This window comes from Rhizobium grahamii (assembly GCF_009498215.1).
GTDB classification, from domain to species: Bacteria; Pseudomonadota; Alphaproteobacteria; order Rhizobiales; family Rhizobiaceae; genus Rhizobium; species Rhizobium grahamii_A.
In genome coordinates this window covers 2,628,827-2,740,359 of the sequence record NZ_CP043498.1, presented here as the reverse complement: position 1 = coordinate 2,740,359, position 111,533 = coordinate 2,628,827, and the positions used below count along the sequence as shown (strand labels likewise).

The 111,533-nt window shown below is 61.1% G+C and carries 107 protein-coding genes, 1 other RNA gene and 7 pseudogenes (2 of these 115 running past the window's edge); 55 read left to right on the top strand and 60 right to left on the bottom strand.

Annotated elements, in window-relative coordinates; translation table 11 throughout:
* Positions 1-166: the 3' portion of a KpsF/GutQ family sugar-phosphate isomerase gene (locus FZ934_RS13280; RefSeq protein ID WP_153272455.1), read on the top strand. It extends 830 nt beyond the left edge of the window; the window shows 166 of its 996 coding nt (coding positions 831-996); its start codon lies beyond the left edge, outside the window; its stop codon occupies positions 164-166.
* Here FZ934_RS13280 and FZ934_RS13275 read toward each other — a convergent pair whose 3' ends face one another.
* A complete protein-coding gene (locus FZ934_RS13275) occupies positions 167-622 on the bottom strand; it encodes an NfeD family protein (protein ID WP_153271447.1) in 456 nt (151 codons plus the stop codon).
* 3 nt (positions 623-625) lie between these two features.
* Complete coding sequence (locus FZ934_RS13270) at positions 626-1,633, bottom strand: SPFH domain-containing protein (RefSeq protein ID WP_153271446.1); 1,008 nt, start codon at positions 1,631-1,633, stop codon at positions 626-628.
* Positions 1,634-1,835: 202 nt separating this feature from the next.
* Between FZ934_RS13270 and queC the strand changes: the two genes are divergently transcribed.
* Genes queC through queE form a run of 3 tightly spaced genes read left to right on the top strand, consistent with a single transcriptional unit; the run spans position 1,836 to position 3,636 of the window.
* Complete coding sequence (gene queC / locus FZ934_RS13265; RefSeq protein ID WP_153271445.1) at positions 1,836-2,546, top strand: 7-cyano-7-deazaguanine synthase QueC; 711 nt, start codon at positions 1,836-1,838, stop codon at positions 2,544-2,546.
* Positions 2,546-2,902: a 6-carboxytetrahydropterin synthase QueD gene (gene queD, locus FZ934_RS13260; RefSeq protein WP_153271444.1), complete on the top strand. Its 357-nt coding sequence runs from the start codon at positions 2,546-2,548 to the stop codon at positions 2,900-2,902. The genes queC and queD overlap by 1 nt, the downstream gene beginning before the upstream one ends.
* Positions 2,899-3,636, top strand: coding sequence for a 7-carboxy-7-deazaguanine synthase QueE (gene queE, locus FZ934_RS13255; RefSeq protein ID WP_153271443.1), 738 nt, complete (start codon positions 2,899-2,901; stop codon positions 3,634-3,636). Before queD ends, queE begins: the two co-directional genes overlap by 4 nt.
* Here the strand turns inward: queE and hemH are convergent, their stop codons facing one another.
* The 7 genes from hemH to FZ934_RS13220 form a co-directional block, all read right to left on the bottom strand.
* Entirely contained in the window at positions 3,637-4,674 is a 1,038-nt protein-coding gene (gene hemH / locus FZ934_RS13250) for a ferrochelatase (protein WP_153271442.1), read from the bottom strand.
* Positions 4,675-4,799: 125 nt separating this feature from the next.
* Complete coding sequence (locus FZ934_RS13245; RefSeq protein WP_153271441.1) at positions 4,800-6,668, bottom strand: bifunctional metallophosphatase/5'-nucleotidase; 1,869 nt, start codon at positions 6,666-6,668, stop codon at positions 4,800-4,802.
* A 399-nt stretch (positions 6,669-7,067) separates the two neighbouring features.
* Positions 7,068-7,436, bottom strand: a complete 369-nt coding sequence (omp10, locus tag FZ934_RS13240) for an outer membrane lipoprotein Omp10 (protein WP_153271440.1) — start codon at positions 7,434-7,436, stop codon at positions 7,068-7,070.
* Positions 7,437-7,606: 170 nt separating this feature from the next.
* Positions 7,607-9,058, bottom strand: a complete 1,452-nt coding sequence (locus FZ934_RS13235; RefSeq protein ID WP_153271439.1) for a homospermidine synthase — start codon at positions 9,056-9,058, stop codon at positions 7,607-7,609.
* Between the two features lie 136 nt (positions 9,059-9,194).
* Positions 9,195-10,073 carry a heme-dependent oxidative N-demethylase family protein gene (locus FZ934_RS13230; RefSeq protein ID WP_153271438.1) on the bottom strand — a complete coding sequence of 293 codons (879 nt, stop codon included), beginning with the start codon at positions 10,071-10,073 and terminating at the stop codon, positions 9,195-9,197.
* A gap of 9 nt (positions 10,074-10,082) precedes the next feature.
* A complete protein-coding gene (locus FZ934_RS13225; RefSeq protein ID WP_153271437.1) occupies positions 10,083-10,451 on the bottom strand; it encodes a DUF4440 domain-containing protein in 369 nt (122 codons plus the stop codon).
* 19 nt (positions 10,452-10,470) lie between these two features.
* Positions 10,471-10,755: a YciI family protein gene (locus tag FZ934_RS13220; protein WP_153271436.1), complete on the bottom strand. Its 285-nt coding sequence runs from the start codon at positions 10,753-10,755 to the stop codon at positions 10,471-10,473.
* 131 nt (positions 10,756-10,886) lie between these two features.
* Here FZ934_RS13220 and FZ934_RS13215 point away from each other — a divergent pair, with 131 nt between their 5' ends.
* A complete protein-coding gene (locus FZ934_RS13215) occupies positions 10,887-11,792 on the top strand; it encodes a sensor domain-containing diguanylate cyclase (RefSeq protein WP_153271435.1) in 906 nt (301 codons plus the stop codon).
* Here the strand turns inward: FZ934_RS13215 and FZ934_RS13210 are convergent.
* The 3 genes from FZ934_RS13210 to FZ934_RS13200 are packed head-to-tail and all read right to left on the bottom strand — an operon-like array spanning position 11,789 to position 15,450.
* Positions 11,789-12,415 (bottom strand): aminotransferase class IV family protein, encoded by a 627-nt coding sequence (locus FZ934_RS13210; protein WP_153271434.1) that lies wholly within the window; start codon positions 12,413-12,415, stop codon positions 11,789-11,791. The genes FZ934_RS13215 and FZ934_RS13210 overlap by 4 nt on opposite strands.
* Positions 12,412-13,572, bottom strand: a complete 1,161-nt coding sequence (locus FZ934_RS13205) for an aminodeoxychorismate synthase component I (RefSeq protein ID WP_153271433.1) — start codon at positions 13,570-13,572, stop codon at positions 12,412-12,414. The genes FZ934_RS13210 and FZ934_RS13205 overlap by 4 nt, the downstream gene beginning before the upstream one ends.
* Positions 13,573-13,593: 21 nt before the next feature.
* A complete protein-coding gene (locus tag FZ934_RS13200; protein WP_153272454.1) occupies positions 13,594-15,450 on the bottom strand; it encodes a M3 family oligoendopeptidase in 1,857 nt (618 codons plus the stop codon).
* 208 nt (positions 15,451-15,658) lie between these two features.
* On the opposite strand from FZ934_RS13200, the pseudogene FZ934_RS13195 reads away from it, so the two are divergent.
* From FZ934_RS13195 to FZ934_RS13190, 3 genes and pseudogenes are all read left to right on the top strand, one after another.
* Positions 15,659-16,915 (top strand): annotated as a pseudogene (locus FZ934_RS13195) (sigma-54-dependent transcriptional regulator); the annotation flags it as partial.
* 87 nt (positions 16,916-17,002) lie between these two features.
* Positions 17,003-17,212 (top strand): annotated as a pseudogene (locus tag FZ934_RS28685) (helix-turn-helix domain-containing protein); the annotation flags it as partial.
* Between the two features lie 180 nt (positions 17,213-17,392).
* On the top strand, positions 17,393-19,297 hold the full coding sequence (locus tag FZ934_RS13190) for a DUF882 domain-containing protein (RefSeq protein WP_153271431.1): 1,905 nt from the start codon (positions 17,393-17,395) through the stop codon (positions 19,295-19,297).
* A 148-nt stretch (positions 19,298-19,445) separates the two neighbouring features.
* Here FZ934_RS13190 and FZ934_RS13185 read toward each other — a convergent pair whose 3' ends face one another.
* The 3 genes and pseudogenes from FZ934_RS13185 to FZ934_RS13175 all read right to left on the bottom strand — a co-directional run bounded on the left by FZ934_RS13185 (position 19,446) and on the right by FZ934_RS13175 (position 20,905).
* The gene (locus FZ934_RS13185) at positions 19,446-19,709 is read right to left on the bottom strand and encodes a DUF2312 domain-containing protein (RefSeq protein WP_056820927.1); all 264 of its coding nucleotides are present in this window, start codon (positions 19,707-19,709) and stop codon (positions 19,446-19,448) included.
* Positions 19,710-19,797: 88 nt separating this feature from the next.
* Positions 19,798-20,103 carry a DUF1244 domain-containing protein gene (locus FZ934_RS13180; RefSeq protein WP_153271430.1) on the bottom strand — a complete coding sequence of 102 codons (306 nt, stop codon included), beginning with the start codon at positions 20,101-20,103 and terminating at the stop codon, positions 19,798-19,800.
* A gap of 11 nt (positions 20,104-20,114) precedes the next feature.
* Positions 20,115-20,905: pseudogene (locus tag FZ934_RS13175) on the bottom strand (N-formylglutamate amidohydrolase).
* Positions 20,906-21,104: 199 nt separating this feature from the next.
* Between FZ934_RS13175 and FZ934_RS13170 the strand changes: the two are divergent.
* From FZ934_RS13170 to FZ934_RS13160, 3 genes are all read left to right on the top strand, one after another.
* A complete protein-coding gene (locus FZ934_RS13170) occupies positions 21,105-21,590 on the top strand; it encodes a DUF1036 domain-containing protein (protein ID WP_113360680.1) in 486 nt (161 codons plus the stop codon).
* Entirely contained in the window at positions 21,590-23,029 is a 1,440-nt protein-coding gene (gene pyk / locus FZ934_RS13165; RefSeq protein ID WP_153271429.1) for a pyruvate kinase, read from the top strand. The genes FZ934_RS13170 and pyk overlap by 1 nt, the downstream gene beginning before the upstream one ends.
* A 132-nt stretch (positions 23,030-23,161) precedes the next feature.
* Complete coding sequence (locus FZ934_RS13160; RefSeq protein ID WP_153271428.1) at positions 23,162-23,797, top strand: LysE family translocator; 636 nt, start codon at positions 23,162-23,164, stop codon at positions 23,795-23,797.
* A 4-nt stretch (positions 23,798-23,801) separates the two neighbouring features.
* On the opposite strand, the pseudogene FZ934_RS13155 reads toward FZ934_RS13160, so the two are convergent.
* The 3 genes and pseudogenes from FZ934_RS13155 to FZ934_RS13145 all read right to left on the bottom strand — a co-directional run bounded on the left by FZ934_RS13155 (position 23,802) and on the right by FZ934_RS13145 (position 25,168).
* Positions 23,802-24,354: pseudogene (locus tag FZ934_RS13155) on the bottom strand (DUF4865 family protein).
* A complete protein-coding gene (locus FZ934_RS13150; protein ID WP_153271427.1) occupies positions 24,351-24,752 on the bottom strand; it encodes a cupin domain-containing protein in 402 nt (133 codons plus the stop codon). The pseudogene FZ934_RS13155 and the gene FZ934_RS13150 overlap by 4 nt, the downstream one beginning before the upstream one ends.
* Positions 24,749-25,168: a tautomerase family protein gene (locus tag FZ934_RS13145; protein ID WP_153271426.1), complete on the bottom strand. Its 420-nt coding sequence runs from the start codon at positions 25,166-25,168 to the stop codon at positions 24,749-24,751. Before FZ934_RS13145 ends, FZ934_RS13150 begins: the two co-directional genes overlap by 4 nt.
* Before the next feature lie 108 nt (positions 25,169-25,276).
* On the opposite strand from FZ934_RS13145, the gene FZ934_RS13140 reads away from it, so the two are divergent.
* The gene (locus tag FZ934_RS13140; RefSeq protein ID WP_153271425.1) at positions 25,277-26,206 is read left to right on the top strand and encodes a LysR substrate-binding domain-containing protein; all 930 of its coding nucleotides are present in this window, start codon (positions 25,277-25,279) and stop codon (positions 26,204-26,206) included.
* Here the strand turns inward: FZ934_RS13140 and FZ934_RS13135 are convergent.
* Complete coding sequence (locus tag FZ934_RS13135) at positions 26,197-27,141, bottom strand: GlxA family transcriptional regulator (RefSeq protein ID WP_153271424.1); 945 nt, start codon at positions 27,139-27,141, stop codon at positions 26,197-26,199. The two genes, FZ934_RS13140 and FZ934_RS13135, sit on opposite strands and share 10 nt — an antisense overlap.
* 120 nt (positions 27,142-27,261) lie before the next feature.
* Here FZ934_RS13135 and FZ934_RS13130 point away from each other — a divergent pair, with 120 nt between their 5' ends.
* The gene (locus FZ934_RS13130) at positions 27,262-28,059 is read left to right on the top strand and encodes an SDR family NAD(P)-dependent oxidoreductase (protein ID WP_153271423.1); all 798 of its coding nucleotides are present in this window, start codon (positions 27,262-27,264) and stop codon (positions 28,057-28,059) included.
* A gap of 232 nt (positions 28,060-28,291) precedes the next feature.
* Here FZ934_RS13130 and FZ934_RS13125 read toward each other — a convergent pair whose 3' ends face one another.
* Positions 28,292-29,266: a threonine ammonia-lyase gene (locus FZ934_RS13125; RefSeq protein ID WP_153271422.1), complete on the bottom strand. Its 975-nt coding sequence runs from the start codon at positions 29,264-29,266 to the stop codon at positions 28,292-28,294.
* A gap of 69 nt (positions 29,267-29,335) precedes the next feature.
* Positions 29,336-30,397 carry a helix-turn-helix domain-containing protein gene (locus FZ934_RS13120; protein WP_153271421.1) on the bottom strand — a complete coding sequence of 354 codons (1,062 nt, stop codon included), beginning with the start codon at positions 30,395-30,397 and terminating at the stop codon, positions 29,336-29,338.
* Between the two features lie 160 nt (positions 30,398-30,557).
* Between FZ934_RS13120 and FZ934_RS13115 the strand changes: the two genes are divergently transcribed.
* On the top strand, positions 30,558-31,265 hold the full coding sequence (locus tag FZ934_RS13115) for a hypothetical protein (RefSeq protein WP_153271420.1): 708 nt from the start codon (positions 30,558-30,560) through the stop codon (positions 31,263-31,265).
* Here the strand turns inward: FZ934_RS13115 and ggt are convergent, their stop codons facing one another.
* From ggt to FZ934_RS13080, 7 genes are all read right to left on the bottom strand, one after another.
* A complete protein-coding gene (gene ggt, locus FZ934_RS13110) occupies positions 31,266-33,011 on the bottom strand; it encodes a gamma-glutamyltransferase (protein WP_246737803.1) in 1,746 nt (581 codons plus the stop codon).
* Between the two features lie 69 nt (positions 33,012-33,080).
* Positions 33,081-34,136, bottom strand: a complete 1,056-nt coding sequence (locus tag FZ934_RS13105; RefSeq protein WP_153271419.1) for an alpha/beta fold hydrolase — start codon at positions 34,134-34,136, stop codon at positions 33,081-33,083.
* Positions 34,137-34,204: 68 nt separating this feature from the next.
* The gene (locus FZ934_RS13100; RefSeq protein ID WP_153271418.1) at positions 34,205-34,822 is read right to left on the bottom strand and encodes a tetratricopeptide repeat protein; all 618 of its coding nucleotides are present in this window, start codon (positions 34,820-34,822) and stop codon (positions 34,205-34,207) included.
* A gap of 90 nt (positions 34,823-34,912) precedes the next feature.
* Positions 34,913-35,038: a type B 50S ribosomal protein L36 gene (gene ykgO / locus FZ934_RS13095; RefSeq protein WP_109457334.1), complete on the bottom strand. Its 126-nt coding sequence runs from the start codon at positions 35,036-35,038 to the stop codon at positions 34,913-34,915.
* Positions 35,039-35,215: 177 nt separating this feature from the next.
* A complete protein-coding gene (locus FZ934_RS13090) occupies positions 35,216-36,277 on the bottom strand; it encodes a 5-(carboxyamino)imidazole ribonucleotide synthase (RefSeq protein ID WP_153271417.1) in 1,062 nt (353 codons plus the stop codon).
* On the bottom strand, positions 36,274-36,768 hold the full coding sequence (gene purE / locus FZ934_RS13085; protein ID WP_037069377.1) for a 5-(carboxyamino)imidazole ribonucleotide mutase: 495 nt from the start codon (positions 36,766-36,768) through the stop codon (positions 36,274-36,276). The genes FZ934_RS13090 and purE overlap by 4 nt, the downstream gene beginning before the upstream one ends.
* Before the next feature lie 16 nt (positions 36,769-36,784).
* On the bottom strand, positions 36,785-36,988 hold the full coding sequence (locus tag FZ934_RS13080) for a YdcH family protein (RefSeq protein ID WP_153271416.1): 204 nt from the start codon (positions 36,986-36,988) through the stop codon (positions 36,785-36,787).
* A gap of 229 nt (positions 36,989-37,217) precedes the next feature.
* On the opposite strand from FZ934_RS13080, the gene FZ934_RS13075 reads away from it, so the two are divergent.
* Positions 37,218-37,391 carry a YdcH family protein gene (locus FZ934_RS13075; protein WP_153271415.1) on the top strand — a complete coding sequence of 58 codons (174 nt, stop codon included), beginning with the start codon at positions 37,218-37,220 and terminating at the stop codon, positions 37,389-37,391.
* A 151-nt stretch (positions 37,392-37,542) separates the two neighbouring features.
* Here the strand turns inward: FZ934_RS13075 and FZ934_RS13070 are convergent, their stop codons facing one another.
* Together FZ934_RS13070 and FZ934_RS13065 are read right to left on the bottom strand one after the other, a co-directional pair.
* On the bottom strand, positions 37,543-37,803 hold the full coding sequence (locus FZ934_RS13070; RefSeq protein ID WP_056820892.1) for an ArsR/SmtB family transcription factor: 261 nt from the start codon (positions 37,801-37,803) through the stop codon (positions 37,543-37,545).
* 69 nt (positions 37,804-37,872) lie between these two features.
* Positions 37,873-38,637, bottom strand: a complete 765-nt coding sequence (locus tag FZ934_RS13065; protein ID WP_153271414.1) for a sulfite exporter TauE/SafE family protein — start codon at positions 38,635-38,637, stop codon at positions 37,873-37,875.
* A gap of 108 nt (positions 38,638-38,745) precedes the next feature.
* Here FZ934_RS13065 and FZ934_RS13060 point away from each other — a divergent pair, with 108 nt between their 5' ends.
* Complete coding sequence (locus FZ934_RS13060) at positions 38,746-39,399, top strand: thiamine phosphate synthase (RefSeq protein WP_153271413.1); 654 nt, start codon at positions 38,746-38,748, stop codon at positions 39,397-39,399.
* A gap of 10 nt (positions 39,400-39,409) precedes the next feature.
* Positions 39,410-40,492, top strand: a complete 1,083-nt coding sequence (locus FZ934_RS13055; RefSeq protein WP_153271412.1) for a tetratricopeptide repeat protein — start codon at positions 39,410-39,412, stop codon at positions 40,490-40,492.
* Between the two features lie 12 nt (positions 40,493-40,504).
* On the opposite strand, the gene FZ934_RS13050 is transcribed toward FZ934_RS13055, so the two are convergent.
* Positions 40,505-42,247: a chemotaxis protein gene (locus FZ934_RS13050; protein ID WP_153271411.1), complete on the bottom strand. Its 1,743-nt coding sequence runs from the start codon at positions 42,245-42,247 to the stop codon at positions 40,505-40,507.
* 344 nt (positions 42,248-42,591) lie between these two features.
* Here FZ934_RS13050 and FZ934_RS28175 point away from each other — a divergent pair.
* The 9 genes and pseudogenes from FZ934_RS28175 to FZ934_RS13010 all read left to right on the top strand — a co-directional run bounded on the left by FZ934_RS28175 (position 42,592) and on the right by FZ934_RS13010 (position 52,043).
* Positions 42,592-42,920 (top strand): annotated as a pseudogene (locus tag FZ934_RS28175) (STAS domain-containing protein).
* Positions 42,917-43,285, top strand: coding sequence for a response regulator (locus FZ934_RS13045; protein ID WP_153271410.1), 369 nt, complete (start codon positions 42,917-42,919; stop codon positions 43,283-43,285). The pseudogene FZ934_RS28175 and the gene FZ934_RS13045 overlap by 4 nt, the downstream one beginning before the upstream one ends.
* Entirely contained in the window at positions 43,282-45,324 is a 2,043-nt protein-coding gene (locus FZ934_RS13040) for a chemotaxis protein CheA (protein WP_153271409.1), read from the top strand. The genes FZ934_RS13045 and FZ934_RS13040 overlap by 4 nt, the downstream gene beginning before the upstream one ends.
* Positions 45,321-45,824, top strand: coding sequence for a chemotaxis protein CheW (locus tag FZ934_RS13035; protein ID WP_113360713.1), 504 nt, complete (start codon positions 45,321-45,323; stop codon positions 45,822-45,824). Before FZ934_RS13040 ends, FZ934_RS13035 begins: the two co-directional genes overlap by 4 nt.
* A 29-nt stretch (positions 45,825-45,853) precedes the next feature.
* A complete protein-coding gene (locus FZ934_RS13030) occupies positions 45,854-47,551 on the top strand; it encodes a methyl-accepting chemotaxis protein (RefSeq protein ID WP_153271408.1) in 1,698 nt (565 codons plus the stop codon).
* A gap of 216 nt (positions 47,552-47,767) precedes the next feature.
* The gene (locus tag FZ934_RS13025) at positions 47,768-49,582 is read left to right on the top strand and encodes a methyl-accepting chemotaxis protein (RefSeq protein ID WP_153271407.1); all 1,815 of its coding nucleotides are present in this window, start codon (positions 47,768-47,770) and stop codon (positions 49,580-49,582) included.
* 1 nt (position 49,583) lies between these two features.
* Positions 49,584-50,060, top strand: coding sequence for a chemotaxis protein CheW (locus FZ934_RS13020; RefSeq protein WP_153271406.1), 477 nt, complete (start codon positions 49,584-49,586; stop codon positions 50,058-50,060).
* Positions 50,061-50,083: 23 nt separating this feature from the next.
* Entirely contained in the window at positions 50,084-50,935 is an 852-nt protein-coding gene (locus tag FZ934_RS13015) for a CheR family methyltransferase (protein WP_113360816.1), read from the top strand.
* A gap of 13 nt (positions 50,936-50,948) precedes the next feature.
* Positions 50,949-52,043, top strand: a complete 1,095-nt coding sequence (locus tag FZ934_RS13010) for a protein-glutamate methylesterase/protein-glutamine glutaminase (protein ID WP_153271405.1) — start codon at positions 50,949-50,951, stop codon at positions 52,041-52,043.
* Between the two features lie 36 nt (positions 52,044-52,079).
* On the opposite strand, the gene FZ934_RS13005 is transcribed toward FZ934_RS13010, so the two are convergent.
* Positions 52,080-52,826, bottom strand: a complete 747-nt coding sequence (locus tag FZ934_RS13005; protein WP_432443582.1) for a 3-oxoacyl-ACP reductase family protein — start codon at positions 52,824-52,826, stop codon at positions 52,080-52,082.
* Between the two features lie 63 nt (positions 52,827-52,889).
* Positions 52,890-53,468, bottom strand: coding sequence for a TetR/AcrR family transcriptional regulator (locus FZ934_RS13000; RefSeq protein ID WP_153271403.1), 579 nt, complete (start codon positions 53,466-53,468; stop codon positions 52,890-52,892).
* A 209-nt stretch (positions 53,469-53,677) separates the two neighbouring features.
* Between FZ934_RS13000 and FZ934_RS12995 the strand changes: the two genes are divergently transcribed.
* From FZ934_RS12995 to FZ934_RS12985, 3 genes are all read left to right on the top strand, one after another.
* A complete protein-coding gene (locus FZ934_RS12995; protein ID WP_153271402.1) occupies positions 53,678-54,478 on the top strand; it encodes an inositol monophosphatase family protein in 801 nt (266 codons plus the stop codon).
* A 101-nt stretch (positions 54,479-54,579) separates the two neighbouring features.
* Complete coding sequence (locus tag FZ934_RS12990; protein WP_153271401.1) at positions 54,580-55,686, top strand: flagellar motor protein MotA; 1,107 nt, start codon at positions 54,580-54,582, stop codon at positions 55,684-55,686.
* Positions 55,687-55,689: 3 nt separating this feature from the next.
* Positions 55,690-56,721 (top strand): peptidoglycan -binding protein, encoded by a 1,032-nt coding sequence (locus tag FZ934_RS12985; protein WP_153271400.1) that lies wholly within the window; start codon positions 55,690-55,692, stop codon positions 56,719-56,721.
* Positions 56,722-56,804: 83 nt separating this feature from the next.
* On the opposite strand, the gene FZ934_RS12980 is transcribed toward FZ934_RS12985, so the two are convergent.
* The 3 genes from FZ934_RS12980 to FZ934_RS12970 all read right to left on the bottom strand — a co-directional run bounded on the left by FZ934_RS12980 (position 56,805) and on the right by FZ934_RS12970 (position 59,512).
* Positions 56,805-56,993, bottom strand: a complete 189-nt coding sequence (locus tag FZ934_RS12980; RefSeq protein WP_056820804.1) for a YegP family protein — start codon at positions 56,991-56,993, stop codon at positions 56,805-56,807.
* 127 nt (positions 56,994-57,120) lie between these two features.
* Positions 57,121-57,564: a hypothetical protein gene (locus FZ934_RS12975; RefSeq protein WP_153271399.1), complete on the bottom strand. Its 444-nt coding sequence runs from the start codon at positions 57,562-57,564 to the stop codon at positions 57,121-57,123.
* A gap of 145 nt (positions 57,565-57,709) precedes the next feature.
* The gene (locus tag FZ934_RS12970) at positions 57,710-59,512 is read right to left on the bottom strand and encodes an ABC transporter transmembrane domain-containing protein (RefSeq protein WP_246737802.1); all 1,803 of its coding nucleotides are present in this window, start codon (positions 59,510-59,512) and stop codon (positions 57,710-57,712) included.
* Positions 59,513-59,702: 190 nt separating this feature from the next.
* Here FZ934_RS12970 and rpmE point away from each other — a divergent pair, with 190 nt between their 5' ends.
* The gene (gene rpmE, locus FZ934_RS12965) at positions 59,703-59,924 is read left to right on the top strand and encodes a 50S ribosomal protein L31 (protein ID WP_007527409.1); all 222 of its coding nucleotides are present in this window, start codon (positions 59,703-59,705) and stop codon (positions 59,922-59,924) included.
* 127 nt (positions 59,925-60,051) lie between these two features.
* Positions 60,052-60,522: a nucleoside deaminase gene (locus tag FZ934_RS12960; protein ID WP_153271398.1), complete on the top strand. Its 471-nt coding sequence runs from the start codon at positions 60,052-60,054 to the stop codon at positions 60,520-60,522.
* Positions 60,523-60,605: 83 nt separating this feature from the next.
* Here the strand turns inward: FZ934_RS12960 and FZ934_RS12955 are convergent, their stop codons facing one another.
* The 3 genes from FZ934_RS12955 to FZ934_RS12945 all read right to left on the bottom strand — a co-directional run bounded on the left by FZ934_RS12955 (position 60,606) and on the right by FZ934_RS12945 (position 62,993).
* Positions 60,606-61,121, bottom strand: coding sequence for a DUF1465 family protein (locus FZ934_RS12955; protein WP_153271397.1), 516 nt, complete (start codon positions 61,119-61,121; stop codon positions 60,606-60,608).
* 378 nt (positions 61,122-61,499) lie between these two features.
* Positions 61,500-61,691, bottom strand: coding sequence for a DUF1192 domain-containing protein (locus tag FZ934_RS12950; RefSeq protein ID WP_153271396.1), 192 nt, complete (start codon positions 61,689-61,691; stop codon positions 61,500-61,502).
* A gap of 21 nt (positions 61,692-61,712) precedes the next feature.
* Positions 61,713-62,993 (bottom strand): MFS transporter, encoded by a 1,281-nt coding sequence (locus FZ934_RS12945; protein WP_153271395.1) that lies wholly within the window; start codon positions 62,991-62,993, stop codon positions 61,713-61,715.
* A 172-nt stretch (positions 62,994-63,165) separates the two neighbouring features.
* Between FZ934_RS12945 and FZ934_RS27820 the strand changes: the two genes are divergently transcribed.
* Positions 63,166-63,330, top strand: a complete 165-nt coding sequence (locus FZ934_RS27820) for a hypothetical protein (protein WP_194273710.1) — start codon at positions 63,166-63,168, stop codon at positions 63,328-63,330.
* On the opposite strand, the gene FZ934_RS12940 is transcribed toward FZ934_RS27820, so the two are convergent.
* From FZ934_RS12940 to tkt, 7 genes and pseudogenes are all read right to left on the bottom strand, one after another.
* A complete protein-coding gene (locus FZ934_RS12940) occupies positions 63,327-64,244 on the bottom strand; it encodes a PhzF family phenazine biosynthesis protein (protein WP_153271394.1) in 918 nt (305 codons plus the stop codon). The genes FZ934_RS27820 and FZ934_RS12940 overlap by 4 nt on opposite strands.
* A 294-nt stretch (positions 64,245-64,538) precedes the next feature.
* Positions 64,539-65,435, bottom strand: a complete 897-nt coding sequence (locus FZ934_RS12935; protein ID WP_153271393.1) for a fructose bisphosphate aldolase — start codon at positions 65,433-65,435, stop codon at positions 64,539-64,541.
* A gap of 341 nt (positions 65,436-65,776) precedes the next feature.
* Positions 65,777-66,979, bottom strand: coding sequence for a phosphoglycerate kinase (locus FZ934_RS12930; RefSeq protein ID WP_153271392.1), 1,203 nt, complete (start codon positions 66,977-66,979; stop codon positions 65,777-65,779).
* 70 nt (positions 66,980-67,049) lie between these two features.
* Positions 67,050-68,899: pseudogene (locus FZ934_RS12925) on the bottom strand (potassium/proton antiporter).
* 329 nt (positions 68,900-69,228) lie between these two features.
* The gene (locus FZ934_RS12920) at positions 69,229-69,546 is read right to left on the bottom strand and encodes a hypothetical protein (RefSeq protein WP_153271391.1); all 318 of its coding nucleotides are present in this window, start codon (positions 69,544-69,546) and stop codon (positions 69,229-69,231) included.
* A 154-nt stretch (positions 69,547-69,700) separates the two neighbouring features.
* Positions 69,701-70,711, bottom strand: coding sequence for a type I glyceraldehyde-3-phosphate dehydrogenase (gene gap / locus FZ934_RS12915; protein ID WP_153271390.1), 1,011 nt, complete (start codon positions 70,709-70,711; stop codon positions 69,701-69,703).
* Positions 70,712-70,780: 69 nt separating this feature from the next.
* Positions 70,781-72,754 (bottom strand): transketolase, encoded by a 1,974-nt coding sequence (gene tkt, locus FZ934_RS12910; protein ID WP_153271389.1) that lies wholly within the window; start codon positions 72,752-72,754, stop codon positions 70,781-70,783.
* A gap of 334 nt (positions 72,755-73,088) precedes the next feature.
* Between tkt and FZ934_RS12905 the strand changes: the two genes are divergently transcribed.
* The 9 genes from FZ934_RS12905 to FZ934_RS12865 all read left to right on the top strand — a co-directional run bounded on the left by FZ934_RS12905 (position 73,089) and on the right by FZ934_RS12865 (position 82,799).
* A complete protein-coding gene (locus tag FZ934_RS12905; protein WP_153271388.1) occupies positions 73,089-73,364 on the top strand; it encodes a DUF4164 domain-containing protein in 276 nt (91 codons plus the stop codon).
* A 13-nt stretch (positions 73,365-73,377) separates the two neighbouring features.
* Positions 73,378-73,755 (top strand): cell division protein ZapA, encoded by a 378-nt coding sequence (locus tag FZ934_RS12900; protein ID WP_153271387.1) that lies wholly within the window; start codon positions 73,378-73,380, stop codon positions 73,753-73,755.
* A gap of 66 nt (positions 73,756-73,821) precedes the next feature.
* Positions 73,822-73,980, top strand: a non-coding RNA gene (ssrS, locus tag FZ934_RS12895) — 6S RNA.
* A gap of 412 nt (positions 73,981-74,392) precedes the next feature.
* Entirely contained in the window at positions 74,393-74,539 is a 147-nt protein-coding gene (locus FZ934_RS12890) for a DUF1127 domain-containing protein (RefSeq protein ID WP_153271386.1), read from the top strand.
* A 119-nt stretch (positions 74,540-74,658) separates the two neighbouring features.
* The gene (locus FZ934_RS12885; RefSeq protein WP_153271385.1) at positions 74,659-75,246 is read left to right on the top strand and encodes an IMPACT family protein; all 588 of its coding nucleotides are present in this window, start codon (positions 74,659-74,661) and stop codon (positions 75,244-75,246) included.
* A 115-nt stretch (positions 75,247-75,361) separates the two neighbouring features.
* Entirely contained in the window at positions 75,362-76,381 is a 1,020-nt protein-coding gene (gene gnd, locus FZ934_RS12880; protein ID WP_153271384.1) for a phosphogluconate dehydrogenase (NAD(+)-dependent, decarboxylating), read from the top strand.
* A gap of 104 nt (positions 76,382-76,485) precedes the next feature.
* A complete protein-coding gene (locus FZ934_RS12875; RefSeq protein ID WP_153271383.1) occupies positions 76,486-78,594 on the top strand; it encodes a mechanosensitive ion channel family protein in 2,109 nt (702 codons plus the stop codon).
* 222 nt (positions 78,595-78,816) lie between these two features.
* Complete coding sequence (gene mprF, locus FZ934_RS12870; RefSeq protein ID WP_153272451.1) at positions 78,817-81,420, top strand: bifunctional lysylphosphatidylglycerol flippase/synthetase MprF; 2,604 nt, start codon at positions 78,817-78,819, stop codon at positions 81,418-81,420.
* Positions 81,417-82,799, top strand: a complete 1,383-nt coding sequence (locus FZ934_RS12865; RefSeq protein WP_153271382.1) for a virulence factor family protein — start codon at positions 81,417-81,419, stop codon at positions 82,797-82,799. The genes mprF and FZ934_RS12865 overlap by 4 nt, the downstream gene beginning before the upstream one ends.
* On the opposite strand, the gene FZ934_RS12860 is transcribed toward FZ934_RS12865, so the two are convergent.
* The 4 genes from FZ934_RS12860 to ruvC all read right to left on the bottom strand — a co-directional run bounded on the left by FZ934_RS12860 (position 82,796) and on the right by ruvC (position 85,704).
* A complete protein-coding gene (locus FZ934_RS12860) occupies positions 82,796-83,359 on the bottom strand; it encodes a DinB family protein (protein ID WP_153271381.1) in 564 nt (187 codons plus the stop codon). The two genes, FZ934_RS12865 and FZ934_RS12860, sit on opposite strands and share 4 nt — an antisense overlap.
* Before the next feature lie 38 nt (positions 83,360-83,397).
* A complete protein-coding gene (gene ruvB, locus FZ934_RS12855) occupies positions 83,398-84,438 on the bottom strand; it encodes a Holliday junction branch migration DNA helicase RuvB (RefSeq protein ID WP_153271380.1) in 1,041 nt (346 codons plus the stop codon).
* A 79-nt stretch (positions 84,439-84,517) separates the two neighbouring features.
* Positions 84,518-85,135 carry a Holliday junction branch migration protein RuvA gene (gene ruvA / locus FZ934_RS12850; RefSeq protein WP_153271379.1) on the bottom strand — a complete coding sequence of 206 codons (618 nt, stop codon included), beginning with the start codon at positions 85,133-85,135 and terminating at the stop codon, positions 84,518-84,520.
* A 56-nt stretch (positions 85,136-85,191) separates the two neighbouring features.
* On the bottom strand, positions 85,192-85,704 hold the full coding sequence (gene ruvC / locus FZ934_RS12845) for a crossover junction endodeoxyribonuclease RuvC (RefSeq protein ID WP_153271378.1): 513 nt from the start codon (positions 85,702-85,704) through the stop codon (positions 85,192-85,194).
* Positions 85,705-85,944: 240 nt separating this feature from the next.
* On the opposite strand from ruvC, the gene FZ934_RS12840 reads away from it, so the two are divergent.
* Together FZ934_RS12840 and FZ934_RS12835 are read left to right on the top strand one after the other, a co-directional pair.
* Positions 85,945-88,260 (top strand): methyl-accepting chemotaxis protein, encoded by a 2,316-nt coding sequence (locus tag FZ934_RS12840; RefSeq protein WP_153271377.1) that lies wholly within the window; start codon positions 85,945-85,947, stop codon positions 88,258-88,260.
* A gap of 120 nt (positions 88,261-88,380) precedes the next feature.
* Positions 88,381-89,382 carry an LLM class flavin-dependent oxidoreductase gene (locus FZ934_RS12835; protein WP_153271376.1) on the top strand — a complete coding sequence of 334 codons (1,002 nt, stop codon included), beginning with the start codon at positions 88,381-88,383 and terminating at the stop codon, positions 89,380-89,382.
* A 63-nt stretch (positions 89,383-89,445) separates the two neighbouring features.
* Here the strand turns inward: FZ934_RS12835 and FZ934_RS12830 are convergent, their stop codons facing one another.
* The 3 genes from FZ934_RS12830 to FZ934_RS12820 form a co-directional block, all read right to left on the bottom strand.
* Positions 89,446-90,039: an SH3 domain-containing protein gene (locus FZ934_RS12830; RefSeq protein ID WP_153271375.1), complete on the bottom strand. Its 594-nt coding sequence runs from the start codon at positions 90,037-90,039 to the stop codon at positions 89,446-89,448.
* The gene (locus tag FZ934_RS12825; protein ID WP_153271374.1) at positions 90,030-90,527 is read right to left on the bottom strand and encodes an invasion associated locus B family protein; all 498 of its coding nucleotides are present in this window, start codon (positions 90,525-90,527) and stop codon (positions 90,030-90,032) included. The genes FZ934_RS12830 and FZ934_RS12825 overlap by 10 nt, the downstream gene beginning before the upstream one ends.
* Before the next feature lie 232 nt (positions 90,528-90,759).
* Positions 90,760-91,506 carry a YebC/PmpR family DNA-binding transcriptional regulator gene (locus tag FZ934_RS12820; protein WP_153271373.1) on the bottom strand — a complete coding sequence of 249 codons (747 nt, stop codon included), beginning with the start codon at positions 91,504-91,506 and terminating at the stop codon, positions 90,760-90,762.
* Positions 91,507-91,680: 174 nt separating this feature from the next.
* Here FZ934_RS12820 and FZ934_RS12815 point away from each other — a divergent pair, with 174 nt between their 5' ends.
* Positions 91,681-92,184 carry a pyridoxamine 5'-phosphate oxidase family protein gene (locus FZ934_RS12815; protein ID WP_153271372.1) on the top strand — a complete coding sequence of 168 codons (504 nt, stop codon included), beginning with the start codon at positions 91,681-91,683 and terminating at the stop codon, positions 92,182-92,184.
* A gap of 30 nt (positions 92,185-92,214) precedes the next feature.
* Here FZ934_RS12815 and FZ934_RS12810 read toward each other — a convergent pair whose 3' ends face one another.
* The 7 genes and pseudogenes from FZ934_RS12810 to FZ934_RS12780 all read right to left on the bottom strand — a co-directional run bounded on the left by FZ934_RS12810 (position 92,215) and on the right by FZ934_RS12780 (position 98,413).
* On the bottom strand, positions 92,215-93,051 hold the full coding sequence (locus FZ934_RS12810; protein WP_153271371.1) for an MBL fold metallo-hydrolase: 837 nt from the start codon (positions 93,049-93,051) through the stop codon (positions 92,215-92,217).
* A gap of 101 nt (positions 93,052-93,152) precedes the next feature.
* Positions 93,153-93,977, bottom strand: coding sequence for a TIGR00282 family metallophosphoesterase (locus FZ934_RS12805; protein WP_113360786.1), 825 nt, complete (start codon positions 93,975-93,977; stop codon positions 93,153-93,155).
* A gap of 2 nt (positions 93,978-93,979) precedes the next feature.
* Positions 93,980-94,567, bottom strand: coding sequence for a 5-formyltetrahydrofolate cyclo-ligase (locus FZ934_RS12800; RefSeq protein WP_153271370.1), 588 nt, complete (start codon positions 94,565-94,567; stop codon positions 93,980-93,982).
* A 96-nt stretch (positions 94,568-94,663) separates the two neighbouring features.
* Entirely contained in the window at positions 94,664-95,413 is a 750-nt protein-coding gene (locus FZ934_RS12795; protein WP_153271369.1) for a hypothetical protein, read from the bottom strand.
* A gap of 66 nt (positions 95,414-95,479) precedes the next feature.
* Positions 95,480-96,372: pseudogene (locus FZ934_RS12790) on the bottom strand (NAD-dependent epimerase/dehydratase family protein).
* Entirely contained in the window at positions 96,369-97,196 is an 828-nt protein-coding gene (locus FZ934_RS12785) for a glycosyltransferase (protein WP_153271368.1), read from the bottom strand. The pseudogene FZ934_RS12790 and the gene FZ934_RS12785 overlap by 4 nt, the downstream one beginning before the upstream one ends.
* A complete protein-coding gene (locus FZ934_RS12780) occupies positions 97,193-98,413 on the bottom strand; it encodes an NAD-dependent epimerase/dehydratase family protein (protein ID WP_153271367.1) in 1,221 nt (406 codons plus the stop codon). Before FZ934_RS12780 ends, FZ934_RS12785 begins: the two co-directional genes overlap by 4 nt.
* A gap of 119 nt (positions 98,414-98,532) precedes the next feature.
* Here FZ934_RS12780 and ybgC point away from each other — a divergent pair, with 119 nt between their 5' ends.
* The 11 genes from ybgC to glmM all read left to right on the top strand — a co-directional run.
* A complete protein-coding gene (gene ybgC / locus FZ934_RS12775; protein WP_153271366.1) occupies positions 98,533-98,979 on the top strand; it encodes a tol-pal system-associated acyl-CoA thioesterase in 447 nt (148 codons plus the stop codon).
* Between the two features lie 184 nt (positions 98,980-99,163).
* A complete protein-coding gene (locus tag FZ934_RS12770; protein WP_153271365.1) occupies positions 99,164-101,368 on the top strand; it encodes a methyl-accepting chemotaxis protein in 2,205 nt (734 codons plus the stop codon).
* A gap of 387 nt (positions 101,369-101,755) precedes the next feature.
* Positions 101,756-102,475 carry a protein TolQ gene (gene tolQ / locus FZ934_RS12765; RefSeq protein WP_153271364.1) on the top strand — a complete coding sequence of 240 codons (720 nt, stop codon included), beginning with the start codon at positions 101,756-101,758 and terminating at the stop codon, positions 102,473-102,475.
* A 29-nt stretch (positions 102,476-102,504) separates the two neighbouring features.
* On the top strand, positions 102,505-102,960 hold the full coding sequence (gene tolR / locus FZ934_RS12760) for a protein TolR (RefSeq protein WP_162746807.1): 456 nt from the start codon (positions 102,505-102,507) through the stop codon (positions 102,958-102,960).
* 8 nt (positions 102,961-102,968) lie between these two features.
* Positions 102,969-104,108: a hypothetical protein gene (locus FZ934_RS12755; protein ID WP_113360804.1), complete on the top strand. Its 1,140-nt coding sequence runs from the start codon at positions 102,969-102,971 to the stop codon at positions 104,106-104,108.
* Positions 104,109-104,130: 22 nt separating this feature from the next.
* Entirely contained in the window at positions 104,131-105,441 is a 1,311-nt protein-coding gene (gene tolB, locus FZ934_RS12750; RefSeq protein ID WP_113360806.1) for a Tol-Pal system beta propeller repeat protein TolB, read from the top strand.
* Between the two features lie 156 nt (positions 105,442-105,597).
* Positions 105,598-106,128 (top strand): peptidoglycan-associated lipoprotein Pal, encoded by a 531-nt coding sequence (pal, locus tag FZ934_RS12745; protein WP_065692537.1) that lies wholly within the window; start codon positions 105,598-105,600, stop codon positions 106,126-106,128.
* A 180-nt stretch (positions 106,129-106,308) separates the two neighbouring features.
* Positions 106,309-107,313, top strand: a complete 1,005-nt coding sequence (gene ybgF, locus FZ934_RS12740) for a tol-pal system protein YbgF (RefSeq protein ID WP_153271363.1) — start codon at positions 106,309-106,311, stop codon at positions 107,311-107,313.
* A gap of 12 nt (positions 107,314-107,325) precedes the next feature.
* Positions 107,326-108,660 carry a tRNA lysidine(34) synthetase TilS gene (tilS, locus tag FZ934_RS12735; RefSeq protein WP_153271362.1) on the top strand — a complete coding sequence of 445 codons (1,335 nt, stop codon included), beginning with the start codon at positions 107,326-107,328 and terminating at the stop codon, positions 108,658-108,660.
* 98 nt (positions 108,661-108,758) lie between these two features.
* Positions 108,759-110,690: an ATP-dependent zinc metalloprotease FtsH gene (ftsH, locus tag FZ934_RS12730; RefSeq protein ID WP_153271361.1), complete on the top strand. Its 1,932-nt coding sequence runs from the start codon at positions 108,759-108,761 to the stop codon at positions 110,688-110,690.
* A 242-nt stretch (positions 110,691-110,932) separates the two neighbouring features.
* On the top strand, positions 110,933-111,533 hold the beginning of the coding sequence (glmM, locus tag FZ934_RS12725; RefSeq protein WP_113364966.1) for a phosphoglucosamine mutase. It continues 752 nt past the right edge of the window; the window shows 601 of its 1,353 coding nt (coding positions 1-601); the start codon lies at positions 110,933-110,935; the stop codon falls past the right edge of the window.

Sequence of the window (111,533 nt, the reverse complement as noted above, 5' to 3'; positions counted from 1 at the left end):
TATCATGACCCGCACGCCGAAAACCGTGAAGCCGACGGTTCTGGCGACCGCGGCGCTTGCCATGCTCAATCAGAACAACATCGGCGCATTGATCGTCGTCGACGAAGACAACAAGCCGGTTGGCCTGGTGCACTTCCACGATCTTCTCAGGATCGGCGTCGCCTGATCAGGCTTCTTCGACGGTCAGATCGCGACCGTTGCTGGAAACGACCTTGACGCGCGCGCCGACCGGAAGGTCGGGGCCCATGACCTGCCATTGGGTATCGTCGAGCCGGATGCGGCCGCGTCCCTCGAGGATGGGTTCCGCAAGCGTCGCGGTGCGTCCGACAAGGCTCGCGCCGCGCTGATTGAGGAAAGGCTCGTCGCTCGTTCCATGCTCTCTCGTCAGCTTGCGTCCGACGAAGGTGGCGGCGACGGCAAGGACGGCAAAGAGAATTGCCTGCAGCTGCCAGACCCAGAACGCACTGTCCCAGAAGAGCAGCGAAACGGCACCGACGACGATTGCCGCAATCCCGATCCACACTAAAAAGAAACCGGGCGCTGCAAGCTCCGCCGCCAGCAGCACCATGCCGATGACCCACCAGCTCCAGGGTCCAAGCTCGGCTGCGATCCGGGCGATCATGGCTTAACGGTCTCCGTCGGGGTTGAAAGGATTGATCGTCGGCGTCGAACGGGGCGGCGTCTGGCGGACCGGCCGCGGCGGCGTGTTGGTGCCGTCGCCGAAGACTTCCTTGGCAATGGCGCCGATACCGCTCAGCGATCCCAGGATCGAGGAGGCCTCGATCGGCATGAGTACGACCTTGGAGTTGCTGGCAGAGCCGATCGAGGTCAGCGCCTCGGTGTACTTCTGCGCGACGAAGTAGTTGATCGCCTGAACATCGCCCGCGGCGATCGCTTCGGAGACCATCTTGGTGGCTTTCGCCTCGGCTTCGGCCAGGCGCTCTCGGGCTTCGGCGTTTCTGAAGGCTGCTTCGCGCTGGCCTTCGGCCTGCAGGATGGCTGACTGCTTGGCGCCTTCGGCCCTGAGGATCTGCGCGTTTCTCGAACCTTCGGCTTCCAGAACCTGGGCGCGCTTTTCGCGCTCGGCCTTCATCTGACGCGCCATCGCATCGACGAGGTCGCGCGGCGGCTGGATGTCCTTGATCTCGACGCGCGTGACCTTGATGCCCCAGGGACGAACCGCATCGTCGACGACACGCAGCAGGCGATCGTTGATCGCGTCGCGGTTCGACAGCAGTTCGTCGAGATCCATGGAGCCCATGACCGAGCGGATGTTGGTCATGGTCAGGTTGAGGATGGCGTTCTCGAGGTTTGACACCTGATAGGCGGCCTCGGCGGCATTGAGGATCTGGTAGAAGGCGACGGCGTCGGCGGAAACCGAGGCATTGTCCTTGGTAATGACTTCCTGGGTCGGCACGTTCAGAACCTGTTCCATGACGTTCATTTTGCCGCCGACGCGCTCGATGAAGGGGGTGATCAGGTTGAGGCCGGGCTCCAGCGTGCGGGTGTAGCGGCCGAAGCGCTCGATCGTGTAGCGATAGCCCTGCGGCACCGTCTTGATCCCGGCAAACAGCACCAGGATGACGAAGATGACCAGAGCGATAACGACGATATCAAAGCCGCCCAGAACCATGAAACTCCCCCGCGATAGAATCGATGGACGCAACCATAAACGAGCCGAATTCAAACGCCAGTGGCTTCGGCCGGCCGGGCCGTCAGGTCATGGATTCGATATGGGGAGTCCGACGGCTATTCACAACGGGGCCAGTTTGGCCTAGAAGACCCGCAGGAAATACCGGTCGCAGCCCACCCGGTCAAAACAAGGGATCCTCATCATGAAGACGATCGTCATCTGCTCCGGCGGATTGGACTCCATTTCGCTCGCCCACAGGGTTGCAGCGGAACATCAACTTATCGGCCTGCTTTCCTTCGATTACGGACAGAGACACCGCAAGGAACTGGACTTCGCCACTGTTTGCGCCAAGCGGCTCGGCGTGCCGCATCAGATCATCGACATCCGCACCATTGGACGGCATCTGACAGGATCGGCGTTGACCGACGATGTCGATGTGCCTGATGGCCACTATGCCGAGGAGACGATGAAGGCGACCGTGGTGCCGAACCGCAACGCCATCATGCTGGCCATCGCCTTCGGGCTGGCAGCCGCGCAAAAGGCGGATGCGGTTGCCGTGGCCGTGCATGGCGGCGACCATTTCATCTATCCCGATTGCCGTCCGGGCTTCATCGATGCCTTCCAGGAGATGCAGAACCAGGCGCTCGATGGCTATGCCAGCGTTTCGCTGCTGGCTCCCTACGTCAACGTCTCCAAGGCTGATATCGTCACCGACGGCGCGAAGTACGGGACGCCATTTGCCGAGACATGGTCCTGCTACAAGGGCGGCACGCGCCATTGCGGACGCTGTGGCACCTGTGTCGAGCGGCGCGAGGCTTTCCACCTCGCCGGCGTTGCCGATCTGACGGCATATGAAGATCCGGATTTCTGGGAAGCCGCGACATCAGGCTATTCGGCCAGGGAGGTGAAGTGATGTTTCGCATCACCAAGGAATTCCACTTCTCCGCATCTCACCAGCTGACGCATCTGCCGGCCGATCACCAGTGCGCGCGGCTGCATGGGCACAACTACATCGTCGTGGTCGAGCTTGCGGCAGCCGAGCTCGATGAGAACGGCTTCGTGCGCGACTATCATGAGCTTTCACCGCTGAAGCGCTACATCGACGAGCGGTTCGACCATCGGCACCTTAACGAGGTGTTCAATCATGATCGCGTAACCTCTGAATATCTCGCGAAGCACTTCTACGACTGGTGCAAGGAGCGACTGCCGGAGACCTCGGCGGTGCGCGTCAGCGAGACGCCGAAGACCTGGGCGGAATACCGGCCATGAGCGCGGCTCGCGAGGCGCAGATCCGCGTCAGCGAGATCTTCGGACCGACGATCCAGGGGGAGGGCGTGCTGATCGGCCTGCCGACGGTTTTCGTTCGTACGGGCGGTTGCGATTATCGCTGTTCGTGGTGCGACAGCCTGCATGCTGTCGATAGCGAGTATCGCGATCAGTGGCTGCCGATGACTGTCGACGGCATATGGGCCGAGGTGACGCGGCTTTCCGGCGGCAAGCCGCTGATGGTATCGCTTTCAGGAGGCAATCCGGCGATTCAGCCGCTCGGCGGTCTGATCGCCCACGGTCATGCGCAAGGTTACAAGTTCGCGCTGGAAACGCAGGGGAGCGTCGCCAAGGAATGGTTTGCCGATCTCGATGTGCTGGTGCTGAGCCCGAAGCCGCCGTCGAGCGGTATGGCAACGGATTGGGATGCCTTCGAGGACTGTCTTCGCTTGGCAGGCAACGAGCCTGCCGTCGCCTTGAAGATCGTCATCTTCGACGATCGTGACTATGCCTACGCGCGAGAGGCGGCGGCGCGCTATCCTGATCTCTCCGTCTATCTGCAGCCGGGCAACCACACACCACCGCCGCCTGATGACGACGATGCGCGCGTCGATATCGACGGCGTCATGGACAGGATGCTGTGGCTGGTCGACAAGGTGACCGAGGACCGGTGGTTCGAGGCCCGCGTGCTGCCCCAGCTGCATGTGCTGCTGTGGGGCAACAAGCGCGGCGTCTGATCAGACCCAGCCGAGCAGTTCGCGGCGGACGACCTTTTCCAGCACCCGCATGCCGTCCTCGCTGTCGTTGAGGCAGGGGATGTGCGCAAACTTCTCGCCGCCATTCTCGTGGAAGGAATGGGCGGCCTGCTCGGCAATTTCTTCCAGAGTTTCCAGACAGTCGGAGACGAAACCTGGATTCAGGACGACGATCTTCTTGACGCCGTCCTGCGCCAGCTTCTCGACGGTCTTGTCGGTGTAGGGCTGCAGCCACTCTTCAGGCCCGAAGCGGGACTGGAAGGTCACCATGAACTTGTCTTCGGACAGTCCCAGCCGTTCGCGCAGCAGGCGGCCGGTCTTCTGGCACTGGCAATAGTAGGGATCGCCCTTCTGGAAGTAGGACATCGGGATGCCGTGGAAGGAGGCGAGGATCTTTTCCGGTTCCCAGTCCAGCGTCTGAAGATGCCTGGTGACGGAGTTCGCCAGCGCCTCGATGTAGGTCTCTTCGTCGTGATAGTCGGGCACGGTGCGCAGCGCCGGCTGCCAGCGCATCTTGAGCAGATGCTGGAAGGCCTTGTCGTTGACGGTCGCCGTCGTTGCGGCGGCGTATTGCGGATAGAGCGGGAAGAGCACGATCCTGTCGCAGCCGTCGTCCTTCAGCGCCTGGATGCGCGAAGCGATCGACGGGGTGCCGTAGCGCATCGCCCAGTCCACCTGGACGCTGGGCAGGTCCTTGAGACGATCGGCCATCAGCTCGGCCTGGCTGCGGGTGTAGGTCCGCAGGTAGCTTTCGTTCTTGTCCTTGTTCCAGATCAGCTCGTAGGCCTTGCCGACCTTGCCGGGGCGGGTGTTTAGCACGATACCGAAGAGGATCGGGTACCACTTCCAGGGCGACCATTCGATGACGCGCTTGTCGGTCAGGAATTCCTTCAGATAGCGGCGCATGGAGGTGTAGTCGGTACCGTCGGGCGTGCCGAGATTGACGAGCAGGACGCCCACCTTGCCGGATTTCACGGGCGGGTGACCCGCCGGGCGGTGCGCAGTATCAACAGTCGTCATTCAAACCCCCGGTATCTTGTCTGTCCCGGCTCATACGCAGCCGAGTCTCGATGGTTCACCCTATAGGAACAAAAGCCGGCCCGGGAAACCCCGGACCGGCTTTCAGGGTCGAGACAAATCGTCTCTTACTTCGACGGAATCTGCAGCTCCTTGCCGACAGTCAGATGACGCGGCGCGGGCTTGCCGTTGGCGTCGGAAATCTTCTTCCAGAGCGCGCCTTCGCCGTAGAACTGCTTGGCGAGATCCCAGAGTGTGTCGCCTGATGCGATGACGTGGTTCGTCGGCGTATTGGGGGCCAGTGCAGCCGGGGCTGCCGCCGCGGGTTCTGTCGCCGGGGCCGCAGGCGCAGTTGCTGCCGGTTCCGCCGGAGCGGGAGCCGCGGTGTTTGCGGCGACCTCGGTCACGCGGCCGTCGGTATAGGGCTTGTAGGGGGAGTGCGCGGCCAGATAGTCCGCCGTCACGTCGGCAAGATCAGGGCCGAAGTCATAGGCATTCTTGCCGGCGGAAGCGAAGATCGAATAGCCGTCGCCACCGGCGCGCATGTAATTGTTGGTCACCACGCCGTAGGTCTTGGCGTCGTCAAGCGGAACGAAGGCGTCGCCGTCCTTGGTTTCGACCGAGACGAGACGGCTGCCGGCCGGCTTGCTCTTGTCGTAGCTGTATTTGAGACCGGAAACCTGCGGGAAGCGACCGGCACCCTGTTCGATCTGGCTGAGGCCATTTTCAAGGGCCTTGCGGATATCGGCACCTGCCAGCTGGAAGGTCGCGAGCGTGTTCTGGAAGGGCAGGACGGTAATCACTTCGCCCTGCGTGACGTCACCGCCATCGATGGAGGCACGCAGGCCGCCGCCGTTCTGGATGGCAATCGTCATCCCCTGGCTTTTGCCGCGGTCAAGCATGGCGTCGGTCACCAGATTGCCCATCGAGCATTCCGCGACGCGGCATACGGTTCGGTCGCCCTGGATCGGCCCTTCGGACGAGCCGATCACCTTCTTGCGCAGCTCTTCGATCGGCTTGGCGAGTTCGGTGATGCGTGCGGTCAGTGTTGGATCGGGCGTGAAGGAGGAGTCGATCAGGATCGGGTCGCCCTTGGCTTCCTTGACGACGCCATTGTCGTCGAAGGTGACGACGAGGTCGCCGAGATACTTGCTGTAGGACGCGGCCTGGACCACCGGAACCTTGTAGCCGCCAGGGTTGTCGACCATCGTCGGATAGGGGCCTTCGGCTTTTGGGTCGGTATTCGACAGCAGGCTATGCGAATGGCCGCCGACAACGACGTCGACATCAGGAATCTTGGCGATCGCCGAGAGGTCGCGCGGATAGCCGACATGGGTGAGGGCGATGATCTTGTTGATGCCCTGCTTCTTCAGATCTTCGACGGCAGCCGTGATCGTCTGGACGTCGTCGGCGATCATCACCTTGGGGCCGGGCGAGGAGATTTCCTCGGTGTCGTTGGTGACAGCGCCGACGATGCCGATCTTCTGTCCGCCGACATCGAGAACCAGCGATGGCTTGATGCGGTCGCCGAGCTTGGAACCGTCTCCAGCGAGAACGTTGGCCGAGATGACGGGGAACTGCACCTTGTCGAGGAAGGTCGCCAGGCCGTCCGCGCTGTCGTCAAACTCGTGGTTACCGACGGTCATGACGTCGAACTTCATGGCGTTCAGCACTTCGGCTTCAGCTGCGCCCTTGTAGGTCGTGTAGAACAGCGAGCCCTGGAAATTGTCGCCGGCGTTGAGCAGCAGCACGTTCTGGCCTGACAGGGCTTCGCGGCGCTGGTCGATCGCGGTCTTCAGCCGGGCTGCACCGCCGAAGCATTCCTTCTTGCCCTCTTCCTCGGCCGAGCAGGTGGAGTCGAACTTGTTGATCGACTCGATGCGGGAGTGAAAGTCGTTAATATGAAGAATATTGAGCTGATAATCGGCAAAGGCGGCACTGCTCGACAGCGCCAGCACGGACGCGGTCAACAGACCGAATTGAAATGACTTCGTCATCCTGTTCTCCTGATTTGCATGGGCAAAGTCTGGATCCCCCGCACTTTGCCCTCCCTACGCGGTCGATGTTTCCACTAAGCACTAGTGGCTGCAAGAGAAAAACCTGTGACAGTGCGGGCCCATTCCAAGGGCGGTAAACGAAAAACCTCTCGCCGGAGGCGTCTCCGACGAACTGTGGGCTGCTTCTTTCCTGGAACGGCGAAATCCGCTCAAGCTGCGAATGCAGCCATCCTCCGAAACCGGCTTGTCGAGAATTTGAGGACGGCCAGCGTGATCTCGCGGCAGCAACGTGACGTCAATCGGTCGCCCGACCCCGTTCTATAGATAACGGCAGTCGCGTCCTCGGGCCTTGTGACAGACCAGAACTATTAAGTCCAATCCAAATCGCGCTTTACAGCGCTACATGCGGCGCGAGAGCGTGAATTGCGAGCCGGCGTCGGAGGTGCAATTGAGCTGGCTCTGGGTCACCAGCGCGCAATTGACCTTGGACTGGGTCTTGCGAACCAGCGATGTCATGTTGATTTCGACCAGCGACGGCGAGGTGTTGATGTAGGTGCCGGAAGCGAGCAACTGGTTGCTATCGGTCGTGCGGGTCGTAAAGGTGCCACCCTGGAACGTCGAGATGATACCGTTCGGATCCGCCCATGAACCCTCAACGCCAGCCGGGGCCGGATTTGCTGCGACCGGCATGGGACGCGGTGATGGCGAAACGCAGGCAGACAGGGCCGCCGAGGCACTCGCGATCACGAGGAGGGTTCTGAGTTTCATAAGCTTCTCCCGGGAGATTCAGACCGAAAAGATACGTTTGGTTAAGAAACACATGGCGCGGGCTTCCCGCGAAGGCAAGGCTTCAGCGGCGCCCGAGGGAATTTATACAGCAGGCGTTACAAAAATGCCCGCCTTGCGGCGGGCATCTTCGAATGCGGCTCGTCCGGCGATTAGCGAACGAGGATGTTCTTGAACTGCCACGGATCCTTCGTGTCCAGATCTTCCGGGAAGAGACCCGGGCGACCGTCCAGCGGGGTCCAGTCGGTGTAGTGACCTTCGACCGGGCCGAGGTAGGGCAGCTGCACTTCGAGGCAGCGCTTGTAGTCGATCTCGTCGGCTTCGACGATGCCAGCCTTCGGGTTTTCCAGCGCGTAGACCATGCCGGCGAGAACGGCCGAAGTGACCTGCAGACCCGTCGCGTTCTGGTAAGGCGCGATGCGGCGGGTCTCTTCGAGCGACAGGCGCGAGCCGAACCAGTAGGCGTTCTTCTCGTGGCCATAGAGCAGCACGCCGAGTTCGTCGACGCCGTCGACCAGTTCGTGCTCGTCGAGAACGTGATGGACCGGCTGCGAGTTGCCGCCATTTCCGAACATCTCATGCAGCGACAGAACGGCGTCGTTGGCCGGATGGTAGGCGTAGTGGCAGGTCGGGCGGAAGGTGACTTCGCCGTCCTTGTCACGCACCGTGAAGTAATCGGCGATCGAGATCGACTCGTTGTGGGTGACGAGGAAGCCGTACTGCGGGCCAGGCGTCGGGCACCAGGTGCGGACGCGGGTGTTGGCGCCCGGCTGCTCGAGGTAGATGGCGGCCTTGCAGCCCTTCTTGTGCTTCTTGGCGTTCTTCGGCATCCAGTTTTCGTGGGTGCCCCAGCCGAGTTCGGCCGGCTGCAGACCTTCGGAAATGAAGCCTTCGACCGACCAGGTGTTCCAGAAGACGTTGAGCGGCTTCGGGTTCTTCGTGAGCTGCGTGTCACGCTCAGCAATGTGGACGCCCTTGACGCCGAGCTTCTTCATCAGCTTGGCCCAGCCTTCGCGGTCATGCTGATCCGGCTCGTCGAACTTCAGGCCGGTGTCGTTGGCGAGGTTGACCAGCGCCTGCTTGACGAACCAGGAGACCATGCCCGGGTTTGCGCCGCAGGTGGAAACGGCCGTCGTGCCGCCCGGGTTCTTCTTCTTCTCATGACGAACGGTTTCGCGCAGCGCATAGTTGGTGCGCTCGGAGTTCTTCATGTTCTTGTCGAAATAGAAGCCGAGCCAGGGCTCGACGACGGTGTCGATGTAGAGAACGTCGAGCTTGCGGCAGAGCTTCATCAGGTCGAGCGAGCCGGTATCAACCGAGAGGTTGACGCAGAAGCCCTGGCCTTCGCCTTCGGTGAGGAGCGGCTTCAGCAGGTCCTTGTAGTTGTCCTTGGTCACATATTCCTTGATGTGACGGACGCCGTGCTTCTTGAGGATCTCCATGTCGGAGGGCTCTTCGCGCGGATCGATGACAACCAGCCGGCTCTTGTCGAATTTGAAGTGGCGCTCGATCAGCGGCAGCGTGCCGCGGCCGATGGAGCCAAAGCCGATCATCACGATCGGGCCGGTAATTTCGGCATATACCGGGTGGGTCTGTTCCGTCATTCTTTTCTCCTGTGGAAGGTGACGAAGGCGGTGGGCCTTAAGAATTCATCTGAAATTGCGCAGATAATGCGAGGTGACCGGCTCTAACCATAAAACCGCGTCACAATAAAGAGCGTTCGGGCTGAGAACGCAAATATCAGGCGGGAGAGAGGCTGCCTGCAAGCGCTCGGAGCTTGGCGGCGAGCTCGGCTTTTTGGAGCGTCAGCCCCTTATAGGCCACCTGTTGCTCATCCAATCCGTCCAGCTGCGAGGCGAAACTTGCCGCCAGCGCGGCAGCGTTCGGATGGCTTACTATCGCCGCGATCGGATCGACATAGACACGGATCGTGAAAAGGATGTCGCCTGACATCGGCAGCCTGCGCAGCGTCTGGCGCTCGACACGCGCGAAGCGCTCGTTGAGCGTGAAAGGTTCGGCAGATGGCGGGCGCCGATGCTTGGAGAGCGGCAGGAAGAGATCGCCGGTGCCATTCACGGACCAGTTCAGCCGTTCGACCGGCTGCGAGACCTGCAGGTTGTCGAATATCCGTGTGATCAGCGTTGCGTTGCGTGTCCCCCCGCCGAAACCGGGAACGTCGGCATGAATTGCCTGCATTGGCAGCCCGAACTTTTCGCGCAGCGACCAGGAGGAGGGGAAGGCCACGAAACCGGCGACAAGGTGCCAGCCGTCAGCCTTGCGTCGCATGATCACGAGATCGTCCTGGATCATCAGACCGGCGCGGAACAATGGAGGTTCGCTCTGGGCGGTCGCCGTATCGCGCATGCGGGTCGCCTGGCCGGGGTGGCATTCCGCCAGATGTTCCGACAGAAGATCGAGGGCCTCCTGCTGTGCCTGCGTGGTGTCCTCCTCGGCAACGAAGATCTCGTCCCGATGGGTTTCGGCCAGTCGCCGCTTCTCGCCGACGTAGCGGCCCCAATCGCCGTCCGGCTCGATCCAGCGGGCAGGATCAAGTGGCATCAAGCCGATCGTGAAGGGACGGGCGGAGCCGTCGTAGGGCGTATAGGCGGGAAGCGTCATCGGCGCAGTCTAAGCTGCCAATGTCCCCTGATGGAAGACCATTCGCCACTGACCGTCCGGCTCCTGGCGCCAGAGCGAGCTCCGCAGGGAGTGAACGGAAGGCTCGGCGGGGATGTCCCGCACGGCTCTGTAGGTGACCAGCGCCAGACTTGGTGCAAGCAATCGGGTCTCGAAGTCGGTCAGGCGGCGTTTGATGCCGTCCGCCGGTTCCTGGAGGAGAGCCGCGATAATCGTGTCGTAGGTGTAGAGCGTTCCGGACGCGCCGATCTCGCGAAACTCGGGCGACAGAAGCGCTTCGAGCGCCGGGCGCGAGTTGCGCACCTGCTGCTCGAACAGCCGCTCTTCCAGCACACGCAGATGTTCGCCAAGGTCGTTCATGCGCTCCTCATTCCAGTGTTCAGCCTTTCAGGATTTCCAGACCTGCGACAGCAGTGGTGACTGCGACTTCGGTAATGTCATATTCGGCGACACCATGAACGGTGAAAGGGTCTTCGGCAACGTAGGCTTCGATCTCCGCACGTTCTCCGACGGCGAGAATGACGCCGCCGGTGCGCGGCACCTTGCGGCCGGATGCAAGAAACGATCCGCGTGCATAGCCTTCCTTCACCCATGCCATGTGCGGCTCCATGTGCCGATCGGCTTCTTCGTTCGGCTTCACATAGGTCAGGGCGAGGATGAACATCGCGGCGTTTCCTTTCGGTTGTTGCTTTATGGCGCATGTGAATATTCATTCGCCTCAAAACCATCCATCTTCTTTTTATAATTCTGCGTCAAACTGCGAACCGTTGATGTCAGCACGCCCGGAACAATCGGATGAACCAGATATCGGAGCGGCTTGCCGAATTGCAGGAAGACAGTGCGGTACTGATCGCTCTCTATGATCAGGAAGACCGTCTTCGCTATGCCAATGCGGCCTTTCGTTCGACTTTCGTCATCGAGCCTGACGAAGCGCCACTGTGGTCGGAGCTCATGCGGCGCAATACGCAGGCCAGCAGGGGCACGATCATTCGCACCGCCGATTTCGAAGTGTGGCTCGTTTCCGCACAGTCGCGTCGCGGCAAGCTGCCGTTCAGGGCGTTCGAAACCGATGTCGTCGACGGGCGCTGGTTCTGGATGACGGAAACGGTCCAGAAGGACGGCTGGATGCTCTGCATCGCCAGCGATATCACGCATTTCAAACAGAGCGGGCGGGATGTCAGGCAGGATCGCGACTTTGCGTTGCGCGCGTCGCAGACCGACGAGCTGACGAGCATCTCCAACCGTCGCTTCATGATGGCAGCACTTGAGAGCCTGATCGCCGGTCAAGATTCGGCTTATGGCGGGGCCGGCTGCATCTGCATCATCGACCTCGATTTCTTCAAGCGCATCAACGATGTCTACGGCCATCAGTTTGGCGATGACGTGCTGATCGATTTTTCGCGTCGGGTGCAGCCTGTCATCCGCCGGCGTGACAGCTTCGGGCGGATCGGCGGCGAGGAGTTCATGCTGATCCTGCCGGATACGACGCTGGCGCAGGCGGAACTGATCGCCGAACGCATCATCGCAATGGTGCGCGGCGCGCGCCCGGTTCCGAGCGTTCCGTCCTTTTCCTATACATGCTCGGCGGGATTGGCGGAGCTGCGACCGGGCGAAACCGCTCGCGAGGTTTACGCCCGCGCCGATGAGGCTCTTTATACAGCCAAGCAGAGCGGTCGCGATCGGCTGAAGATCGTGGCCTAGCCGACCAGCCGGGCCGGGATCAGCCCGCGTAGCGAATTACCCATGTAGAGTTTTCCGGCTTTCAGATCAGCCACCGAGATGCGCCCGACACGCGCCTTTCGCTGGCAGATCAACTCGGTCCGCAAGACCCCGGCAAGGAGGCCGCAGGAGATCGGCGGCGTGCGCAGCATGCCCGAACCGTCGTCGAGGAAGACCGATGTGATCGTGCCTTCGCAGACCTCTCCATATTCATTCAGAAGCAGAACTTCGTCGGCTTCGGAGGTAGGGTATTCGGCGCGCGCGGTCTCGTAAGCGTCGCGCAGCGTCGTCTTTATCCTCAGCAGTTTATCGACGGAATCGAGCCGGGTTTCGGCAAGGCGGACCTTCCAGACGGTGCCCTGTTGCATGGGCACGAAGGGCGCTGCGGTGACTTCGATTTGCCCCAGCCGATCAAGCGTCAACCGCATCCGCAGGGCCTTCGTGGCGCCGATGGTGGCCTCTTCCAGTTTCGCGGCAGCGTCTGTTGAATCGGGAAAGCCTATCCGGCGGGCGGAGCGGGAGAGGCGGGCAAGATGCAGGCGCAGCCTGACGAAACCGACTTCGGGCTCCCAGCGCAGAGTTTCGATCAGCGAGAAGTCGTTCATCGCCCGATCTCCTGATCGCCTATCGCAAACCGCGCCTTCAGCAGGCATTCCTCGTATTCGGCTTCGGCGGTGGAATCGAAGACGATGCCGCCACCGACGTTGAAGATCGCCTTGCCATCGGAAAAGAGGCTGATGGTGCGGATCGCGACGGAAAAGCGCATGGCGCCTGATGGAGCAATCATGCCGATCGCGCCGCAATAGGCGTCGCGCGGCGTGTCTTCCAGCGCGTGCAGGATCTGCATGGCGCTGAGTTTTGGCGCACCGGTGATCGATCCGCAGGGGAACAGCGCGGCGAAGATATCGCGGATGGTCAGATCGGGGAGGAGTTTCGCCTGCACGTGGCTGACCATCTGGTGCACGGTCGGATAGGTCTCGATGTCGAAGAGTTTCGGGACATCGAGGGTGCCGACCTCGGTGATGCGCGAAATGTCGTTGCGCAGCAGATCGACGATCATGCGGTTTTCGGCCTGGGTTTTGATGTCCTCGCGCATCGCGGCGATGATCGCCGTGTCCTCGTCGGCGTCAGCCCCGCGTCTCGCCGTTCCCTTCATCGGGTGGGTTTCGATCCAGCCTTCCTCATCGGTGCGGAAGAAGAGTTCGGGTGAGCGTGACAGCAGGATTGGGCCGCCGAGATCGACCAGCGCGCCGTATTTTACCGGCTGCCTGGAAATCAGCGACCAGAAGGCCGCGCGTGGATCTCCGTCCCACCGAGCGGTGATCGGCATGGTGAGGTTTGCCTGGTAGGAATCGCCCTGGCGCAGGTGCCAATGCAGGCGATCGAAGCGCTCTTTATATGTAGCAAAATCCCAACCGCCCCTGGGGTCGCTGAGGAACTCATCGTTCTCGCCGCGCTGTTTCGGCTGGGCAAGCGGATGGGTATCGGCTTCAGGTGCATCGAAGATGCCGAAGGCCAGCAGCGGTGTCTCCCGACCTTCCGGCAGGAACGCTTCCAGCTTTTCCTCGAAGAGATAGCCAGCCTCATAAGCCATGTAGCCCGCCAGCCATTTGCCGGCGGCCTTTGCTTCTTCCATTCGGGCAAGACCGGCAAGGAACTCGGCGCGCGTCCGGGCAATGATGATCTCCGAGGGATCGGAAAAGAGCATCACTTGCCCGGTCGTGTCATCCCGGAACAGAACGTAGCGTTCAGCCTTGGTCATGCCTGCCTTTGGATCGAGAGCTTATGCGCTCTTATCAAGCGCTTCCAATTCGTCGATCAGCCCTTCGATCATCGACAACCCCTTGCTCCAGAACGACGGATCGGTGGCATCGAGGCCGAACGGCTTCAGAAGTTCGGAATGATGCTTGGTGCCACCGGCCTTGAGAAGTTCGAAATACTTCTCCTGGAAGCCCTTGTCGGCCTTCTGATAGACGGCATAGAGCGAGTTCACCAGGCAATCACCGAAGGCGTAGGCGTAGACGTAAAAGGGCGAGTGGATGAAGTGCGGGATATAGGCCCAGTAGGTCTCGTAGCCTTCCGAGATCTTGATCGCCGGTCCGAGGCTTTCGGACTGCACGGAGAGCCAGAGTTCGCCGATGTCGTCCGAGGTCAGTTCGCCGGCCTTGCGGGCGGTGTGAACCTTGCGCTCGAATTCGTAGAAGGCGATCTGGCGGACGACCGTATTGATCATGTCCTCGACCTTCTGCGCGAGCATCGCCTTGCGCTCACGCTTGTCCTTGGTCTTGTCGAGCAGGGCGCGGAAGGTCAGCATCTCGCCGAAGACGGATGCGGTTTCGGCCAGCGTCAGCGGCGTCTGGCACATCAGCGCCCCTTGTGCGCCGGCCAGAACCTGATGGACGCCGTGGCCAAGCTCGTGGGCGAGCGTCATCACGTCGCGCGGTTTGCCGAGATAGTTGACGAGCACATAGGGATGCGCCGAGGGAACCGTCGGATGGGCGAAGGCGCCCGGGGCCTTGCCTGGGCGAACGGGAGCGTCGATCCACTGCTCGTCGAAGAAGCGCCTGGCGATCGCCGCCATCTCCGGCGCGAAGTTGCCGTAGGCTGAGAGAACCGTGTCCTTCGCCTCGTTCCATGAAATGACGGCATTCGAAGTTTCCGGCAGCGGGGCGTTGCGGTCCCAGAAATTCATCTGGTCCATGCCGAGCCATTTCGCCTTCATCTTGTAATAGCGGTGCGAGAGGCGGGGATAGGCTTCCTTGACGGCGGCCGCGAGCGCATCGACCACCTCGCGTTCGACGCGGTTGGCAAGGTGCCTGCTGTCGGCAATGTCCTCGAAGCCGCGCCAGCGGTCGGAGATGTCCTTATCCTTGGCGAGCGTGTTGGTGATGAGCGTGAAGGTACGCAGGTTTTCCTTGAAGGTCTGCGCCAGCGCCATCGCGCCCTTGCGGCGAAGTTCCGGATCCTTCTCCTGCAGCATGTTTAGCGTGACTTCGATCGACAGCTTCTCGCCGTCGACGTCAAAGCGCAACTCCGCCATCGTCTCGTCGAACAGGCGGTTGAAGGCGGCGGCCGAGGTCATCGACTTTTCCAGGAACAGCTGTTCCAGCTTGTCTTCCAGCTGATAGGGCTTGTCCTTGCGCAGATCGACGAGCCAGGGGCGATAGTGGCCGGCATCCCGGTCGTTTGCCATGCAGGCATCAATGACGGCGTCGTCGATGCGATTGAGCTCGAGCGCGAAGAACAGGAGGTGGCTGGAAAATTCGGTGATCTTCGCCTGGGCGTCACCATAGAGCTTGCCGTTTACCGGGTTCGACGTGTCGGAGAAATAGGTGAGGCCGGCAAAGGAGCCGAGGCGTCCGATGATATCGTCCAGCGCCTCATATTCCTTCAGCGCCTGGCCGATGCCCTCGCCGCCTTTCTTGGTCGCGGCGTCGGCGAGCTTGCCCTTCCACTTCTCCTCGAAGGCAATTGCCTGCTTGCCGGCTTTTTCCATGTCGCCGGTGAAGGCCGTGGAGGTTGCGGAGGGATAGAGGTCCTGCAGTTTCCAGGTCGGCAGCTCGCCGAGAGCGGCATCGGTCGCAGAGGCGGCAGAACTTGCCGAAAAATTAATGGTGGTGCCGGGGAGCGTGTTTTTCATCATCGGGGTCCTCTTCCTCTTTTGCGACAGGCTTGACTGTCTATGCCGCTAAAGGCTTGGCATCAAGGGGCTTTCGGCTACCCAGAAGCTCCGTTTCGGGTCGGATTCGGCCCTGCCACAAACGTTAAAATGCAATTGTTTCTCAAAACTGGATGTTCAAGCCTTTCTGCCAGAGTGCATCTCAGGTTTCGCATGAAGTGAGGCAGCAATGACCGGTTTTAATGAGCTCAAGGGCGCAGCGCAGATACTCGTGGTCGAGGATGATCCCGTCCAGCGTCGGCTGCTCAAGAACGCGATCGAGCGACACGGCCACGTCGTCCATCAGGCGGAAAATGGCCGTATCGGGCTGGAGATGGTGAAGCGAGGCAGCGGCCTCTACAACGTCATCGTCCTTGACCTGATGATGCCCGAGATGACGGGCCTCGAATTCCTCGAGGCGCTGCACGAATTCGGCACGCATGTTCCTGTCATTGTCCAGACAGGGCAGGGCGGTATCGAAACGGTTGTGCAGGCAATGCGCGCAGGCGCCTTCGATTTCGTCGTCAAGCCGGTCTCGCCTGAGCGGATTGCCAATTCGATCTCGAATGCCCTGAAGCTCGATCAGCGCGAGGTCAAGGCGCGGGCGGGCCGCCGTTCGCGGTCCGGCAGCATCGGCTTCGACGATATCGTCTCCGCGAGCCCGGCGATGATCCGCGTGCTCGACCTGGCGCAGCGCGCCGCTCAGTCGAACATTCCCGTCGTGCTCGAAGGCGAGTCCGGCGTCGGCAAGGAACTGGTCGCCCGCGCCATCCAGTCCGGTAGCGATCGTTCCGGCAAGCCGCTCGTCACGGTCAATTGCGGCGCCATTCCCCACAATCTCGTGGAAAGCATTCTCTTCGGCCACGAAAAGGGTGCCTTCACCGGCGCGACGGAAAAGCACATCGGCAAGTTCATGGAAGCCGATGGCGGCACCATCTTCCTCGACGAGATCGGCGACCTGCCGCTCGAGGTCCAGGTGAAGCTGCTGCGCGCCGTGCAGCAGGGCGAAATCGAGACCGTCGGGGCGCGAACCGCCTACAAGGTCAATGTCCGCCTGATCTCCGCGACGAACAAGGATCTGATCGAAGAGGTCAAGAACGGCCACTTCCGCGAGGATCTCTACTACCGGCTCAACGTTTTCCCGATCACGATTCCGGCGCTGCGCAAGCGCAAGGAGGATATTCCGCACCTCGTTCGCGTGTTCACGGAACGCTTCTCAAGCGAACAGAAGCATGGCCAGCGCATGACGGTTAGCTCAGGCGCACTTGCCTTGCTGACGGCCTACGACTGGCCCGGCAACATCCGCCAGCTGGAAAATGCGATCTTCCGCGCCGTCGTGCTTGCAGAGGGCTCCGAGCTGACCGAAGGCGATTTCCCGCAGATCGCCGCGCAGCTGCCAGAGTATGATGTCGTCGATCATCTGGCGCTGGTTGCCGACAACACGGCGAGCACCCGTCTCAGCGAGCTCTCTCCGGTCGATTACTCGGTGCCGCAGTCGGTCGCGGATCACCTTGTCGCTCGAATCACGGAGACGCCCGACAATGCGATCGCGAGCACAAATCCGTCCGGGGACGTGCGCAAGCTTGCCGATGTGGAAGAGGAATTGATCCGTTTCGCCCTTAAATTCTATCGGGGCCAGATGAGTCAAGTGGCTCGAAAACTAGGTATCGGACGATCCACATTGTACCGCAAACTCAAGGATTACGGCATCGATCCCGACAATCCCCAGAAGGACGCCGCATAAGGCGTCCTGATTAACTTTCCGGCAATCATCTTTTGTTACCAATCATAAACCACTTGTTAGTGGCCTGTTCACTATGTAAAGAAAAGGTTGAACATGTGTGGTATTTTTGCCATCGTGTGACCGCATTTCACAGTCATGGGTCAGATTGAGGGACCATCGGCTGTCTGACGGGGATTGAGTTTGCCGGATCTGAATTGGAATACGAAGCCTTCGCGCCCGAACTGGCGCAACAGGTGCGCAGACCTTTGCGGAAAGGTGGTTAGGACGGCTATGGCCGCCCTTCTCGCAGTTGCTATCTCGTCGCCGGTGCTCGTCGGCTCCAGTACGCCGTCTCAGGCAGCGGGTGAAACGCGCAGTCTCAAGCTTTACTTCATTCACACCGGCGAAAAGGCCGTCATCACCTATAAGCGCAACGGCAGGTTCGACCCGAAGGGTCTGGAGCAGTTGAACCGCTTCCTGCGTGACTGGCGCAAGAACCAGCCGACGAAGATGGATCCGCGCCTCTTCGATCTGATCTGGGAAGTCTACCGCCAGAGCGGTTCCAGGGATTATATCAACGTCGTCTGCGGTTTCCGTTCGCCGGGCACCAACGCCATGCTGAAGTCGCGTTCGCGCAATTCGGGCGTCGCCGAGAAGAGCCAGCATATGCTTGGCAAGGCGATGGATTTCTTCATTCCTGACGTCAAACTGGCCACTTTGCGCGCAATCGGCATGAAAATGCAGGTCGGCGGCGTTGGATTCTATCCGAAGTCGGGCTCTCCCTTCGTTCACATGGATGTCGGTGGCGTTCGCGCCTGGCCGCGCATGAGTCGCGACGAACTGGTCCGGCTCTTCCCGAACGGCAACACCATGCACATCCCGGCCGATGGCAAGCCTCTGCCAGGCTACGAGCAGGCTGTTGCGGATTACAAGCGTCGCGTCAGCGGTAGCTCGGTACAGATGGCAAGCTCGGGCGCCTATTCCGGTTCGTCTTCCGACGAAGAGCCACGCAAGCACAAGACGCTGTTTGCCGCCCTGTTCGGCGGTGGCGCGGATGAGGCCGAAGATAGCTCCGATGATGATAGCGCAGCTCCGGTCGCTGTAGCGAAGGCGACGCCGCCTAAGGCTGCCGATCTGCCGAACGCTGCCAACCCCGGTGAGCAAGCGCCCGCCGAGGCTCCGCAAGTCGCAAGTGTAAACGCGCCTATACCGCAGGTGCGGCCGGCGTTTGCCAATCAGCCTGGCGGCAGCGAAGTAGCGAGTGCGCTTGTCGCTCCGCAATCCGGAAATGCAGCGCAGGATGCCCTTTCCGCTGTGACCACGCAGGGTCAGCAGCAGTTCGCAGATCTCAGCGCCTATAGCGTACCTGTACCTTCCCTGCTCGGACCACGTCGTTCTCCTGGCGATGCAGAAGTTGCTTCGGCTGACCCGGCTGCGATGACGGGGAATCTCGCAGCCGTTCCAACGCCGGCTGAACGCCCGGCGCTTGCCGAGAAACTGCTCGCTGCGGCGAATGCCGACTCTGAAGCAGAAGACGATATGGCAGACCAGGACGATACGCTGTCTCCGGCTGTCGCCGACGCTCTTGACCAGCAGAATGCCGGAGGAGACCGTCAGGTCGCTTCCAGCCAGTCGCCCGTCACGAACGTCGAACAGGCTATAAACGCCGCCATGCCGCAAAAGGTTCCAGCTGAAAAGCCGCCGGTGCAGCTGGCAGCGCTTGCACCGACAAGCTCGTCTTCTGCAAGCTTCGGAGATGGCTTCGATACGCCGAAGGCACAGGACAACGCGGCTTCGGCAGCGCTGCCGACCAAGGGCGGACGTCCGACCAAGGTTGAGGCCGCCGAAGCGGATGCGACGCGCGCGACTGTGCGGACCGAGCCGAAGCTGACGGAGAAGATCATCTCCAAATGGGCGTTGACCAACGCGCGTATGGAAATGGTGACAAAGCCGGTGAAGGCGCCGCGTTTCGTCAGCCAGACGCTGAGAGCGCAGCCGACCGCCGTCTATGCAGCGGGCTTTACGAAGACTGCCTCCATCGATCCCGGCCGGTTTAGCGGCAACGCGGTCAACTTCATGGAAGTGCGCAAGTTCAACACGAACTAAGTCCTGCGCCACGAGGAAACAACAAAGCCGTCGGAGCGATCCGGCGGCTTTCTTATTTCCGGAGCGGGTGCTCCGACGCTTTATGCAAAACAAAACCCGCCGGGGCGAACCGGCGGGTTTTCGTCAAACCTTACACTTCAGGCCGTGATCAGCCTTCCGGCGGGTTCTCGATCATGCCGAGCGCGTGCAGGTAGGTGTCGAGGATCGCGTCCTCTTCCATGCGTTCCTGCTCGTCCTTCTTGCGAAGCGCGATGACCTTCTTGAGGATCTTCGTATCGAAGCCGGTGCCCTTGGCCTCGCCATAGACGTCCTTGATGTCGTCGGCGATCGTCTTCTTTTCTTCTTCCAGTCGTTCAATGCGCTCCACAAAAGCGCGAAGCTGATCGCGGGCAACGCCGTGAGCATCGGACATCGAGTTCTCCTTACAGAGTGTGAAAATTCGGATGGCGTTGACTGCCGTGAAGTCGTCGTGCGGTCAAGCCGATTTAAAAGGGCGGGGCCTATTTGTGCGGGATGTTCTGCGCAAATGCGGCTTTTTGCTGGGGCGAGGCTTCATTCTGATGAAGATTTTTCCAATCCTCATAGGGCATGCCGTAAACGATCTCGCGCGATTCGTCCTTGGAGAGGGGAAAGCCGTCCGCCTCGGCCGCCTCGCGATACCAGTTGGAGAGGCAATTGCGGCAAAAGCCTGCGAGGTTCATGAGATCGATGTTCTGGACGTCGTCTCGGTCGCGCAGATGCTGAACCAGGCGGCGAAAAGCTGCGGCTTCAAACTCGGTCTGCTGTTCCTTGGTCAGTTCGGACATGACTGGCTCCTCTATGCATATGGTCCGGTGCGCGAGGCATGGACATTATAGGCGTGTAGCGCGGCATCGGCATTCATCGCCTGAAAAATCGGTGCCAGCCGGTCCGCCCAGGCGGCAACGCCGGCTTCGTCGCCTATCAGGTCCTGCCGGACCTCGAGCAGCGCATGCGGGATGCCTGATACCATGCAATGGCGATACATCGTATCGCCCTTCAGTGCGCCATCATACGGCTCGTTGTCGCCGACGATGAGTTCGGGATCGCGGCGCAGTTGCTCCAGGAGGGGGCGGACGGCGCGATTGTCGCTATCCCAGAGGACGGCGGCATGCCACGGACGGGGAATGCCCTTCCAGGCCGGTGTATAGGAATGGAGCGACAGGACCAGCGGTGCACATCCTGATGCCTCCGCCGTCCTTGCGATCGTCTCGCTAACGGCATTGTGATAGGGACGATGGAAGGCCTCGATCCGATGGTTCCACTCTTCGGCGGTGATCGGATGATTACCGGGGATGATGGCGCCATCCGATATGCGCATGATGAGGGTCGGGTCGTCTTCCCCCGGTTCGGATCGATCAACAGCCGGGAAAAGCCGCCAAGGACAGCAGGAACGCCAAGCCTCTGCGACAGCGTTCGCGTCAAGGCCTCGATACCGATGTCATAGGCGATGTGCCGCGCGAAGGCGCTCGTCGGCAAGCCGAGATCGCCATAGCGCGGCGGCAGCCGGTTCATGGCATGATCGCCGAGAAGCACCATGCCGCTGTCATGATTTCCGACTAGGATTTTGAAGGGTTGGAAGTCTTGCATCACAAGGAGGGCCGATCGTCGTTTGCGGACGTGTCCCTGATCGCACGTGCAAATCGCGGGTTCAAGCACACTCGTCGATCAATCGTGCGTCCATGGCGAAGCACAGGCTGCGGCATCCGGAATATAATCGATTAGCATTGCGTTGACTTTCGCGGGGAGGCGGCGCAAGAAGGCACAACAACGAATAACCGGGAGCCCATTGGAAGTCGTGCTGATCCAGACCGCGCCAAGTTTCCTTATGCGTTGCGGGCCGCTTGCCCGTTTTGCACTGTTTGTTCTAGCGGCCTTCGCGCCGTTTTTTATTGCCGATGCAGCCCGCGCCGATTTCCGCGTCTGCAATGGGACCCAGAATCTGGTGGGCGTTGCGATCGGCTATCGCGCTAAGGATGGTTGGATCACGGAAGGCTGGTGGCAGGTACCGGCGACGACCTGCGCGACGCTAATCGAGGGAGAGCTGCAGTCCCGATATTACTACCTCTACGCCGAAGACGCTGCCCGGGGAGGCCGATGGACGGGTGACGTGCAAATGTGCGTGGCGGAAAACGAGTTCAAGATCACGGGTGTCAATGATTGCTACGCCCGTGGCTATCAGAAGATGGGGTTCAAGGAATATGACACGGGCCGCCAGGGCAGCTGGATGGTCCAACTTTCCGATACTCCAGGCACGCAAGAAAGCCCGAATTGATGAAGCGCAACCGCAAAGTTAAAATCCTCGCCACCCTTGGACCCGCCTCGTCCGAGGAATCGATGATCGAGAAGCTGCACCAGGCCGGTGCCGATGTTTTCCGTATCAACATGAGCCACGCCAGCCACGACGTGATGCGTTCGCTGATCAAGCGTATCCGCGCCGTCGAAGCCCGCTCCGGCCGCCCGATCGGCATCCTCGCCGACCTGCAGGGTCCGAAGCTGCGCGTCGGCAAGTTTGCCGAAGGCAAGGTCGATCTGAAGCCGGGCGACACGTTCACGCTCGACAACAACGAAGCTCCCGGCGATGCGACCCGCGTGTTCCTGCCGCATCCCGAAATCCTGGAATCGGTACAGCCCGGCCACCGCCTGCTGATCGACGACGGCAAGCTCGCGCTGCGCGCTGAAAAGTGCGACGGCAAGAGCATCGTCACGACCGTCATTTCGGGCACGAAGATCTCCGACCGCAAGGGTGTCAGCCTTCCCGACACGCTGCTGACCGTCGGCGTTCTGACCGACAAGGACCGCACCGACCTCGACGCCGTTCTGGCGACCGACGATGTCGACTGGGTCGCGCTCTCCTTCGTGCAGCGCCCGGAAGATCTGGCTGAGGTTCGCAAGATCGCGCGCGGTCGCGTCGGCATCATGTCGAAGATCGAAAAGCCGCAGGCGATCGAGCGTATCGAGGAAATCATCGAGCTCTCCGACGCGCTGATGGTTGCCCGTGGCGACCTCGGCGTCGAAATGCCGCTCGAATCCGTTCCGGGTATCCAGAAGCAGCTGATCCGCGCCTGCCGCCGTTCGGGCAAGCCAGTGATCGTCGCCACGCAGATGCTAGAATCGATGATCACCGCACCGGTCCCGACCCGTGCTGAAGTCTCCGACGTCGCGACCGCCGTCTTCGAAGGCGCCGACGCCGTCATGCTGTCGGCTGAATCCGCATCCGGTGACTATCCGGTTGAAGCCGTCTCGACGATGGCCTCGATCGCAAGCACGATCGAGCGCGAGCCGCACTATCCTGGCATCATCTACGCGCAGCGCGCTCAGCCGGAAGCAACTGGCGCCGATGCGATTTCGCTCGCTGCTCGTCAGATAGCCGAAACGCTGCGCCTCTCGGCTATCGTCTGTTACACCTCGTCGGGCACGACGGGTCTGCGCGCCTCGCGCGAGCGTCCGCAGGTTCCGATCCTGGCGCTGTCGCCGGTCATTCAGACGGCTCGCCGTCTCGCCATCGTCTGGGGTCTGCACTGCGTCGTCACGCATGACGCGACCGACCTCGACGACATGGTCAACCGTGCGTGCCGCATCGTTGCCGACGAAGGCTTCGGCAAGCCGGGCGATCGCATCATCATCTCGGCCGGCGTGCCGCTCGGAACACCAGGTGCCACCAACATGCTGCGCATCGCCTATATCGGCTCCGACGGCCAGAGCGGCATCTAAGGCGCATTAGCCACCAATCATCAGAGCCCGCTGCCTTAACAGGCGGCGGGCTTTTTGCTGTCCTGAACCATGGGTGTCTTGCGGCTGGCGGGCGCACATGCAAGGGTCGGCCTCCATGTTCGGGAGGGCATCATGCACATTGTTACACTTCTCGCATTCGTAGCCGTCTCCTTCGTCGCGATTGCAACGCCCGGGCCGACGGTGCTTCTGGCGATGACCAACGGTTCGCGCTACGGCGTTCGCCGGGCGATCCCGGGCATGATCGGCGCGGTGCTGTCCGACTTTGTGCTCCTCGGGGCCGTGGCGATCGGTCTCGGCGCGCTACTCGCTGCGTCGGAGTTCTGGTTCTCGATGCTGAAATATGTGGGGGCTGCCTATCTCGCCTTTCTCGGGATCTTGATGCTGCGCACCAAGGGCGGCTTCAACGCGGCGCTGAAGCCGGAAGGCGACGTGACGGGCGGATCCACCTTTTCGATCGGGCTCAAGAGCTTCATGGTGGCCGTCACCAACCCCAAGGGCTATCTGTTCTTCTCGGCGTTTCTGCCGCAGTTCATCAATCCGGCACTGCCGCAGGCGACGCAGTATGCAGTGCTGGCGGTGGTCTTCGCGTCGCTCGATTTTCTGATCATGCTCGGTTACGCGATCTTCGGTTCGCAGGCCGTCCGGCTGCTGAAGACGGCAGGCGCGGTCTGGCTGGAGCGCGCCTGCGGCGGGGCGATGCTGGCACTGGCCGGGTCACTTGCGCTCTACCGGCGGGCAACGACCTGAGGCCTTATGGCAGGGACACGTGCCCAACCCGATAGATCTGGGCCGGCTGCCGCAATTAGCGGCGCAGAGCGATGCAGGCTGAAGCGCGTGATCGTCCAGCTTGTCGGCTCGAAAGCTGAGACCGACGCGAGGACGTCAGCCTGTCTCGCTTGCCGTTGCGCCCGCGTTATCTCCTCGTCTCTGATCTCGGCAAGGGTGGAGTAGGGCTCGATACCCACGATCTCCTCAGTTGCGAATTTGGCCTCCGCGATCGCAGGCGCGGTTTCCCCGTACCAGACGATCCAGGTTTTCACCTGCGGCCAGCCGAAAGACTGCGTCAGTGCTTCGAAGCCCGCGCCGGTGAGAAAGTCGCTGGCACGCTCCGGCTGCTGCCAGAGGTAGAAGGGCGCATAGAGGTTTTCGCGCGACCCGAACTCACCCTTGCGCGCGCTGAGATAGGCCTTGAAGCCGAGGCCGGGAAAGCCGTCGAGCATCGGCCCCTTGTCACGGATGCGCCGTTCGATGATCGACATGTCGTAGTCGGCAGGCAGGGTGAGGCTGTATTGCATCGCCATCATGAGAGAACCTCCACCGGTTCCAGCCAGTCGACGATGCGACCGGCCTCGCTTGCCTGGATGCTGATGTAGCTGAAGGGGCTGTCAGCCGTCGCGCCATGCCAGTGCTTCTCACCGGCGGCGAACCAGATGGCATCTCCGGCACGCAATTCTTCCACCGCGCCGCCTTCGCGTTGCACCAGCCCCTTGCCCGACAGAACATAGAGCAGCTGTCCGCGCGGATGCGTATGCCAGCGCGTGATCGTACCGGGATCGAGGCTTGCTCGCATCGCGGTGCTTTCGCCATCTGCCGTGCCTTCCAGCAGCATTTCGACCCAGAAGGGCGCGGTGGCAATATCGGCGGGCGAGCGGACGGCATTGCCCGGACGCCGGATCGTCATGCTTTCAGGGTTGCCCATCATGCGGCGCTCCCGAAGGCGCGGGCTTCCCATCCGGGTTCGCTCATCTGCGCCTTGCCATCGCCGAACGACCACTCGTCCGGTGATGTTGTGGTGACGACGATCATGATGTCTTCCGGCCGAATGCCAGGTGATGCGCCGAGAAGTTCGGCGGCGCGCTTGAAGAAGGCCTTGCGGGTCTCGGTCGAGCGCGGCTTGCCGGCAGTAATCGCGAAAAGCACGAAATCGTCGGAACGTGGCCCGGCGAGGTAGTTCCGGTCGAAGACCAGTTCGCCCGGTTCATGCTGATGGATGACCTGGAAGCGGTCAGCGGGCGGGACATTGAATGCTTCGACCATGGCCTGATGAATGCTGTCGGAAACGGCGCGAAGATAGTCCGGCGACTTGCCGCGCAGGAGAGAGATACGAACAAAAGGCATCACTGCCTCCTCTGAGTGAATTCTTGACAGGAGGAGCATCGCACGTCACGATAATGCGAAAAATCAGAATTAAATGAACTTATGATCCATAAAAACGGGATTATAACGATGCGACGGACGATCTTCGATCTCGATGTGCTCAGGACCTTCGCGACGGGAATGGAGCTCGGCAATTTCGCGCGGGCGGCCGACCGGCTCGGCCGTTCGACCTCGGCGGTCAGCGCCCAACTGAAGAAGCTGGAGGAGCAGGCTGGAACGCCGATCTTCCGCAAGGTCGGACGCGGGCTCGCGCTCACCGATGCCGGTGAAACGATGCTGGCCTATGCGCGCCGTCTGCTGGAGCTCAACGACGAAGCGGCTGCAGCCGTGCAGAGCATCGAACTCGAGGGGTGGGTCAGGCTCGGATTGCAGGAGGACTTCGGCGAGACCGTGCTACCCGACGTGCTTGGCCGTTTTGCGCGTGCGCATCCGAAGGTCCGCATCGAGGCGCGGGTGGTGCGCAATGTCGAGCTGATCGAGCGCGTCACCACTGGCAAGCTCGATCTGGCGCTGGCCTGGAGCGATGGCACGCTGACACCGCATTGCGAGAAGATCGCCGAGGTGCCGATGTGCTGGATCGGTCCGGCGGAAGGGGCGGTAGACTGGACCCTCGACAGCGGCGAGCCGGTGCCGCTCGCTTCGCTGGAGGCCCCCTGCCTGCTGCGCACCGCGGCGACAAAGGCGCTTGATACGGCAGGCATTCCCTGGCGGCTCGCCTTCGTCAGTCCAAGCCTCGGCGGATTGTGGGCGGCGACGGCTGCGGGGCTCGGGATCAGCATCCGCACACCGATCGGGCTGCCGCGAAAGGTGAAGCCGGTTGTCGCCGAGGCAGCCGGCCTGCCCGAGCTTCCCTCGCTCGGTCTCGTGCTGCATCGTGCCGAAGCCGACCCTGGGCCGGCAACCGCGCGGCTCGCGTCCATCATGCTGCAAGCGGTGCAGGAGGCTGTCGCGGACGCCGTCCCATCAGCCGCAAGACCGGCGGCGCGGGCCTATGCCTGATGTTCGCGCTGCGCGTTTCGGCGTATTGCCTGGGGCGGCTGCCCGAAGGCGCGCAGGAAGGCACGGCGCATCCTCTCGCGATCCGCGAAACCTGTTTCCGTTGCAACGACGTCGATCGGATGCCGGCCCTGCTCCATCATCAGGCGGGCTGCCTCCAGGCGCAGGTTCTCAACTGCCTTGGCTGGCGATTGCCCCGTCTCTGCGCGAAACGTCCGGCTGAATTGTCGGGGGCTGAGCGCGGCCGCTTCCGCCAGCTCCTCAACTGATAGCGTGTTCTTCAGATTGCCGCGCGCATGGGCAAGCGCCTTCTGGATACGGTCCGATTTGGGTTCCAGTTCCAAGAGTGCCGAAAACTGCGACTGGCCGCCGGCGCGGCGGTGGTAGACGACGAGCTTGCGGGCGACCGCGCGGGCGATCTCGGCGCCATGGTCCTTCTCGATCATCGCAAGCGCCAGGTCGACCCCGGCCGTCATGCCCGCCGAGCTCCAGACGGAGCCATCGATGATGAAGATGCGGTCTTCCTCGAGCCTGACCTTCGGATAGCGCGATTGCAGCTCGCGGGCGAGGAGCCAGTGGGTCGTGGCGCGACGGCCATCCAGGACGCCTGCCTCCGCAAGCAGAAAAGCGCCGGTACAGATCGAGGCGACGCGGCGGGAGGCGGCAAGCGCGCTGCGGATGAATTCCGCTTCCTTCTCGGTCGGCAGTTTGATGCCGACGGCGCCGGACACCAGCAGCGTATCGAAAGCGGGATCGCCGAAGCGCGTGGTCTCGACATTCACTCCGAAGGAGCTGGGAACAGGCCCCCCGGTCTCGGAGAGATAGGAAACCTTATAGGCCGGCTCGCCGAGCTCGATGTTGGTGAACTCGAAGGCCGAGATGGCGGCGAGGCTCATCATCTGAAAGCCGGGAAAGAGCAGGACTGCAATGCGTTGCATGGCTCGAAACTCCGTTTGTCCTAAAAGGTGGTTTATATGACATTCAAGCCATTGGCAATCAGGCGTAAGACTCTCCGCAAGCCAACAGCAGGCGCTGTTGCCCAAACACGGAGAACGACAATGACCGAACAACACAAAGGGACCGCACTCGTTACCGGCGCATCGTCGGGGATCGGTGCCGTCTATGCTCACCGGCTCGCAAAGCGGGGCTATGATCTCATTCTGGTCGCCCGCAATGCAGAACGGCTTTCCGAACTTGCGACGAGACTGACCCGGGAAACGGGCAGAACGGTTGAGACCATTCCGGCCGATCTCGGCAACAAGGCTGATCTGGCCCGCGTCGAGGCGGTGCTGAAGAGCGACCGCAGCATTACGCTTCTGGTCAACAATGCCGGCGTCGGCGGCACCGCGCCGCTGCTTGCCTCCGATGTCGACAAGATGCAGGCGATGATCGATCTCAATGTCACGGCGTTGATGCGGCTGAGCTATGCCGCCGTGCCCGGCTTCGTTGCCCGCGGCGGCGGCGCAATCATCAACATCGCGTCGATCGTGGCGATCGCACCTGAAGTACTGAACGGCGTCTATGGGGCCAGCAAGGCTTTCGTTTTTGCCTTCAGCCAATCGTTGAAGCACGAGCTGGCGGACAAGAACATCCGCATCCAGGCGGTGCTGCCGGGAGCGACGGCGACCGAATTCTGGGGCATCGCCGGCACGCCGGTCGAGCACCTGCCGACCGAGATCGTCATGCAGGCCGAAGCCATGGTGGACGCCGCCCTTGCCGGTTTCGACCAGGGCGAGTTCGCGACCATTCCGGCTCTCGAGGATGCGGGGTTGCTGAAGGCTTACGAGGATGCCCGCCAGGCGCTGATGCCGAACCTGTCGCGCGCGGCACCGGCCCCCCGCTATAAGGCCGCTTGAAAGGAAGAGTGAGGCAGGCTTGGCCTGCCTCACTCGGCGAACCTCTATCGTTTGATATCCCTTACGTCTCCTTCATTCCCGCCTTGAGCCGGAATCCAGCCCGCCGCGCGTCTGCGCGGCCAAGGAGTCTTTCACGATCAAGGACTTGATCGCGCTGGATACCGGCGCGAGCCGGTATGCCGGTTAGGGGTATCTTGCTCTCGTCTAGACGAGCTGACAGCTTCGTCTGCCTCTATCCGTGTCGGGTCAGCGCCTCGGCAAAGACATCGGCGTCGACGTTGCCTCCCGAGGTAACGACGACGACGTTGTTCTCCTCGAGTTCATCGCCATGAAACAGCGCTGCGGCAAGGGCGACCGCGCCGCCGGGCTCGACAACGAGTTTCAGCCGAACAAAGGCAAGCGCCATGGCGCGAAGCGCCTCTTCGTCGGTCACGACGATGCCGGCGCCCGAGAGGCGCTGCAGGATCGGGAAGGTGATCTTGCCGGGTTCGGGCGTGATGATCGCATCACAGATGGAGCCGGTCATCGTGGCGTTGCGCTCGATCTTGCCTGATGCCAGCGACCGCGTGAAATCGTCGAACCCATCCGGCTCGCAGGGACGAACGCGAAAGGCCGGTGCGCTGGCTTCGAGCGCAAGCGCAATCCCCGACGACAGGCCGCCGCCACCGCAGGGGACCAGCACCTCGGCCGACTTGACGCCTTCCTCTTCCGCCTGTTCGGCGATCTCGAGACCCGTCGTGCCCTGACCGGCGATCACCTGCGGCTCGTCGAAAGGCTTGATCAGGGTCAGTCCGCGCGCCGCCGAAAGCTCGGCGCCGATGGCGTCACGGTCTTGGGTAGCACGGTCGTAGAGTACCACTTCGGCACAGAGCGCCCGCGTGTTGGCGATCTTCAGCTTCGGTGCATCCGACGGCATGATGATGACGGAGGGTACGCCATGCAGCTTGGCCGCGAGTGCAACACCCTGCGCGTGGTTACCCGAGGAAAAGGCGATGACGCCGCGGCTGCGAACCGCCGGAGCCAGCGCGGAGACGGCCGACCAGCCGCCACGGAACTTGAAGGAGCCGGTGTGCTGCAGGCACTCGGCCTTCACGAAGACCCGCCGGCCGGCAATTTCGTCGATGAACGGGGAGGAGAGAAGCGGCGTGCGGCGCGCATGTCCGCGCAGACGAGCGCGGGCGGCAACGATCATTTCAATGCTGGCCATGGAGACTCTTTCGAATGACGGTACGCCCTTGCATAGGGTGGCACGCGCTTGATGTGAACGACGACTTTGTCACCGTGACACGAAAAGCGTCGGCCGTGTATCGCTTGCTTCGGGCTTGCGGTTGCCGCGTCTGCGGAACTCTGTCGGGTTGGTGCCGGCAACGCGCAAAAACTCGCGATTGAAATTAGATTTGCTGATGAAGCCGCAATCGAACATCAGCCGTGTGACTGGCTCGTCCGTCGTCACCAGCGCTTCGCAGGCAGCTCGGATACGGAAGTCGTTTACATATTGCGAGACGCTGACGCCGTGAACGCGGTTGACGGCCACCGACACGCGCCGGGCCGGAAGGTTCATCTTTCGTGCAATGCGGCCGAGATTTAGTTCCGGATCGCGATAGATCTGCCGGGACTGCATCAGGCTTTCCAGCGCGCGGGCAATGGCATCGTCCTCTTCGCTTGCGGCGGGTGGCATGGCAGCTTCCGAGGTCGGCGCGCCGAGCGACTGGCTGCCGCTCGCAATCGACGCGGCCGTGCCGAGAATCAGAAGCGTAATGACATTGCCGACCGCGACGATTGCTCCTGAATGGATGCCGCCGCTCTGTTCGAGGTCGAGGCTGATCGCGATGTCAGCGATTGACGAGGCGATCAGTGCGAGGCCGGTGATCACCAACGAGCGATAAGACAGAAGCGCGCCATCAAGCCGCGAGGAGACGAGGGCATCCGGCCCGTTGCGGGCGAGCCAGAGCAGCGCGGAGCCGTAGCCGAGGAAGGTTGCCGTCACCGCCGGGCCGACCGGGTCGCGCCAGAAGATCAGAAGCGCGACGATCAAGAGGCTCGGCAGGATGTGTGGCCAGAAGCGGAGCAGCGATGTCTGCCGTTCCGCGGCAAGGTTGCGAAAGCTGATCCAGGCGAGCGCCGCTATCAGCGCCGCGACGACGGGCTGAACCGGCAGGATATCGAGCACGTCGTAGCCCCAGCGGATCCCGATGATGATCGATTGCAGCGTGTAGGCACCGATCAGGAGCAGGAATGGGCGCTTTTCCTGTTCGGCCCAATCGTTCTGCCTGACCATCCGGACGAGCAGGATGACGAGAAGGAGAGCAACGACGAAAGGAAGCGGGACGAAGATCATGATGGCTGGGCTCGGTGAGGCGCGTTCAATAACTGCATCACTATGGCCTTGATCGCAATCGCGGGCGACCCGGATCATGATCGAGGTCTCAAGATCGGATCCCGGTCTTCACCTTGCACGCAATCGCCAGCCGCCGGCCGGCGCGTCCAAGGAGAAGCCGATGACACTGATCCTTTTTATCCCCGCATTCATTCTGACGCTTGCCTCCGCCTTCGCCGGACCGCGCATGGCGGGCGAGACACTCGATATTTCAGCCGTCCGATCCGTCGTCATCAGCGGCGAGGCAAGCGAGGTCAGGCTAACCGCTGATGGCGCAGCGCCTTACAAGGCCAGCACCAGCGCGCGGCGCAACGGCTGGTTCTCGAGCTTTTACTCCAGCTGGTTCTTCAATGGCTGCCGCGATCGAAGCGCGATGCGGATCGAGGGAACGGTCCTGAAGATCGAGGTGATGCAGACGCCGTGGGCGGACCTGTCCGATTGTACGCCGGAGATTTCCGCCAACGTCGCGCCTGGCACCACCGTCCGCATCGACCAGGAGGCGCTGAAGGCGGAATTGGATGGTGATTTCGCCAATGTCGCGATCACCAGCAAGGCCGCCGACATCGCCTTTGACGGCCACGCCGCAGGGATGGACATTCTCGGCACGGCGGTTCGCGCGCATCTGCGCTACGACAGCATCCGGCAGGACGAGACCGTCAACATCACCGCGCAGTCGCTACAGACCGACCTCACCTTCGGAAGGGGCGTGCCGCTGGATTACTCGGTGATCGCCAAGGCGTCCTACGTCGATAGCCTGGAACCGAGCGTACCCGGCGCGAAACCACGCGTCAGCATCAAGGGCGATTATGTCCACGCCCGCATCCGCTGATTAGTATCCGCCGGCGGAGCCCTCGGTGGAACGGCTGTCCATCGCGCCGTAGTAGCGCGCGCCGCCGCCCTTCTCGATATCGGCGAGGCTCTTGCCGCCGACCAGGATGCCAGCGGCCTGTCCCCATTGCGGCGGGCCGCTGCCATCATCGAGCGTATGGCCCATGCCGATCAGCGCCCGGATGGTATCGGGCGAGAGCGCGTAGGGCTCGAGATAGATCTTGTCCGGCTGCCATTGGTGATGGATGCGCGGCGCATTGACCGCCTGGCTGATGTCCATGCCGAAATCGATGACGTTGAGGATCGTCTCGAGCGTGATGGTGATGATGCGCGAGCCGCCGGGGCTGCCGATCACCATGAAGGGCTTGCCGTCCTTGGTGACGATCGTCGGGCTCATCGAGGACAGCGGCGTCTTCTTCGGGGCGATCGCATTGGCTTCGCCCTGCACGAGACCGTAAAGGTTCGGAACGCCAGGCTTCGAGGTGAAGTCGTCCATCTCGTTGTTGAGCAGGATGCCGGTGCCGGGGGCAACGACGGCAGCGCCGAAGTTGCCGTTCAGAGTGTAAGTGACGGCGACGGCATTTCCTTCGTCATCAATGATCGAATAATGCGTGGTCTCGACACTTTCCTTGGCGCCGAGCGGCTTCAGGTTGGCCGAGGTGCCCGACTTGTAAGGATCGATCTTGGCACGGATCGCCTTGGCGTAGCCCTTGTCGAGCAGGGTGGAGACCGGGTTATCGACGAAATCGGGGTCGCCGAGGGCGGCATTGCGATCGACATAGGCATATCGCATCGCCTCGACCATCAGGTGCACCGTTTCGGCCGAGCCGTAGCCGAGGAAGGATAGCGGATAGCCTTCCAGCACGTTGAGGATCTCGCAGATGATGACGCCGCCGGAGGAAGGGGGAGGCGAGGAGATGATGTCGTAGCCGCGGTAATTGCATTCTATCGGCTTCAGCTCCCGCACCGCGTATTGCTCGAAATCCTCCTTGGCGAGAATGCCGCCCTTCGCCTGGCTCGCCTTGACGATCGCCTCGGCCGGCATGCCCCTGTAGAAGGCGTCAGGTCCGTTGTCGGCGATGCTGGAGAGAACGGCGGCAAGGTCGGGCTGCACGAGCTTTTCACCGACGGCGAAAGGCTTGCCCTCCGGCTTCAGAAAGATATTCGCCGCGGCCTCGTCTTTCGCGAGCCGTTTCGCACTGCCGCCGATACTGGCGACGTCTCCCTGTTCCAGCTTGAAGCCTTCTTTGGCATAGCGGATGGCCGGCGCCAGCAGGTCCTGCCGTGACTTGGTGCCGTACTTCTCGCGGGCCATCTCGAAGCCCTTTACGGATCCCGGCACGCCGACCGCAAGGTAACCGTCGAGGCTGGCGCGGGGAACGATATCGCCCTTGGCATCGAGATACATGGTCTTGGTGGCTGCAAGCGGCGCGCGCTCGCGGAAATCGAGGAATGTCGTCCTGCCGTCCTTCAAGCGGATCGTCATGAAACCGCCACCGCCGATGTTGCCGGCGGTCGGGTAGACAACGGCAAGAGCGTAGCCGACGGCGACCGCGGCATCGACGGCATTGCCGCCGTTCTTCAGCACGGAGACGCCGACATCCGTTGCCAGATGCTGCGCCGTGACGACCATCCCATGTTCGGCTTCAACGGGTGCCGGCGAGGCGGCGAACGCTGTTGGAGGAGGTAGCGTCAGGACAAGCCAGCCGGTGACCAGCAATGCAGCAGATTTACGCAGATGGCTCATTCTGATCCCCTCGAGCGATGCGACCCTCTGGATATGGGATCGACGATCTCAGGGGCAATGCGGGGTTCGTCAACAAACTTTCGCTGTCGTGGGCGCTGAGGCGTCTGCGTCGTCCAACTCGCGTGCTGAATTCGTCGTGGCAAGCCGCGCCTCGATTGCCGCCGCGACTGTCGGGAGATCGCGCGGTTTGCCCGCGATCTTTTCGAGTGCGGCAATTGCAAGATCGGTGGCGAGGTAGTCCGGCTTATGGCCGACACCTTTTACAGTGACAAGCTCCGCACCGGCAATGTCCCGGGCGAGGCCCTGGGAGTGGAGATGTTCCCAAACGATGTCGTCGCTATCACCGGTGATGACCACGGTTGGCGCTGTGATCTCGGTGTAGAAGGGTGAGTTCGCCTTGACATAGGCGAGCAGTGCGACGAAGTCGCAGGCATTGTTGTAGAAGGTACTAGGCCGAAGGACGAGTGACGGGCCGGTTCGGCGGATGTAGTCGCTTGGCCTCGGATTGGGCCGAAACACGTTTCGCGTGCCACGCTCGAGGCGTCTTATGCCGAGCGGTACGACGAGCATGTGGTTGAACAGCCAGCCGATCAGCGGAGCCGTTGCGACATGATAGTACCAATCGATGCCGCCGGGCCAAGGGTGCGTTGCCGGCGCAAGGAAGAGCAAGCCTCTCGTCTTTTCTGGATGCCGGACGCCGAAGGCCGCGGCGACCGCGCCGCCAAATGAGTGGCCGACGATGATCGCTTCCTTGATCCCCTTCTGCTCCATCAGTTGCGCTATGGCGTCGGCTTGTCCCGAGGGAAGGGTATTTTCAGGGCCGCCGCGTTCGGAGTAGCCGTGCCCGGGGCGGTCGACGAAGAGCATTTCGGCGCGTCCTCGCAAGGGTGCCAGGAATGCTTCCATCTGGTCGAGCAGGTTGCCGCTTGCCCCATGCACGAAGACCAGCGGGGGAAGATCGGCCGTTGCCGGTCGCTCGATGTGGACCGCATTCATGCGATAGCCGCCGACGTCGGTCAGTTCGCCGATATTGGGGTGAGTGCGCTCGAATTCACGGGCCTTGTAGGCGGAGTAGCCGATCGCAGCGGCAACGGGCGCAAGGAAAGCGGAGAGGATGGCGAACATGGAGGCGACCTGCAACAATATCGGTCAGATCGTACGCACACTCGGCATCACCGGTTCACGGTCGCGCATCAGGTCCGGTTTCCGGCCAGTTTTTCGGAGAGCGTATTCATCTGTTCCTGGGCGGTGCGATTGGCCGGATAGATATCGAGAAACCGTTCCCAGGCCTTCAATGCCAGCTGATCATTGCCGGTGTCGGTGAGGATTGTCGCCATTCCCGAGAGGGCGCCGAAATGGCGGGGCTCGAGATCCAGCACGCGTTCGATGTCGGCCATGGACTTGCGATAATTGCCGTTCGCATAGTTCAGCGTCGCGCGGCGGTTCCAGCTCTCGGCGTAGTTGGGCTTCAGCGCGATCGCCTGATCGAGGAAATCGAGGGCTGCCGGCGTCCGCTTTTCCTCAATGGCCTTGTCTGCCCATTGCATCAGGAGATTGACCGTCGCGCTGCCCGAGTCGTTCCACTCTGTGCGAATTTCGTTGGCAATATTGTCTGCCTTGTCGGCATTGCGCTCGCGCTTCAGCTGCGCGTAGAGCTGGTCAAGATGCTGCTGGGGGGAAAGGTTGGCTTCGGGTTGCTCCTTGATCGTATCCTTTTCCTGCGCGATCACAGGCAAGGTGGTGGGAGCAAGCAGGGCGAGAGCCAGCGGCAACGCCGCAAATGTCATGGCAAAAAAACGCATGGCGGGCATAGTAGCCCGCCAACGCAGAAGATCAAAGCATTTTCACGCTGTCCGCGGCGACTCCGAGTGGATGAGCACGGAGTCAAGCCGGTCGCTAAATCAGCCCTGACGAGCCTTGAAGCGTGGGTTCTGCTTGTTGATGATGTAGATGCGGCCCTTGCGGCGAACCAGGCGGTTGTCACGGTGACGAGCCTTGAGCGACTTGAGCGAATTCTTGATCTTCATTGTTTTGATCCGCGATGTTTAGGGGGAATTCACATTCGCCCGTGTCTATTACAATCAAAAGTGCGCTCAGGGCGCGCTCTTTAGGTTGGGCGTGCAGATAACCCGGCCTCTCGTCTGTGTCAACCACATGAAGGTGTTTTTCACGGGAGAGACGCCGCTTTATACCCTCGAAAGCCGCTATTTTCCAGTCAGTATTGTCACGTGTCCCATCTTGCGGCCGGGCCGGGATTCGGTCTTTCCGTAGAGATGGACGAGCGTATCGGGGCGGCGAAGCCATTCCGGAAGGGCGAGGATATCGTCGCCGATCAGGTTCTGCATGACGCAGTCAGAATGCCGCCCGGCATTTCCGAGCGGAAGCCCGGCTACGGCTCGGATATGCTGCTCGAACTGCGAGATGACGCAGGCTGCTTCCGTCCAGTGTCCGGAATTATGGACGCGAGGCGCCATTTCGTTCGCGACGAGGCTGCCGTCGGCAAGCGCGAAGAATTCGATGCCGATCACGCCCACATATCCGAGGGTGGTCAGAATGGTCTCGGCGGCGCGGCGCGCGGCATCCGCGGTCGGCTGCGAGATGGCGGCCGGAACGGTCGACGTGTGCAGTATGCCGTTGCGGTGAACGTTCTCGGCCGGATCGTAGCAGGCAACCGTCCCGTCCGATGCGCGGGCTGCGATGATCGAGATTTCCCGCTCGAAGGCGACAAAGCTCTCGAGAATGAGGGGAACGGAGCCAAGGCTGGCATAGGCGTCATCGCTGCGGTCGGCGGCGGAGCGGAAAACGCGCTGGCCTTTTCCGTCATAGCCGAGGCGTCGCGTTTTTAGGACGCCCTTGTCGCCGAACGCGGTCAGCGCGGCATCGAGATCTGCCTGACTGTCGATCGCGCGAAAATCGGCGGTCGGGATTCCGCAGTCATTCAGAAAGCGCTTCTCGACGAGCCTGTCCTGTGCGGCTTCCAGTGCCATCGCCGGCGGATAGACGGGCACCGAGCGTGCGAGCACTTCGGCCGCAGACACCGGCACGTTCTCGAATTCGTAAGTCACGACGTCGCAGCGTTTCGCAAGCTCGGCAAGGGCCGCGCTGTCATCATAGGCCGCGACGATCTGGCTGTTGGAAACCTGCGCCGCCGGACAATCAGCCTGCGGCTCTAGAATCACGGTCTGGAAATTGAGGCGCGCGGCAGCCATGGCCAGCATCCGGCCAAGCTGGCCGCCGCCAATGATGCCGATCGTCTTTATGGTCATAGGTCGTCCATCGGGTATTCGGCAACGGCAGCGCTCTGGCGCTCGCGCCACTCGTCGAGCCGGTCGGCGATTTCTTCGTCCGACAACGCAAGGACCGCGGCTGCGAGAAGTGCTGCGTTGATCGCTCCGGCCTTGCCGATCGCCAGCGTGCCGACGGGAATACCACCCGGCATCTGGACGATGGAAAGCAGGCTGTCCTGGCCGGAAAGCGCCTTGGACTGAACGGGAACGCCGAAAACCGGCAGAGGCGTCATGGCGGCTGCCATGCCTGGAAGATGGGCGGCGCCGCCAGCGCCGGCGATGATGACCTTGAAGCCTTCGTCGCGGGCACTCTTTGCAAAATTCACCAGTCGATCCGGCGTGCGATGGGCAGAGATGATGCGTGCATCATAGGGAATTTCCAGCGCCTCCAGCGTGTCGGCGGCGTTCTTCATGGTTTCCCAATCGGATTGGCTGCCCATGATGATGGCAACCGGGGGTCTGTCTGTCATCGTCACGACGTTCCCTTCAGGCGATGATATCAGGAATGATCTGATCTTCGAGCTTCGAGAGCTTATCCTTGATGACCAGCTTCTTCTTCTTCATGCGTTGCACGCGCAGCGCATCGCAGCCGGTGGCAATCATGGCGTTGATGGCGGCATCATAATCTTCGTGCTCCTGGCGCAAGCGCGCTACGATGAGCCTGATTTCAGCCTGTTCCTGATCGGCCATATGCATTCCCCACGATCGTCTTCGGACATTGTCCGGTCTGCCGATGATTTCCGCATGCTCCTATCACCAATTAGCGGTAACGGCTAGTTGGTCTCGATCATGAATTTGCCACGTAGTCTTCATGTTTTCGCCTTCGACAAGCCTTCAAAAATGTGTCACATTCGAAAGGTTGACGCCTTGGATCTCCGGCGGTGTTGGCCGGGGAGAGGTAAGAGGAAGGAAGGGTCAAATGACTGTTCAAGCTCATCTTGAATCACTCCAGAAGAAGCATGGTGCTCTGGAGGACGAGCTTCACTCGCTGATGACATCCCCCGCCAGAGATGACCGTGAGATTGCCGAGTGCAAGCGCAGGAAACTGCGCATCAAGGACGAGATTGAGCGTCTCAAATCATCTGTACATTGAGACAGAGAACGAAACTGCCGGTATGGCTTACACCTAATACAAAAGGAATTTGAAAAGATTTCAATAGTTTGGTGAAGAGCCGTGGCAGATAGCCATTTTTGCGCGCCGGTTGCGAGATATATCGCGGCCGGCGCGTTTTCATCTCCTGATGTCAGGCCCAGAACTGATCCAGCCAGAGATTGAGCTTGTCGAAGCCGCGATTATTGACGGCATAGATGCGCTTCGTGCCGTTTGCCGTTACCGACACGAGGTTGCAGTCCAGCAGTGCTTTCAAATGCTGGGACACGGCCGGGCGGCTGATCGGCAACCCTTCCGCCAACTCGTTCACGGTGCGCGGCGCGCGCCTTAGCTCCTCCAGCAGAAAGCGCCGGTGAGGGTCGGCAATCGCAGTAAAGGGGTCCGTGTTCGACATGCGGGAAAGCTACGTCAAACGTGGCATTTCGGCAAGAAAATTGTGCGGTGCAGCGAAAGTGTGCAATGGCTAGAAGCCGAGGCCTTCCCGAGCGATCAGAACGGCTGCGATCAGGGCCATCGAGTACATGAACGGATAGAAGATCGTCGGCGTCATGCGCTTGACGCACCATGCTCCTGCAATCGTCGCGAGCGGAGCAAAGGGCAGGAGAGTCGCGGAGGTCGCCAGGTTCTGCGTGTCGAGCTGGCCGAGGGCGAAATACGGGACGAGCTTGATGGCATTCAGGATGGCGAAGAAGCGAACGCTGGTTCCGATATATTCGCGCGGGGGAAGCTGCAGCGGCAGCGCATAGATCTGGAATGGCGCTCCGCCCGCATGCGCGACGAAGCTGCCATACCCTGAGAACGTGCCCCATATGGTCGCCAGAAGCGGTCTCTGGCCATGCGGCGGGACGACCCTGCCGGCGCCGGGACCGAAGTTGTTCCAGAAATAGCGCAGGCAGAAAAGAATGGTGACGGCGCCGATCACGACCCGCAAGACGTTTCCGGGAACAAGCGCCGATGTCGCCCAACCGAGCGCGACGCCGAGAACGGCACCCGGCAGCATAATCTTCAGCGTTGTCCAGTCGCCATGCTTGCGCCAGATCACCAGCGATATCATGTCCATGAACACGAGGATCGGCAGGAGGATGGCCGCGGCCTGAACGGGCGAGACGACAAGCGCCAGAAAAGGCAATCCGATCAAGGAGAGGGCGTCGCCCATGCCGCCTTTGGCCAGGCCGACGAGGATGACGGCGGGAACGGCGGCGTAGTAAAATGACAGGTCCATCGGCATGCTTTTGAAAATCCTCCCCTTGCCAGCCCGATCTAACGGAATTACTCACACAAAACGAGTGCAGACCTGCCGGCGAACGGCGGAATCTGCTGCAAACGGAAAGAGTTCATGACCGAACCGGAAAATCGCTGCCGTCTAGTCCTCATCGTTCCCGATGTCGCTGACATTGAAGAGCAGGCAAAGATCGTGGAAGACGCCCTGAAGGGCGGCGACGTCGCGTCGGTGATCGTGCCGCAATACGCCCTGAATGACGGCGACTTCCAGAAACATGCGGAACGGCTTGTTCCTGTCATCCAGGCCGCAGGCGCTGCAGCGCTGATTGCCGGCGACACGCGTGTCATCGGTCGCGCCAAGGCGGACGGCGTGCATATCACAGGTCCGGCGACCGAGATTGCTGAAGCGATCGACCGCTATGCCGACAAGCTGATCGTCGGTGGCGGCAATGCTGCCGATCGCCACCATGCGCTCGAGATCGGCGAGGAGCGGCCGGACTACATCTTCTTCGGCAAGCTGGACGGGGACATCAAGCCGGAAGCGCACCCGAAGAACCTGGCTCTCGCCGAGTGGTGGGCTTCGATGATCGAGATCCCCTGCATCGTGATGGGCGGCACAGACCCGGCGTCGGCGCTGGCCGTTGCCGAGACTGGTGCGGAGTTTGTTGCCCTGCGGCTGGCGGTCTTTGGCGAACCTGCGCGTGCGCCATCCGTTGTTGCCGAGATCAATGCGTTGCTGGACGAAAAAGCGCCACGGTTTGAGGATTGATATCGCCCTCATGACGATAAATGCCCGTTCCTTGCGCCTTTTGCTGCTTTCGGTCGCCGCTTCTTTTGCCGCCTGTGCAGGTGGCGCATCGGCGCAGACGGTCGATAATGTCGTGACGCGACCGCTCTCCGAAGCGCCGGGGGCCTTGAAGACGAGCCGGCCGCAAGCGGACGGAACCGCGCCATCGACAGGTGTCGGTGTTTTCGACCGCATGGGCGCGAAGCTGCCCGATCTTCCGCCCGAGAAAGACTACAAGGGGCCGATCGACGAGGCCTATGGCGCCTATCAGCAGGGCTATTACCTCACGGCCATGGAGAAAGCGCTTCCGCGTGCCCAGTTGGGCGACCCTGCGGCGCAGACGCTGGTCGCTGAAATGCTGTCCGGCGGGCTTGGCGTCAAGCGTGATCCGAAGGCTGCGGCGTTCTGGTACGGCAAGGCTGCCGAGGGTGGCGACGCTGCGGCGATGTTCAAGTATGCGCTGATCCTGATGGAAGGCCGCACCGTAAAGCGCGACAAGGCCAAGGCTGACGAGTACATGCGCAAGGCTGCCGATGCCGGAAATCCGTCGGCGGCGTTCAACTGGGGACAGATCGTGACTGCCGACAATCCCGGCGAAAAGGGGTTGAAAATGGCGCTTCCCTACTACGAAAAGTCCGCCGAGCAGGGGATTGCCGACGCGCAGTATGCGGTGGCGGAGATCTATTCAGCACTTCCCGATCTGCCGGCCGAGAAGAAGAACCTTGCCCGCGAGTGGATGGCGCGCGCCGCCCATGCGGGCTTCGACACGGCCCAGGTCGATCTCGGCGTCTGGATGGTGAACGGCACCAACGGTCCGCGCGATTTCACCAAGGGCTTTCAATGGCTGCGGCTTGCGGCCAATGGCGGCAACGTCGTTGCGCAGAACAAGCTGGCGCATCTCTATATCAATGCGCTCGGCACCAAGCCGGATCCGGTCGAGGCGGCCAAATGGTATGTGCTGTCGCGCCGCGCCGGTCTGCCTGACCCCGCTCTCGAAGACTTCTTCCTCGGTATCAACGACGATCAGCAGAAGGCGGCAATCGATGCCGCCAACAAGTTCCGCCGTACGCGTTGATCCCGCAGATCTCTAGAACAGAGCGTCGGCGAACAGATCCTCGTCCTCGTCGCCTGTCGAAGCGGGAGCCGTTTCAGCCGCTGCTGCCTGGGGCTCTTCGATTGCCGCAATGATGTTGCGGTGGATCGTGCGCTCCTGCGCCATCGTGTAGAGCTTGAAAATCTTGCGATCCAGAGGCGCGATGATCTCCGTCAGATCGGAGATATCGGAAATCTCCGCGCCGGCAACAGTTTCCAGCGCGTCGGCGCACCTGGCGAGGGTATCGCCGAGGTCGCGTTGAAAATCGAGCTTGCCTGCAAGCTGGCCGATCTTGCCGGCGATTTCGCGGCCGTGTTCGGCGAGGGTCTTCAGTTCGCCATCCATCGTGTCCGCAGCGCCGCGGATGTCGGCAACCGCGCTGTCGAGATTTTCGGCGAGACCGCCCGACTTCGCATCGGCGGGCGGCGCGATGTTTGCGGCAGCGGCTTCGAGGGCCGGCAGGCCGTTGACGATCGCATCGGCGGATTCGTCGAGCCGTCCCGCAAAGATGCGCAATTCGGCAGTCACGACATTGATGGACTTGCCTTCCTCGCCGAGACGGCTGCAGCGCAGATTGGTGTTCAGCGCCATGTAGTTGATGTCGGTCTTGACCTTGCGGATATTGTCGATCGATTGGAGCAGGCTGGCGGCGGTGCCGAGCGTCGACTGGCTGACCTGGTCCGCCTGGCGCGTTGCCGTATCCACCTGCTTGACGATCTCGTGCGCTGCGGAAACGCTGGTTTCCAAGGCGCGCATGAAATTGGATTCGCCGTTGCCCATCATCTGGTCGCGCAGCCGCAGGATCTCATGGGTGTCGTGGCTGAAGCTCGTGATGGTCTTCACGACGCTTTGCGAGTCGCGGTGGAAATCCTGGACCATCTCGTTCATCTGCGCTGCCGTCAGATGATTGATGACGCATTCGAGGCGCCGGCGGGCGTCGGCATTGAGGCAGTTGCCCTCCGGGCCGCTCAGGAATTCTTCCAGCAGCGAAAACGTGCTCTGGACATGCTCGATGCGCTGGCGCGTAATGTCGCCGATCTGCAGCGCCGAAAGGGTCGAGGCCACCTTGCCCTGGATGCCGCGAGCGATGGCGGAGACGTCGCGTGCAATTGCCGCAAGGTGCTGACGATGCTCGGAAATCTTGCGCGCGTCGCCCTGCAGCGCGCCGGCAACTTCGGGCACGGTATCCGAATAGTTCTTTGCCATGTTGGCGCCGAAGGCCAGCGCCAGTTTGACTTCCTTTTCGAGGCGGTCGAGATGGCCGGCGAAACTGTTGACTTCCTCGGTGCCGGAGTAGATCCGCTCGAGGATTTCCTGCGCGAAGCCTGCGAATTCAGGCAGGCCGGCGCCGGTGATCTTCACCGTCACGGCAAATGTCCGCAAATAGCGCATCGTCTCCTGCATGTCCGCGACATGCTTGCGGAGCGAATGGCTGCTGTCGGCGAGGGCAGAGAGCGCGCCGTGACGTGCCCGTTCGGCTTCCGGCAATTCCGTCAGGTTCTTCACCGTTGTACGCAGGTCCGCGCCGGCATCACTGCCTTCGCTGGCGTTCAATGCACTGGTGACGCTGTCGAGCGAGTTCAACAGCTGGTTGAGGCCGTCCATGACGGACAGCAGCACCGATCCACCTTCGAGAAAACGTTCCTCGACCTGGATACGTGCCGCTTCCAACGTGTCGCTGACGCCTGATCCGGAGATCTCGAATGCGCCTATTGCCGATGCCGCCCCGTTTGTCACTTTATTTCCTTTACCTATAAGTCTGGCAGGTTGGGGACTATTTCTACGGGAGTGGATGGAAACGGGAGGTAAACATTCCGGACTCGCCTGCGTTGTGATTAACGGAGCATGAAAAAGCACCCGCACATGGCCATCCGACGCGTGTCTCTTGAATCAAGATATTGGTTTTAAATCGCTTTTTATAAGTTGAGCGACGTTCACTATAATTTCTCCCGGGTGAGAATTCAGGGAGTCCAGACTCGTCTTAATTGCATTCCTGTACAACCGGACTTTACTCCCCGTTAAGCCTATCGTGAGATTCGTTTTTGGGTCGAAAAAGTATTTCTCCGTCCCAGGAGGCCGAATTGAGTGCCAGTGGCCAGTATAGGCAACATATTTCTCTGCCTGACATCCTAAGCATTAGGAATATCTCAGAGTTGAGCCAGAAAATTACTGAATCATTTCAAAGTAATGATTCCGTTTTTCTTGATATAGGCGAAAACGCAGAAGCAGATCTGAGTTTCGTTCAGCTTGTCGAATCCGCGCGTCGGTTCGCCAAAGCGAGCGGAAAGACGATCGCGCTCGCTTCCCCCGCGGGGGACACGTCCTGAAAGTTCTCGAACGCGCGGGCTTCGTGGAAGCCTTCAATCGCGAAGACGCACAGTTCTGGTTGCATAAAGAGGTCATGCCATGAGCGCCAATATTCTGACTGTCGATGACTCGGCAAGTATCCGTCTGACCACCAAGGTCACGTTGGGCAATGCCGGCTATACGGTAACGGAGGCGGTCAACGGCGCCGAAGGTCTTGCGACGGCAAAGTCCGCGCATTTCGACCTGATCGTTACCGACCTCAACATGCCTGTTATGGACGGCCTGACGATGATCGAGGAGCTGCGCAAGCTCCCGACCCATACGGGCGTGCCGATCATCTTCCTGACCACGGAGTCGGATGCCGACCTCAAGGCGCGCGCAAAGGCGGCGGGCGCAACCGGCTGGCTGACGAAGCCGTTCGATCCTGAAAATCTGGTGAAAATCGTCAAGAAGGTTCTCGGCAGATGAGTTCTCTCGACCCGGTAGCCGTGTTTCGCACCGAGGCTGCGGAATGCCTCGAAACGATCGAGGCAGGTCTCCTCGACCTTACGCATCAGCTCGACGACAAGGACCTGGTCGACGCGGTATTTCGCGGCCTCCATACGCTGAAGGGCTCGGGCTCCATGTTCGGGTTCGATGCGCTTGCCGCATTTACCCATCATTGCGAAACGGCATTTGATCGCGTTCGCAAGGGCGAAGTGCCGGCGACGGCGGAACTGGTCGCGGCCGTGCTTGCCGCGCAGGACCATATGCGTGCGCTGGTCGACCGGCCCGATGCCGATCACGGCGATACCGGGCACAAGCTTCTGGCTCAGCTGCAGGCAGCCGTCGGTGACAACGCCCAGGCGCCTGCCGTTGCGGCAGTCGCCGCACCCGTTGCTGCCGCACCGGCAAAAAAGACGACGACATGGCGGATTCGCTTCGGCCTGCCGTCGAACGCGATGGCGAACGGAACCAACCCATTGGGTCTGCTCGACGAACTGCGCGATCTCGGCGAATGCAGCATTCGTGCGAATACGGCGGCCATTCCTGCACTCGACGAACTTGTTCCCACCGAGCTCTATGTCTCCTGGGACGTGCTGCTGACCAGCGAACAGGATCGCTCGGCGATCGATGATGTCTTCATCTTCGTGATGGACGACATGGAACTCGACGTACAGGAAATCGCTGCTCCATCCGCGCAGGCCGCTGAACCGGCTGCGCCTGTTGTTGCCGCCCCCGCTGCGGCTCTGCCCGTCGCACCGCCGGTTTCAAAGCCGGAGTTCAAGCCGGTCGAAGCCGTTCCCGCCAGGAAGGAAGCGGCTGCGGTCGCCGATCACCGCCAGGCAAAGGCAACCGAAAACGTCCGCGTTCCGGCTGAACGGCTGGACGAGCTGATGGATCGCGTCGGCGAACTCGTCATTGCACAGTCACGCCTGAGCCAGTTGGCGAGCGCCAGCACGGATATCGCCCTTCGCTCTGTTTCGGAAGAAATCGAACGCCTTTCAGGTGAATTGCGCGACACGATGATGGTGCTCCGCATGGTGCCGGTCGCGACGCTGTTCTCGCGCTTCCGCCGCCTCGTGCATGATCTCGCCCGCGAAACCGGCAAGGTCATCGAGCTGGTGACCGAAGGCGAAAGCACCGAGGTCGACAAGACCGTGATCGAGCGGCTCGCCGATCCGCTGGTGCATCTCGTGCGCAACTCCATCGACCACGGGCTTGAGACACCTGAGGATCGCTTGGCTGCAGGCAAGCTCGAAGCCGGTACCGTGACGCTTTCGGCCCGACAGGCGGGTGGCGAGGTGATCATCTCGATCAAGGATGATGGCCGCGGCATCAACCGGGAGCGGGTCCGTGCCAAGGCGGAATCGTCTGGTCTGATCGCGCCCGGTCAGCCGCTGTCCGACTCCGAGCTGCTGCAACTGATCTTTGCGCCGGGTTTTTCGACCGCCGCGCAGATTACCAATCTCTCCGGCCGCGGCGTCGGCATGGATGTGGTGAAGAAGACCGTCGAGGCCCTTCGTGGCGCTATCGATATCGAAAGTGTTCCAGGGGAAGGTTCAGAGGTTTCCCTGCGCATTCCGCTGACGCTCGCCATCATCGATGGCCTGCTCGTTCGTGTCGGTTCCGGCCGGTACGTCATCCCGCTCTCCGCGGTGGAGGAATGCCTGGAGCTCTCGCTGGAAGAAGACCTGCGTTCGCGCGGCCGCAGCTTCATCTCGCTGCGCGACAGCCTGGTTCCGTTCCTGCGTCTGCGGGATCTCTTCCGGACCGGCACCAAGCCTGATGTGCACCAGAAGGTCGTCGTCATCTCGACGGGCACCGAGCGTGTCGGCCTCGTCGTCGATCAGATCATCGGTGACCACCAGACGGTCATCAAATCGATGTCGAAGCTGCACAACGACGTCGCGACCTTCTCCGGCGCGACCATTCTCGGCGACGGCAGCGTCGCTCTCATTCTCGACGTCGGCCATCTCGTGGCGGCCGGTCAGCAACAGGAAACACAGATGCGGGTGGCAGGATGAGCGCGGTAGCTGAAAGACTGGATCACCATTGGGACTATGCCGACGAAGTCGAGGTCCTGACCTTCGACATGAACGGCGAGACCTTCGCGCTGGAAGCCGTCATCGTCCAGGAAATCCTTGACCTGCTGCCTGAAACGGCGGTCCCCGGTGCACAGCCATTTGTCGCCAGCGTCATCAATTTCCGCGGCAAGGTCATTCCGCTTGCCGATCTGCGGCTTGCCTTCGGCATGGAAGCCACCGAGGCGACCATCGACAGCCGCATCATCGTGATCGAGATCGATCTCGAGGGTGAAGCGACACTCGTTGGACTGCGTACCGACAAGGTCAATGAAGTGACGACGCTCTCCAAGACGGCGAGCGAGCCACCACCAAGCGTCGGCATGCGCTGGCGAGCCGACTACATCAACTGCCTCGTCAAGCGGGGGGGAGAATTCATTATTCTTCCCAATCTGCGCGAGATTTTTTCAGCACGTCACGAAGCGTCGGGTTCCGCCACCTGAGAGGCTTCATCGAGTAAAAGGGGTTAACAATGCGACTGACAATCAAGACGAAGCTGGTGGCAGCCTTCAGCTTCATCATACTGATGCTGATCGGAACGTCTGCCTATTCGATCATAAGCCTGAGCGGCTTGAATGACTCTATCGGTGCGGTTCTGGCCGGGCCTGCAGCCCGCCTCGAACTTGCACAGGAAATCAACATCGGTCAGTTGCAGGCGATCCGCCAGCAGAAGAACTTGCTGATGGCCAAGGATGCGCAGGAAATGGACGGCGCCATCACCAAGGGTGACGCCGGACGCAAGGAATTCGCGGAATCGCTCGCAGCTGTTCTGAAGATCGCGACGGAGCAGGGCAAACCGCGCTGGGAGAAGATCGGGGAACTCTCGAAGAGGTTCTTCGAGGCTGACGACCAGATCCGCGCCATGATGAAGGCCGGTAACACGGAAGGTGCCGCCAACATCTCCGTCACCACGGCTCGCGCAGCGGCAAACGAAATCGACACGACACTTGCTGAAATTCTCAAGCTTGAGAAAGACCGCATGGACACGGCCGATGACGATGCCGAGGCAAGCTACCAGGCAACCCGCCTGACCATGATCATCTCGGTCGGTATTGCTTTCCTCTTCGCCGCCGTAACCGCGTTCTGGATTGCGAACAGCATCTCCAAGGGGCTTTCGCGTGCGAACGCCGCCGTTCGGGACGTCGCTGAAGGCGATCTGACGAAGACGGCCGAGATCACCAATCGCGACGAGATCGGCGAACTGCTCGGCAATGTTAATGTCATGATCGAGCGCCTTCGCGGTGTCGTTGCCGATGCGCTTTCCGCCGCCGAGAACGTCTCTGCCGGCAGCCAGGAACTCTCCGCCAGCTCGGAGCAGGTCTCGCAGGGTGCAACGGAGCAGGCTGCCTCGGCTGAAGAAGCGTCCGCCTCGATGGAAGAGATGGCCGCCAACATCAAGCAGAACGCCGACAACGCCGCGCAGACGGAAAAGATCGCTCGCCAGTCCGCCAAGGATGCCGAGGAGAGCGGTGCTGCCGTGACCCGCGCGGTCGACGCCATGCGCACGATCGCCGAGAAGATCAGCATCGTCCAGGAAATTGCTCGTCAGACCGATCTGCTGGCTCTGAACGCCGCCGTCGAAGCTGCTCGTGCCGGTGAACATGGCAAGGGCTTTGCGGTCGTCGCTTCGGAAGTGCGCAAGCTCGCCGAACGCAGCCAGTCGGCTGCCGCCGAGATCAGCGCCATGTCGAGCGATACGGTGAAGGCAGCAAGCGATGCCGGCGATATGCTCGGTCGTCTGGTGCCGGATATCCGCAAGACCGCCGAACTGGTTTCCGAGATCAGCGCCGCCTGCCGCGAGCAGGACATCGGTGCCTCGCAGATCAACGAAGCGATCCAGCAGCTCGACAAGGTGACCCAGCAGAACGCCGGCGCCTCGGAAGAGATGTCGGCGACCTCGGAAGAACTGGCGGCGCAGGCCGAAGAGCTGCAGGCGTCGATCGCCTTCTTCAAGGTCGATACCGCCGGAGCCAAGGTCAGCGCCCGCAAGCCTGCGAAGTCCACGGCAAAGCCCGCCGCAACGGTCGTACGCCGGGCACCGGTCGCCTCGACCAGCAATCACGGGCGCGGCAGCGTCGCTGCTCAGCAGGCCCGCGCCAAAGGTTTTGCTCTCGACATGTCGATGGGTGGCCCCGATGCGGGCGACGACGACTTCCGCGAGAGCGCCTAATAACGAACAGGGTCGTGGCCAGGCGACTGGCCGCGACTCATGGATGCCAACGTATGTCAACGTTGGAGGCGTGGCTGGCACCGCCATCCACTCACGCAAGAGTAGATGTAAGGCTCTTTTTTCCTCCCGATTCCACGTTCGGCCGGTGCTTGGCATTCGGACGTTCATCCTCCCCGGCAATTCTGCCGAAGCATTCCCAGTCTCTGGAGTCTACTCATGCGCCTAACAATCAAGCTAAAGCTTGCGTTGGTTTTTGCCGCCGTCATCCTGCTCAGCGGAACGATGGCGGGCCTCGCAATCTACAATCTCTCCTCGTTGAACTCGGCTATTACCGAAATGGTCGACGAACCGATCGCCGACCTCAAGAACGTCGTCTCGCTCAGCGAGATGTTCAACGGCACGGTTCGTGCCGAAAAGAATGCGATCCTGAACACAGAGCCGAGCGAAATCGCCGACTTCGTAAAGTCGCTCCTCAGCCGGCAGGCCGATATCCAGGCGCTGACCGAGAAGCTTGCGGGATCTGCCGATCCTGACGTGCGCAACCAGGCAGCGCAGTTCAAGTCGCTCTATGAGCAGTATGCGCCGATCCAGAAGCAGATCGCCGATCTTGCAACGCAGAACACGACGGAATCGAACGCCCATGCGACCTCGCTGACGATGCACGAAGGCCGTGATGTCATGAACAAGGCGCTCAAGGTCATGGAAGACATGACCGAGACGATCTCCGGGAATGTCCAGGAGACCGACCAGGCAACCGACGTTCAGTACGCCAACTCGCGCTTCATCCTCGTTTCCATGACCATCGTGCTGATCGTCTTCTCGCTCGGCTGCGCGACCTGGATTTCGCTCAACATTTCCCGCGGTCTGAAGCGTGCCGTCAATCTTGCCGACGCCGTTGCCATCGGTGACCTCGATCAGAACATCGAACACAAGAGCAACGATGAAATCCGCGATCTCGTCAACGCGATGTCGACGATGACCGGCAACCTGCGCATCACCGCCGGTATCGCCAACCAGATCTCCAACGGCGATCTGACGGTTTCGCCGAAGCCGCTCTCCGACAAGGACACGCTCGGCCTCGCGCTGGAGCAGATGGTCGAACGTCTTCGCGGCGTCGTTGCCGATGCGCTTTCGGCCGCCGAGAACGTCTCTGCCGGTAGCCAGGAGCTTTCCGCTAGCTCGGAGCAGGTCTCGCAGGGTGCAACGGAGCAGGCTGCCTCGGCTGAAGAAGCGTCTGCCGCGATGGAGGAAATGGCTTCCAACATCAAGCAGAACGCCGACAACGCCGCACAGACGGAAAAGATCGCGCGCCAGTCCGCCAAGGATGCAGAGGCAAGCGGCGAAGCCGTTTCCCGCGCGGTCGACGCCATGCGCACGATCGCCGAGAAGATCAGCATCGTCCAGGAAATTGCTCGTCAGACCGATCTGCTGGCTCTGAACGCTGCCGTCGAAGCCGCTCGTGCCGGTGAACATGGCAAGGGCTTTGCGGTCGTTGCCTCGGAAGTCCGCAAGCTGGCTGAACGTAGCCAGTCGGCTGCCGCCGAGATCAGCGCCATGTCGGGCGATACCGTCAAGGCAGCAAGCGATGCCGGCGACATGCTCGGCCGCCTCGTTCCGGATATCCGCAAGACCGCGGAACTGGTTTCCGAGATCAGCGCGGCCTGCCGCGAGCAGGACATCGGTGCCTCGCAGATCAACGAAGCGATCCAGCAGCTTGACAAGGTGACCCAGCAGAACGCCGGTGCCTCGGAAGAGATGTCGGCGACCTCGGAAGAACTGGCAAGCCAGGCCGAGGAGCTGCAGACGTCGATCGCCTTCTTCAAGGTCGACATGGCAGGCAGCCGTGCAAGCCGCAGCCCTGCAGCACGCGTCAGCGTTCGCAGTCCGGCTCCCGCCGCGCGCAAGCCGGCAAGCAAGGCACCGGCTGCGAACACGGTTTCGGTTCAGCAGGCCCGGGCAAAGGGCTTTGCACTTGATCTGGCCATGGGCGGTCCTGACGACAGCGACGCCGATTTCAAGGAAAGCGCATAATATGGCAACGGCATCCCTGGAAGCGCAGTTCGTCACCTTCAGCCTCGGCGATGAGACCTTCGCCGTGCCGGTAGAGGTGGTTCGGGAAATTCTCGACTATGCGGAAGCATTCAAGATTCCGAACGGTCCTGACTATCTCCTTGGCCTTCGCGACGTGCGCGGCCAGGGCGTGCCGACGATCGACCTTCGGCTGAAACTCGGCATGTCGAAGACGGTGCCCACGCCCCACACGCGTGTTCTCGTCCTCGACGTACCGATGGAAAGCAGGGTTCTGACGCTCGGCCTCGTTGCCGATCGTGTCTTCGAGGTCACGCCGTTTCGGCGTGACCAGATCGAGGCGGCGCCCGACATCGGCGTGCGCTGGCGCTCGGACTACATCGCCGGCGTCGTTCGCCGGGAAGGCGGGTTCGTCGTCATCGTCGATCTTGCACGGCTGCTGTCGCGTGAAGACGCGTCGGTCCTGCAATCGGCAGCCTGATCGGTCGTTTGGAGCATCAATCCATGAGTATGGCTGCAGCAGAAACCCAGATCGGAGATCGGATCAGCAAGCGCAATTTCGATAAGCTTGCCCGATTCATCTACGACTACAGCGGCATCAAGATGCCGCCGACCAAACTGACGATGCTCGAAGGCCGCCTGCGGCGTCGCCTTCGGGCGACCAACCACGCGACCTTCGACGACTATTGCGATTTCCTGTTCCACGAGGACGGGCTCGAGCATGAGACCGTCTATCTGATCGATGCGGTGACCACGAACAAGACGGACTTCTTCCGGGAGGCCCGCCACTTCGACTATATGCAGCAGACGGCGTTGCCGACGCTGGCCGGGAACGGCGTCCGCATCATCCGGACGTGGAGTTCGGCGTGCTCCACGGGTGCCGAGCCTTACACAATGGCGATGGTCCTTGAGGAGTTCGCCGGCGCGCGCAACGACGTCGACTACACGATCCTTGCAACCGATCTCAGTACCGACGTGTTGAACGCCGCTCGCCTCGGCATCTACGCCGAAGACATGATCCAGCCGGTGCCGCGCGACATGCAGCGCAAGTACGTCATGGTGCCGAAGAGCCCGACGCGCCGCGAGGTCCGGATTTCGCCGTTCCTGCGCAGTAGGGTCGGTTTTGCCCGGATGAACCTGATGGACGAGAGCTATCCGGTCGGCGAAGCCATGCACATCATCTTCTGCCGCAATGTGCTGATCTACTTCGACAAGCCGACGCAGGCGGGCGTGCTCAAGCGATTGTGCGATCGTCTCGCCGTCGGCGGCTACCTGTTCATCGGTCACTCCGAGTCCATCGCCGGAATCGACTTGCCGCTGAAGCAGGTTTCCAACACCGTGTTCCAGCGCACTTAAAGTAAGGTTGCCCATGGGCAAGAAGATACGCGTTCTGATCATCGATGACTCCGCCAGCGTTCGCCAGACGCTCGTCCGCGTGCTGCAGGAGGATCCCGAAATCGAAGTCATGGGGGTGGCAACCGACCCCTTCATGGCAGCCAAGAAAATCCAGGAGGAAATTCCCGACGTCATCACGCTCGACGTCGAGATGCCGAGGATGGATGGCATAACCTTTCTGCGCAAACTGATGTCGCAGCGGCCCATCCCCGTCGTCATGTGCTCCTCGCTGACGGAGGCAGGATCCGAGACGCTGCTGCAGGCCCTGGAGGCGGGCGCCGTCGATGTCATCCTGAAATCGAAGATCGGCGCTGCCGACAGTCTCGCCGACGATGCCGTGCGCATCCGTGAAGTGGTCAAGAGCGCATCCCATGCCCGTCTTGGCAACATGCGGCGGGCGATGAGCGCCCTGAGGCCGGGCCGGGAAGCGCCGCCGCAGAAACTGACGGCTGATGCGATGCTGCCGCCGCCAACCGGACGCGCAATGGCGAAGACCACGGAAATGGTCGTCTGCGTCGGCGCTTCGACGGGCGGGACGGAAGCGCTACGCGAATTCCTCGAAGCACTGCCGGCCAATGCGCCGGGCATGGTCATCGTCCAGCACATGCCGGAGAAGTTCACCGCTGCCTTCGCGAAGAGACTGAACGGGCTCTGCGAAGTCGAAGTGAAGGAAGCCGTCGATGGCGATCCCGTGCTGCGCGGCCATGTGCTGATCGCGCCCGGCGACAAGCACATGCTGCTCGAAAGGCAGGGGGCCCGGTATTATGTCTCGGTCAAGCAGGGGCCGCTGGTTTCGCGGCATCGTCCTTCCGTCGACGTACTCTTCCGTTCGGCTGCGCGCAGCGCCGGTTCGAACGCGATGGGCATCATCATGACCGGCATGGGCGACGACGGTGCCAAGGGAATGTTGGAGATGCATCAGGCTGGCGCCTATACCGTCGCGCAAGATGAGGCGACATCAGTCGTCTTCGGGATGCCGAAAGAGGCGATCGCCAAGGGTGGGGTGGATCGGATCCTGCCGCTCGATCAGATCGCCCGAGAAGTCCTCATTACCCAGCAGAAATTCTGAAAGGATGCCGGCGGCGCACGCCGCCGGCTTTCGATCTCAGGCGAGATAGCCGCCGTCGATCGTCAGGCTGGCGCCGGTGATGAAGGCGGCTTCCGGGCTTGCAAGATAGGCGGCAAGGCCGGCAATTTCGCGATCCTCGCCCAGGCGGCCAAGTGCCATCAATCCTTTCAGCATTTCATGAGAAGCCGGATCGGAATTCATGTCCGTCTCCGTGGGGCCGGGCTGGATTGTGTTGACCGTGATACCGCGCGGGCCGAGATCGCGTGCGAGGCCGCGCGTCATCGCGGCGACCGCGCCTTTCGTCATGCTATAGACCGATGATGTCGGGAAGCCGCTTCGATCGGCCACGACGCTGCCGATCGTGATGATCCTGCCGCCCTCATGCATGTGCCTCGCCGCAGCCTGCGTGCCGGCGAAGACAGCGCGGACATTGACGGCGAACATCCGGTCGAAGTCCTCGAGCGGAAAATCCTCCAGCTTGTTCAACAGCAGAATACCCGCATTGTTGACCAGAATGTCGAGCGCGCCGAAGTGATCGACAGCTCGATCGATCGCTTTCCGCAGGGCGGCCGCGTCGGCGCTGTCGGCCTTGATGGCGAGCGCCTTTCCGCCGCTTCCTTCGATCTCCGCGACGATGGCATCGGCCTTTTCGCTGGAGTTGGCGTAGGTGAAGGCGACCGCGGCGCCATCGGCAGCAAGCCTGCGGACGATCGCCGCCCCGATACCGCGCGAGCCGCCTGTTACGATCGCGACCTTTTCGTGAAGTGGTTTTGTCACTGTCATTCTCCTTATTGGACTGTTTAGTCTATAATTGGACATACGAAATCACGGTGATCCCGTGTCTTGTTAACGAAGGCTTCGAATGGCAAGGCTGGCGATGTTGCGCAGCACTTCCGGACTTGCCCCATTGCGGGCGCTGACTTTCATGCCCGACAATGTTGCGCCGAGGAATTGCGTGGCGGCTTCCGGATCGATCTCGGGTGCAAGTTGGCCGGTTCTGCGGGCCTCATCGAGTAGGGAGCCGATCGCCTTGCCGAGTGTCGTGGCTGCACTGTCGGTGAGGCTCGACACGTCTGCGTCGGTGCGACCGAACTCGCAGATAGCGCTGACGCCGAGGCAGCCCCTCGATGCCTCCGAAGGCGGTCGGGAGGCAAAGGCGATCAGCGCGGCTTCCAGGGCTTCAAGCGGCCTCTGGCCATGCTGCGTGTCGGCGATGATCCTGAGAACGCTGTCGGTGTTGTAGCGCTTCAGCGCCTGCAGGTAGAGGCTGCGCTTGTCGCCAAAGGTGTCGTACATGCTTTGCCGGCTGATCTTCATTGCCGTCAGCAGCGCATCGGTCGAGCTTCCCTCGTAGCCATGCTGCGAGAAGACGCCGATCGCGGCATCGAGTGCCCAGTCCCTGTCGAATTCCTTGTGTCGTGCCATGAGTGGAAGATAGTCATTCCAGATCGATCTGTCCAGAATATTTCGCGACATTTCTTGCGGTGAAACGATGCGTGGTCTGTCTCCTCTTGAAATTTTCCCGGTTTTGTGGTCTTGAGGCCGCCAATCTTATCGAGCGCTGCCTCTTCCGGCGATCAGGGACCCGCCCCTGACAGCGCGCATCGTATTATCGCTCAAGGAAAAGTGCTCAAATGGCTCGTTCAGCTCTTCTCAATGTCATGGTTCAGGCTGCCATCAAGGCAGGCAAGTCGTTGGGGCGTGATTTCGGCGAAGTGCAGAACCTGCAGGTTTCCGTGAAGGGACCGGGCGACTTCGTTTCCAACGCCGACCGCAAGGCTGAGAAGATCGTCAAGGACGAGCTCATGAAGGCACGCCCGACCTACGGCTTCCTCGGCGAGGAGAGCGAGGAGATCAAGGGCACCGACGGCGCGCATCGCTGGATCGTCGATCCCCTCGACGGTACGACGAACTTCCTTCACGGCATTCCGCAGTTTGCCGTCTCGATCGCGCTCGAGCGCAACAACGAGATCGTTGCCGGTGTCGTGTTCAACCCGGCGACCGATGAGCTCTACACCGCCGAGCGCGGTGGTGGCGCCTTTCTCAACGATCGCCGCCTGCGCGTCGGCGCGCGCCGTGTCCTTTCGGACTCGGTGATCGGTTGCGGTGTACCGCATCTCGGCCGTGGCAATCATGGCAAGTTCCTCGTCGAGCTTCGGCATGTGATGGGCGAAGTCGCGGGTATCCGTCGTCTCGGCTCCGCCTCGCTCGATCTCGCTTATGTTGCGGCTGGCCGTTTCGATGGTTTCTGGGAAACCGGACTGTCCGCCTGGGATATCGCTGCCGGTATTCTGCTTATCCGCGAGGCCGGTGGTTACGTCTCCGATTGGGATGGCGGTTCGTCCATTCTGGAGACAGGTTCCGTCGTCGCCGGCAACGAATATATCCAGAAGGCACTGCTCGACGTTGCCAAGCGGCCGGTGCCCTCCCGCTAAATCGTTGTTGTAAAGACACGGTTTTCCTGTTCGGCGTACTTCAATTCGGCACAATGTTGCTCTAGTCTCCGGCGGCGAGGGAAGCCGGAGGCAGCGGAACTATGGAAAACGTGAATGTGGCGGACTTCGGTTCGACCGAAAAACCCACTGGCAACTATAGCTACAGACTTTCCAGTCCCATGCAGTTCCTGTGGACGATGGTGCTGTTTCTGGTCATCGTCGGGTTCATAGCCGCGATCCTGTTCCGTCAGGCTCAAACCGCCTTCATGCACAATCCGGGCCTCAACGGGCTCATTCTCGGCGTTCTCGGTGTCGGGATCATCCTCGTTTTCGCTCAAGTGCTTGCCCTGCGCCCCGAAGTGCGCTGGTTCAATTCATTTCGCGCAGCCGGCAGTGTCGAGAAGGTGGGCCGCGATCCGAAGTTGCTGGCGCCGATGCGCGTGCTGCTCGGCAATCGCAAGGCGTCGGGGCTCTCGACCGCCACCTTTCGCTCCATTCTCGATTCCATCGCCAACCGCCTGGATGAATCACGCGACGTTTCGCGCTACCTCATCGGCCTTCTCGTCTTTCTCGGCCTGCTCGGAACCTTCTGGGGCCTGATCGGCACCATCGGGTCGATCAGCAACGTCATCCAGTCGCTCGACGCCGGCACCAACGGTTCGTCCGATGTGCTGGGCGCGCTGAAGGAAGGCCTGTCCACACCGCTGTCAGGCATGGGACAGGCGTTCTCCTCGTCGCTTCTCGGTCTCTCCGGTTCGCTTATCCTTGGTTTCCTCGATCTGCAGGCCGGCCGCGCTCAGAACCGGTTCTATGTCGAGCTGGAAAACTGGCTTTCTTCCGTGACGGACGTCGGCTCCGACGTCGCGGTGCCGACCATCGATGGCAAGGGCAGCGTCTCGCCTGACGATGTCAGGGCGCTTTCGGAATATCTCCGCAAGGTATCCGAAGAAGGCGGCGCCGGCAGCCAGCGCTCGGTTGCAGCGATGGCGAGCCTCGCGGAAGGTATCCAGGGTCTCGTCAAGAACATGCGCAACGAGCAGCAGATGCTGCGGGACTGGATCGAGGCACAGCAGGACGAGACCAAGGCGATGCGCCGCACGCTCGATCGTCTTGCCGAGCGCATCGGCTCGCAGGAACGGCTGAGTACGGGCGGTGGCAGCGAGCGCGGACCGCGCATGCCGCAGGCGGAAACGAGCGAGGGCAAATAAGCCATGCCGCTTGCCCGCAACCGCCGCCGCGAGCGCGCTGTCGACTATTGGCCCGGGTTCGTCGATGCTCTGTCGACCCTGCTCATCGCCATCATGTTCCTGCTGACGGTGTTCGTCGTCGGGCAGTTCATTCTCAGCCGTGAAATCACCGGGCGTGACGAGGTTCTCAATCGGCTGAACAGCCAGATCAACGAACTCACGCAACTGCTGGCGCTCGAAAAGGGCAGCAAGCAGGACCTCGAGGACAACATCGCCAATCTCCAGGCTTCTCTGGCCAGCGCCGAAGGCGAGCGTTCACGGCTGCAGGCACTGCTGTCCGCAGGTGCCGGCGGCCAGGATGCGGCACAGCAGCGGGTCGGGACGCTGACCAAGGAACTCGACGAACAGAAGCAGATGAGCGACCGGGCGATGAGCCAGGTGGAGCTTCTGAACCAGCAGATCGCAGCACTTCGCAGCCAGATCGCGGCTGTCGAAGCAGCACTTCAGGCCTCCGAGCAGAAGGACCAGTCGTCGCAAACCAAGATCGCGGATCTCGGACGGCGGCTGAACGTTGCGCTTGCGCAGCGCGTTCAGGAGCTGAATCGCTACCGCTCGGACTTCTTCGGCCGGCTGCGCGAAATCCTCTCCGATCGCGAGAATATCCGGATCGTCGGCGACCGCTTCGTCTTCCAATCCGAGGTGCTCTTTCCTTCGGGTGGCGCTGATCTCAATCCGGACGGGCAGGCGGAGATGGCCAAGCTCGCGATGGCGCTGCTTGATGTGGCGAAGGAAATCCCGCCTGAGATCAATTGGGTGTTGCGCGTCGATGGGCACACCGACAACGTTCCGCTTGCCGGCACGGGACGCTATGCCGATAACTGGCAACTGTCCTCGGCGCGCGCAATCTCGGTCGTGAAGTTCCTGATCAGCCAGGGCGTGCCTGCGGATCGTCTGGTTGCCGCGGGCTTTGGGGAATTTCAGCCGATCGCTCCCGGCGAAACGCCGGAGGCGCGGGCGACCAATCGCCGTATCGAGCTCAAGCTGACGGAAAAGTAGCGCATCGGTCGATGCATCGGCCGGGCGGAGTTCCGCTGGCACGGAAAGGAAGGGCGGCGCCTGTGGCACCGCCCTGATTTCTATCAGGACTCGGCCTTCGTGGTGTCGGCGGTGTCTGCGCCGGGAGCATTCTTCTTGATCGACTCGATCGCGCTCAAGGCAGAGGCCTTTGCCTTGTAGCCCTCCGAGCTGAACATGGTCTCACCGTTCGACGCCTTGAAACGGAAGCGGAACTCGCCTGCCTTATCCTTATAAACTTCGAATTTATACATGGATTTCTCTCCCGGAATCAGGATGTTGCGCAAATCTGCAACCGCAGCCTAAAACAAAAAATGCAACTATTCCATCGGGATATTTAAACGCGATGCGCGCGGTCTTTCGTGCATCCGCGCGCTTCATTCACGGTTTGAAGATCGAAAAGACCGACGAGAACTTGTTGATGAGGTAGGGCGCGAAGAGCACGATGCCGGAATAGAAGAAGTTCGAGCCTTGCGACATGTCGGGAATGACGCCGAGATTGGTAAAGCGATATAGGCAGGCGAGGCCGAAGCCGACATAGAGCATGAGAATCGCAACCGTTCCGATCATCGCGATGAAGCGGCTGGAACTCGCCTTCATCACCGTTACGGTCAAGGGCGGGGTGCCCGCCAACAGCGCGTTGCCCGATGCGTCGACCGGATTGCCTTGATCGTCGGTTTTGGTGAGCACGACATCTTCCGAAAGCGCGTCGGTCAGCGACCAGGTATCGGCCTCTCGCAGCGACCGATAGAAAAGCAGCATGGAGACGACGACTGCGATGGCGACGAGCGCCACAAGAATTTCGGCAAAGCTGATCGAGGCCATCCGGCAATCTCCCTCTGTAAGAGTCTGGGTTTGATCGAGAATGAAGTGTAACTATTGCGTGCATTATGTCAATATGCACGCAATAGTTAAAACCTCTCGCAACCGTACGGGGGTGCCGGGCAGGGGGACGCGCGAGGAAACCGCCTTACTTTGCAGCCGCCAGTAACGCCTCGGCGCCCGCGTCGAACTGCAGCTTGGCGAGCTTGGCGTAAATGCCGCCGTGACGGATCAGGCTTTCGTGCGTGCCCTCTTCGACGACACGGCCCTGATCGAGCACAAGGATGCGATCGGCCTTCAACACCGTGGCCAGTCGGTGCGCGATGATCAGCGTGGTGCGGCCGCTCATCAGGCGATCGAGGGCCTTCTGCACCAGCGTTTCGCTTTCGGCATCGAGCGCCGATGTCGCCTCGTCGAGGAGCAGGATCGGTGCGTTCTTCAGGATCGCGCGGGCGATCGCAATGCGCTGACGCTGGCCACCTGACAGCATGATGCCGCGTTCGCCGACGACCGTGTCGTACCCTTGCTCGAGACGGTGCACGAACTCGTCGGCCTGCGCTGCGATCGCGGCCGCACGAACCTCCTCGCGGGTAGCATCCGGGCGTCCGAAGGCGATGTTGTCATGGATCGAGGCTGCGAAGATCGTCACGTCCTGAGGCACGATGGCGAGGCGCTTGCGCAGCGCCTCCGGATCGACCTGTCGAGCATCGACGCCATCGACTTTCACGGCGCCCTGCAAGGGGTCGTAGAAGCGCAGGAGCAGCGAGAAGACCGTAGTCTTGCCGGCTCCTGAGGGGCCGACGATTGCGACCGTTTCGCCGGGCCGCACCTCGAAATCAAGGCCGTGCAACGCCGATCTTTCCGGACGCGAGGGATAGGCGAAATGAACGTCGTCGAACTCGACCTTTCCGAGGGCCGGAACCGGAAGTTCGATAGGGGAGGCTGGCCTGCGGATCGCCGGTACCTCATCCAGCAATTCGCTCAGACGCTCGGTCGCGCCGGCTGCCTGGGAAAGCTCGCCCCAGACTTCGGAAAGCGCACCGAGCGATCCGGCGGCAATGACCGAATAGAGCAGAAACTGTCCGAGTGTGCCTGCCGACAGGGTTCCGGCGAGGACACTATGGGCGCCAACCCAAAGAACGGCCACGACGCTGCCGAAGATTAGTGTGATGGCAATGCCGGTCAGAAGCGCTCGGGAACGGATGGCAGCCCGTGCGGCGCCGTAAGCGGTCTCGACGGCGCTGCCATAACGCTGGGCCGCGAGATCCTCGCCACCGAAGGCCTGCAGGGTCCGCGTGGCGGCGATCGTCTCGCTGGCAAAGGCCGAAGCGTCGGCCAGCGTATCCTGCGCGGCACGCGAGCGCTTGCGAACGGAGCGGCCGAAGGCGACCAGCGGGAAGACGATCAGCGGAATTGCGCCGAGCGCCAGGCTCGACAGTTTCGGCGAGGTGACGATCATCATCCCCATCGCCCCAAGACACAGGATCAGGTTGCGCAGAGCGACGGAGGCCGTGGCGCCGACAGCGGACTTGATCTGCGTGGTATCAGCCGTCAGGCGCGAGAGGATTTCGCCGGATTGATTGACGTCGAAGAAGGACGGGGACAGCCGCGTCACATGCGCGAAGACATCATGCCGAAGATCGGACACGATGCGCTCGCCAAGCGTGATGACGAAGAAGTAGCGCATGGCACTGGCGATCGCGAGAACGACGGCCATGATCATCAGCATGACGAAGTAGCTGTTGATGAACGTGCCGTCGGACTGTGTGAAGCCGTGGTCGATCATGCGGCGAACGGCAAGCGGCAGCGCAAGCGACGTGATGGCGGCGAGAGCGAGGGAAAACAGCGCCCCGGCGACCATGCCGCGATAGCGCATGACGTAGGGCGTCAATCTGCCGAGAGGCTTGAGAGCGCGGGACTTTCTCTGGCCGGTCTGCACTGCGTCTGTCAATTGATCTCCGATCACCGTCAACGCCGTGCAATACGGCTGATGGCTCTTGTTATCCCGATGGCCTTCATGTATAGGCACCGCATCCTAATGGGAAGCCGTAGCCATAAGCGACTGCGGCTTCATTTATTCAATCGGTCCTCTTGTCGCAACGTGATGCGTCAAATTGGACGTTGCTTGCAGGAAGATTGTTATGAAGGCAGATATCCATCCCGACTACCACACGATCAAGGTGGTCATGACCGATGGCACCGAATACGAGACCCGCTCGACCTGGGGCTCTGAAGGCGCTGTCATGAACCTCGAAATCGACTCCAAGTCCCACCCGGCCTGGACCGGCGGCAACCAGCAGCTCATGGACCGCGGTGGCCGCGTTTCCAAGTTCAACAAGCGTTTCGGCGGCCTCGGCCTCTAATTCGCGCTGCTGGATGGCAGAGTTTGGAAAACCCCGCTTCGGCGGGGTTTTTTGTCGTGGTTCTCCCTCTTGGAAATCCGTTCGATCCGAGACAAGATCATTCAGCTCTAGCTTTGAGGGGACTGGGATGGAAAACCACGAGCCGTTTCTTCGAGAAGCAATCGCGCTTTCGAAATCCGCGATGGAACGTGGCGACGAGCCATTTGGTTCGGTGCTGGTCAAGGACGGGAAAGTCATTCTGCGCGCCGAAAACAGCGTGTTCACCGGACGCGACATGACGAACCACGCCGAGCTGAACCTGATCAAGCTGGCTGCCCAGAAGTATGATGCCGCCTTCCTGACGGATTGCACGCTCTACACCAGCACCGAGCCATGTGCGATGTGTTCCGGAGCGATCTACTGGTCGGGGATCGGGCGCATGGTGTTTGCGTGCTCGGAAACGCGACTGGGTGAGATCGCCGGGATCGGCCTCAATGTTCCAAGCCGGGCAATATTGGAAACCGGCGCGCGCATTGTCGCCGTGGATGGCCCGAACATCGAAGACGAAGCTGCCGCTGTCCACCAGGAGTTCTGGCCGAAGCATCTCGGCAAGGCGTAGCGCCTGGGTAAACGCCTACGGTGCGCAAAAGAAAACCGGCCGCGCGGGGCGCAGCCGGTTTCATGAATACGTATCGAAGCGGCTTAATTGTTGCCGAATGCCGTCTGCAGCAGGCTGAGCTGAGCCTGAACGCTATTCTGGTTGTCAGGCACGATCGCAGCTTCGGCCGGACGGTAGATCTCGCGGTCGAGCAGCGCCACGCGGTTCTGCAGGCGCAGCGAGCGTTCGATCAGGTCGCGGAAAGATTCCGGCAGATCGCCCCAGCCCGGGGCATTGCGGTCGACATTGAAGCCGTCGAGGCGAACCTTGTTCTTCTCGGCAAGTACCTGGTCACGCGACATCTCGCCATTGTTGACGGCGCGCTGCAGAAGAAGCCAGGAGGCCATCTGCATCAGGCGGGTGGTCAGGCGCATCGACTCGGCTGCATAAAGAACCGATGCCATACGCGGCAAGACCTTCGATGCTGTGCGACCCTGGCCATCCAGATAGGCGGCGGTTTCTTCAACCAGCGACATGCCTTCCGAATACAGTGTCTTGAACTGCGAGGATGCGGCAGCGCGACCTGCAAAACTGATCGTGTTCAATCCAAGCTCTGACATTTAAATAGTCCCTGTTGCACGCATCTACTTATGGTCAGGTAACGTCGACCAAAGCGAAAAAGTTTCCTTGGCCGGTCTTTATGCTTTTAAGATGGTAGCTTTAGCCCAATTGCGCAAGGCGTTTCTTAAGAAAGGGTTAACTTCCACAGTTTCATGGAAGCCGTCCCCAGCGCAGTAAAAAAAGAAGAGCCGCAAAGGCGGCTCTCAAGGTAAAACAGGGAGAAAAATCAGACCAATTCACCGCTTGGAAAACTGTCTGAAATCCAGAGCAAGTCTGGATAGCTACAGTAATACCTTATAAAGCTTAACGTCCCATTAAGTCTGTGCCGAAGTAACACTTGCGCCGGCCCTATAATTGGTCAGCGCAGTAGCTCCGCATCAGGATCGGAAGAGATTTTCTGCGGCTTGTCTTCCCGACGCCTTGCGCGCCGCTTCCGCTTCGATGCGGCCGATCTCGGCCTTCAGCAGCTCGACACGTGCCTTGAGCTCATCGACCGAGAGAAGAGACAGGTCCATGCCGATTTCGTGAGTCGGTTTTTTCACCGGGCGGTCGTCATCCGTGAAGCTCATACGCAATCCTCCGTGCTTGCCTCAGTTGAACTTTACCGCAGGTTCGCCCGTTTCGGGAGCCTTATTGGGCCCGCGATCGGCCAGCGACATGCTTTCCGGCGTCAAGGTCTGAGAAGTCGCGGTCGGGATGGTCGTATAGGCATCGCGGTTGGCTGCGGGAATGGCCGCACGCATGCGGCTGCGGAGAATGGCGTAAGCGGTGATCAGCACATGCGCGATGGCGGTGACCAGGAACAAGGCGTGCGGATTGATCAGCGACATGACGGGGCCGCTGATCGTCGGGCCGATGATCGTTCCGATGCCGTAGAGCAGCAGCAGGCCACCCGAAACCTTCACGAAATCCTCCGACGAGGCGTAGTCGTTCGCGTGTGCCACGGCGATCGGGTAGAGCGTATTGGCAACCGCACCATAGAGGACGACGAGGCCGATGATGAAGACTGGAGAGGAGGGGTGGAGAACGGCGAGAAGCAGGCCGGCGAAAGCGGCAACGGCGGACATTGCGGCCAGCACGTAGCGGCGGTCGATCCGATCGGAAAGGCGGCCGGCCGGCAGCTGCATCAGCGCGCCCGCGAAAATGGTGGCGCTCATCATGATGGCGATGCTGGTATCGGAGAGGCCGGCGCCGGCGCCGAAGACGGCGCCCAGCGTGCCGTAGGCACCGTTGGCGATGCCGACCAGGAGAATGCCGAAGCAGGAGACCGGCGAATTGCGATAGAGCGCCGGCAGATCGAGCTTGACGGCCTTCAGCGGCTGCGGCGAGGCGGCGTTCGAAAGCGTCGTCGGCAGCATGGCAATGCAATAGAAGATGCCGCAGACCATGAAGAGGACGGGCGTGCGGACATCTTCCAGCGGTATCATCATCTGGCCGGCCATGACGCCGAAGAGCGTGATTGCGATGTAGAGCGAGAAAATGGCGCCGCGGCTCTCATTGGTGGCGCGTTCGTTCAGCCAGCTCTCGATGATCATCGATGTGCCGGCGGTCGCAAAGCCGGTCACGGCGCGCAGCAGGACCCACCATACCGGATGGATGATGATGCCGCTGACGAGCGCGATGATCGCAATGATGGAAATGAAACCCGAGAAGGCCCGCACATGGCCGACGCGCCGCACCAGTTTCGGCGCGACGAGGCAGCCGATGACAAAGCCCGCAGCCCAGGATGTGCCGAGCAGACCGAGCGTCGTCGTTGCATAGCCTTCGAGGTTGCCGCGTACGGGAAGTAGAATGCCCTGCAGGCCGTTACCCATGAAGAGAAAGAGCGTGCCGAAGAGAAGTGCGGCAACGGACAGCAGATTTCTTTGCATATACCCGGACTCTATGAGTTGACTGTCAAAAGACATATGGCGGCATGCGTTGCCGCCCAGTCTCGAGATTGTTGATTGTGCCCCCAAATGCCTTTACGGCATGAATAATTGCAGTCGTGACGCGAAAAAATGTCCGTCCTGTGACATTAAGAAAAGATGGAAAAATAAAGACATGACGAAGCTGATCGCTCTGCTGCTCATTCTGGCGATGGCGATTCAGCTGATCAAGCCGCTGGGCGTTCCCGGGCTGCGGCGACGCATGGATTTCTGGAGGATCGCGCTGATCGCTTTCGCGATCTGGGCGATCGCCCTGCTCGGCCGGGACCTGTTCGTCTAGTAGGTGATTTCGCCGCGCATGACCGGTGCGCAGCTCCCCGAGATCGTCACCTCTGTCACCACGCCATCCACCTTGGTGGCGTCGATGCCGATGATGCTGCGACGTCCCATTTCAACGCCTTGCTCTATGGTCAGCGACACCCTCATATTCGCTTCCGGCTCGAGGGACACCAGGTAGGCGCCGAGGGCGGCCGAGGCGCTGCCGGTTGCCGGATCCTCGGGCACGTTGTCGAGCGGCGCGAACATGCGTGCGCGGATCGACCAGGGGGCATCGTCAGATCGGACATAGACGAACAGCGAGAAGTCATGGTTGCCCTCGACGGTCGGGCTGGCTGCATCCTGGAAATAGGCAAGGTTCGGACGTGCGCGGCCCAGGGCGTCGAGGTCAGCAAGCTCGGCAAAGACGAAGCTCAGGCCAACCGATGCGACTACGGGCTCGTGCTTGGCCAAGCGGATGTCACCCGGCTCGATTGCGATGCAGCGGGCGACGGTCTCCTTCGGTATCGCGTTGCCGACGACGAGTGGCCTCGGCGCGCGAATGGACGCAGAGAGAACCCTGTCGCCGTCACGCTTCAGATCGACCTCCACGAGGCCCGCCTTCTCCTCGAATTGCAGGCGATCGCCGATCGGACGCCCGAAGATCTCGCCTTGCTGGCCGAGCACATAGGCCGTTCCGACATTGGGGTGCCCGGCGAAGGGAACTTCCATGGTTGGCGTGAAGATGCGGACGCGGGCCGTATTTTCCGGGTCTTCCGGCGGCAGCACGAAGGTAACCTCGGAGTAACCGAATTCGGCAGCGATGTTCTGCATGTCCGCGTCGCTCAGCCCGCGGGCATCCGTCATCACGGCCAGCGGATTGCCTTCGAAGCGGGTGGTGGTGAAGACATCGACGGTGGTGAAGGCGACGGTTTTCATGGGGTCTCCGGCAGGGTGCTATGGACGCCATACTGGCGCGCGGCGGCGCCTGCCGATAGGCGCAAATTTGTGCCGGTGACAATCTTCGGACGGTTTTCCGAACTGTCGGCAGCAGGGCTGGTGCGATGCCTTGGCGATCGCTCGCCGCCCGCCGGCTTATCCGGAGATCTGCAACCGATTGATTTTGCTGGCGTGGTCAAATCCTCGGCACAAGGCCGAGGATGACGGGGTGAAAGTCGGGGCTCGCCGGGCGCGTCGAGACACAACCCTCTCTCGGCCCCGACCTTAAACGCGTCAGGCCTTGTTGACGCTGGCGGCGTAGATCTCATCGATCGTTTCGGCCAGGCTGGTGTCGAACTCCGCGTTGCTCATCGTGACGCGCAGGTTTTCCGTCAGTGCGCGCGAGAAGCTTGCGATCATGCCATGGTTGTGGCTGAGCTTCTCGCAGGCGTCGGCGCGGCTGTAGCCACCGGAAAGGGCGACGACCCGTACTACCGATTTGTGGGCGATCAGAGGAGCGTAGTGATCGGCGACCGTCGGGAGCGTCAGTTTCAGCACCACGGTTTCCCCTGCCGGAAGCAGGTCGAGCTGCTTTGCGATCTCGTCGCGAAGAATGTCCTCGGCCTCGGCCTTCGTCGGGCTCTTGATGGACACTTCAGGCTCGACGATCGGAACGAGGCCATTGCCGATGATCTGGCGTGCCACCTCGAACTGCTGTTTTACCACGGCTGCAATGCCGGTTCTGTCGGCGTTAGCGATCACCGAGCGCATCTTGGTGCCGAAAATTCCCTTGTCGCGGCCGCGCGCCAGCAGCGTGTCCAGATCGGGCATCGGCTTCAGCACCTGTACGCCGTTCTCTTCGGGAAGGAGGCCCTTGTCGACCTTGAGAAGTGGCACGATGCCGCGCTTTTCCCAGAGATAGGAGGGAACCGCCTGGCCATCGACCTCGCCGTCCATGGTGCGCTCGAACAGGATGGCAGCGATGATCTTTTCGCCGGTAAAGGCGGGCGCGCTCATGATGCGGACACGCATGGCGTGCATCAAGCGGAACATTTCCTCGTCACCCTGGTATTCGTTGTCGGGAATGCCATACAGGCGCAACGCTCCGGGTGTCGAACCACCGCTCTGATCCAGCGCTGCAATGAATCCCGGCGCCGAGCTGATCTTGTTCAACATCTTCGCGTCCACCATAGGTCACTCCTTCCCTGAAACCGCCCATCAAGCGCGGATTTTCTTCTATTTAAAACCGGTCGGCAACGCCCAATCGATCAATCAGCGGATCGACATGCTGCGAAGATCTTCGCTCATAGTGCGCTTTCCACATCATGAAAAAAACTGCGTTTTGATAAATATAGGTCGGCCATAGCAGAAGTCCGTAGCGACTAAAATGGCGCGAAAATTCATTGAAACGTTTGAAATTATTTAAATCGTTTGAATGTTTGGGCAAATGCTCTGATGGAAAGCAAAAGACCGCGAGGCTCGCGCCACGCGGTCTATCTCCATGTAAAATTTGTTAAATTCGGTTAGCCGAATTACTTCGCCTTGCTGAGAACCGCGACGCCCGGGAGGACTTTGCCTTCCATCCATTCCAGGAACGCACCACCAGCGGTCGATACATAGCTAAAATCGTCGGCCACGCCGGCGTGGTTCAGCGCCGAGACCGTATCGCCGCCACCGGCGACGGAGGTGAGCTTGCCGGCCTTGGTCCGCTCTGCAGCGTACTGTGCCGCTGCAACGGTCGCCTTGTCGAAGGGCGCGATTTCGAAAGCGCCCAGCGGGCCGTTCCAGACGAGCGTGTTGGCGCGTTCAATCCAAGCCTTGATCGCTTCGACCGACTTCGGACCGACGTCGAGGATCATGGCATCCTCAGGGATCGCGTCGATCGGCACAATCTCGTTCTCGGCATTTGCCTTGAACTCGCGGGCGACGACGCCGTCTTCCGGGAGAATGATGGCGCAGCCAGCCGTTGCGGCTTCGATCATGATCTGCTTGGCGGTTTCAGCGAGGTCGTGCTCGCAGAGCGACTTGCCGACGTTGGTACCGCGTGCGGCAATGAAAGTGTTGGCCATGCCGCCACCGATGACGAGCGCATCGACCTTCTTCACCAAGTTCATCAGCAGGTCGATCTTGGTCGAAACCTTGGCGCCGCCAACGATGGCAACGACGGGCCGTGCCGGATTGCCGAGGCCGCTTTCCAGCGCTTCCAGCTCAGCCTGCATGGTGCGGCCCGCATAGGCCGGCAGATGGTGGGCGAGGCCTTCCGTCGACGCGTGGGCACGGTGCGCGGCGGAGAAGGCGTCGTTGACGTAGAGATCGCCGTTGGCGGCCAGCGCCTTGACGAAATCGGGCTCGTTCTTTTCCTCGCCCTTGTGGAAGCGGGTGTTTTCAAGAAGCAGGATGTCGCCGTTCTTCATCGAGGCGACGGCTGCGGCTGCTGCGTCGCCGACGGCGTTGCTCGCCGTTGCGACAGGATGGTCGAGAACGGCTTCGACGGACGGAGCGATCAGCGACAGCGAGAGATCCGGCGACGGACCATCCTTCGGGCGGCCGAAGTGCGCGAGCAGGATGACCTTTGCACCCTTCTTCGAGAGTTCGAGGATCGTCGGGGCAACACGCTCGATGCGCGTCGTGTCAGTCACTTTGCCGTCTTTGACCGGAACGTTGAGGTCAACGCGAACGAGAACGCGCTTTCCGGCAATGTCTGTGAGGTCGTCGAGGGTCTTGAAGGAAGGCATGGAGAAGTCCGTTCGTTATTGCCCAAAAGATGCGGGGACCATAGCAAGGATGACCGGAGACGCAAGGCGGTCAGTGCGGGTTTTCATCGCCCTTGGCATGCGCTGCTGCGGCTGCCGCTTCACGATCCCTGCGGCCCCTCAAACGCTCGCGAAGACGGTCCATCAGGTCGCGCAGATTGAGGAAGATCGGCAGGGTCGTGGCGGGTTCGACAGCCTCGAGCGACATGCCGACGGACGTGACGTGATCCTGGTCGTCGAGATCGCGGACGATAAGAATGATCGAGCCGAGACGGACGCGATCGGCATACTCGGTCTTGCCGCCCAGACGATGTTTCATCAGTTCTGCGATCGTCAGTCCCTTTTCGGATTCGTTCAGCAGGCCGGGGCCATAAGCGGCGTCGAGATCGGCTGCGGGCCGGGCCGGCGATAGCGCGAAGGCGCCGAAGAAATCCGCATCGTCTTCATCGACCGGAACGCGGCTGGCAAAGAGCTTGTCAAGCAGCCTGGAATAGGAGGGGACAACGAACAGATAGACCAGATCGTTTTCGCGAAGCCGCCCGGCGTACTGGTAGCGCATCGACTTGCCGTCGCGGATGACAAGCGACGGCGTGGCCCAGCGCGGGATACGCTCGCCCCGCAACACCGGGCTATCCTTGACGACGCGATAGGACAGAAGCTCGTGGTTGGCGGCGCCCGGGAGATCGACTTCCACCTTGTCGACGGCGCCGATGCGCGGCGGGATGATCAGGCCGAGCTTCTTGGCAACGGGCTTGATGGTCCAGCCCTGGACCAGAAGCGACACGAGGACGATGATGAAGGCCGTGTTGAAGTAGATCTGGCCGTTCGGCAGGCCGCCGAGAATCGGCATGATGGCAAGCAGGATCGAGACGGCACCGCGAAGGCCAACCCAGGCGACGAAGCCGATTTCCCGCTGCGTGTAGTCATAGGGCAGCAGCGACAGCCAGATCGCCAGCGGGCGGGCGATGAAGATCAGGAAGAGTGCAAGCAGCACCGCGGGATGGCGATCTCGCCGAATTGCGAGGGCGTGGCGAGCAGGCCGAGCACCAGGAACATGATGATCTGCGCCAGCCAGGTCATGCCGTCCTGGAAGCGCTTGATCGAGGCGTAGCCCGGCAGCTTGCGGTTTCCGGCATAGATGCCGGCGACGTAGACCGCGAGGAAGCCGCTGCCGCCGACAGCGCCGGTGAACGAAAAGACGAGCAGCGCCAGCGCCAGCACGAAGATCGGGGTGAGGCCGCGATCTGTCTCGAGGCGGCCGACGATCAGTACGATCATCATGCCGCCGAGCAGGCCCAAGATCACGCCGAGGCCCATCTGCTGGACGAACATGGCGAGCATGCCAACATTGATGCCGTGATAGCGCTCGCCCGACGCCAGCACCTCGACGAGCGCGATGGTCAGGAAGATCGCCATCGGGTCGTTGGTGCCGGATTCGACTTCCAGCGTTGAGCGCACCTTGTCGCGGATGTTGATGCCGCCGATGCGAAGCAGGAAGAAGACGGCGGCCGCATCCGTCGAGGCGACGATCGAGCCGAGCAGCATGCCTTCGAGCCAGGTGAAATGGAGCAGCCACATGGCGGCGACTGCAAACAGCGCCGCTGTCATCAGCACCCCGACGGAGGCGAGCGTGATCGACGGGACGGCTGCGAGCTTGAAGGCCTGGACGGGCGTCCCAAAGCCGGAATCGAAGAGGATGATGGCGAGCGCGATCGAACCGAGGATATAGGCGAGGTAATTGTTGGTGAATTCGATGCCGAGGCCGTCACTGCCGGCAAGCAGGCCGATGCCGAGGAAGAGCAGCAGCAGGGGGGCGCCGAAGCGGAAGGCGAGCAGGCTGGAGAAGGCGGCCAGAAGCACGAGCGCCGTCGAGACGAGTACGACGATATAGAATGCTTCCATGACGATCCCCTATGCAAAATACCACGTCTGCAAAACTGCCTCCCGCCGATTGCAGCCGTGTCTTAAAAAATGTCTCGCGTCGCTCCTGATCGGGATCCGATCTCACCATTAAACGGCAAGATCAACGCGAAGGACAGACCTAAAGGGCTACCCTGCGCTGCTGCGGCGTCATGCTGCTGAGTGGTCTGCCTGAAACGGCAAATCGGATAAACGGGTCGGGGGGCGAACCGTCTCAAAGTGTAAATCGAAATCGGGCGAGAGCAGGGCAAAACATGCTGCCCTGTCTTTTTCTTGCACATTGCTTGCGCGGCAGCGAGCGCGGTTAGGCCTCAGGCCTCTTCGTCACCGTCTTCTCCGTCGGCCAGTTCGGCGATCGGGATCAGGAAAACGACGAATTCGTCGTCAATCGTGCGCGAGGGATCGTCGTCGAGTTCATAGGCGTGTTCGACTTCGCTGGCCTCTTCCGCAGACGCCTTGCGCATAGTGAGGGCCGCCTTGCCGTCCCAGACCGGGCCGCCTTCCGTCTGCAGGATGGTGAGGTCCTCGCGGAAATCCTCGGCCTCCAGAAAGTGGCGGGCTTCCTCGTCGTTGTGGGCGCGGAAGGATGCGATGGCCTTGCCGGCAACCTCGATGGTGAAATAGTCCATGATATTTTCTTTCGCTGGTGAGTGGCTGCGACAGTACGGCGATCGGCAGTCCGATGCCAGCCTTATCGCCAATGCCTGAGACATCGTGATGACGTCAAAAATAAAAGCGGCCCGGTTTCCCGAGCCGCCTCCGATAAGCTTGTTCGCGAGAGCCTTAGATGGTCTTGGCGAAAGCGACGGCCGTGTCGGACATGCGGCTGGAGAAGCCCCATTCGTTGTCGTACCAGGACAGGACGCGCACGAAGTTGCCTTCCATGACCTTGGTCTGGTCGGTGGCGAAGATCGAGGAGTGGCTGTCGTGGTTGAAGTCGCGCGAAACCAGCGGCTCATCGGTGTAGCCGAGGATGCCCTTGAGCTTGCCGTTGGAAGCAGCCTTGATGGCTTCGTTGATTTCGGCAACCGAGGTGGCCTTCTTGGCAACGAACTTGAAGTCGACGACCGAGACGTTCGGGGTCGGAACGCGGATCGACGTGCCGTCGAGCTTGCCCTTCAGGTGCGGCAGAACCAGGCCGACAGCCTTGGCAGCGCCGGTCGAGGTCGGGATCATGGAGAGCGCTGCAGCGCGGGCGCGGTACAGGTCCTTGTGCATGGTGTCGAGCGTCGGCTGGTCACCGGTGTAGGAGTGGATCGTGGTCATGAAGCCGTGGTCGATGCCGACCGCGTCATCGAGAACCTTCACGACCGGCACGAGGCAGTTCGTCGTGCAGGATGCGTTGGAGATGACCAGGTGCTCCTTGGTGAGCTGGTCGTGGTTGACGCCGAAAACGACGGTCAGGTCGGCACCGTCGGCAGGAGCCGAAACGATGACGCGCTTGGCGCCTGCCGTCAGGTGCAGGGCGGCCTTTTCACGCGAGGTGAAGATGCCGGTGCATTCCATCGCGATGTCGACGCCGAATTCCTTGTGGGGAAGCGTGGCGGGATCCTTGATCGCGGTGACCTTGATCGGCTTGCCGCCGCCAACGGTGATGGTGTCGCCTTCGACCTTCACTTCGGCCGGGAACTTGCCGTGAATGGAGTCGTAGCGCAGCAGGTGGGCGTTGGTCTCGACCGGGCCGAGGTCGTTGATCGCGACGACTTCGATGTCGGTGCGGCCGGATTCGACGATGGCGCGGAGAACGTTGCGGCCGATGCGGCCGAAGCCGTTGATGGCAACCTTTACAGTCATGTGCATTCACTCCCTAGAGATGGGGCTTGCGGATTGAAATGGAGAGCGACGGAGCGCTCTCCTTGAAACTCAGAGCTTTGCTTCTGCAGCAGCGACGACGGCGTCTGCGGTGATGCCGAAATGCTTGAAGACCTCCTTGGCCGGGCCGGAAGCGCCGAAGCTCTTCATGCCGATGAAGGTGCCCTCAGGACCGATGAACGCATCCCAGCCTTCGCGGACGGCGGCTTCGACGGCGATCTTGACCGGCGAGTTGCCCAGCACTTCCTTGCGGTAGCTTTCCGGCTGTTCGAAGAACAGTTCGGTGCACGGCACGGAAACGACACGGACAGAAACGCCCTTGGCTTCCAGTGTGGCGCGGGCAGCAACAGCGAGTTCGACTTCAGAGCCCGATGCGAATATCGTGACCTTGGCGCCGGCCTTGCCGGCCAGCGTGTAGGCGCCCTTCGTCGTCAGGTTCTCTTCCGAATATTCGGTACGAACCGTCGTCAGGTTCTGACGCGTCAACGCCAGAGCGGTCGGGCGGTTCTTCGTCTTCAGCGCGATCTGCCACGCTTCCGCCGTCTCGGTAACGTCTGCCGGACGGAAGACCAGAAGGTTCGGAACAGCGCGCAGGCTCGGGATCTGTTCGACCGGCTGGTGGGTCGGGCCGTCTTCGCCGACGCCGATCGAGTCATGCGTCAGGACGTGGACGACTCGGATGCCCATGAGCGCGGCGAGGCGGATCGGCGGACGGCAATAATCCGAGAAGATCATGAAGCCGCCGCCGTAGGGGATCAGGCCGCCGTGCAGCGAAATACCGTTCATGGCAGAGGCCATGCCGTGCTCGCGGATACCCCAGTGCATGTAGCGGCCGGAGAAATCCGTCGGCGTGATCGAGACCATCTGGCTGGTCTTGGTGTTGTTCGAAGGCGTCAGGTCGGCGGAGCCGCCGAGCGTTTCGGGCAGCAGACCGTTGATGACTTCAAGCACATCCTCGGACGCCTTGCGGGTCGCGACGGTCGGCTTGGTCTCGACGATCTTCTTCTTCAGTTCGCTGATCGCGGCATCGAAGCCTTCCGGCAGGTCGCCAGCGAAGCGGCGGCTGAATTCGGCCTTGTGTTCGGACTTGGCGAGACCGTCTTCCCACGCCTTGACCAGCTCGACCGAGCGGCTGCCGGCTGCGCGCCATGCGTCCAGGACGTCCGACGGAACGACGAAAGGCTCGTATTCCCAGTTCAATGCCTTGCGGGTCGCGGCGATTTCTTCCGCACCGAGCGGGTTACCGTGAACCTTATGGGTGCCCTGCTTGTTCGGAGCGCCAAAGCCGATGATCGTCTTGCAGGCGATGAAGGTCGGGCGGTCGGACTTGTGGGCTGCTTCGATGGCGGCCGCGATGGCAGCCTGGTCGTGGCCGTCGATCTCGATCGTGTTCCAGTGAACGGCCTTGAAGCGGGCGATCTGGTCGGTCGAGTCAGACAGCGAGACGGCGCCGTCGATGGTGATCGAGTTGTTGTCCCAGAAGAGGATCAGCTTGTTGAGCTTGAGGTGACCGGCAAGGGCGATCGCTTCATGGCTGATGCCTTCCATCAAGCAGCCGTCGCCGTTGATGACATAGGTGTAGTGGTCCTGAAGGTCGGCGCCGAACTCTTCGCGCAGCTTGCGCTCGGCGATGGCCATGCCGACGGCATTGGCAATGCCCTGACCGAGCGGGCCGGTCGTGGTTTCGATGCCGGTCGCGTGACCGTATTCCGGATGGCCGGCGGTCTTCGAGCCGAGCTGGCGGAACTGCTTGAGGTCCTCGACCGTCATGTCCGGGTAACCGGTCAAATAAAGCAGCGAATAGAGCAGCATCGAGCCGTGGCCGGCCGAAAGAACGAAGCGGTCGCGGTTCGGCCAATGCGGCTTCTTCGGATCGAACTTCAGATATTTCGTAAAGAGAACCGTTGCCACGTCGGCCATGCCCATCGGCATGCCCGGATGGCCGGAATTGGCCTTTTCGACTGCATCCATGGCGAGGAAGCGGATCGCATTTGCCATCCGGTCGTTTTGTTCAGGAGAGGTCATGGCTGTTCCACGGGTTCCGGTGTCGGGGGATGGCCTCAAGCCTTGTGGAGACCATCAATGAGAGCGGGTGACACATAGCAGTTGGATCGCCCAAGTCAATAAATTGCAGGCCAGTTTGGGCGAGGGTGCGACGATTTTTAACATTTGACCACTTATTTTTACAAAAGTGTAAAATTGGCGTAGTCTGAATGTCGGCTGCGTCATCCACAGAATGGCTGCATGGATGGGTGCCACTTTTGTTGACGCGCAGTTGGCTAGCTGCATATCCTCTTCAAAAAATTGGGTCGGCGCCGCAGTCCGATTCGCCAGTCTTGAACGGGGAACCGATAAAGACATGACGCCTACAGGCACTATCATCGAAGCAGCCTTGAAAGAGCTGCGACAGGCTGTTTCCGGCCTCGAAAACGCTGTCGACGGTCGTTTTGAGCGCCAGCGCGAGAGTGGCGAGATCGAAAGCGAAGTCCGTCGCGTGCATGCCGATCGTTCAAAGCTCGCACAAGAGCTCGATCAGGCGGAGTTTCGGGCGAACCGGCTGGAAGAGGTCAACCGCGAGGTTTCGCGGCGGCTGGTGACGGCGATGGAAACGATCCGCGCGGTCCTCGACCGCTAGCAGGGAAATAGGAATGGCGCAGGTAACGGTAACGATCGACGGCAAGGCCTACCGGATGGCCTGCGAGGAAGGTCAAGAGGATCACCTGACGGATCTCGCGACCCGCTTCGACCGTTACGTCGGGCACCTCAAGAGCCAGTTCGGCGAGATCGGAGACCTCCGGATCACCGTCATGGCCGGCATCATGGTCATGGATGAAATTTCCGAACTGACGCGACGTGTCGCCAATCTCGAGTCCGAACTCGAGGCTCTGCGCGGCAATCGCGATAATGTTCTTGCCGCGACGGCCCGGACCGAGGAGAGTGTCGCGGCCGCGATCGTCGAGATGACCGGTCATATCCGAGGGATCACAGACAAACTGAACGGTCGGGCTTCGGCCGAACTGAACTAGATAATAATTCGAGAGCGCCGCTCCGGAGCCTCTGGCGTACCCCAACGATCAGCCTTATATAGAGACTGCGATCTGCGCCTCGCGACAGGAACCACAATCCCTGGGGCCATACTCGATCCAAAGGGAGCTGTCCCTGACCAGGCCCGTGGGCTTGGACATATGGCGCCCACCTACGTTTGTAGGCACCCAGGATCGTAAACCTCCATCGGTTGCCGCGGATCGCACTTTTCTCTTTTTCAGTCTTTGCAGTGGCGGGTCCGATGGATCTCATCCGCGCGCAATCCAGCTATGCGCTCTCCGCAATTCGCGGACTATTTCGCGCGGCTGCTGTCGGTTGCCCTGTGGTCGAGCATCCTTTCGCCAGCTCGCCGGTGATTCAGGCGTTTGGTTAAGGCTTGTTTAACAAGCAGCTCGGGCGCCCAATGGTTGAGCTCCGTTGACGAAAGCCTGCCGCGGTCCGTGCTGTTTCGCCTAGAAATTAATCATGCAGTAATAAGCTATGCATTTTGCGCATTGATGGGTTGCCATCTTGGCGCTGTTACGAGCAACGGCATCCGCTTATATTCGCTTCAACAGATGAACAACGGCGCCATGGACTGGCAGCCGAAACCGACAAGCCCTAGGAAAGGGGATTACCATGAACGTAGCACGCTCTTTCAATAACTGGCGGAAGTTCCGTCAGACCATTTCTGAACTTGGCCGTATGTCGAACCGCGAACTCCACGACCTCGGTATCGATCGTTCGGACATCCACCGCGTTGCACGCGAAGCTGTGGGCCGCTAATCGGTCGCAGCGGATCTTATGATCTTCTCGAAAATGCCCGCTGATCATCAGCGGGCGTTTTCGTTTGTGGTGACAGTTTTTCTTGCGCCGCAGTCCATCGCGGCGATATGCCAATCGGCATGTTTGCATTGGAACGTGTCGAAAGCTTAGAGCAGATCGTCAAGAAGAGCCGCTTCCGCGCGATCGCGGCGCCGGTCGCGTCCGAGCAAGCGGCCAAGGATTTCCTGGCAAGCCACAGCGATCTCGGCGCAAACCACAATTGCTGGGCCTGGCGTATCGGGCAAGCCTATCGTTTCAGCGACGACGGCGAGCCGAGCGGAACGGCCGGCAAGCCCATTCTTCAAGCCATTGATGGTCAATCGCTGGATAACGTAGCGGTGGTGGTGACCCGCTGGTTCGGGGGCGTGCTGCTCGGGACCGGCGGGCTGATCCGTGCCTACGGCGGAACGGCGGCTGCCTGCCTGCGCGCCGCCCCGATCGTCGAATTGATCCCGACGCTCGATGCCGCCATCACAGTCCAGTTCTCCGATCTTGCGCTGGTGAAGGCGAAATTGGCCGCTTTCCCGGCTGTGCGCATCGTTCAGGAAACATTCGTCGAGTCAGGTGCTGCGCTCGTCTTGACCGTGCCACAGGCCAGCGCCGCCGATATCGCGGTGATCCTCGCTGATGCGACAAGCGGACGTGTCGTACTTGCTCCGGAAAGCTGAGTGATCACTGGTGCGACGATGAAATCGCTCGAATGTGACGGAGACTTCGCTTGCTTGCTGCACTGCGAGTGCTAATTTCGGCGATCATATCGATTAAATGCTCAGGAGATTTGAGATGCAGCTTGGCATGGTGGGTTTGGGCCGGATGGGCAACTACATGGTCCAGCGTTTGATGCGCGACGGCCATGAGTGCGTCGTTTACGACGCCAAGCCCGAAAATGTGGCCGATCTCGTTGGCAGGGGCGCGCTTGGCAGCGCTTCGCTGGAAGAGTTTGTTTCCAAGCTTTCGCGTCCGCGCGCGGTGTGGCTGATGCTGCCGGCGGCGATAACGGACAAGGTGATTGCCCAGCTCGTGCCGCTCTTGCACGACGACGACATCATCATCGACGGCGGCAACTCCTACTACCACGACGACATCAGGCGCGGTGCGGAGCTGATCACGAAGGGCATTCACTACGTCGACGTCGGAACCAGCGGCGGCGTGTTCGGCCTCGAGCGTGGATATTGCCTGATGATCGGTGGCGAAAAGGGCATCGTGCAGTCGCTGTCGCCGATCTTCGCGTCGCTCGCGCCGGGCGAGGGCGATGTCCCTCCATCGGCGAACAGGGATGCGCAGCCCACGAGCACCGCGGAGAAGGGATACCTGCATTGCGGTCCTCACGGCGCCGGCCATTTCGTCAAGATGGTCCACAACGGCATCGAATACGGGCTGATGGCGGCTTATGCAGAAGGGTTCAACATTCTGAAGCATGCGAATATCGGCTCCGGCTCGCAGGAAGCAGACGCCGAGACCGCTCCGCTGGCGCATCCCGAGTACTACCGCTACGACTTCAATCTGCAGGACGTCGCAGAGGTATGGCGGCGCGGTAGCGTGATCACGTCCTGGCTGCTCGATCTGACGTCGGATGCGTTGCACGTAGACCCCGGCCTAGCCAAATATGCTGGCCGCGTGTCCGATTCCGGCGAGGGCCGCTGGACGATCATGGCGGCGATCGACGAGAGCGTGCCGACCCCGGTTCTGAGCGCGGCTCTCTATGGTCGCTTCTCGTCCCGCGACAACGACGAATTCGCCAACAAGGTCCTTTCGGCCATGCGTGCCGGCTTCGGCGGCCATGTCGAGAAGCCCAAAGTATAAACCATTCGTTCTAAACGCTTATCTAGCCCGCTCAGTATGCGCTGAGCGGGCTTTTCTTTCGCGCGCTCCGATATAAGGTGAAGGCTCAGGTCGGAGGGTGATGAATGGCCGATACGTTCTATCAGCGCGCTGTGCTGCGGTTTTGCCTGCTGGTCGCTACGCTCGCCATAACGGCAAGCGCTTCGGCGCAGACGGTCGCACCCGCTGCGGACCAGGCGCCACCCGCCGAAGTCCGCCAGATGCTGCAACTGATGCAGACGCCGCAGGCCAAGCAGTGGATGGCGACGCAGATGCAGGCCGCACCTTCGACCGAAGCTCCGGCCTCAAGCGATCAGATGTCCGTGCTATCGACGTTCTTCGGTCATGCACGCCATCACCTCGATATGGTGTCGGGCGCCGCGATGGGCCTGCCTGACGAGGTGGAGAACGCGTCTGCCCTCGTCGAGCGCGACATCGAGCCTACGGGATGGTCGTGGGTCGGCATCGAGGTTCTGGTGCTGTTGCTCGCCGGCCCGGTGGTCGAGCTGCTTTTCCGGATGGTCGTTCCCAAGCCGAGGATACGTCGGCCGGACGGTGAAGTGACGACAGTTGCGCACCATGCCGCCGCCAACCTGATCTATCGCATCGTGCCTGCGATTGTCTTCGTGGCGGCAACCTTCATTGCGCTCGCCGCCATCAACTGGCCGCCGCTTACGCAATCCATGGCAATTGCCGTCGCCATAGCGCTGATCGTTGCGCGGCTTACCATATCACTGGGCCGCCTGCTGGTGGCGCTCGTCACGCTGCCGAAGCCGGACGGGGAACGCCAGGTGTCGCGGGCGACCGCACTCTTCTGGTTCCGGCGCTCTGCGGTCTTCGTGATCTATTTTGCTTTCGGTTGGGTGGTCATCCAGATGTTGGCGCGGCTCGGCTTTTCCGCCGGGTCGCGATATCTCGCGGCTTATGCGCTGGGGATTGGCTTGTTCCTGATCGCTACCGAGGCGGTGTGGTCGCGACCGGCTGAAAACCGCCACAAGAGCGCGACGGTGTCGTGGTCATTGACGGTCTACTTCCTTCTTCTCTGGGGATTGTGGGTGGCGGGCTTCAACCTGCTGCTCTGGATCGGCATCTATTTGCTGCTCCTGCCGCGCGCTCTGTCGGTCGCCACGCTTGCTGTGCGCTCGCTGCATCAGGCGGAAGCAGGCTTCCTGGCGAAGCGGCGGATCGCGACGGTGCTGCTCGACCGAGGCGTGCGCGCGCTGATCATTGCTGCCGCGGCGATGTGGCTCGGGCGAATTCTCGGGTTTGCCGCCGATAGAATGGCCGCCGGCGAGACGATTGTCGATCGTATCGTTCGGGGTTCGATTGGCGGCATCGTCATCCTGCTTGCGGCGGACCTGCTGTGGCATCTGGCCCGGGCCTACATCAACGGCCGGCTCGACGATGCACCGCTCGAGGGTGCGATCAATGACGAGGACCGGGCAAAACGCGCACGGCTGCAGACGCTGCTTCCGATCTTCCGCAACATCCTTGCCGTCGTCATCGCCGTCATTGCCGTTCTGATGGTGTTGTCGGGCCTTGGCATCGAGATCGGACCGCTGATCGCGGGCGCCGGCGTCGTCGGCGTCGCTGTCGGCTTTGGAGCGCAGACGATCGTCAAGGACGTGATCAGCGGCATGTTCTATCTGTGGGACGATGCCTTCCGTGTCGGAGAATATATCGAGAGCGGCAGCCACAAGGGCGTCGTGGAGGCCTTCAGCCTTCGTTCCGTCCGGCTTCGGCATCACCGGGGACCTTTGACAACAGTGCCGTTCGGCGAGCTTGGAGCGGTGCGCAATCTCAACCGCGACTGGACGATCGACAAGATCACGCTGAACGTCACATACGATACCGACCTCGTGAAGGCCAAGAAGGTCATCAAGCAGATCGGCCAGCAACTGCTCGACAATCCCGACTATAGCCCGCACATCATCGAAACGCTGAAGATGAAAGGCGTGGAGCAGTTCGGCGAGTTCGCGATCCAGATCAGGCTAGCGATGATGACGAAACCCGGCGAGCAGTTCGTCATCCGCCGCAATGCCCTGGCAATGATCCGCAATGCCTTCAAGGAGAATGGAATCGAGTTCGCCGTGCCGACAGTGCAGGTTTCCGGCGAGGGGCGCGATTCCGAGGCACGGGCGGCTGCCGCACGGTTCGCTTCGCAGCATTCGGACCCCGGTCAGGCGAGCGCATAGTGTCGCAGGCTTGCCGGGGATTTGGTGCAGCAGCCTGACGACGTTACGAAAATGCAATGTAACGAGAGCCCCGATCGCGCCAAAAATGCCCCAATTGCAGATGATGCAGACGTCGACAAGCGGCGCTGGGGTAGCGCGGCAGGTGGTCTAGGACTACAGGCCGGTTATGTTACGTATTCGAAACATGATTCCCGCTAAGATGGAAGATTGCGACGCTACGAGATGCCGGGGCATAACCAGGTGGAAGATATTCAAGATACGGAGGAGTCCGCGCTGCGCGGGTTCTTCAGACAATACCGCACGCATCTGACTGCGATTGCGACCCTTGCCGTGTTCTGCATGGTGGGATTCGCCATCATGCAGTTGACCAACGAGGTGCGTTACGACGACGTCGTTCAGGCGCTGGCGGACACGAAGCTCAGTTCGATCCTGCTCGCGCTGTTCTTCACCGCGCTCAGCTTTCTGGCGCTGGTGTTCTACGATGCGAACGCGATCGACTATATCGGCAAGAAGCTTCCGTTCCCGCAGGTCGCCCTGACCGCCTTCAGCGCCTATGCCGTCGGCAATACGGCGGGTTTCGGCGCCTTGAGCGGCGGCGCCATTCGCTATCGCGCCTATTCCCGGCTTGGCCTGTCGCCGGAAGAGATCGGTCGCGTCATCGCCTTCGTGACGATTGCCTTCGGCCTCGGCCTTGCGGGCGTTGGTGCAATCGCGTTGCTTGCCATCGCTGACGAGATCGCGCCGCTTATCAATGTAAGCAGCCTGTTGCTTCGGCTGATCGGCGGTTCCGTCGTCGCGGTGCTGGCCGGTATGATGGTTCTTGGAAGCGGCGGACGCGCACTCAGGATTGGTCGCGTGTCGATCCGCCTGCCGGACTCGGCCACGTGGTCGCGGCAGTTTCTGGTCGCGGCCTTCGACATTGCCGCGTCAGCAACCGTTCTCTACGTGCTGCTTCCGCAAACGGCGATCAGCTGGCCTGTGTTCCTCGCCGTCTACGCGATCGCCGTCGGTCTTGGCGTATTGAGCCACGTGCCTGCCGGTCTCGGCGTGTTCGAAACCGTCATCATTGCCTCGCTCGGTAGTGCAGTGAATATCGATGCCGTCCTCGGCTCGCTTGTTCTTTATCGGCTCATCTATCACGTCGTTCCGCTGCTGCTCGCAGTCCTCGCCGTCTCCGCGACCGAACTTCGCCGCTTTGCCGATCATCCGGTGGCATCGGGGGTCCGGCGCATCGGCATACGGCTGATGCCGCAGCTTCTGTCGACCTTCACGCTGCTTCTCGGCGTCATGCTGATCTTTTCGAGCGTCACGCCGACGCCGGATTCCAACCTCGCTTTCCTATCTGACTATGTGCCGCTGCCAATCGTCGAAGGCGCGCACTTTCTCTCGAGCCTGTTCGGACTTGCGCTTGTCGTTGCTGCGCGCGGCCTTGGACAGCGGCTCGATGGAGCGTGGTGGGTCTGCATCCTGTCCGCCGCCGCGGCCCTCGCGATGTCGCTGCTGAAGGCGATCGCGCTGGTAGAGGCATGTTTCCTCGGCTTCCTGATCTTCGGTCTCTTTGTCAGCCGCCGTCTGTTCCGCCGTCACGCCTCGCTGCTGAACCAGACGCTGACAGCGTCGTGGCTGATGGCTATTGCCGTCGTCTGCGTCGGCGCGATCGTTATCCTGCTCTTCGTCTATCGCGACGTGGAATACAGCAACGAGCTCTGGTGGCAGTTCGAGTTTGCCGGCGAGGCACCGCGCGGCCTGCGTGCCGTGCTCGGCATAACGATCATTTCGTCGGCCATTGCGATCTTCAGTCTGCTCCGCCCGGCAACGACGCGGCCCGAGCCGGCTTCGGACGATGCGTTGTTGCGGGCGGTGGAGATCGTCGGCAAGCAGCGTTATGCTGACGCCAATCTGGTGCGCATGGGCGACAAGAGCATCATGTTCTCGGAAAAGGGCGATGCCTTCATCATGTACGGCCGCCAGGGCCGGTCATGGATCGCGCTGTTCGACCCGATCGGCGAGCGCAGTGCGTTGCCGGAACTTGTCTGGCGCTTTGTCGAGGCAGCGCGCGCCGCCGGCTGTCGCGCTGTCTTCTACCAGATCTCGCCCGCGCTGCTGTCGCACTGCGCCGATGCGGGGCTGCGGGCATTCAAGCTCGGTGAGCTTGCAGTCTCCGACCTTCGCACGTTCGAGATGAAGGGCGGAAAGTGGGCCAACCTGCGCCAGACGGCTAGCCGCGCGCAGCGTGACGGGCTGGAGTTCGAGGTCATTCCGCCGGAGAATGTCGGTTCAGTCATGGACGATCTGGCTGCCGTTTCGAACGCTTGGCTGCAGGATCACAACGCGAAGGAGAAGGGCTTTTCGCTCGGTGCCTTCGAGACCGACTATATCGCGTCGCAGCCTGTCGGCATTCTCAAGCGCGAGGGCCAGATCGTGGCTTTCGCCAATATCCTGGTCACCGACGCCAAGGACGAGGGAACGATCGACCTGATGCGGTTTTCTCCGGATGCGCCGAAAGGGTCGATGGACTTTCTTTTCGTCCAAATCATGGAGTACCTCCGCAACGAAGGCTTCGCGCATTTCAACCTGGGCATGGCGCCCCTCTCGGGCATGTCCAAGCGCGAGACGGCGCCGGTCTGGGACAGGATCGGCAGCACGGTGTTCGAACACGGAGAGCGCTTCTATAACTTCAAGGGCCTCAGGGCCTTCAAATCCAAGTTTCATCCTCAGTGGCATCCGCGCTATCTCGCGGTGTCTGGTGGAGGCAATCCGATGATCGCATTGATGGATGCTACGCTCCTGATCGGCGGCGGATTGAAAGGGGTCGTAAGGAAATGATGAAAAGATATCTTCTCGCCGCCGCATGCGCATTGCTGATGGCCGTACCTGCTGCAAGGGCTGCAAGCGAAAGCACGCAGGACTTCGAAACCGGCATTATTCCATCTCCGCACATTTTCTTGCCTGACGGCGACGTCAAGGGCGCGGTGATGCTGATCTCGGATGCTGCCGGTTGGGGCGACAAGGAAAAGGCCGAGGCCGACCGCCTGGTGGGCGAGGGGGCCGTGGTCATCGGCGTCGATTTTCCCTCGTACATGCAGGCGCTGAGAGATTACGACGTCAGCGAGAACGACGGCTGCATCTACATGGTCTCCGACATCGAGTCGCTCAGTCAGCAGGTTCAGCGCGCCGCCGGCAACAGCGCCTACCACCTCCCGATCATCGCAGGCATTGGCGAAGGCGGCGCACTTGCTCTCGCAATCGCCGCACAGACGCCGGATGCCACCATTGGCCAGACGCTTGCGATCGATCCGGTCGCCGGTATTCCCCTTACCCACGAGCTCTGCACGCCAGCCAAGAAGCAAACCGTCGGTGACCGGATGATCTACGGCCTCAGCGAGATCGCGTTGCCCGATCCCATCATCGCGTCCTTCACCTCGGCGGCGAACAAGGACGGACGTGCGCATGTCGAAGAACTCAAGAAGGCGCATCCCGACATCGACATCCGGGACTCCGAAGATGATGCCCAGACGACGCTCAGCGACACGCTGGATGATCTGATCGCCGCTTCGGGCAATGCCGGCAACCCGCTCGGGCTGCCGTTGACCATATTGGACGCGAAGCCCGCCTTCGACACGATGGCGGTCATCTATTCCGGTGATGGCGGCTGGCGCGATATCGACAAGGAGGTCGGTGCCGCGCTGCAGAAGCAGGGCATTCCCGTCGTCGGCGTCGATTCCCTCCACTATTTCTGGTCGGAGCGGAAGCCGCAGGAGACGGCTGACGACCTTGGCAAGATCATCGAGCTTTACCGCAAGCAGTGGAAGGTCAAGCACGTGCTGCTCGTCGGCTACTCGTTCGGCGCCGACGTCGTGCCGGCCGCCTATACGCGGCTGAAGCCAGCGGCCAAGGGCGCAATCGCGCAGATGTCGCTGTTGTCCCTGTCGCACGAAGTCGACTACCAGATTTCCGTCATGGGCTGGCTCGGCCAGAAGACGGAAGGTGCCGGTGGCGACCCGGTGGAAGACCTGAAGAATGTCGACCCCAAGATCGTCCAGTGCATCTACGGCAAGGAAGACGACGACGAGGTTGCCTGCCCTGATCTGAAGAGCAGCGGTGCCGATGTCATTGCCCTGGCCGGCGATCATCATTTCGATGAAAACTACGAGCTGCTCAGCAAGACGATCGTCGACGGACTGAAGTCGCGACTGCAGGACTAACGCATCAGCGTCTCTTCGCGCCAGCCGAGGGCGGCGACTTCGCCGCCCCGGAAGCGAGCATCGTCGGCGACGATGAATTCGTCGAGTTGAGGCGGCCTTACGCTGGTGCCTGACAGCATGGCGTGAACCTGGCCGCGATGATGTGTCTGGTGCTGAAAGAGATGGGAGAGCACGTCTTCCATCAGCTCACGCTGGATGCGGTCGCTGCGATGCAGCTCGACCGTCGAAGCGAGATCGATCGGCGTCAGGCGCTCACAGAGCGTGACGAGCCGCTGATCCACCCGTCTCTGCGCTTGCGACAGTCTCTCGATATCGCCGAAGGGTTCCTCCACCTGCCAGGCGGCAGGTCCCAGTGTCCCGCCTTCGAGACCATCGACGTAGAACCAGTCGACGGTGAGGATGTGGTTCAGCGTCGACTTGATCGAGGGAAAGAAGCTTACGCGGGCGGCTTCGAACTCGCCCGGCTGCAGCCGTTGACAAGCCGCATGAAGCCTGTGGTTTGCAAGCGCGTTGTTATAGGCAAGCTTGCGGAAGCTGCGGCAGGGGTCGAAATCAGGCAAGGGATTTCCCCTCCTTCAGGAAGACGGTTGCTTCCGGCTCAATCCTCTTCCTGAAATAGTCGAAACTGCGCCGCTTCAAGATCCTTCGGTGGCTGCATGCCGAGGTGCTTCCACGCTGTTGCCGTCAGGACGCGGCCGCGCGGCGTGCGCTGGATGAAGCCCTGCTGGATCATGTAAGGCTCGATGATGTCTTCGATCGCGTCGCGTGGTTCGGAAAGGCCGGCGGCAATCGTTTCGATGCCGACCGGGCCACCAGCGAAATTGACGGCGATCATGTTCAGATAACGGTTATCGAGCTGGTCCAGGCCCATGTTGTCGACCAGGAGGCGGGTCAGCGCCTCATCCGCAATCTCGCGCGTGACAGCTTCGGCTTTCGCAACCTCGGCAAAATCGCGGACACGGCGCAACAGGCGGCCGGCGATGCGCGGCGTACCGCGGGCTCGGCGCGCGATCTCGCGGGCGCCTTCCTCGGTCATCGGCAGGTTCATCAGTCGCGCGCCGCGGCGCACGATCAGTTCCAGTTCCGCAACCGTGTAGAAGCTCAGGCGCACGGGAATGCCGAAGCGGTCGCGCAGCGGCGTCGTCAGCAGGCCAAGCCGGGTGGTCGCCGCAACCAGCGTGAACTTCGAGAGATCGATCTTCACCGACCGAGCGGCCGGACCTTCGCCGATGATCAGGTCGAGCTGAAAATCTTCCATTGCGGGGTAGAGGATTTCCTCGACCGCCGGATTGAGACGATGGATTTCGTCGATGAATAGGACGTCGCGCTCCTCGAGGTTTGTCAGCAGCGCGGCGAGATCGCCCGCCTTGGCAATGACCGGGCCTGATGTCGAGCGAAAATTGACACCAAGCTCCTTGGCCATGATTTGCGCAAGCGTCGTCTTGCCGAGACCCGGAGGGCCGACGAAGAGAACGTGATCGAGCGCCTCGCCACGGTTCTTGGCGGCCTCGATGAAGATCTTCAGGTTGGCGCGTGCTTCTGCCTGGCCGGTGAACTCGTCGAGCGACTGAGGACGCAGGGTCGCATCAAAGTCTTCTCCCCGCTTTTCCGAGGATATCAAGCGCGCGGGGTCACTCATGCTGGCACGTTCCGATCATTAAGCATTACCGACCAATACACCAAGCGGTCCGACTTGGCACCATTGCAAGGCGACCGGGTCAACGCGCCAGTTCCTTCAGTCCGAGGCGGATGAGCTTGGCGCTGTCGGCGCCTTCGCCGGCGGTCTTCATGGCAGCGGCCACGGCGTTTGCTGCCTGGTCACGCGAGTAGCCGAGGTTCGTCAGTGCCGAAACAGCATCGGCGACGGGGGCTGCGGCGACACCTTCGCCAAGCTCCTGCTTGAGAGCGATGTTGGCCGTCGCCTCGCCGGCAAAGGCCGGTGCCTTGTTTTTGAGCTCGGTCACGATACGGACGGCGACCTTGGGACCGACACCCTGCGCACGCGATACGGCGGTGCGATCCTGGAGGGCGATGGCGTTCGCAAGCTCGCTCGGGGTAAGCGTTGAAAGAACGGCAAGCGCGACCTTGGCGCCGACGCCTTGGACGCTCTGCAGCAGGTTGAACCATTCCCGTTCGAGCGCGCTCATGAAGCCGAAGAGCTTCAGCTGGTCTTCGCGCACATAGGTTTCGATGAAAAGGACGCAGGCCTCGCCGACCGAACCGAGCCGGGACAATGTGCGGCTGGAGCAGTACGCGACGTAACAAACGCCATGGACATCGACCAGCACATAGTCGTCGCCGAGTTCTTCAATGGTGCCTTTGAGCTTGCCGATCATCAACGGGCTCCGTCAGTGTGTTCTAAAGCGTGGGATGAAACGAACGATAGCACTCATCATCCAGCCAGCGCGGCCTGCCGCATGCGGTTGCTGCCGCGGTTGTGGGCGTGGCAGATCGCGATCGCCAGCGCGTCGGCGGCGTCGTCGCCCTTGAATTCGACCTTCGGCATCAGGATCTTCAGCATCATGTGGATCTGACGCTTCTCGCCGTGGCCAACGCCGATCACCGCCTTCTTCACGGCGTTCGGCGCATATTCGGAGACCTGCAGGCCGGCGCGCGCCGGCACCAGCATGGCGATGCCGCGTGCCTGTCCGAGCTTCAGCGTCGCGACGGCGTCCTTGTTGACGAAGGTCTGTTCGACCGCGGCTTCATGCGGCTGGTGCACATGGACGACCTCGGCAAGCCCGTCATGCAGCTGGCAAAGGCGGGAAGCGAGATCCATATCGCCATCCGACGTTACCGTCCCAGAGGCGACAAAACGCAGGGAATTGCCGAGCGTGTCTATTATCCCCCAGCCGGTGCGCCGTAGTCCGGGGTCGATGCCAATGATCCGAATCGTATTTTGCATGCGTCACCTTATTGCAACGGCAAAATAACTGCCATCAATATGTGAACAAAACAAAAACATTCATTGTTTTTCAAACTTGCCGTTTACGTCAATTTAAGCTCCGTGCGTAAGTTTTGACCGATAAAATGTCAGAGGAGCCGGCTTTTCCGGAAGATAAGGCTCCCAAGTTCGGCTTACAGGTCTGCCTGCGAGGACATAGCGCCCGACAGGCATGCGCCGTTCCAGAAGGGTTCGTTGTTCATGGCTCAGAGATTTCAATCCCTGTCCTTCAAGGTTATTGCCACATTCATTCTACTGACGGCTTTGTCGATCGCCGTCATCAATGGTCTTGCCTACTTTGCCAGCAGCCGGATTTCCGGCGAGCAGGCCTTGAAGGCCAAGGAAAGCGTTCTCATTTTCCGCGGCGACATGCTGCGCGAACAGTTGGGGCAGCTTGAGAACCAAGCCAATTCGATCGCGCGCATCGAAGCGCTGCAGATGTCGATCACCAGCCTCAAGAGCGGCTGGAAGACCATCGAGAAGAGCTCGGGCGATCCGCGCGCCGAGCTCAAGAAGGTCTTCATCACCAACAATCCGAACCCTGCCGACCAGCGCGAGAAGCTGCTGAAGCCGGATGGCCCGAGCGGGTTCTACTATTCGAACCACGAGAAGACCCAGGGTGAAGTCGCCAGAGACCTGGAGAACACTCCGTTCGGCGACCTCTTGATTGCCGACCTCGAGGGCAATGTTCTCTATTCCTACAAGAAGAACGATGACTTCGCGGAGAACCTGACGTCCGAACGGTGGAAGGCGAGCGGCGCGGGCATTGCATTTGCCAAGGCGATGGCCAACACGGCAAAGGCCACCGACGACTTCGCCCCCGCGGGCTTTTCGGGTCTCCATATCGATGCTGCCAGCGGTACGCCGGAAATCTTCTTCGCGGTTCCGATCGTGAAGCTCGGCGCCGCGAAGGGCGTCATGCTCTTCAAGGTTCATGACGACGTCTTCACCAGCATTCTGACCAAGGGCATTGTTGCCGGCAGCTCGGCGCAGGCCGCGATCGTCTCGCAGGACGGCAGCGCCGTGACCGTCAACGCCGACGGCAAGCTTGCCACCCTCGACACGACGCCGTTCAGCTTCGTTAAGGATGCGCTCGCAAGTTCCGCCATGACCGTCGATGATTTCGATCGGGCCGATGGCGCTGCGCGTGCCTACGTGCGCTCTGTCGACTATCACGATTCTCGGTTCCTCGTGGTCGAGAGCGTCAGGCTCAGCGAGATCAATGCGGGCTCGATCGAGATCGCGACCTTGCTCAGCATGATCGCCGTCGGGGTTCTGCTGGTGATGGCAGTCGCGACCGGTATCATTACGAAGATGCTGTTCTCCCCGCTGGTACGACTGGCAGGCATCACCAGCGCCGTCGCCGACGGCAAGCTCGACGTCGAGATCGAAAGCCAGAACCGCGGCGACGAGATCGGCACGATGGCAAAGGCGCTGGCGCGCTTCAGGCAATCGCTGATCGAAAGCCGCGAACTGGAAGCAGCGAGCACGGAAACCCGGGCGCGTGCCGAGCGCGACCGGCAGCAGCATATGGCGGAGCGCGAAGCCGAGGCAAAGACGCTGCAGGATGTCGTCGAGGCAATCGACGACGGTCTTCACCATCTCGCCAACGGCGATCTCGCCTACCAGATCGACCGTCGCTTCCCAAGCGAACTCGAAGGCCTGCGGGTCAATTTCAATCAGGCGCTGGCGGCGCTCAGCCAGACCATGACGGCGATCGGCGGCAACTCCATGGCAGTTCGCTCCGGCTCGGAAGAAATGCGCACCAGCGCCGACGAGCTCGCCGGGCGGACCGAACGACAGGCAGCCTCGATCACCGAGACGGCCAACGCCATCGACGCGATTACCCAGTCCGTCCGCGTCCAGATCGAGCGTGCCGAGCAGGCCGAGCGCATCGCGCGCGACGCCAAACGCGAGACGAGCGGCTCCGGCCAGATCATGCGCGACACGATCGCCGCGATGGAAGCCATCCAGGCGTCGTCGCGCCAGATCAACTCGATCATTTCCGTGATCGACTCGATTGCCTTCCAGACCAACCTGCTGGCCCTCAATGCCGGCGTGGAAGCGGCGCGCGCCGGGGAGGCCGGCAAGGGCTTCGCCGTCGTCGCAATGGAAGTCAGAGAGCTTGCGCAACGCTCGTCGAGCGCGGCGAAGGAGATCTCCAACCTGCTGCAGAAATCGACGCAGGAGGTCGAGGCCGGCGTTTCGCTGGTCGAGCGGGCCGGTGATGCCTTGACGGGGATCGGCAGCCATGTCGAGGCCATCAACGGCCAGATCAGCGAGATCATGGATTCGACGCGCGAGGAGGCGGATACACTTCGCCAGATCAATGCGGCGGTGGCCGAGCTCGACAGCATGACGCAGCAGAACGCCGCAATGGTCGAGGAAACAACGGCTGCCATCCATCGCTTGGCGACAGAGGCGGTCGAGATGGATCGGCAGCTTGCCAACTTCACGCTTGTCCACGGCAGCCACCAGCACAGTGCCGAAGTGCATGTGTTGCGCCGGCACGGCTAGGCCTTGGAGAAGACCTGAGAAGAAGGGCCGGCGACGGCCCTTTTTCATGTCGCGGGTTTGGAAAGCAGGCGACCGCCACCTACATAGACCTGTCTTTGAAACTACAGGTGGGCTTTTGCCATGGTTCCGTTTTCGATCCTCGATCTCTCTCCCGTTCCGGATGGCAGCACGGTTCGCCAGTCTCTCGAGAGTTCCGCGCGAATGGCGCAGAAAGCGGAAGAGTTCGGATACAAGCGCTTCTGGCTGGCCGAGCATCACGGAATGCCGGGGATCGCCAGCGCCGCAACCGCTGTCGTCATCGGGTATGTCGGGGCTGCGACCAAGCGAATCCGCATCGGCTCGGGCGGTATCATGCTGCCGAACCATTCGCCGCTTGTCATTGCCGAGCAGTTCGGCACCCTCGAAGCGTTGTTCCCGGGGCGTGTCGACCTCGGCCTCGGCAGGGCGCCCGGCACGGACATGCGCACGGCGCAGGCGCTGAGGCGCAATCTCGATGCCGGAGCGCAAAGCTTCCCGAATGACGTCGTGGAACTGCAGCAATTGCTCGGTGCGCCGATCGAAAACCAGGCCATTCTCGCCGTCCCCGGCATGAACACGAACGTACCGATCTGGCTTCTCGGGTCCAGCCTCTACAGTGCGCAGCTCGCCGCGATGCTGGGGTTGCCCTATGCGTTCGCATCGCATTTCGCGCCGGACTCGCTGCTCGACGCGCTCGATATCTACCGCGACCGCTTCAAGCCTTCCGCCGTGCTCGACAAGCCTTACGCCATGGTCGGCGTCATGGGATCGGTCGCCGATACGGATGAGGAGGCGCAGTATCATTTCACCTCGGCGCAGCAGCAGTTCGTCAATCTCCGCCGTAATGTGCGCGGGCAATTCCCACGGCCGGTCGAGGACATGGAAAGCTTCTGGTCGCCGATGGAGAAGATGACCGTCGAGCATACGCTTCGCTATGCGGTCGTCGGCTCGCAGAAGACCGCCGAGGCTAAGCTGTCGGAATTCATCCGCGACACGCAGGCGGACGAGGTGATCATCTCCATGCCTATCCACGACATCGAGGCTCGGCTGAAGTCTGTCGAATTGTTCGCGGGCCTCGGCAATTTTCTGCGCGCGGCCGCCTAGGAACGACCAGACGGCCGAGTGGTCGCCGTGGTCTGTCGATCACGGCGCTCAGCTTCCCGGTACCTAGCGGATACTCTCGTTCGGATAGACGCCCCAGAGGGCCGATTGCCTGATGAAGCCGTCGATCTCATGCCCTGTCACATCGACGTTGCACCAGATGCCGTCGCAACCATGTACGGAGAGCCTTACGCGGGCCTCCAGTTTTGCGACAACCCTCGCATCGGATTTCGGTGTTTCGCGGAGCGAAACCGTCGAAGCAAGCCAAGGCCCGACAACGGCCGTGCGCTTGCTCGACAGAAGCGCCTTGTGCATCCAGCCGGAAACGCCGTCGCAGTCCCGGACCTGTCGCCAGTTGCCATATTCCGCGAGGATTTCCATCGGCAAGCCGGGGACCGTGTAGATCCATTGCGTGCCGTAATCGAGTGATGGCCCTATCCGTAGTCGCGCCTCTCTCGATTTCACCGAAACGAAACGGGGGACTGGAAGGCCGGTTTCGCGACCCTTGGCGCCATCCACGTCCACCTGCGGCATGGGCGCGGCAGTGAGCGGTCGGTGAGCGAAGGCGAGGCAGGTGGTGGCGGCGGCGAGCAGTCCCATGGCCGCGCAAAGGCGCCGCCGGATGCTGCGGTAAGGCAAGCAGCGAATGCTCACTTGCATTGCGACATCTGCTTCAGGGCTGCCGTCACCCCGCTCAGCGAATATGTGTAACTCGTTTGCGTGCCGCGGTTGGAAACAACAGCGATCGTCATGTCGCTGCCGGAGCGCATGGCTTCAATGACGTCAGACTCCTTCGATTCCTCGAGCACCCAGGCGGACTTGCCTTTGGCGAACATTGCAAAGGTTCGATCGCCGATCTGGATCTGACCGCGCGATCCCGGTTTGAGATCGTAACCCATGATCGCTTGCGGCTCGTAAGCCGTGAGCTTGCCGGGCGCCTTGCCGATCACGAAGAAGTTGCGCCCGTGATCGACGCCTGCAGGCTGCGCCGTCTTTGGGACCGTCAGAAGATAGCAGACCGTCCTGCCTTCGCGGCTGTAGGAATAGACACCCCAATCATCGAACTTCTTGATCATTGTCGGTTGTGCATGTGCCGCAACGGCACTTGATAGCGCCAGGCAGAATGAGAGGATGGCTGTTCTTTTCATGGCATTTCCCCGCCGAGAGTGTGAGAGACGCTGGTCTTGAGACAGACCGGCTGGAGCGAATGCGGGGCATTCAAGGCGGGCAGGGTTACCGGGGTCTTAACGCGACAGTGCGGATCACGGACGTGTTATCGCGTGGCAGTGCTATGTGAAGTCATGCTTTAAGGTGGCTGTGGATAACAAAAAACCGGCCGCATCGCTGCGGCCGGTCTGGAAACAAAAATCGAAGAAACGATCAGGCCGAAAGCTTGGCCAGGACTTCTTCATCGACTTCGAAGTTCGAGTAGACGTTCTGGACGTCGTCATCGTCTTCAAGGCTGTCGATGAGCTTCAGCAGCGACTGGGCACGTTCTTCGTCGACCGGCACATTGTTCTGGGCGCGCCAGACGGCCTTGACGGTTTCAGCTTCGCCGAGCGAGCTTTCGAGGGCCTTTGCGACCTCGCCGAGGGACTCGAAGCCGGTCGTGATGTAGTGGCCTTCCTCGTCGGTCTCGACGTCGTCGGCACCAGCTTCGATCGCAGCTTCCATGACCTTGTCGGCGTCGCCGGCGGAGAGCTTGTAGGTGATTTCGCCAACGTGGTCGAAGGAGAAGGAAACCGAACCGGTTTCGCCGAGTGCGCCGCCGGCCTTCGTGAAGATCGAGCGAACGTTCGATGCGGTGCGGTTGCGGTTGTCGGTCAGAGCCTCGACGATGATCGCGGTGCCGCCCGGGCCGTAGCCTTCGTAGCGCACTTCATCGTAGTTCTCGCCGTCAGCGCCGGCTGCCTTCTTGATGGCGCGGTCGATGTTGTCCTTCGGCATGGACTGAGCCTTGGCGTTCTGGATCGCCAGACGCAGGCGGGCATTCATGGTCGGGTCGGGAAGACCGGCCTTGGCGGCAACGGTTATTTCGCGCGCGAGCTTGGAGAACATTTTCGATCGCACGGCATCCTGACGGCCTTTGCGATGCATGATGTTTTTAAACTGTGAATGGCCAGCCATGGCACCCCTGTTCACGTCTTATTGTTAGGAATGGGCCGCCTTATAAGAGCGAAACGGGGCGCATTCAAGGGAAAACGGCTTGGTTTGGCCTGTTGGCGCTGCGTCCGGAATTAGGGAACAAAGCCCGGAAGCTGACGTTTCAAAGCACGGACCCTCGAAACGGAAGGAAGTGCTATGGCTAGTTTCAACGAGGCGCGCGAACACCCGGCACGTCAGCTTTGGGATCAGGTGAACGACATCCACGCGGGAATGCTTGGTGTCGATGGAGTAGACATGCACATGCAGCCGATGGCACCGCACGCCGATCCGAAGACCAACACCATCTGGTTCTATACCAAGTCCGATGCAGACATCGCCCGCTCCATCAAGCCTGGCACGAGGGCGCATTTTTGCGTGGTGGGCAAGAACCATGACTATCATGCTTGCCTGGCAGGGATGATCGAGGTCCGGCCAGATCCTGCGAAGATCGATGAATACTGGAACTCTGTTGTCGCGGCCTGGTACGAGGACGGCAAGAAGGATCCCAATCTGACGATGCTGGCGATGCATGTCGACGATGCCGATATCTGGGTCTCGACCGGCAGCAAGCTCAAGTTTGGCTGGGAGATTGCCAAAGCAAATCTCGACGACGACAAGATGCCTGATGTCGGTATCCGCCAGCATCTGCAGTTTGCCTGAACACAGATTGACCCGGCATGACCGGGTCTTTCACTGCATGCCTTTCGCCACGTAGATCAGAGGCTTCTTTGGCAATGTCCGCAATGACACGGTGATCGTATTGGTCGGGGCGTAGCTGATGTCGAAGTCGGGACCGAACATCGAAAGAAAACTCTGCAGCGGTCGGGGTTGATGCATCGGCAGGATCAGCGATGCGCGGAGCCTCTTGATGACGCGGCTCATGCTGTCGGCGCCCATCGTCAGACCGCCATCAACCGGAACCATGACGACATCCAACCTCCCGATCTCGGCGTAATGCGAAGGCGTCAGTTCGTAGTGCAAATGCCCGAGATGGCCGATACAGAGGCCTGCGACCTCGAAAATGAAGATCGAGTTGCCGTCGGTCTGCGGAGCGCCGAAATCGCCGCGGATATCGGTCGTGACGTTGCGAATGTAAGTGTCACCAACGACCAGATCGATTTTCGCCTTCTCGCCGGGGACGTCGCTCCATCCGTGCAGCACATGCTGAATGCTTGAATCCGGCGTCAGTGTATAATGCGAGGAGTGAGCACGGTTCATGGTGACGACCATCGGCAGGCGCGGCGGCGTGTACCATCCGCTATAGTCCGTAGCGATCGTCACGCCGCCGGGTGTCTCGATGAGAAAGGTGGAATGTCCGATGTAGGTCAACGCGACCGTTTCTTCGGTCGCTGTCGCGTCGATAACCGACGTGGTGCCGGAAAAGTTCGCGTAGGTCGCGTGAGGGATGGACTGAGCAACAGCCTGGCACTGGCTGGTGGCCTTTCGCTCCTGCTGAGCGACAGTCGCCTCCGTGGCGATGAGCAGCGTCACGCAGGCAATTGCGAAGACAAGAAAACGCGGCTTCATGCCACTTCCTCCAGCGGGTGCGTGCGAAGGATGCGGCAAGGTAACGCAGCGGTCCAGTTGAAAGGCCGGGGCCGCTGCTCACTTTTGCGTCATGGAAGGCGCTAGCGCCAGAACTCCGGAATCGTCTCGGCAAGACGGGGACCGAGCCTGAGTGGAGCGATCTTTTCGGCGAGCCCGGTCGCATCCGAGATCTCGACGCCGACGCCGCAGATGGTGGCGGGGCCGGTCGCTGCTTCCATGCGCCCCTTCGGCATCTTGGAGATGAACCGGTTCAGCGGCTCTTCCTTGTCCATGCCAAGCGAACTGTCGTAGTCGCCGCACATGCCGGCATCCGACAGGTAGGCGGTGCCGCCGTTCAGGATCTGATGATCGGCCGTCGGGACGTGGGTGTGCGTGCCGACGACGAAGCTGGCGCGACCGTCGACGAAGTGGCCGAAGCACTGCTTCTCGCTGGTCGCTTCGGCGTGGAAGTCGAAGATGATCGCGTCCGCCTGCTCCTTGAGCGGGCAGGCATCGAGGATCGCTTCGGCCGACTTGAAGGGGTCATCGAGTTCGGGGTGCATGAAAACGCGACCCATGACATTGGCGACCAGCACGCGTGCGCCGTTGCGCGCATAAAAGAGCCCCGAGCCACGACCCGGCGTGCCTTGCGGGTAATTGGCCGGCCGCAGGAACTGGTCGTGACGCCCGGCAAAGGCGACGGCTTCCTTCTGGTCCCAGACGTGGTTGCCTGTCGTGACGACATCGGCGCCTGCGTTGATCGTCTCGAGGAAGATATCCTCGGTGATGCCAAAGCCGCCGGCAGCATTCTCGCCGTTGACGACGACGAAATCGAGCTTCAGGTCGGAAATCAGGCCGGGGAGGCGGTTCCAGACGGCGGTGCGTCCGGTCTTACCGACCATGTCACCCAGAAAAAGCAGTCGCATTGCTATCCAATCCAATAGGCAAAAAAGCGCAGCCCGCTTTCTGTCAGGATGGCGTCCAGGCTGACGTCGTGGGGCTCATCGGGCACATGTGCCACTTCCTGGCAGTCGAATGCAATGCCGATCAGCTTGGGATGCAGGCCTTTTTGCTTCAAACGCTCGATGGCGCGGTCGTAATAGCCGGCGCCGTAGCCGATGCGATGGCCGCGATTGTCAAATGCAGAGAGCGGTACCAGCATGATGTCAGGGTCAAGGACGGCGGCATCGTCAGGTGGTCCCGAGGTGCCGAAGCCGGTGCTGACAAGCGGGGCGCCGCGCACGAGTTCGCGAAAGACGATCGTCTGCTTGTCGAGGATGGCAGGCACGCAAAGCCTGGCGCCTCGTGCCTGGAAGCGCGCCATCAGTGGGCGGATGTCGGCTTCCGAGCGGATCGGCAGGAAACCGGAGACGACGGTTCCAGGCTCGAACGCCACCGCCTCGCCGGCGTGCTCGGCCATGGCAAGGCTCATCTCGATCCGGGTTTCCTCCGGGATGGCGTCGCGCAGCGCAAGCCGGCAGCTGCGCATTTCAGCTTTCAGTTCCTTTGGGGTCATGCTCCACCGCGCCGTTTTTCCAGCTGACGATAGCGGTCTCGCCGATCATTTCAACGCAACAATGCGACGTTGGCCGGCTTGTCCGGGTCTCGCGGCTTAGATTGTGATGCTGGTGGGTATCGCCGAAGCTCCGACTTGTGCGTCAAGCTGATAGGCGTCCGCGCCTGATCCCTGCTGGCCATTGCGGGCGCGCAGTTCACGCATCGCCTTGTCCATCAGCTGGCGGACCTCCTGCAGGACGGATTTGAACTCTTCCATCGTCTTGCGATCTTCGGCGGATATGCCCGACGTCGCCTGTTTCCCGTCTTCGACCACGCTCTGGTAGGCGTTGCGCGCGGCAGTGGCGCCATCCGGCTCGTCGGTCTGCTCCGTACTGGCGTCGGAGGCATCGAACGATGCTTCGGTTGCCGACGCGGCTGATTGATCTGCGGCAGCGCCGGCAGCATCGGCAGCAGCGCTCGCGCCGGTATCGGCAACGGCTGCAGCGCTGTTGGCGGCAGATGCTGCGCTCGTTGCACTGGCGGCAACGGCGGAGGCAAATTCCGCAGCTGCGGCGCTGATCTTGTGTGCGAGTTCGGCCGCAAGGCGGGCGACCACTTCCGGCGGAAAGCCACCGCTTTTCAGCATTTCCAGCTGCTGCTTGGCTTCTTCCAGTTTGCGGGCAGCGCGGGCCTTTGTCGCTTCAGCCGAGGTCGTCATGCTATCACGCAGCGTCTGCAAGGCTTTCGCGGAGGTCTGCAATATCTTCAGGCGCGCGCTACTTGCGCTGTCCGTGGACGCATTGAGGTTGTCTGCCGAATAGGCGTTGCGCAGAATATTGAGCGCCGAAGTGGAGCCGACTTGCATACTATCCCCCGGATTGCACTATCCGGGTTAGTCTGCAACCTCAGGCTTGCGCGGGCCTGTGCGGCGTCACACGCCTCCGTTGTCCGTGGCCAGCGCATGGATGGTCTGCTCGAACAGCGGCATGCCGCCGGGCACCCATCCAAGGGCGCGGATTTTCGTCGTGTCCATCGGTGTGAGCTGCGATTTGTCGGCCGGAAGCGGCAGCCTGTTCAGGCAGTCGCGTTCCCAGCGAATGTGTTCGAGTATGTCCCACGTGTCGAGGGTGAGGTCGGAAACGTTGAACGTTTCTCCCGATATCCGCCCCGTTTCGGCCTCCAGCATCACGCGCACCGCCTTGCCGACGTCCTTGCCGTGGACTTCGGTTCCAACCCGCGAGGGGAGGGCGCGGCCGTTGAGATAGTCCTCGATCAGCCTGTCCCATTTGTTGGGCCGAAGATCGCCATAGACGCCTGTCAGCCTGAGGCTGGCTGTTGCAAAACCGGGGGCGGCCAGATGTGCCAGGCTGCGCTCGGCATCCAGCTTGACCTGGCCGTAGAGGGTTTCCGGCTTGTCGGGCATGCCTTCCTTCAGCACGGTGCCGGGAGCATGCTCGCCATAGGCGGCGCGGCTGGAGATGAAGATGCAACGGCGCGTGCCGGCGCGTTTGGCCGCCTCGAAAAGCCGGACGCTGCCGTCGAGATTGAAGCGCTTGAACGCCTCGGGATCATTGCCTTCGCCGCCACGGTATTTCCCGGGCAGATGATGGAGGGCGGCGTGGACGAAGAAATAGGCGTCGTCGAAGGCTTCGATATGGTCATGCGCGGGATCGAGTGACAGCGGGGCAAATTCGACCGGTCTTGAAAAGAAGCGGGGCAGGGGAGCATGGCGCCCGCCGATGATCACGGTATAGCCGGCGGCGAGCAGTTCTTCGACGATATACCGTCCGACGAGACCTGTTCCCCCGATACCAATACCTTCATGCTGCCTCTTCAGGGTTTGCCATGGTCGATAGATCCGGCACATCATCGCCGGCATAAAAAGCATGCCACAGGTCGATCAGCGGCCGCAGTTTATCGGCCTTCGGATGATTCGTCTCCCACGGCTTCTCGTACTGGTAGTGCAGGACGGAAATGCTCTGCCAGTCCCAAAGCCGGGGCATGGTGAACCATACGTATTGCAGCATGTTGAAGTAGACAGGCAGCCCGTGCCAATCCTGGAAAAAATCCTGCAGGAATGTTTGATCTGTACGCTTCCAGAACAGGCCGGGCTGATCCAGATGCTCGAGCATTCGTCGAAACGTCTCCGTCGACGGTTCAGCGACGAAGACGCCCGAGTTCAAACGATGAAAATCCGCCAGCGATTCGTAGACGTTGGGGGCAGCGGAGAACTCCGGATAGCGGAAGAGCCTGTCGATATTCCGCAGCACGATCGCGTCTGCATCGATGAAAACGCATCGTTGGTATTCGGTCAGCTGCCAGAGCCGCAGCTTGCAGAAATTGTCGAGCGGCGAATGGAAATCCGGCTTGCGCCCCTTGGTGAAGGGGGCGGCAGCGTGGAGACTGGAGCGGGCATGCCGCTCGTTGAACTCGGCGGATAGCGGCAGGTGATCGACAGCCACAAGCCGGCAGCCGAGTTGCGTCAGCGGTGCAAGGGCTGGTTGGTCTGCGCCGTCAGTATGAAGGACGACCAGGTCGGCGGCGGTCTCGGTCCGACGCAGCGATGTGATGAGTGCCTTGGCGCCCATGGCGTAGTCGTTGTTGGTGACGAGCGTGACGTAGGCGTAGGGCGACGAGAGGTCACTCATGAAACGGACTTCAGCCTCTTGCCTTCCGGATCATGGTCGATCGTCGCGGCGATGTCTTTTGTCCAGGCTGAAACGGCGGGAACGCGGGATCGGTCAACGCGGTAGGCGAACTTCTTCGCGACGTCGACAATCTCGCTCAGAAGCCCGGCCTGCAAGGTGATTGGATCAAGGCCGAGGTTGCGGAACTTGTCGTTCTTGACGATGAGCTCATTCTCGGGGGCTTCCTTGCGCGGGTTTGGCAGCCAGGCGATCTCGGCGCCGCTCATCCGGGCGATCATCTCCGCCAGATCGCGGACCCGATGTGTCTCCGTCATCTGGTTGAAGATCTCGACCCGTGCACCGCGCGCCGGCGGGTTGTTCAGCGCGAGCTCGATGCAGCGCACGGAATCCTGAATGTGGATGAAGGCGCGGGTCTGCCCGCCGGTGCCGTGCACGGTCAGCGGATATCCGATGGCCGCCTGGATGAGGAAGCGGTTCAGCACTGTTCCGTAATCGCCATCGTAGTCGAAGCGATTGACGAGTTGCGGATGGCGGCGCGTCTGTTTCGTGTGGGTGCCCCAGACGATCCCCTGGTGCAGATCCGTTATCCTCAGACCGTCATTCTTGGCATAGAACTGGAACAGCAGCTGATCCAGGCACTTCGTCATGTGATAGATCGAGCCCGGATTGGAGGGGTAGAGGATCTCCTGGCTGACGGTCTCGCCGTTCGCGATCTCGACCCCGACCGGAAGATAGCCTTCGGGGATAGCAGCTCCGACCGTGGAGTAGCCATAGACGCCCATGGTGCCGAGATGGATCAGATGCGCGTCAAGCTGAAGCTCGACAAGCGCATTCAGGAGATTATGCGTGCCGTTTACGTTGTTGTTGACCGTGTAGTTCTTGTGGCGGTCGCTCTTCATCGAATAGGGCGCGGCGCGCTGCTCGGCGAAATGAATGATGGCATCCGGACGGTTGTCGGCAAGCCACTTCTTCAAGAGCTCGTAGTCCTTGGCGAGATCGATCAGGTTGAAGTGGATGCGCCGGCCGGTTTCGGCGTGCCATATGCGGGTGCGCTCCTGGATCGAATCCATCGGCGTCAGCGACTGGACGCCCAGTTCCGTATCGATCCATCGCCGGGAAAGGTTGTCGAGTATATGGACGTCATGGCCCAGGTCCGAGAGATGCAATGATGTTGGCCAGCCGATAAATCCGTCTCCGCCCATCACTGCAATCTTCATCGCGTCGTCTCCTGTCTGTGCGCCCTTATCGAGAATTACTTAGGAAGCGTGACAATTGTTCAATGCTTGCAAGCCGGAAACTCTTGGGTCAAAGAGGGCCTAAGAATCTGGAGAGAATGATGGCTGACAAGGGCTTTTCCATTTCGGGCGAACTCGCGGAAGAAGGCCACCGGCTTCTGCAGCGCGTGTACTATGAAGACACGGATTTCTCCGGCCTCGTCTATCACGCCCGCTACCTCCATTTCCTCGAGCGCGGCCGCACGGACTACCTGCGTTGCCTCGGCGTCGAGCAGCGGGAACTGATCAACGCCGACGAGGAGGGACTGGTTTTCGTCGTTCATCGCATGGAGATCGACTTCAAGCAGCCCGCACGGATGGATGACATCCTGACGGTTCTGACGCGAACGGAGAAGGCCGGCGGCGCCAAGATGGTGCTGAGCCAGGAGATCCGCAGGGACGAGGTGGTGCTGATTGCGGCAAAGGTCATCATTGCGGTCATCAATGCAAAGGGGCGTCCGCGGCGATTGCCTGATAGTTTGGCCAAGCAGATGCTGATCGAGGTGTGATTGCTTGCGCGTTATTTTCGCCAGAAAAGAGACTGGTCCGGTGCGCGTTCGCGCGCTGGTTTAAAATGTTGAAGAACTGCGAAATTTTCATAACATCACACACAAAATCATAGATCGAATTTTAAATTATATTTAATTGAACTCATTCAGACCCAGCTAAAGTTTCCTTGCGCGAAGGTCTGAAATGTCTGGCTTCCTGTCCAATCTCAAAATCGGTCAGCGGGTACTTATGCTCGCTGTCGTCGCACTCGTCGGTATCGGCGCGATCTCGGCCATCTTCCTGTTTCAGCGGAATGTCGAGGCCGGCTATCGGGCCGCTGCCGACCGTCTTGCGACTGCCGAGTCCGAGGTCTCGAAGCTTGCAATGACCATCCTGCAGAACCGTCGGCACGAGAAGGATTTCCTCCTTCGCAAGGACGAGGCTTCGGTCAAGAGCTTCGAGCAATCCACGACGGATGCGCGGCAGATCCTTGGCGAGCTGCGCGCCGACGTGGACGCGCAGATGCTCGATGAGCTCGATGCGATCGGAAAGCAATACGACGCCTACGCCGCCAACTTCGCTACGCTGGCAGAGAAGAACGCAACGCTCGGCCTCGATCCCTCAAAGGGTCTCGAAGGCGCAATGCGCGAGGCCGTGCATTCGATCGAGGATCAGCTTGGTTCCGTCAAGGACAGCGATCTGATGGTCAGCATGCTGATGCTGCGTCGGCATGAAAAGGATTTCATCATCCGCCGCGATGCGAAGTATGTCGCCCAGCATGCCGAGGAGATCAAAAGCTTCACGGCGCTTGCCGGACGCGATCTGAAGGCGTCCGAGGTCCGCGACCCGATCATGAAGGCACTGATCGTCTACGGCGCCGCGTTCCAGAAATACGCCGCCGTTGCGCTCGAAGAGGCCGACGCCCGTAAGGCTACATCGGAAAGCTATGCCGTCGTCGAGCCGATGATCGACGCCTTGAAGCAGGATTATGCCTCCGCGAAAGCCGCGACGCAGAAGGCCAACGACGCGGCTGCCAGCCGCGCGATGGCATTCGTTGCAGCGGCCCTTGCCGCCACAGTTATCATTCTGATCTCCGCCGTATTCCTGATCGGGCGCTCGATTGCGCGCCCGATCGTCTCTGTGACCGACGCCATGCGCACGCTCGCCGGCGGCAATACGGGAATTACCGTGCCCGGCCTTGGCCGCCGCGATGAGATCGGTCAGATGGCGACGGCCCTTGATGTGTTCAAGCAGGCAGCGATCGCAAACCGACGCCTGGAAGAGGAAGCGACAGCAGCCCGCGCGCATGCGGAAGCCGAGCGCGTCAGGATGCAGGAGGAAGCAGAAGCTTCCGCCCAGCTGCGTCTTCGCCAGGCGACATCAGGTCTTGCGGACGGTTTGCGGCGTCTTGCCGCAGGCGACCTTTCGTTCCGGTTGGACGACCCCTTTGCGCCCGACTTCGAACAGTTGCGCCACGATCTCAATCAGGCCGTTCAGCAGCTCGGCCAGACATTGGCTGAAGTCACCGGTGCCGCCCATTCTATTGATGGTGGCAGCAGCGAGATCAGCCAGAGTGCCGACGATCTCTCGAGGCGTACGGAACAGCAGGCGGCGTCGCTCGAGGAGACCGCCGCGGCCCTCGACGAGATTACCGCGAACGTCTCGAACTCGTCGCGGCGCGCCGATGAAGCGCGTTCGGTCGCCGAGCGTGCGAATGGCAGCGCGGTTCATTCCGGCAAGATCGTCGGTAACGCGATCGATGCCATGCAGCGGATCGAACAGTCCTCGCTGCAGATTTCCAATATCATCGGCGTCATCGACGAGATCGCTTTCCAGACCAACCTTCTTGCGCTCAATGCCGGCGTCGAAGCGGCCCGTGCAGGCGAAGCAGGCAAGGGTTTTGCCGTCGTCGCGCAGGAAGTCCGCGAGCTTGCACAACGCTCGGCGCTTGCCGCCAAGGAGATCAAGGATCTCATCCGCAACTCCAGCGACGAGGTGCAGAGCGGCGTCAAGCTGGTGCGCGAAACGGGCGATGCCCTCCATCAGATCGGCGAGTACGTAGCTTCGATCAACCAGCACATGGACGCGATCGCAACCGCTTCCCGGGAGCAGTCGATCGGCCTCGCCGAGGTCAACACGGCAGTCAATCAGATGGACCAAGTGACGCAGCAGAATGCCGCGATGGTCGAGGAGACCAATGCCGCAAGCGCGACCCTGGCCAAGGAAGCCAGCAGGTTGCGGGAGCTGATCTCGCAGTTCAAGGTGCTCGGGGCGGAGCAGTCCAGCGCGCTGCGCAACGTCGCCGCGGTCATGGCCGCGCCATCTCCGGCGCGGGCTCGTCCAGCCGCTTCGCAGATGAAGCGCGTGGCAAACGGCGCTGCTTACCAGGACGGTTGGGACGAGTTCTGATCTGCGAATGACGCATGGCGGTAATGAGGAAGACAGCGCTTGTAAAATCTTGACTTTTGTGTGAAGGAATTCGCGCGTTGCAAGATGAGCGCTGTTTCGGCCGTCTAAAATAGAACTGGCCAAGTAATCCAAGGGACAAATCTTCGCCGATAATCCGCTGTCATAGTCCGGCGCTAACGAACTATTAACCATAATAGTGTCTTACTCGGAAAGTCAGAGTTTGTGCGGTGCACGCCTTCCTTTGACCAAATTTGACGGCAAGGAAGACGGATAAGAGCTTGGAAGCTTGACCAGGGCTTTGGGCGGCGGCCGCCAGACACTTCTTGCGAGATCACTTTGTGCCGCCCGGTCAAGCGCCGGGCGTTTGGATTCGGGGATTTTGGATCAATGGAACAAGTAGGATTGGCAGCAGCAACGGCCGACGTCAGCCTCTGGTCGCTGTTTATGCAGGCAGGTCTCGTCGTCAAGCTGGTCATGCTCGGGCTCATCGCAGCCTCGGTCTGGACCTGGGCGATCGTCATCGACAAATATCTGGCCTACGGTCGCGCGCGGCGCCAGTTCGACAAGTTCGAGCAGGTGTTCTGGTCCGGCCAGTCGCTGGAAGAACTTTACCGCACGCTGTCGGAGCGCAACAACACCGGCCTCGCATCGATCTTCGTCGCCGCCATGCGCGAGTGGAAGAAGTCGTTCGAACGCGGTGCGCGCTCGCCGATCGGCCTGCAGATGCGTATCGATCGCGCCATGGACGTCACGCTCGCTCGTGAATCCGAATATCTCTCCGCCCGTCTCGGCTCGCTGGCGACGATCGGTTCGGCCGGTCCGTTCATCGGTCTGTTTGGTACGGTCGTCGGTATCATGACCTCGTTCCAGGCAATCGCCGGCTCGAAGTCGACCAACCTTGCGGTCGTCGCACCGGGTATCGCTGAAGCGCTTCTGGCGACTGCGATCGGCCTCGTTGCCGCTATCCCGGCGGTTATTGCCTACAACAAGTTCTCCGCCGATGCCGGCAAGCTCTCGGGCCGCATGGAAGGCTTCGCGGACGAATTCTCCGCCATCCTTTCGCGACAAATCGACGAGAAGCTGCAGCCGCGTCAGGCCGCGCAGTAATCGACGGGAACGGAGTTAACGATATGGGTATGGGTGCTCCAAGCGGTGGCGGAGGCGGCGGTGGCCGCGGTGGTCGTCGTCGCGGCGGCCACAGAGGCGGTGCCATCTCCGAAATCAACGTGACGCCGCTGGTCGACGTCATGCTGGTGCTTTTGATCATCTTTATGGTCGCTGCACCGATGATGACGGTCGGCGTGCCGGTCGACCTGCCGGAAACGCAGGCCAAGGCGCTGAATTCCGAAACGCAGCCGATCACGATCTCGGTCAAGAACGACGGCCAGGTGTTCCTGCAGGAAACGCCGATCCCGGCCGAGGAAATTGCCGCGAAGCTCGAGGCAATCGCAACGACCGGCTACAATGAGCGCATCTTCGTTCGCGGCGATGCGACCGCGCCCTATGGCGTGATCGCCGATGTCATGGCCCGCATCCAGGGTGCCGGCTACAAGAACATCGGCCTCGTCACCCAAGAGAAGAAGGGCCCGTAGTAAACGCTATGAAGGCCAGTATCGTCTCATCTGCTGCTCTGCACTGTGCACTGCTCGCCTGGGCGCTGATTTCGATCGGCTCCCCGGAGCAGTTCAAGGTCGAGGATTTCGAGGCGATGCCCGTCGACCTCGTGCCCGTCGAAGAAATGACGCAGATGCAGCAGGGCGACAAGACGGCCAAGCCGAGCGAAAAGCCGGCGCCGAAGCCGACGACCAAGCCTGCCGATGTCCCGAACGCCGAGAACATGGGCGACAACAAGGTCGACATCAAGACCCCGCCGATCCCGAACGCCAAGCCGAACAACAATGTCAGCCAGGCGTCTCCGAAGGCATCCGAAAAGCCTCTTCCTCAAAATGATCCTGTCCCGAACGAGGTGAAGGACATCATGAAGGAAGAGACGGACGTCGAGCCGAAACAGGTCGCGTCCATTACGCCGCCGAAGCCGGATATCGCGCCGCCCACCCCGACGCCTGAAAAGCCCGAGGAGAAGCCGCAGGAACAGGCCGAGCCTCCGAAGCCGGATGCCGAAGCCCTGCCTGACAAGGTGCCGACCCCGGTCGTGAAGCCGACGCCGCCGAAGCCGCCGGAACAGAAGCCGGCCGAAAAGCCGCCTGAGAAGAAGACCGACGATAAGGCAAAATCCGACGACAAGCCGACGGACAAGAAGCTGGCCGACAAGAAGCAGGAAAAGGCCAAGGCCTCGTCCGCGAAGGACAGCGACTTCAACGCCGACGATATCGCGGCGTTGCTGAACAAGCAGGATCCGTCGAATGGCGGCGCCAAGAGGTCAACCGAGGTTGCTTCGCTCGGCGCCAAGAAGGCGACCGGTGGCTCCAAGCTGTCGATGAGCGAGATGGACGCGTTGCGTAGCGCGATTGCCGGCAACTGGTCGGTTATTCCAGGCATGGAAGGTGCGAGCGACGTTCGCATCAAGGTCCATATGAAGCTTGACCCGGATGGCAACATCATCGGCTCGCCCGAAGTTGAAGCCATCGGCGGCACCAACGAGGCAACGCGGATGGCGTTGGCGAGCGGTGCCAAGCGCGCCGTCATGAAGTCGTCGCCGTTCACGAACCTTCCGAAAGACAAATACGACGCCTGGGGCGAAGTCATCGTCAATTTCGATCCCAGCGATCTAGCCCTTTAAAATGCTGAAAGGCTTGTGCTCTATGACCAAGTGTTCTCTTTTCCGCGCCCTGATGGTTGCCGTCGGCATGGTCGCGACGGCCGTTGTCGCGACGCCAGCGAATGCGCTTGTCGAAATCAACATCAACAAGGGTAACGTCGAGCCGTTGCCGATCGCGATCACTGACTTTCTGCAGGGCGACATGGGCGCGCAGGTGTCGCAGGTGGTGGCAGCCGACCTTCAGCGCTCCGGTCTCTTCGCGCCGATCAACAAGAACGCCTTCATCGAGAAGATCTCCAATCCGGATGCCGCGCCGCGCTTCGAAGACTGGAAGGTCATCAATGCCCAGGCACTCGTAACGGGTCGCGTGACGCAGGAAGCCGATGGCCGTCTGCGCGCAGAATTCCGCCTGTGGGACACCTTTGCCGGCACGCAGATGACCGGCCAGCAGTTCTACACGCAGCCTGAAAACTGGCGCCGCGTGGCGCACATCATCGCCGATGCGATCTACAAGCAGATCACCGGCGAAGAAGGCTATTTCGATACGCGCGTCGTCTTCGTGTCCGAATCCGGGACGAAGCAGGAGCGCAAGCGCCAGCTGGCCATCATGGACCAGGACGGCTTCAACGTTCGCATGCTGACCAACGGCAGCGACCTGGTTCTGACGCCGCGCTTCTCGCCGAACCGGCAGGAAGTCACCTACATGTCATTCGCCAACCAGCAGCCGCGCGTTTACCTGCTGCAGCTGGAAACGGGACAGCGCGAAGTTGTCGGCAACTTCCCCGGCATGACCTTCTCGCCGCGCTTCTCGCCGGATGGCCAGAAGGTCGTCATGAGCCTTCAGCAGGAAGGCAATGCCAACATCTACACGATGGACCTGCGTTCGCGCACCACGACGCGCCTGACCTCGACGGCTGCGATCGATACGTCTCCTTCCTATTCGCCTGACGGCGGCCGGATCGTCTTCGAAAGCGACCGTGGCGGCCACCAGCAGATCTACGTCATGAATGCCGACGGTTCCGGCCAGACGCGTATTTCCTTTGGCGACGGCAACTATTCCACGCCGGTCTGGTCGCCGCGTGGCGATCTGATCGCCTTCACCAAACAGTCGGGCGGCAAGTTCTCGATCGGCGTGATGAAGCCGGATGGTTCGGGCGAGCGCATCCTGACCACCGGCTTCCACAATGAAGGCCCGACCTGGGCACCGAACGGCCGTGTGATCATGTTCTTCCGCCAGGCGGCGGGAGCAGGCGGTCCGCAGCTCTATTCGATCGATCTGACCGGTTACAACGAACAGATGATCAAGACCCCGGCATACGCTTCCGACCCGGCCTGGTCGCCGCTTCTGGAGTAGGAAAGACTGTGGATGTGCCTTCTTGTCGCCGCAAAAATCCTCGATTTGGGCGACAGAGGGACAAATCAACCATTCGTTAACCATGATTCTTGAAAGCCGATTAACCGAGAACGGTTACAGTCCGGCAACCTTAATCAAGTCGCAAGGAGACCGGCCATGAGCCGAATTCACACCCCGGCAATGAGCCGCATGCAGAATTTCGCCCGTAACCCCGTCATGATCGCGCTCGTTGCCGGTCTTGCCCTGGCAGGTTGCGCCAACAAGAAGAACATGGCCAACAGCGCCGGCGATCTCGGCCTTGGCGCCGGTGCCGCAACGCCTGGCTCTGCCCAGGACTTCACTGTCAACGTCGGCGACCGCATCTTCTTCGACACCGATAGCACCTCGATCCGTGCAGACGCTGCCCAGACGCTCGACCGTCAGGCTCAGTGGCTCGGCCGTTATCCGAAGTATGCGATCACCGTCGAAGGCCACGCCGACGAACGAGGCACGCGCGAATACAACCTTGCTCTCGGCGCTCGCCGTGCGGCTGCCGCCAAGGACTACCTCGCTTCGCGCGGCGTTCCGGCTCAGCGCATGAAGACGATTTCCTACGGCAAGGAGCGTCCGGTTGCTGTCTGCGACGACATTTCCTGCTGGTCGCAGAACCGCCGCGCCGTTACCGTTCTCGGTGGCGCAGGCATGTAATTGCCTTTCCGGCAGCAAAATGCCGGGTTCTATTACAAATTGGAAAGGCGGCTCCATCGCGAGCCGCCTTTTCTTTTTGAACACACTTTGGCCGAACTCCGTTGCTTTTTGAAAGCAATTGGAAAAATCTCCTGTTCGTGCCATCGAGGCGCGAAGAATCACTGGGACAGGACGAACCATATGAAGAAATTTGTCGTGGCGGGCATGCTTTGCCTCGCAACGGTGGCCGGGGCGGGCCAGTCGGCGAATGCGACGTCGCTATTCGGCTGGAATGTGGGCGGCAAGCCCGCGGACCGTCAGCAGAACGCGCCGGTCGTCAACGTGCAGGCCGCGGGCGGCGCGGAAGTCCGCATTCAACAGCTCGAAGAGCAGCTTCGCCAGTTGAACGGCCGCATCGAGGAGATGAGCTTCCAGCTGCTGCAGATGCAGGAAACCATCCGCAAGGCGCAGGAAGACAACGAATTCCGCTTCCAGGAACTGGAAAAGGGTGGCGGCAGCGCGGCCGGCGGCAGCAGCAAGCCGATGAAGAAGAGCGAGGCGGATCTGCCCGCTTCGAACCAGACGGCGCAGGGTGGCGACGACGTCGCCCGCACCATCCAGGCAAACCGGGGAGCCGAGACGGCTCCCTCGACGGACGTGCCCGAAAACACCGGTCTCGGTCAGCCGCCGAAGCAGCTCGGTTCGATCGATTTCGACCAGGGCGGAAACCAGGTTGGCGGCACCGTCAATCCGGGTGCGGAGGTTGGCTCCTCGCCGCTGCCGAACGTCGATGCCGGCAAGGCGTCACAGACGGCCTCGCTTGGAAGCGAGTCCGACCAGTACAAGGCCGCATACGGTCATGTACTGTCTGGAGACTACGGCACGGCCGAGCAGGAATTCACGCAGTATATTTCCCAGTATCCGAGCAGCGCCCGCGCCGCCGATGCAAACTTCTGGCTGGGAGAGGCGCTCTATTCGCAGGGCAAGTATAACGAAGCCGCCAAGACCTTCCTGAATGCGCATCAGAAATTCGGCACGTCCGAGAAGGCGCCGGAGATGCTCTTGAAGCTCGGCATGTCGCTCGCAGCGCTCGACAACACCGAGACGGCTTGCGCAACCCTGAAGGAAGTTTCGAAGCGCTATCCGAAAGCATCGCGCGCCGTGATAACCAAGGTCGCGAGCGAACAGAAGCGTCTCGCCTGCTAAGGCTGTCCGGTCTTGAGCCCGGATGGCATTCTTTCCCCGGAAACGGCAGCACGCCGCTTTCTCGACTCGCTTGACCGACCTGCCCGCATTCTGGTGGCAATCTCTGGCGGCAGCGACTCTACCGGCCTTCTGCTCGCGCTTTCCAATGCGCTGAGGGCGAAGCCGGACTCTTCCATTTCTCTTTGCGCGGCAACTGTTGATCACGCGTTGCGCCCCGAATCCGCAGATGAAGCGCGACAGGTCGCCGCTCTCTGCAACACACTCCGCATTCCCCATCTCACCAAGGTTTGGCGCGGCACCAAGCCGAAGGCCGGGATCTCCGCGGCTGGGCGCGAGGCCCGCTATAGGCTGCTTGCCGAAGCCGCCGGCGAGATGGTCGCGGACATTGTGGTTACCGCCCATACAATCGATGACCAGCGCGAAACCGTCGCCATGCGCGCCGAGCGCTCGGAACGGGAAAGCACCGGGATTGCAGACCTCGTCCTTTTCGATCGCCGCGTTTGGGTCGCGCGCCCGTTTCTGCGCTGCCTGAGGGACGATATTCGTCACCTGCTTGCTGCGGCTCATGTTTCGTGGGTCGACGATCCCAGCAATGAAGACATCAAGTACGAACGCGTCCGTATTCGCCGGCGCCTGCGGGGCGAGGGCGGCAGCGATGAGATGGGAAGCGATGCTGGTGCCAGTCGTTCGCGACTGGCCGCCGACGCTGCCGCGTTGATCACCAGGCATTTCGTCTTTCACCCCTTCGGGCTCGGCGCGATCTCAGGTGGTGGACTTGATGTCGACCGGGACGTGCTGGAATATGCGCTCGGCCGCCTGGCGGCGGTATTCGGCGGACAGCCCTTTGCGCCGGGTCGATCGCAACTTGCGGCGGTGCTGGCCTTCGTGAAGGCCGCAGAACCCGGACGAATGACGGCCGCCCGCGTCGTGTTCGATCTCAGGCGCGATGGCCTCTACCTTACCCGCGAAAGCCGGGGCATCCTGCCATTGGCGCTGGCTCCCGGACAGCTCGGCATCTGGGACAATCGCTATAAGGTGCAGAACGACAGCGGTCAGATAATCCGTGTCGAGGCGCGGCTCGCAAGCGCTGTTGGCGAGGCGGATCGGCGGCTGCCAAGATCGGCCTTCAAGCGGGCAATGGCCGCGTTCCCGCGCATCCTGGACGGCGAGGGGAGGGACCTTGATCCCGGCTGTGCCGAAGATGTCCTGATTGCCCCTTATTTTGCGCCGTTCGACCGTTTTTTGACACGATTTGATTTCATCTTCGCAGATAGTCTTGCAGGTGCCTTTGGAACACGCCCCTATCCAAAAGCACCTTTAGGTCTTATTGACGGAAAAACCATCTAACCGACGGGTTTGCCTTGGCAACGGCATGACGCAATCCTATGTTAGAGACCAAATAAGACGGTCGCCATGAGGCGGTCGTTCCAGTGCTGGGGAGTTCAATGAACCCTAACTTACGTAATTTCGCCTTGTGGGCAATCATAGCGCTTTTGTTGATTGCCCTCTTCAGTATGTTCCAGACGTCGCCGGCGCAGACCAGCTCCCGCGATATCCCTTATTCGCAATTCCTGCGAGAAGTGGATGCGGGCCGCGTCAAGGAAGTCGTCGTCACGGGCAACCGTGTCTCCGGTAGCTATATTGAAAATGGCACTACCTTCCAGACCTATACGCCTGTTGTCGACGACAACCTGCTTGATCGTCTGCAGAGCAAGAACGTCCTGGTTTCGGCCCGGCCTGAAACCGATGGTTCGTCTGGCTTCTTGAGCTATCTTGGTACGCTGCTGCCAATGCTGTTGATCCTCGGTGTCTGGCTGTTCTTCATGCGGCAGATGCAGGGTGGTTCGCGCGGCGCGATGGGCTTCGGCAAGTCGAAGGCCAAGCTGCTCACCGAAGCGCATGGCCGCGTCACGTTTGATGACGTCGCCGGCGTCGACGAAGCCAAGCAGGACCTCGAGGAAATCGTCGAATTCCTGCGTGATCCGCAGAAATTCCAGCGTCTCGGCGGCAAGATTCCGCGCGGCGTGCTTCTGGTCGGCCCTCCCGGCACCGGTAAGACGCTGCTCGCACGCTCTGTCGCAGGTGAAGCAAACGTTCCGTTCTTCACGATCTCGGGTTCCGACTTCGTCGAAATGTTCGTCGGTGTCGGCGCAAGCCGCGTCCGCGACATGTTCGAGCAGGCCAAAAAGAACGCGCCTTGCATCATCTTCATCGACGAAATCGACGCCGTCGGCCGCCATCGTGGCGCCGGTCTTGGCGGCGGTAACGACGAACGCGAGCAGACGCTGAACCAGCTGCTGGTCGAGATGGACGGCTTTGAAGCGAACGAAGGCATCATCCTGATCGCCGCGACAAACCGTCCCGACGTTCTCGATCCGGCGCTGCTGCGTCCGGGCCGTTTCGACCGTCAGGTCGTCGTTCCGAACCCCGATATCATCGGTCGCGAGCGTATCCTGAAGGTGCATGCCCGCAACGTTCCGCTGGCGCCGAACGTCGATCTCAAGGTTCTGGCTCGCGGTACGCCCGGTTTCTCCGGTGCCGACCTGATGAACCTCGTCAACGAAGCTGCCCTGATGGCTGCGCGTCGCAACAAGCGCGTTGTCACCATGCAGGAATTCGAAGACGCCAAGGACAAGATCATGATGGGTGCCGAGCGTCGCTCGTCCGCCATGACCGAAGCCGAAAAGAAGCTGACGGCCTACCACGAAGCGGGCCATGCTATCACGGCGTTGAAGGTTCCTGTTGCGGATCCTCTGCACAAGGCAACGATCATTCCGCGTGGCCGTGCGCTTGGCATGGTCATGCAGTTGCCGGAAGGCGACCGCTATTCCATGAGCTACAAGTGGATGGTGTCGCGTCTGGTCATCATGATGGGCGGTCGCGTTGCCGAAGAGCTGACGTTCGGCAAGGAAAACATCACCTCAGGTGCTTCGTCCGATATCGAACAGGCTACCAAGCTTGCCCGTGCGATGGTGACGCAGTGGGGCTTCTCGGATGCGCTTGGCCAGGTTTCCTACGGCGAAAACCAGCAGGAAGTGTTCCTTGGTCACTCGGTTTCGCAGTCGAAGAACGTGTCGGAAGCGACGGCCATGACCATCGACTCGGAAGTTCGCAAGCTGATCGATGAGGCCTATGCTGAAGCGCGCCGGATCCTCACCGACCACCACGACGAGTTCGTTGCGATCGCCGAAGGGCTGCTCGAATACGAGACCCTGACGGGCGAAGAGATCAAGGCGTTGATTCGCGGCGAGAAGCCATCTCGCGATCTCGGTGACGATACGCCTCCGAGCCGTGGGTCCGCCGTGCCGAAGACCGGTACCCGGCCAGCCTCCAAGGGTGATGAGCCGGAGAGCGGTCTGGAGCCGCAAACGCACTGATTATCTTGGGAAAAGATGGATTGGCCGGATATCAGAAATGGTATCCGGCCAATTCTATTGGTAACGGGATATAATCAGTTTTCTCGGTAATTTACGTGATGGGCGCCACGAATTGTGGCATGCCGCTCACATAAGAAGGCCCAATTTGGCGCCTTTATAGCGACGCTACGCCAGGTCGGCGTCGAATGTTGAAGTGGGAATGCGCGGCTCTTAAGAGGCGTGCCCGAGCACAGAGGGTGCATATGAAAAGACGTTATTTCGGCACGGATGGAATTCGCGGTCAGTCCAATGTGTTTCCGATGACACCTGATCTCGCGATGCGGGTCGGCATCGCAGCAGGGACCATCTTCCGTCGCGGCAGTCATCGCCACCGTGTCGTGATCGGTAAGGATACGCGCCTTTCGGGCTATATGCTCGAGAACGCCATGGTCGCCGGTTTCACGGCTGCCGGTGTCGATGCCTTCGTTCTCGGTCCCATTCCGACGCCTGCCGTCGCCATGCTGACACGCTCGCTCCGCGCCGATATCGGCGTGATGATCTCCGCGTCACACAACCCTTACGAAGACAACGGCATCAAGCTGTTCGGACCGGATGGCTACAAGCTGTCGGACGAACTCGAAATGCAGATCGAAGAGCTTCTCGAGAAGGACCTCTCGACGCAGCTCGCCAAGTCCGACGACATCGGCCGCGCCAAGCGCGTCGATGGCGTCCACGACCGGTACATCGAGCATGCCAAGCGCACCCTGCCGCGTGACGTAACGCTCCAGGGCCTGAGGATCGCGATCGATTGCGCCAACGGTGCAGCCTACAAGGTCGCGCCGGCCGTTCTCTGGGAACTCGGCG

What these genes read in the sequence shown, in the direction of transcription:
- FZ934_RS13115 (WP_153271420.1), top strand. Translation starts at nt 30,558, where the DNA reads ATGACACTGATCCTTTTTATCCCCGCATTCATTCTGACGCTTGCCTCC.
- FZ934_RS13080 (WP_153271416.1), bottom strand. Translation starts at nt 36,988, where the DNA reads ATGGCCGATCAGGAACAGGCTGAAATCAGGCTCATCGTAGCGCGCTTG.
- FZ934_RS12900 (WP_153271387.1), top strand. Translation starts at nt 73,378, where the DNA reads ATGGCGCAGGTAACGGTAACGATCGACGGCAAGGCCTACCGGATGGCC.
- FZ934_RS12770 (WP_153271365.1), top strand. Translation starts at nt 99,164, where the DNA reads ATGTCTGGCTTCCTGTCCAATCTCAAAATCGGTCAGCGGGTACTTATG.
- pal (WP_065692537.1), top strand. Translation starts at nt 105,598, where the DNA reads ATGAGCCGAATTCACACCCCGGCAATGAGCCGCATGCAGAATTTCGCC.
- FZ934_RS13075 (WP_153271415.1), top strand. Translation starts at nt 37,218, where the DNA reads ATGACTGTTCAAGCTCATCTTGAATCACTCCAGAAGAAGCATGGTGCT.
- FZ934_RS13005 (WP_432443582.1), bottom strand. Translation starts at nt 52,826, where the DNA reads ATGACAGTGACAAAACCACTTCACGAAAAGGTCGCGATCGTAACAGGC.
- omp10 (WP_153271440.1), bottom strand. Translation starts at nt 7,436, where the DNA reads ATGAAACTCAGAACCCTCCTCGTGATCGCGAGTGCCTCGGCGGCCCTG.
- FZ934_RS13230 (WP_153271438.1), bottom strand. Translation starts at nt 10,073, where the DNA reads ATGACGCTTCCCGCCTATACGCCCTACGACGGCTCCGCCCGTCCCTTC.
- FZ934_RS13200 (WP_153272454.1), bottom strand. Translation starts at nt 15,450, where the DNA reads ATGAAAAACACGCTCCCCGGCACCACCATTAATTTTTCGGCAAGTTCT.
- FZ934_RS13090 (WP_153271417.1), bottom strand. Translation starts at nt 36,277, where the DNA reads ATGACCATAAAGACGATCGGCATCATTGGCGGCGGCCAGCTTGGCCGG.
- ftsH (WP_153271361.1), top strand. Translation starts at nt 108,759, where the DNA reads ATGAACCCTAACTTACGTAATTTCGCCTTGTGGGCAATCATAGCGCTT.
- FZ934_RS13220 (WP_153271436.1), bottom strand. Translation starts at nt 10,755, where the DNA reads ATGTTCATCCTCGCCCTGACCTATGTGAAGCCGAACGAAGAAGCCGAT.
- ruvB (WP_153271380.1), bottom strand. Translation starts at nt 84,438, where the DNA reads ATGAGTGACCCCGCGCGCTTGATATCCTCGGAAAAGCGGGGAGAAGAC.
- FZ934_RS12795 (WP_153271369.1), bottom strand. Translation starts at nt 95,413, where the DNA reads ATGCAAGTCGGCTCCACTTCGGCGCTCAATATTCTGCGCAACGCCTAT.
- FZ934_RS13020 (WP_153271406.1), top strand. Translation starts at nt 49,584, where the DNA reads ATGGCAACGGCATCCCTGGAAGCGCAGTTCGTCACCTTCAGCCTCGGC.
- gnd (WP_153271384.1), top strand. Translation starts at nt 75,362, where the DNA reads ATGCAGCTTGGCATGGTGGGTTTGGGCCGGATGGGCAACTACATGGTC.
- FZ934_RS13025 (WP_153271407.1), top strand. Translation starts at nt 47,768, where the DNA reads ATGCGCCTAACAATCAAGCTAAAGCTTGCGTTGGTTTTTGCCGCCGTC.
- ggt (WP_246737803.1), bottom strand. Translation starts at nt 33,011, where the DNA reads ATGAGCCATCTGCGTAAATCTGCTGCATTGCTGGTCACCGGCTGGCTT.
- FZ934_RS13210 (WP_153271434.1), bottom strand. Translation starts at nt 12,415, where the DNA reads ATGAACGACTTCTCGCTGATCGAAACTCTGCGCTGGGAGCCCGAAGTC.
- FZ934_RS12950 (WP_153271396.1), bottom strand. Translation starts at nt 61,691, where the DNA reads ATGAGCTTCACGGATGACGACCGCCCGGTGAAAAAACCGACTCACGAA.
- FZ934_RS12955 (WP_153271397.1), bottom strand. Translation starts at nt 61,121, where the DNA reads ATGTCAGAGCTTGGATTGAACACGATCAGTTTTGCAGGTCGCGCTGCC.
- FZ934_RS12905 (WP_153271388.1), top strand. Translation starts at nt 73,089, where the DNA reads ATGACGCCTACAGGCACTATCATCGAAGCAGCCTTGAAAGAGCTGCGA.
- mprF (WP_153272451.1), top strand. Translation starts at nt 78,817, where the DNA reads ATGCCGGGGCATAACCAGGTGGAAGATATTCAAGATACGGAGGAGTCC.
- FZ934_RS12755 (WP_113360804.1), top strand. Translation starts at nt 102,969, where the DNA reads ATGAAGGCCAGTATCGTCTCATCTGCTGCTCTGCACTGTGCACTGCTC.
- FZ934_RS12935 (WP_153271393.1), bottom strand. Translation starts at nt 65,435, where the DNA reads ATGGTGGACGCGAAGATGTTGAACAAGATCAGCTCGGCGCCGGGATTC.
- FZ934_RS12975 (WP_153271399.1), bottom strand. Translation starts at nt 57,564, where the DNA reads ATGGCCTCGATCAGCTTTGCCGAAATTCTTGTGGCGCTCGTCGCCATC.
- FZ934_RS12985 (WP_153271400.1), top strand. Translation starts at nt 55,690, where the DNA reads ATGCCGCTTGCCCGCAACCGCCGCCGCGAGCGCGCTGTCGACTATTGG.
- FZ934_RS13035 (WP_113360713.1), top strand. Translation starts at nt 45,321, where the DNA reads ATGAGCGCGGTAGCTGAAAGACTGGATCACCATTGGGACTATGCCGAC.
- FZ934_RS12785 (WP_153271368.1), bottom strand. Translation starts at nt 97,196, where the DNA reads ATGAGTGACCTCTCGTCGCCCTACGCCTACGTCACGCTCGTCACCAAC.
- FZ934_RS13275 (WP_153271447.1), bottom strand. Translation starts at nt 622, where the DNA reads ATGATCGCCCGGATCGCAGCCGAGCTTGGACCCTGGAGCTGGTGGGTC.
- FZ934_RS13040 (WP_153271409.1), top strand. Translation starts at nt 43,282, where the DNA reads ATGAGTTCTCTCGACCCGGTAGCCGTGTTTCGCACCGAGGCTGCGGAA.
- FZ934_RS13245 (WP_153271441.1), bottom strand. Translation starts at nt 6,668, where the DNA reads ATGACGAAGTCATTTCAATTCGGTCTGTTGACCGCGTCCGTGCTGGCG.
- tkt (WP_153271389.1), bottom strand. Translation starts at nt 72,754, where the DNA reads ATGACCTCTCCTGAACAAAACGACCGGATGGCAAATGCGATCCGCTTC.
- FZ934_RS12990 (WP_153271401.1), top strand. Translation starts at nt 54,580, where the DNA reads ATGGAAAACGTGAATGTGGCGGACTTCGGTTCGACCGAAAAACCCACT.
- FZ934_RS12980 (WP_056820804.1), bottom strand. Translation starts at nt 56,993, where the DNA reads ATGTATAAATTCGAAGTTTATAAGGATAAGGCAGGCGAGTTCCGCTTC.
- FZ934_RS12800 (WP_153271370.1), bottom strand. Translation starts at nt 94,567, where the DNA reads ATGACCCCAAAGGAACTGAAAGCTGAAATGCGCAGCTGCCGGCTTGCG.
- FZ934_RS13215 (WP_153271435.1), top strand. Translation starts at nt 10,887, where the DNA reads ATGAACCAGATATCGGAGCGGCTTGCCGAATTGCAGGAAGACAGTGCG.
- FZ934_RS12960 (WP_153271398.1), top strand. Translation starts at nt 60,052, where the DNA reads ATGGAAAACCACGAGCCGTTTCTTCGAGAAGCAATCGCGCTTTCGAAA.
- FZ934_RS12825 (WP_153271374.1), bottom strand. Translation starts at nt 90,527, where the DNA reads ATGAAAAGAACAGCCATCCTCTCATTCTGCCTGGCGCTATCAAGTGCC.
- FZ934_RS13185 (WP_056820927.1), bottom strand. Translation starts at nt 19,709, where the DNA reads ATGTCCGATGCTCACGGCGTTGCCCGCGATCAGCTTCGCGCTTTTGTG.
- queC (WP_153271445.1), top strand. Translation starts at nt 1,836, where the DNA reads ATGAAGACGATCGTCATCTGCTCCGGCGGATTGGACTCCATTTCGCTC.
- FZ934_RS13010 (WP_153271405.1), top strand. Translation starts at nt 50,949, where the DNA reads ATGGGCAAGAAGATACGCGTTCTGATCATCGATGACTCCGCCAGCGTT.
- FZ934_RS12805 (WP_113360786.1), bottom strand. Translation starts at nt 93,977, where the DNA reads ATGCGACTGCTTTTTCTGGGTGACATGGTCGGTAAGACCGGACGCACC.
- FZ934_RS13180 (WP_153271430.1), bottom strand. Translation starts at nt 20,103, where the DNA reads ATGTCCGAACTGACCAAGGAACAGCAGACCGAGTTTGAAGCCGCAGCT.
- FZ934_RS13100 (WP_153271418.1), bottom strand. Translation starts at nt 34,822, where the DNA reads ATGCCCGCCATGCGTTTTTTTGCCATGACATTTGCGGCGTTGCCGCTG.
- FZ934_RS12810 (WP_153271371.1), bottom strand. Translation starts at nt 93,051, where the DNA reads ATGAAGCCGCGTTTTCTTGTCTTCGCAATTGCCTGCGTGACGCTGCTC.
- FZ934_RS12840 (WP_153271377.1), top strand. Translation starts at nt 85,945, where the DNA reads ATGGCTCAGAGATTTCAATCCCTGTCCTTCAAGGTTATTGCCACATTC.
- FZ934_RS13015 (WP_113360816.1), top strand. Translation starts at nt 50,084, where the DNA reads ATGAGTATGGCTGCAGCAGAAACCCAGATCGGAGATCGGATCAGCAAG.
- ruvC (WP_153271378.1), bottom strand. Translation starts at nt 85,704, where the DNA reads ATGCAAAATACGATTCGGATCATTGGCATCGACCCCGGACTACGGCGC.
- FZ934_RS12940 (WP_153271394.1), bottom strand. Translation starts at nt 64,244, where the DNA reads ATGAAAACCGTCGCCTTCACCACCGTCGATGTCTTCACCACCACCCGC.
- tolQ (WP_153271364.1), top strand. Translation starts at nt 101,756, where the DNA reads ATGGAACAAGTAGGATTGGCAGCAGCAACGGCCGACGTCAGCCTCTGG.
- FZ934_RS12890 (WP_153271386.1), top strand. Translation starts at nt 74,393, where the DNA reads ATGAACGTAGCACGCTCTTTCAATAACTGGCGGAAGTTCCGTCAGACC.
- FZ934_RS12820 (WP_153271373.1), bottom strand. Translation starts at nt 91,506, where the DNA reads ATGGCTGGCCATTCACAGTTTAAAAACATCATGCATCGCAAAGGCCGT.
- tolR (WP_162746807.1), top strand. Translation starts at nt 102,505, where the DNA reads ATGGGTGCTCCAAGCGGTGGCGGAGGCGGCGGTGGCCGCGGTGGTCGT.
- tolB (WP_113360806.1), top strand. Translation starts at nt 104,131, where the DNA reads ATGACCAAGTGTTCTCTTTTCCGCGCCCTGATGGTTGCCGTCGGCATG.
- FZ934_RS12885 (WP_153271385.1), top strand. Translation starts at nt 74,659, where the DNA reads ATGTTTGCATTGGAACGTGTCGAAAGCTTAGAGCAGATCGTCAAGAAG.
- FZ934_RS13135 (WP_153271424.1), bottom strand. Translation starts at nt 27,141, where the DNA reads ATGCAACGCATTGCAGTCCTGCTCTTTCCCGGCTTTCAGATGATGAGC.
- FZ934_RS13070 (WP_056820892.1), bottom strand. Translation starts at nt 37,803, where the DNA reads ATGTCGAACACGGACCCCTTTACTGCGATTGCCGACCCTCACCGGCGC.
- FZ934_RS12930 (WP_153271392.1), bottom strand. Translation starts at nt 66,979, where the DNA reads ATGCCTTCCTTCAAGACCCTCGACGACCTCACAGACATTGCCGGAAAG.
- queE (WP_153271443.1), top strand. Translation starts at nt 2,899, where the DNA reads ATGAGCGCGGCTCGCGAGGCGCAGATCCGCGTCAGCGAGATCTTCGGA.
- FZ934_RS13030 (WP_153271408.1), top strand. Translation starts at nt 45,854, where the DNA reads ATGCGACTGACAATCAAGACGAAGCTGGTGGCAGCCTTCAGCTTCATC.
- gap (WP_153271390.1), bottom strand. Translation starts at nt 70,711, where the DNA reads ATGACTGTAAAGGTTGCCATCAACGGCTTCGGCCGCATCGGCCGCAAC.
- FZ934_RS13065 (WP_153271414.1), bottom strand. Translation starts at nt 38,637, where the DNA reads ATGCCGATGGACCTGTCATTTTACTACGCCGCCGTTCCCGCCGTCATC.
- FZ934_RS12780 (WP_153271367.1), bottom strand. Translation starts at nt 98,413, where the DNA reads ATGAAGATTGCAGTGATGGGCGGAGACGGATTTATCGGCTGGCCAACA.
- rpmE (WP_007527409.1), top strand. Translation starts at nt 59,703, where the DNA reads ATGAAGGCAGATATCCATCCCGACTACCACACGATCAAGGTGGTCATG.
- FZ934_RS13130 (WP_153271423.1), top strand. Translation starts at nt 27,262, where the DNA reads ATGACCGAACAACACAAAGGGACCGCACTCGTTACCGGCGCATCGTCG.
- FZ934_RS13120 (WP_153271421.1), bottom strand. Translation starts at nt 30,397, where the DNA reads ATGATCTTCGTCCCGCTTCCTTTCGTCGTTGCTCTCCTTCTCGTCATC.
- FZ934_RS13150 (WP_153271427.1), bottom strand. Translation starts at nt 24,752, where the DNA reads ATGATGGGCAACCCTGAAAGCATGACGATCCGGCGTCCGGGCAATGCC.
- FZ934_RS13000 (WP_153271403.1), bottom strand. Translation starts at nt 53,468, where the DNA reads ATGGCACGACACAAGGAATTCGACAGGGACTGGGCACTCGATGCCGCG.
- FZ934_RS27820 (WP_194273710.1), top strand. Translation starts at nt 63,166, where the DNA reads ATGACGAAGCTGATCGCTCTGCTGCTCATTCTGGCGATGGCGATTCAG.
- FZ934_RS13270 (WP_153271446.1), bottom strand. Translation starts at nt 1,633, where the DNA reads ATGGTTCTGGGCGGCTTTGATATCGTCGTTATCGCTCTGGTCATCTTC.
- ykgO (WP_109457334.1), bottom strand. Translation starts at nt 35,038, where the DNA reads ATGAAGATCAAGAATTCGCTCAAGTCGCTCAAGGCTCGTCACCGTGAC.
- FZ934_RS12875 (WP_153271383.1), top strand. Translation starts at nt 76,486, where the DNA reads ATGGCCGATACGTTCTATCAGCGCGCTGTGCTGCGGTTTTGCCTGCTG.
- ybgC (WP_153271366.1), top strand. Translation starts at nt 98,533, where the DNA reads ATGGCTGACAAGGGCTTTTCCATTTCGGGCGAACTCGCGGAAGAAGGC.
- FZ934_RS12945 (WP_153271395.1), bottom strand. Translation starts at nt 62,993, where the DNA reads ATGCAAAGAAATCTGCTGTCCGTTGCCGCACTTCTCTTCGGCACGCTC.
- FZ934_RS12830 (WP_153271375.1), bottom strand. Translation starts at nt 90,039, where the DNA reads ATGCAAGTGAGCATTCGCTGCTTGCCTTACCGCAGCATCCGGCGGCGC.
- FZ934_RS12835 (WP_153271376.1), top strand. Translation starts at nt 88,381, where the DNA reads ATGGTTCCGTTTTCGATCCTCGATCTCTCTCCCGTTCCGGATGGCAGC.
- ybgF (WP_153271363.1), top strand. Translation starts at nt 106,309, where the DNA reads ATGAAGAAATTTGTCGTGGCGGGCATGCTTTGCCTCGCAACGGTGGCC.
- FZ934_RS13105 (WP_153271419.1), bottom strand. Translation starts at nt 34,136, where the DNA reads ATGTTCGCCATCCTCTCCGCTTTCCTTGCGCCCGTTGCCGCTGCGATC.
- FZ934_RS12865 (WP_153271382.1), top strand. Translation starts at nt 81,417, where the DNA reads ATGATGAAAAGATATCTTCTCGCCGCCGCATGCGCATTGCTGATGGCC.
- hemH (WP_153271442.1), bottom strand. Translation starts at nt 4,674, where the DNA reads ATGACGACTGTTGATACTGCGCACCGCCCGGCGGGTCACCCGCCCGTG.
- FZ934_RS13060 (WP_153271413.1), top strand. Translation starts at nt 38,746, where the DNA reads ATGACCGAACCGGAAAATCGCTGCCGTCTAGTCCTCATCGTTCCCGAT.
- FZ934_RS12920 (WP_153271391.1), bottom strand. Translation starts at nt 69,546, where the DNA reads ATGGACTATTTCACCATCGAGGTTGCCGGCAAGGCCATCGCATCCTTC.
- FZ934_RS13125 (WP_153271422.1), bottom strand. Translation starts at nt 29,266, where the DNA reads ATGGCCAGCATTGAAATGATCGTTGCCGCCCGCGCTCGTCTGCGCGGA.
- FZ934_RS13160 (WP_153271428.1), top strand. Translation starts at nt 23,162, where the DNA reads ATGCACATTGTTACACTTCTCGCATTCGTAGCCGTCTCCTTCGTCGCG.
- FZ934_RS12815 (WP_153271372.1), top strand. Translation starts at nt 91,681, where the DNA reads ATGGCTAGTTTCAACGAGGCGCGCGAACACCCGGCACGTCAGCTTTGG.
- ruvA (WP_153271379.1), bottom strand. Translation starts at nt 85,135, where the DNA reads ATGATCGGCAAGCTCAAAGGCACCATTGAAGAACTCGGCGACGACTAT.
- FZ934_RS13140 (WP_153271425.1), top strand. Translation starts at nt 25,277, where the DNA reads ATGCGACGGACGATCTTCGATCTCGATGTGCTCAGGACCTTCGCGACG.
- FZ934_RS12995 (WP_153271402.1), top strand. Translation starts at nt 53,678, where the DNA reads ATGGCTCGTTCAGCTCTTCTCAATGTCATGGTTCAGGCTGCCATCAAG.
- FZ934_RS13045 (WP_153271410.1), top strand. Translation starts at nt 42,917, where the DNA reads ATGAGCGCCAATATTCTGACTGTCGATGACTCGGCAAGTATCCGTCTG.
- pyk (WP_153271429.1), top strand. Translation starts at nt 21,590, where the DNA reads ATGAAGCGCAACCGCAAAGTTAAAATCCTCGCCACCCTTGGACCCGCC.
- purE (WP_037069377.1), bottom strand. Translation starts at nt 36,768, where the DNA reads ATGACAGACAGACCCCCGGTTGCCATCATCATGGGCAGCCAATCCGAT.
- FZ934_RS13205 (WP_153271433.1), bottom strand. Translation starts at nt 13,572, where the DNA reads ATGACCAAGGCTGAACGCTACGTTCTGTTCCGGGATGACACGACCGGG.
- FZ934_RS13145 (WP_153271426.1), bottom strand. Translation starts at nt 25,168, where the DNA reads ATGCCTTTTGTTCGTATCTCTCTCCTGCGCGGCAAGTCGCCGGACTAT.
- FZ934_RS13235 (WP_153271439.1), bottom strand. Translation starts at nt 9,058, where the DNA reads ATGACGGAACAGACCCACCCGGTATATGCCGAAATTACCGGCCCGATC.
- queD (WP_153271444.1), top strand. Translation starts at nt 2,546, where the DNA reads ATGTTTCGCATCACCAAGGAATTCCACTTCTCCGCATCTCACCAGCTG.
- FZ934_RS13225 (WP_153271437.1), bottom strand. Translation starts at nt 10,451, where the DNA reads ATGAACGACCTTGGCGAACATCTGCGTGTGCTGGAAGAGCGGCTGTTC.
- FZ934_RS13055 (WP_153271412.1), top strand. Translation starts at nt 39,410, where the DNA reads ATGACGATAAATGCCCGTTCCTTGCGCCTTTTGCTGCTTTCGGTCGCC.